General features: G+C 66.7%; 81 protein-coding genes. 35 read left to right on the top strand and 46 right to left on the bottom strand.

Features of this window, described 5'->3' with window-relative positions; translation table 11 throughout:
- Positions 1-70 precede the first annotated feature (70 nt).
- Entirely contained in the window at positions 71-565 is a 495-nt protein-coding gene (locus tag K2F54_RS14335) for an NUDIX hydrolase (protein WP_220606525.1), read from the bottom strand.
- Between the two features lie 190 nt (positions 566-755).
- Here K2F54_RS14335 and K2F54_RS14330 point away from each other — a divergent pair, with 190 nt between their 5' ends.
- Positions 756-1,223: a DUF1294 domain-containing protein gene (locus K2F54_RS14330; protein ID WP_220606524.1), complete on the top strand. Its 468-nt coding sequence runs from the start codon at positions 756-758 to the stop codon at positions 1,221-1,223.
- A 294-nt stretch (positions 1,224-1,517) separates the two neighbouring features.
- Positions 1,518-2,189, top strand: a complete 672-nt coding sequence (locus tag K2F54_RS14325; protein WP_220606523.1) for a hypothetical protein — start codon at positions 1,518-1,520, stop codon at positions 2,187-2,189.
- Positions 2,190-2,221: 32 nt separating this feature from the next.
- Here K2F54_RS14325 and K2F54_RS14320 read toward each other — a convergent pair whose 3' ends face one another.
- From K2F54_RS14320 to K2F54_RS19460, 7 genes are all read right to left on the bottom strand, one after another.
- Positions 2,222-3,430, bottom strand: a complete 1,209-nt coding sequence (locus tag K2F54_RS14320; RefSeq protein WP_255577121.1) for a Wadjet anti-phage system protein JetD domain-containing protein — start codon at positions 3,428-3,430, stop codon at positions 2,222-2,224.
- The gene (locus tag K2F54_RS14315; RefSeq protein WP_220606522.1) at positions 3,430-6,792 is read right to left on the bottom strand and encodes an ATP-binding protein; all 3,363 of its coding nucleotides are present in this window, start codon (positions 6,790-6,792) and stop codon (positions 3,430-3,432) included. The genes K2F54_RS14320 and K2F54_RS14315 overlap by 1 nt, the downstream gene beginning before the upstream one ends.
- Entirely contained in the window at positions 6,789-7,541 is a 753-nt protein-coding gene (locus K2F54_RS14310) for a DUF4194 domain-containing protein (protein WP_308287676.1), read from the bottom strand. Before K2F54_RS14310 ends, K2F54_RS14315 begins: the two co-directional genes overlap by 4 nt.
- Positions 7,538-8,989, bottom strand: coding sequence for a DUF3375 domain-containing protein (locus K2F54_RS14305; RefSeq protein ID WP_220606521.1), 1,452 nt, complete (start codon positions 8,987-8,989; stop codon positions 7,538-7,540). Before K2F54_RS14305 ends, K2F54_RS14310 begins: the two co-directional genes overlap by 4 nt.
- Positions 8,990-9,118: 129 nt before the next feature.
- The gene (locus K2F54_RS14300) at positions 9,119-10,591 is read right to left on the bottom strand and encodes a peptide MFS transporter (protein WP_220606520.1); all 1,473 of its coding nucleotides are present in this window, start codon (positions 10,589-10,591) and stop codon (positions 9,119-9,121) included.
- 150 nt (positions 10,592-10,741) lie between these two features.
- Positions 10,742-12,925 (bottom strand): hypothetical protein, encoded by a 2,184-nt coding sequence (locus K2F54_RS14295; protein WP_220606519.1) that lies wholly within the window; start codon positions 12,923-12,925, stop codon positions 10,742-10,744.
- A 318-nt stretch (positions 12,926-13,243) separates the two neighbouring features.
- Positions 13,244-13,759, bottom strand: coding sequence for a phosphohydrolase (locus tag K2F54_RS19460; protein ID WP_304505855.1), 516 nt, complete (start codon positions 13,757-13,759; stop codon positions 13,244-13,246).
- Between the two features lie 219 nt (positions 13,760-13,978).
- On the opposite strand from K2F54_RS19460, the gene K2F54_RS14285 reads away from it, so the two are divergent.
- The 4 genes from K2F54_RS14285 (at position 13,979) to K2F54_RS19295 (ending at position 15,372) form a co-directional block, all read left to right on the top strand.
- Positions 13,979-14,275 (top strand): hypothetical protein, encoded by a 297-nt coding sequence (locus K2F54_RS14285; RefSeq protein ID WP_220606518.1) that lies wholly within the window; start codon positions 13,979-13,981, stop codon positions 14,273-14,275.
- Between the two features lie 377 nt (positions 14,276-14,652).
- A complete protein-coding gene (locus K2F54_RS14280; protein WP_220606517.1) occupies positions 14,653-14,859 on the top strand; it encodes a hypothetical protein in 207 nt (68 codons plus the stop codon).
- A gap of 36 nt (positions 14,860-14,895) precedes the next feature.
- Positions 14,896-15,180: a hypothetical protein gene (locus K2F54_RS14275; protein WP_220606516.1), complete on the top strand. Its 285-nt coding sequence runs from the start codon at positions 14,896-14,898 to the stop codon at positions 15,178-15,180.
- Between the two features lie 66 nt (positions 15,181-15,246).
- Complete coding sequence (locus K2F54_RS19295) at positions 15,247-15,372, top strand: hypothetical protein (RefSeq protein ID WP_255577120.1); 126 nt, start codon at positions 15,247-15,249, stop codon at positions 15,370-15,372.
- A gap of 152 nt (positions 15,373-15,524) precedes the next feature.
- On the opposite strand, the gene K2F54_RS14270 is transcribed toward K2F54_RS19295, so the two are convergent.
- Positions 15,525-15,917, bottom strand: coding sequence for a VOC family protein (locus K2F54_RS14270; RefSeq protein WP_220606515.1), 393 nt, complete (start codon positions 15,915-15,917; stop codon positions 15,525-15,527).
- Between the two features lie 87 nt (positions 15,918-16,004).
- Between K2F54_RS14270 and K2F54_RS14265 the strand changes: the two genes are divergently transcribed.
- The 4 genes from K2F54_RS14265 (at position 16,005) to K2F54_RS14250 (ending at position 19,114) form a co-directional block, all read left to right on the top strand.
- Entirely contained in the window at positions 16,005-16,472 is a 468-nt protein-coding gene (locus K2F54_RS14265) for a VOC family protein (RefSeq protein ID WP_220606514.1), read from the top strand.
- Between the two features lie 399 nt (positions 16,473-16,871).
- Positions 16,872-17,453 carry a winged helix-turn-helix domain-containing protein gene (locus tag K2F54_RS14260; RefSeq protein WP_220606513.1) on the top strand — a complete coding sequence of 194 codons (582 nt, stop codon included), beginning with the start codon at positions 16,872-16,874 and terminating at the stop codon, positions 17,451-17,453.
- 2 nt (positions 17,454-17,455) lie between these two features.
- Positions 17,456-18,736, top strand: a complete 1,281-nt coding sequence (locus K2F54_RS14255) for an MFS transporter (protein WP_220606512.1) — start codon at positions 17,456-17,458, stop codon at positions 18,734-18,736.
- 9 nt (positions 18,737-18,745) lie between these two features.
- The gene (locus K2F54_RS14250; RefSeq protein ID WP_220606511.1) at positions 18,746-19,114 is read left to right on the top strand and encodes a hypothetical protein; all 369 of its coding nucleotides are present in this window, start codon (positions 18,746-18,748) and stop codon (positions 19,112-19,114) included.
- Positions 19,115-19,373: 259 nt separating this feature from the next.
- On the opposite strand, the gene putP is transcribed toward K2F54_RS14250, so the two are convergent.
- The 14 genes from putP to K2F54_RS14180 form a co-directional block, all read right to left on the bottom strand.
- Positions 19,374-20,885, bottom strand: a complete 1,512-nt coding sequence (gene putP, locus K2F54_RS14245; RefSeq protein ID WP_220606510.1) for a sodium/proline symporter PutP — start codon at positions 20,883-20,885, stop codon at positions 19,374-19,376.
- Positions 20,886-21,209: 324 nt separating this feature from the next.
- Positions 21,210-21,926, bottom strand: a complete 717-nt coding sequence (locus K2F54_RS14240) for a vWA domain-containing protein (RefSeq protein ID WP_220606509.1) — start codon at positions 21,924-21,926, stop codon at positions 21,210-21,212.
- A gap of 115 nt (positions 21,927-22,041) precedes the next feature.
- Complete coding sequence (locus K2F54_RS14235) at positions 22,042-22,452, bottom strand: DUF2256 and DUF3253 domain-containing protein (RefSeq protein ID WP_220606508.1); 411 nt, start codon at positions 22,450-22,452, stop codon at positions 22,042-22,044.
- A 241-nt stretch (positions 22,453-22,693) separates the two neighbouring features.
- Positions 22,694-23,032: a HepT-like ribonuclease domain-containing protein gene (locus tag K2F54_RS19610; RefSeq protein WP_220606507.1), complete on the bottom strand. Its 339-nt coding sequence runs from the start codon at positions 23,030-23,032 to the stop codon at positions 22,694-22,696.
- Between the two features lie 28 nt (positions 23,033-23,060).
- Positions 23,061-23,513 (bottom strand): helix-turn-helix domain-containing protein, encoded by a 453-nt coding sequence (locus tag K2F54_RS14225; protein WP_220606506.1) that lies wholly within the window; start codon positions 23,511-23,513, stop codon positions 23,061-23,063.
- A gap of 112 nt (positions 23,514-23,625) precedes the next feature.
- Positions 23,626-24,285 carry a small multidrug efflux protein gene (locus K2F54_RS14220; RefSeq protein ID WP_220606505.1) on the bottom strand — a complete coding sequence of 220 codons (660 nt, stop codon included), beginning with the start codon at positions 24,283-24,285 and terminating at the stop codon, positions 23,626-23,628.
- Positions 24,286-24,459: 174 nt separating this feature from the next.
- Positions 24,460-25,155: a GOLPH3/VPS74 family protein gene (locus tag K2F54_RS14215; protein ID WP_220606504.1), complete on the bottom strand. Its 696-nt coding sequence runs from the start codon at positions 25,153-25,155 to the stop codon at positions 24,460-24,462.
- On the bottom strand, positions 25,152-25,724 hold the full coding sequence (locus tag K2F54_RS14210) for a hypothetical protein (RefSeq protein WP_220606503.1): 573 nt from the start codon (positions 25,722-25,724) through the stop codon (positions 25,152-25,154). Before K2F54_RS14210 ends, K2F54_RS14215 begins: the two co-directional genes overlap by 4 nt.
- Positions 25,631-25,999 carry a MerR family transcriptional regulator gene (locus tag K2F54_RS14205; RefSeq protein WP_220606502.1) on the bottom strand — a complete coding sequence of 123 codons (369 nt, stop codon included), beginning with the start codon at positions 25,997-25,999 and terminating at the stop codon, positions 25,631-25,633. Before K2F54_RS14205 ends, K2F54_RS14210 begins: the two co-directional genes overlap by 94 nt.
- Positions 26,000-26,139: 140 nt before the next feature.
- Positions 26,140-27,171, bottom strand: coding sequence for an NADPH:quinone reductase (locus tag K2F54_RS14200; RefSeq protein ID WP_220606501.1), 1,032 nt, complete (start codon positions 27,169-27,171; stop codon positions 26,140-26,142).
- Positions 27,172-27,390: 219 nt separating this feature from the next.
- Complete coding sequence (locus K2F54_RS14195; RefSeq protein ID WP_220606500.1) at positions 27,391-28,533, bottom strand: DUF475 domain-containing protein; 1,143 nt, start codon at positions 28,531-28,533, stop codon at positions 27,391-27,393.
- A 206-nt stretch (positions 28,534-28,739) separates the two neighbouring features.
- Entirely contained in the window at positions 28,740-29,360 is a 621-nt protein-coding gene (locus tag K2F54_RS14190) for a hypothetical protein (RefSeq protein ID WP_220606499.1), read from the bottom strand.
- Positions 29,357-30,472: a hypothetical protein gene (locus tag K2F54_RS14185; RefSeq protein WP_220606498.1), complete on the bottom strand. Its 1,116-nt coding sequence runs from the start codon at positions 30,470-30,472 to the stop codon at positions 29,357-29,359. The genes K2F54_RS14190 and K2F54_RS14185 overlap by 4 nt, the downstream gene beginning before the upstream one ends.
- A 127-nt stretch (positions 30,473-30,599) precedes the next feature.
- The gene (locus tag K2F54_RS14180; protein ID WP_220606497.1) at positions 30,600-31,115 is read right to left on the bottom strand and encodes a hypothetical protein; all 516 of its coding nucleotides are present in this window, start codon (positions 31,113-31,115) and stop codon (positions 30,600-30,602) included.
- A gap of 304 nt (positions 31,116-31,419) precedes the next feature.
- Between K2F54_RS14180 and K2F54_RS14175 the strand changes: the two genes are divergently transcribed.
- Positions 31,420-31,890 carry a DoxX family protein gene (locus K2F54_RS14175; RefSeq protein ID WP_220606496.1) on the top strand — a complete coding sequence of 157 codons (471 nt, stop codon included), beginning with the start codon at positions 31,420-31,422 and terminating at the stop codon, positions 31,888-31,890.
- A 241-nt stretch (positions 31,891-32,131) separates the two neighbouring features.
- Here the strand turns inward: K2F54_RS14175 and K2F54_RS14170 are convergent, their stop codons facing one another.
- Positions 32,132-32,791, bottom strand: coding sequence for a hypothetical protein (locus tag K2F54_RS14170; RefSeq protein WP_308287674.1), 660 nt, complete (start codon positions 32,789-32,791; stop codon positions 32,132-32,134).
- Between the two features lie 162 nt (positions 32,792-32,953).
- Here K2F54_RS14170 and K2F54_RS14165 point away from each other — a divergent pair, with 162 nt between their 5' ends.
- The gene (locus tag K2F54_RS14165; protein ID WP_220606495.1) at positions 32,954-33,532 is read left to right on the top strand and encodes a hypothetical protein; all 579 of its coding nucleotides are present in this window, start codon (positions 32,954-32,956) and stop codon (positions 33,530-33,532) included.
- Between the two features lie 132 nt (positions 33,533-33,664).
- Here the strand turns inward: K2F54_RS14165 and K2F54_RS14160 are convergent, their stop codons facing one another.
- Positions 33,665-33,856, bottom strand: a complete 192-nt coding sequence (locus tag K2F54_RS14160) for a type II toxin-antitoxin system VapB family antitoxin (RefSeq protein WP_220606494.1) — start codon at positions 33,854-33,856, stop codon at positions 33,665-33,667.
- A gap of 127 nt (positions 33,857-33,983) precedes the next feature.
- Between K2F54_RS14160 and K2F54_RS14155 the strand changes: the two genes are divergently transcribed.
- Complete coding sequence (locus tag K2F54_RS14155) at positions 33,984-34,310, top strand: 3'-5' exonuclease (RefSeq protein ID WP_220606493.1); 327 nt, start codon at positions 33,984-33,986, stop codon at positions 34,308-34,310.
- Positions 34,311-34,496: 186 nt separating this feature from the next.
- Here K2F54_RS14155 and K2F54_RS14150 read toward each other — a convergent pair whose 3' ends face one another.
- Together K2F54_RS14150 and K2F54_RS14145 are read right to left on the bottom strand one after the other, a co-directional pair.
- Positions 34,497-34,892: a type II toxin-antitoxin system VapC family toxin gene (locus K2F54_RS14150; protein ID WP_220606492.1), complete on the bottom strand. Its 396-nt coding sequence runs from the start codon at positions 34,890-34,892 to the stop codon at positions 34,497-34,499.
- 12 nt (positions 34,893-34,904) lie between these two features.
- Positions 34,905-35,156, bottom strand: a complete 252-nt coding sequence (locus tag K2F54_RS14145; RefSeq protein ID WP_220606491.1) for a type II toxin-antitoxin system Phd/YefM family antitoxin — start codon at positions 35,154-35,156, stop codon at positions 34,905-34,907.
- 162 nt (positions 35,157-35,318) lie between these two features.
- Between K2F54_RS14145 and K2F54_RS14140 the strand changes: the two genes are divergently transcribed.
- A complete protein-coding gene (locus tag K2F54_RS14140; protein WP_220606490.1) occupies positions 35,319-35,981 on the top strand; it encodes a hypothetical protein in 663 nt (220 codons plus the stop codon).
- A 436-nt stretch (positions 35,982-36,417) separates the two neighbouring features.
- On the opposite strand, the gene K2F54_RS14135 is transcribed toward K2F54_RS14140, so the two are convergent.
- Complete coding sequence (locus K2F54_RS14135; RefSeq protein ID WP_220606489.1) at positions 36,418-36,939, bottom strand: hypothetical protein; 522 nt, start codon at positions 36,937-36,939, stop codon at positions 36,418-36,420.
- A gap of 174 nt (positions 36,940-37,113) precedes the next feature.
- Here K2F54_RS14135 and bla point away from each other — a divergent pair, with 174 nt between their 5' ends.
- From bla to K2F54_RS14120, 3 genes are all read left to right on the top strand, one after another.
- Positions 37,114-38,049 carry a class A beta-lactamase gene (gene bla, locus K2F54_RS14130; protein ID WP_220606488.1) on the top strand — a complete coding sequence of 312 codons (936 nt, stop codon included), beginning with the start codon at positions 37,114-37,116 and terminating at the stop codon, positions 38,047-38,049.
- Between the two features lie 80 nt (positions 38,050-38,129).
- Positions 38,130-38,744 carry a TetR/AcrR family transcriptional regulator gene (locus tag K2F54_RS14125; RefSeq protein WP_220606487.1) on the top strand — a complete coding sequence of 205 codons (615 nt, stop codon included), beginning with the start codon at positions 38,130-38,132 and terminating at the stop codon, positions 38,742-38,744.
- A 76-nt stretch (positions 38,745-38,820) separates the two neighbouring features.
- Positions 38,821-39,657, top strand: coding sequence for an SDR family NAD(P)-dependent oxidoreductase (locus tag K2F54_RS14120; RefSeq protein ID WP_220606486.1), 837 nt, complete (start codon positions 38,821-38,823; stop codon positions 39,655-39,657).
- A gap of 144 nt (positions 39,658-39,801) precedes the next feature.
- Here the strand turns inward: K2F54_RS14120 and K2F54_RS14115 are convergent, their stop codons facing one another.
- On the bottom strand, positions 39,802-40,641 hold the full coding sequence (locus K2F54_RS14115; RefSeq protein WP_220606485.1) for a helix-turn-helix domain-containing protein: 840 nt from the start codon (positions 40,639-40,641) through the stop codon (positions 39,802-39,804).
- 155 nt (positions 40,642-40,796) lie between these two features.
- Here K2F54_RS14115 and K2F54_RS14110 point away from each other — a divergent pair, with 155 nt between their 5' ends.
- The 4 genes from K2F54_RS14110 to K2F54_RS14095 all read left to right on the top strand — a co-directional run bounded on the left by K2F54_RS14110 (position 40,797) and on the right by K2F54_RS14095 (position 47,355).
- Positions 40,797-42,191, top strand: coding sequence for an amidohydrolase family protein (locus K2F54_RS14110; protein ID WP_220606484.1), 1,395 nt, complete (start codon positions 40,797-40,799; stop codon positions 42,189-42,191).
- The gene (locus tag K2F54_RS14105) at positions 42,188-42,445 is read left to right on the top strand and encodes an Atu4866 domain-containing protein (protein WP_308287673.1); all 258 of its coding nucleotides are present in this window, start codon (positions 42,188-42,190) and stop codon (positions 42,443-42,445) included. The genes K2F54_RS14110 and K2F54_RS14105 overlap by 4 nt, the downstream gene beginning before the upstream one ends.
- Positions 42,446-42,877: 432 nt before the next feature.
- On the top strand, positions 42,878-45,469 hold the full coding sequence (locus K2F54_RS14100; RefSeq protein ID WP_220606482.1) for a tetratricopeptide repeat protein: 2,592 nt from the start codon (positions 42,878-42,880) through the stop codon (positions 45,467-45,469).
- 137 nt (positions 45,470-45,606) lie between these two features.
- A complete protein-coding gene (locus tag K2F54_RS14095) occupies positions 45,607-47,355 on the top strand; it encodes an SIR2 family NAD-dependent protein deacylase (protein ID WP_220606481.1) in 1,749 nt (582 codons plus the stop codon).
- Between the two features lie 12 nt (positions 47,356-47,367).
- Here the strand turns inward: K2F54_RS14095 and K2F54_RS14090 are convergent, their stop codons facing one another.
- From K2F54_RS14090 to K2F54_RS14080, 3 genes are read right to left on the bottom strand one after another with little or no spacing between them, the layout of a single operon-like run.
- A complete protein-coding gene (locus K2F54_RS14090; protein WP_220606480.1) occupies positions 47,368-48,315 on the bottom strand; it encodes a 5' nucleotidase, NT5C type in 948 nt (315 codons plus the stop codon).
- Positions 48,316-48,323: 8 nt separating this feature from the next.
- Positions 48,324-49,106: a TY-Chap2 family putative peptide chaperone gene (locus K2F54_RS14085; RefSeq protein WP_220606479.1), complete on the bottom strand. Its 783-nt coding sequence runs from the start codon at positions 49,104-49,106 to the stop codon at positions 48,324-48,326.
- The gene (locus K2F54_RS14080) at positions 49,103-50,590 is read right to left on the bottom strand and encodes an ADP-ribosylglycohydrolase family protein (protein ID WP_220606478.1); all 1,488 of its coding nucleotides are present in this window, start codon (positions 50,588-50,590) and stop codon (positions 49,103-49,105) included. Before K2F54_RS14080 ends, K2F54_RS14085 begins: the two co-directional genes overlap by 4 nt.
- A gap of 65 nt (positions 50,591-50,655) precedes the next feature.
- Here K2F54_RS14080 and K2F54_RS14075 point away from each other — a divergent pair, with 65 nt between their 5' ends.
- On the top strand, positions 50,656-51,285 hold the full coding sequence (locus K2F54_RS14075; RefSeq protein WP_308287672.1) for an NUDIX hydrolase: 630 nt from the start codon (positions 50,656-50,658) through the stop codon (positions 51,283-51,285).
- A 68-nt stretch (positions 51,286-51,353) separates the two neighbouring features.
- Here the strand turns inward: K2F54_RS14075 and K2F54_RS14070 are convergent, their stop codons facing one another.
- Positions 51,354-51,812, bottom strand: a complete 459-nt coding sequence (locus K2F54_RS14070; RefSeq protein ID WP_255577119.1) for a very short patch repair endonuclease — start codon at positions 51,810-51,812, stop codon at positions 51,354-51,356.
- Between the two features lie 393 nt (positions 51,813-52,205).
- Between K2F54_RS14070 and K2F54_RS14065 the strand changes: the two genes are divergently transcribed.
- Positions 52,206-52,616 carry a hypothetical protein gene (locus K2F54_RS14065; protein WP_220606476.1) on the top strand — a complete coding sequence of 137 codons (411 nt, stop codon included), beginning with the start codon at positions 52,206-52,208 and terminating at the stop codon, positions 52,614-52,616.
- Between the two features lie 121 nt (positions 52,617-52,737).
- Here K2F54_RS14065 and K2F54_RS14060 read toward each other — a convergent pair whose 3' ends face one another.
- The 4 genes from K2F54_RS14060 to K2F54_RS14045 are packed head-to-tail and all read right to left on the bottom strand — an operon-like array spanning position 52,738 to position 68,901.
- Positions 52,738-54,963: a UvrD-helicase domain-containing protein gene (locus K2F54_RS14060; protein WP_220606475.1), complete on the bottom strand. Its 2,226-nt coding sequence runs from the start codon at positions 54,961-54,963 to the stop codon at positions 52,738-52,740.
- Between the two features lie 16 nt (positions 54,964-54,979).
- Entirely contained in the window at positions 54,980-61,375 is a 6,396-nt protein-coding gene (locus K2F54_RS14055; RefSeq protein ID WP_220606474.1) for a DEAD/DEAH box helicase, read from the bottom strand.
- Positions 61,372-66,057: an Eco57I restriction-modification methylase domain-containing protein gene (locus K2F54_RS14050; RefSeq protein WP_220606473.1), complete on the bottom strand. Its 4,686-nt coding sequence runs from the start codon at positions 66,055-66,057 to the stop codon at positions 61,372-61,374. The genes K2F54_RS14055 and K2F54_RS14050 overlap by 4 nt, the downstream gene beginning before the upstream one ends.
- 3 nt (positions 66,058-66,060) lie before the next feature.
- Positions 66,061-68,901: a helicase-related protein gene (locus tag K2F54_RS14045; RefSeq protein ID WP_308287671.1), complete on the bottom strand. Its 2,841-nt coding sequence runs from the start codon at positions 68,899-68,901 to the stop codon at positions 66,061-66,063.
- A gap of 361 nt (positions 68,902-69,262) precedes the next feature.
- Between K2F54_RS14045 and K2F54_RS14040 the strand changes: the two genes are divergently transcribed.
- From K2F54_RS14040 to K2F54_RS14020, 5 genes are all read left to right on the top strand, one after another.
- Positions 69,263-73,930 carry a DEAD/DEAH box helicase gene (locus K2F54_RS14040; RefSeq protein ID WP_220606472.1) on the top strand — a complete coding sequence of 1,556 codons (4,668 nt, stop codon included), beginning with the start codon at positions 69,263-69,265 and terminating at the stop codon, positions 73,928-73,930.
- Positions 73,930-77,199: a helicase-related protein gene (locus tag K2F54_RS14035; RefSeq protein WP_220606471.1), complete on the top strand. Its 3,270-nt coding sequence runs from the start codon at positions 73,930-73,932 to the stop codon at positions 77,197-77,199. The genes K2F54_RS14040 and K2F54_RS14035 overlap by 1 nt, the downstream gene beginning before the upstream one ends.
- Positions 77,130-78,986, top strand: coding sequence for a DUF1998 domain-containing protein (locus tag K2F54_RS14030; RefSeq protein ID WP_308287670.1), 1,857 nt, complete (start codon positions 77,130-77,132; stop codon positions 78,984-78,986). Before K2F54_RS14035 ends, K2F54_RS14030 begins: the two co-directional genes overlap by 70 nt.
- Positions 78,987-79,187: 201 nt before the next feature.
- Positions 79,188-80,267, top strand: coding sequence for a DNA cytosine methyltransferase (locus K2F54_RS14025; RefSeq protein ID WP_220606469.1), 1,080 nt, complete (start codon positions 79,188-79,190; stop codon positions 80,265-80,267).
- Between the two features lie 203 nt (positions 80,268-80,470).
- The gene (locus K2F54_RS14020; RefSeq protein ID WP_220606468.1) at positions 80,471-80,779 is read left to right on the top strand and encodes a hypothetical protein; all 309 of its coding nucleotides are present in this window, start codon (positions 80,471-80,473) and stop codon (positions 80,777-80,779) included.
- Positions 80,780-80,833: 54 nt separating this feature from the next.
- Here K2F54_RS14020 and K2F54_RS14015 read toward each other — a convergent pair whose 3' ends face one another.
- Genes K2F54_RS14015 through K2F54_RS19605 form a run of 3 tightly spaced genes read right to left on the bottom strand, consistent with a single transcriptional unit; the run spans position 80,834 to position 82,205 of the window.
- On the bottom strand, positions 80,834-81,205 hold the full coding sequence (locus K2F54_RS14015; protein ID WP_308287669.1) for a Rossmann-fold NAD(P)-binding domain-containing protein: 372 nt from the start codon (positions 81,203-81,205) through the stop codon (positions 80,834-80,836).
- Positions 81,206-81,240: 35 nt separating this feature from the next.
- Complete coding sequence (locus K2F54_RS14010; RefSeq protein WP_220606467.1) at positions 81,241-81,615, bottom strand: glutamine synthetase; 375 nt, start codon at positions 81,613-81,615, stop codon at positions 81,241-81,243.
- The gene (locus K2F54_RS19605; protein ID WP_308287668.1) at positions 81,573-82,205 is read right to left on the bottom strand and encodes a type I glutamate--ammonia ligase; all 633 of its coding nucleotides are present in this window, start codon (positions 82,203-82,205) and stop codon (positions 81,573-81,575) included. The genes K2F54_RS14010 and K2F54_RS19605 overlap by 43 nt, the downstream gene beginning before the upstream one ends.
- 197 nt (positions 82,206-82,402) lie before the next feature.
- Between K2F54_RS19605 and K2F54_RS14000 the strand changes: the two genes are divergently transcribed.
- Entirely contained in the window at positions 82,403-83,611 is a 1,209-nt protein-coding gene (locus K2F54_RS14000; protein WP_308287667.1) for a cation:proton antiporter, read from the top strand.
- 242 nt (positions 83,612-83,853) lie between these two features.
- Here the strand turns inward: K2F54_RS14000 and K2F54_RS13995 are convergent, their stop codons facing one another.
- A complete protein-coding gene (locus tag K2F54_RS13995) occupies positions 83,854-84,330 on the bottom strand; it encodes a hypothetical protein (protein ID WP_220606464.1) in 477 nt (158 codons plus the stop codon).
- Positions 84,327-84,923, bottom strand: a complete 597-nt coding sequence (locus K2F54_RS13990) for a Rossmann-fold NAD(P)-binding domain-containing protein (protein ID WP_308287666.1) — start codon at positions 84,921-84,923, stop codon at positions 84,327-84,329. The genes K2F54_RS13995 and K2F54_RS13990 overlap by 4 nt, the downstream gene beginning before the upstream one ends.
- Before the next feature lie 22 nt (positions 84,924-84,945).
- On the opposite strand from K2F54_RS13990, the gene K2F54_RS13985 reads away from it, so the two are divergent.
- Positions 84,946-85,512: a GrpB family protein gene (locus K2F54_RS13985; protein WP_220606463.1), complete on the top strand. Its 567-nt coding sequence runs from the start codon at positions 84,946-84,948 to the stop codon at positions 85,510-85,512.
- A 122-nt stretch (positions 85,513-85,634) separates the two neighbouring features.
- Here the strand turns inward: K2F54_RS13985 and K2F54_RS13980 are convergent, their stop codons facing one another.
- Together K2F54_RS13980 and K2F54_RS13975 are read right to left on the bottom strand one after the other, a co-directional pair.
- Complete coding sequence (locus K2F54_RS13980; protein WP_308287665.1) at positions 85,635-87,287, bottom strand: hypothetical protein; 1,653 nt, start codon at positions 87,285-87,287, stop codon at positions 85,635-85,637.
- Positions 87,288-87,428: 141 nt separating this feature from the next.
- Positions 87,429-87,785 (bottom strand): putative quinol monooxygenase, encoded by a 357-nt coding sequence (locus K2F54_RS13975; RefSeq protein WP_255577118.1) that lies wholly within the window; start codon positions 87,783-87,785, stop codon positions 87,429-87,431.
- A gap of 170 nt (positions 87,786-87,955) precedes the next feature.
- On the opposite strand from K2F54_RS13975, the gene K2F54_RS13970 reads away from it, so the two are divergent.
- Together K2F54_RS13970 and K2F54_RS13965 are read left to right on the top strand one after the other, a co-directional pair.
- Positions 87,956-88,894 carry an AraC family transcriptional regulator gene (locus tag K2F54_RS13970; RefSeq protein WP_220606462.1) on the top strand — a complete coding sequence of 313 codons (939 nt, stop codon included), beginning with the start codon at positions 87,956-87,958 and terminating at the stop codon, positions 88,892-88,894.
- A gap of 196 nt (positions 88,895-89,090) precedes the next feature.
- Entirely contained in the window at positions 89,091-89,912 is an 822-nt protein-coding gene (locus tag K2F54_RS13965) for a hypothetical protein (protein ID WP_220606461.1), read from the top strand.
- 67 nt (positions 89,913-89,979) lie between these two features.
- On the opposite strand, the gene K2F54_RS13960 is transcribed toward K2F54_RS13965, so the two are convergent.
- Together K2F54_RS13960 and K2F54_RS13955 are read right to left on the bottom strand one after the other, a co-directional pair.
- Complete coding sequence (locus K2F54_RS13960; RefSeq protein WP_220606460.1) at positions 89,980-90,912, bottom strand: NmrA family NAD(P)-binding protein; 933 nt, start codon at positions 90,910-90,912, stop codon at positions 89,980-89,982.
- Entirely contained in the window at positions 90,909-91,499 is a 591-nt protein-coding gene (locus tag K2F54_RS13955) for a MarR family winged helix-turn-helix transcriptional regulator (RefSeq protein WP_220606459.1), read from the bottom strand. The genes K2F54_RS13960 and K2F54_RS13955 overlap by 4 nt, the downstream gene beginning before the upstream one ends.
- A gap of 139 nt (positions 91,500-91,638) precedes the next feature.
- On the opposite strand from K2F54_RS13955, the gene arr reads away from it, so the two are divergent.
- From arr to K2F54_RS13940, 3 genes are all read left to right on the top strand, one after another.
- Positions 91,639-92,073 carry an NAD(+)--rifampin ADP-ribosyltransferase gene (arr, locus tag K2F54_RS13950; protein WP_220606458.1) on the top strand — a complete coding sequence of 145 codons (435 nt, stop codon included), beginning with the start codon at positions 91,639-91,641 and terminating at the stop codon, positions 92,071-92,073.
- A 60-nt stretch (positions 92,074-92,133) separates the two neighbouring features.
- Positions 92,134-92,754, top strand: a complete 621-nt coding sequence (locus tag K2F54_RS13945; RefSeq protein ID WP_220606457.1) for a class I SAM-dependent methyltransferase — start codon at positions 92,134-92,136, stop codon at positions 92,752-92,754.
- A 75-nt stretch (positions 92,755-92,829) separates the two neighbouring features.
- The gene (locus tag K2F54_RS13940; RefSeq protein ID WP_308287664.1) at positions 92,830-93,195 is read left to right on the top strand and encodes an HNH endonuclease; all 366 of its coding nucleotides are present in this window, start codon (positions 92,830-92,832) and stop codon (positions 93,193-93,195) included.
- The last annotated feature ends 145 nt before the right edge of the window (positions 93,196-93,340 follow it).

Raw genomic sequence — 93,340 nt, 5'->3', positions numbered from 1 at the left:
ATCTCCACTAGAACCGGAGGTTCTCCCTTTTTTCAACCCCGACTGTCACCAACCTGTCGGCTCAGTACAGCTAGTCGGCCGGGCTGTCGGGGCGGGTTCGTTCGTGCACGAGCCTGGCCAGCGCATCCAGCATCGGCACCTGCCCCCGCACCACCTTCACCCGGGCCTCCGCCAGCCCCACCCAGCGGGCGTCGTCGATCTCGGGGTACTCCCGCACGATGCCGGATCCGCGCGGCCACTCCACCGTGAAGGTGTTGCTCAGCACGCGCTCCACCGTGAGGTCGGCCTCCGCCGCGAACACCGTCACGACCTTGCCAGACGGTTGCCGGAACTCCCCCAGCAACGAGTACTCGGCCTCGGGGGCGGGCACCCCGACCTCCTCCGCGAACTCCCTCAGCGCCGCCGCGAACGAGTCTTCACGCTGGGCGTACTCACCCTTGGGGATCGACCACGCCGCGGCATCCTTGCGCGCCCAGAACGGCCCGCCCATGTGCGCGATCCACACCTGCGGCTCCACGGCATCCGTCAGCCGGTACAGCAGGATGCCCGCGCTCAGTACTGCCATCGTGTCCTCTCTACTGCCTGCCGCTCTGCTGCCTGCCGCTGGCACGTCGGCCGCGGTCCGTTCGCGCTCCGGCGCACCCGTGTTCACGACCCAGCATGCCCCGGAACGCACCGGGGGCGCAGCTCTGGGCTGCGAGCTGGGGCTGCCGGTCGGGTGCGCTCGGCGGGTCGCCGGCGGTTACGCTCGACCCATGGCTAACCGAACCGAGCGCGTGCAGCCCACGCGGGCACGCACCCCCGGGCGAACGCCGACCCCGACCCGCGGCACCCGGCGCGGCGCCGGCCCCGCGCAGTACCTGCCGATCCTGGTCTTCGTGCTCGGCTACCTGGTCGTGACCGCGTTCTGGCCGATCCCGCTGTGGGTCGCCGGCCTCTATGTCGCCGCCAGCGTTCTCTGCTTCATCGTCTACGCGGTCGACAAGTCCGCCGCCCGGGCGAACCGCCGGCGGGTGCCGGAGAAGACGCTGCTTCTCCTCGGCTTCATCGGCGGCTGGCCGGGCGCCATCGTCGCCCAGCAAACCCTGCGGCACAAGACCCAGAAGGTCAGTTTCCGGCGGCCGTTCTGGGCATCCGTGGTGGTGAATCTGCTCGTGTTCGCGGTGTTCGCAACGCCGCTGTTCGCCCTGCTCGCGACCTGGGCCGAGCGCACCCTGCCGTAACGCCCGGTCGGCTTTCCGCACTCCCTCGGCGTCGTCACCCCCCCCCCGGTTTGCCCCGCCCGCCCGAGCATAACTCCTGCAATTTTTCGGCCGGCAGCGACGGATGTCCGTGATTCCGGGCATCCGTCGGCCGCCGGGATCAGAACTGCAGGAGTTATGCGCCCCGGACGCCGCCGAGGGCGCTCATGGGCACCGAAACCGACGGAACTAAGCGGCCGCAAGCTCGCATTGAGGGGTTGGTCGGCATATGTTCTGCTCCACACCGTCACTCACGGCGGCCACGAGGGAGCGATCATGAGTCTGACGCAGGATGCCGACGCCGATCAGCGCTGGGCAGCAGCCCAGACCATTGCCGACGGCGCGATGGATGAACGCATGCCCCGGCGGCGGCGCATCGTGTGGTTGTGGCTGTCCGCGTTGATCATCGGGAGCTGGCTCCTGGGGTTCGCCCTCGCCATGATCCTGCCGCGCACCGCGACCGTCTCGGAGGGGGACGATGCCGGCGTGAGTACTCGGGTGATCGCGGGTCTTGTGTTCCAGGGCATTGGGCTTCTGATTGCGATCGTGGGATTCATCTGGGCCCTGCGCACCCGCCGATACATCACGCGGTGGCGGGCGGTGGTGAGCCCGCTCAACCTACGGGAACGCAAATGGGTCCTCAAACAGATCCGTTCGGGTACCCCCGTCGAGGACGAGCGCAAGAAAGCCGTGGTGCTCGCGGCGGCGGCGCAGAACCGTCGGTCCAGCCAGGGCATGTTGCCCCTGTTCTTCGGCCTGACCCTGATGTTTCTGGGCACCGGGGTGGCGTCGTCTCTGGCCGTCGTTCTGTGGTTGGAACTGGCCGCTGTACTGGCCTTCATCATTTTGTTGGCGGTGCTGGGGCGCGACTATCGCCGTGCCGGCAGCTATCTTGAGCAGTTCGGTGGAGCTCAGGCCCAGGACCGATCCGGTGAAACGGACCCATAGTCGACCTCGGCTCGCCCGCCACGGCGACGCCCTTAGTTCACTGGACTAGCCTCATTGTCCGCGACGTGGTCAAGGCACCCAGCGTCGAGCAGCCTGGCCAAGGCCGTCGCCCAGTCGATGCGCTCCTGCTCCAGCCGAACGTTGCCCTCAGACCGGATGCGGGCCAGGGCGCGCTGCTCTGCAGCTGTCAGCGACGGGTAACTGCCGCCGGCGGCCTTCGGCTCCGGCACCCACAGGTCGCGGTAAGCCAACAGGGTGCCTTCATCCATGAGCACACTTGTGACGTCGTCGCAGCCCGAGCGCAGGCTATGCAGAATCGAGAACCCGTCCGAGTCCAGGTCGCCCCAGTACACCACTCGCCCCCGTCTGATCCACGGAATCAGGGCGAGGCGGTTCACCCCGTAACCGCTTCCGTGCACGACCACAGCGCCGGGCAGGTCGGGCATCGAGAACATGGTCTCGAGATTCTCGAACACGAAGACCACGCTCGGTGCCACGCCCAGCGCCGCAAGTTCCTCGACCGGCGCCACCACATCGCGAAGTCCGCCCGGGCGGAGCGCCGGATCGAGAAAACGCACCCGCACCAGGTTGGGAGCGTCGAGCAGGCCGAGGGAGGTCCGCCCGCTCACTGCAGTGTGCAAGCTCTCCACGACTGAACGGTGGCTCTCCAGCCATTTCGTGTCGATCCCGCGAATGGGCAGCTGCCGAATGCGCCAGCCGGATGCCGGATGCTCGGCGAGCCACCCCACCACCTGGATCAACGTGGCGAAGTCCGACTCCGGCAACCGTTGCAGAGTTCGGGCGTGCGTGCGCACGGTAGCGGCCAGCGCATCGGTGGAGTCAGCACGGTCGGTGAACTCCGTGCGAAGCCGCGCCGCGCGGTCCCGGAGTAGCCGCCACTCACGGCCGGGCGAACTGCCGGCGAACGCGGCGATCGCATCCGCGCCCCTGATAGCACAGCGTTCGGGCACGACCTGCGCGCCCACCCGCGCCCACTGGCGGCTGCCCCAGGTCACATCGAGAGCAGCGTCGGCCGCATCGGCCTGCTGCCAGGCACGCACCCACGCCATGGCGGCACTCTGGTCGGTTAGCGCCGCCCGCTCGGTGGGCGGATGCAGCACAACCTCGAGCCGGGCGTCATCACCGCCGACGGCCGCCCAGTCCCGCTGCTCGGCGATGACCTTCTTCAGGGCTCGTGCCCGCGCATCGGCGACGGTCACCATGCCGCGGGCCGCCACCATCAGGCGCCCTCGTCATCCCGGTAGACGACGGCGGCCGTGCGCGAATCCCGCCTCGAGGTGTTGGTGATGGAGGTGAGCCCGCCCACATACGGCTCGATGGTCTGCAGCAGCTTCTCGGGGGTGGCGAGGATCATGTGAAAGCCGAACTCCACGAACACGTCCATGGCCATGCGGGTGTACCGGCTGTCGGCCTTGTCGAAGGCCTCATCCAGAATGATCGTGGCGTATGAAGGCAGATCGTCTTCGTCGGCGGCCAACTGGTAGCGCAGTGCCGCGGCGAGGCAGAAGATCACGAGTTTCTGCCGCTGCCCGCCGGACAGCCCGGCGCTGGAATCGTGCACGTTCATCACCCGACCGGCCAGGTCGATCTCGCTGGCCATGAACGTGACGTGCTGGCGGGTGTCCAGGCAGCGCCGGCTCCAGGCCAGATCGGCGTGGTCGGTGGACGCCAGGCGTTGCATCAGCCGATTGAGCACGGCGAAGCGCTGTTCGGCGGCCGCCAGACTGTCGTCGCCCCAGGCACCATCGACCACGGTTTTCAGGTCGGCCATGAACTGCAATACCTCGGGCGCGCGGCGAATCTTCACATCGATCCGCAGGTACCGTTCCACGTCGAAACGCGAGCGCCCGAGCGAGAAATTGACCGGTTCGATGCGGTCGGCGACGAGTTTGGGGGCGTCACGGATGTCCGACGCCAGGTGTCCGATCAGGTCCCGTGACTTGTCCCGCAACAGCTTGAGGAAGTTGCCCTCGTGCTCGGGCAGGCCGCGCTCCACGATGCCCGCGAGCAGGGCCGTGTAACCGCTGCGGTCGTCGATGGAGGTGGTCAGATCCGCTGCCGCTGCGGGCCAGGTCGTTGTGAACACGGTCGCTCCCGCAGCGAATTCGGTTTCCGCGCGGCGGAGCGCGGCCTGGGCGACGCTTGCCTCCTTGTACAGCGCCTCGCTCACCTTGCGGCCCACGTCTGCGATGTTGCGTCGGTCGATCTTGCGCTGCCCCGACCGGTACCTTGCCTCCAGTGCGAGAACGTCTGCCTCGCCGAGCGGAGCATCCGGCCGACGTCCCTCGAGGTCACGGATGAGGTCGGTCACCTCCCGCAGGGTGGCGGAGACCTGACCGAGTGCCAACGCCGTCGCCCGCGCCTGCACCTCGGCCACCCCGAAGAGCTCACGTGCCTGACTCTCCGCAGCGAGGGCATGTTGCAGTTCCACATTGTCGGTAGTCAGGGCCTGCAACTGCCGGTGGCGGGCGCGCACCAGTTCGTCGGCGGCGGCCCGGTCGAGTTCGGTCCAGTCCTGAATCAGAGCGCGCTCGAAGACGGTGCGCCGTCTGGTGGCGGCGTCGCGTTCAGATTGCGCCCGGGTGAGTCGGCTGCCGGCCTCCAGGCGTTGCCGTTCCGCCGTTCGTCGGCGCTCGAGCAACAGCTCGATCTTGGCCTCGTTGTCAGCGCCGAGAATCCACTGGGAGCGGTCGTCAATGCGGTGCCGGTCGTTTTTCTCGTAGCGTCGAGCGGACTTCTTGATTTGCCCACCGATGGTCACCCCGCGGTCGACACGGTCGAGGTCATCGGGGTGATCCACGCAGGATACGTCGAACTCGGCCGCGGTGCGCGTGAGCAAGAAATCGTGGAATGGCCCGTCGCTGACGCGAATACGATGCAGCAGGGAGTTGGTGGTGCGGGCTGCCCTGGGCGCATCAATGATGGCCGGAACGGCCTCGAAGACCAGACGGGCACCGAGGTTGCGGGCCTCCACGCGACGCCGCACCTCGCGGAGGTAGTCGTCGCGCACCAGCAGAGCGCTGGCGAGCGGGAAGAGAACGCGTTCGATGGCGCCGCTCCAGTCCGCGAACTCCGGCAGCACCTCGATCAGTTCCCCCGCGAAGGGCAGGGCCGTCTCGGCCACGCCCAACTCTTCGGCCAGGTGTTGGCGCGCGAGCAGGAGCGCGGCCGGCAGGTTGCTCCGGCGTTGACGCAGCTCGGTCAGTTCCCGGTCGATGACACCGAGTTCCTTACCCGCGTCGAAGTACCGCTGGTTGTCGTCATGGTCGTGGGCGGCCTCCGGCGGCGACTCCGCGAGCACCCTCCGTGACGACTCCTGGAATTCGGCGAATTCCTCGCCGTTCTGCGGTGCCTGCTCGACCCCCACCCCCCGCAGTTCCTCGGCGAACCGGGCGAAGTCCTTGGCGGTGCGGTCGGCGGCCGCAACGGCGTCGGCCACCCGTTCCTGCGCCTGGGCGGCGTCGTTGCCGCCGAGCTGCAGCGACCGCCGTTCAGCGGCACGCAGCGTCTCGTTCGCGTCGTCGCGGGACGCATCCGCTCGGCGAGACTCGTCGGCCGCCCGCGCCTGCTGGGCGAGCAGCAGGCCGCGCTCGTCGGCGGCGATGCTCAGTGTCAGTTGGGTCTGGAACGGGTCGATCAGGGCGCTCAACCGTTCGGCCTCCGCGGTGTTGGCCGCCGCGGTTTCGTACGCGATGATCGACCGGTCGAGCTGGGTGAGGTGGTCGGCCTGCCTACGCAGATCGACCACGTGTTGGTGGGCTTGGTTGAGTTCACCGAATTGCTCCACGGCGTTCTTGGCCCGGCCGAAGGTGGCCGGTTCGTCGAGCATGAAGTCACGGAAGAGCTGATCGAGACTGCCGAGGTTCTTGGCCGACTGGGTCTTGTGCAACAGCTGCAGGGCATTCTGGCTGCCGATGCCGAGCAAGCGCCGCAGCCGCGTGTAGAACGGGGCGTGCGACCCGGTGGTCGTGACCACGGCGTCCGGCCAGGCGCTCTTTATCCGCCGCGCTTCGATGCCGGATGCCACGTGCTCGCGAAAATCGAGCAGGCTCACGTCGACCCGGTCGATGAAGCAGGCGTCCTTCAGGTCGGCCTTGTCGACGCTGGATCCGCGCAGGTGGAACAGCCGGACCAGGGTGACCGGGGCATCCCGTTCGTTGTCGAACCGCAGCAGGATGCCGCTCCAGGTGGCGCCCTTCCGCAGGTAGGTGCTCACCGCCCGGTCCAGGCTCTCGTCGGCCTCCTTGCTCCAGGCGCCGCGCACGTAGCTCACCAGGGTGCGGTCGTCGCTGCGGCTCGCGGAGTCCTGCGCGGCGGCGTTGAAACGCAACCACTTGTCGGGCGTGAGCACGGTGCCGATCGCGTCGAGCAACGACGACTTGCCCGAACCGGACGCGCCGGTGAACAGGTGCCCCTTGCGGGCCACCTCGATGCGGTGATGCCCGTCGAACGTGCCCCAGTTGAGCAGTTCCACTCGCGCCAGGCGCCACTGCCCCACGTGGACGGGGCCTGTCGGGGTGCCCGCGCCGTGCTCGGCCGTGCCCGGTGTGTCGTCCAGGCCGGGCATCTCCAGCATCGTCATGACGTCATCCCCTCGATCTGGTCGGCGTCGGCGTTGTCCGCGCCGTCGAGGTCAGCGTCGTGCACACCACCGACATTCGGGAGCACAACTGAGCCGCCGGTCTCGGCTATTCGTCGATACTCGTTGCCGATGGCCGCAATGTGGTCGGCGTCGACGATTAATCTGAGCACCGGGGAGATCTCGGCCCTGTCTTCCGCGCCGGCCTGGTGGATCACCCTTAGGGTGTTCTTCATCTTGAGCCAGGTGGAGTTCAGTCGTTTGTTGAAATCGCTCTCGTCGCGGTCCGGTGTGCGGTACAGCCGCAATTGTTCGAAGACATCCTCCTGCCCCACGATCACCCGGCCGTCACCTTCCCCCGCCAACAGCATCTGGCGCAGCACGAGCAGCATCGCGGTGTCGAGGAAGGTGAGCGCGGCCGTGCGCACCGCGCTGGGCACCTTCAGCTCGTCGGTGCTCACGTTGCGCACGAAGGCGAACTCCCCCACCCGGTCGATCACCAATTCGAGGAAGAGTTCGTGCAGGCGCGACCGGATGCCGGCCTCGTCGGCGAGAAGGGCCGACCAGAGCGCGGGTGCCTTGACCCCGGAGAGGTAGGGGCCCTTGATCAGTTCGAGCAACGCCCGCCGGGCCTGCTCGCCGATCACGCCGGTGTCACCGGCCCAGAGGCCGGGCGCTGAGCTCGCATCCGTCTCGCCGGCCTGGCCGGTACCGAGCTCACTGGCGGTCATCGTACCGAAGTCGTTGGTCACAGTAGTCTCCCCGTGAAGCGGTAGGTCGGAATGTCGGCGGCCCGCGCCACCTCGTCGGCGCCCTGCCAGCGCACGGTCTCTATGCCGTCCGCGGCGGTGCCCTGCGTGGCGGCCAGAGTGAGTAGCCCCACCACGCTCGCCACACCCTGGCTGGCCGGATGCCGTTCGAGCACCTCGGCGACGGTGCAGTGCTCGACCTCGGCCAGAAGCTTGTTCACGTTGTCGGTGAGCTCGGCGAAGTCGATCTCGGTGGCGCGGGCCAGGGCTCGTAGTGCCTCGAGGTCGGCGATGCCGGCCACATGCTCCACGATCGGGGCGGTCGCATCCAGATCGGCCGGGTCGTGCAGGCGGATCGCGCCCACGCTGCCGAGCGCCACGGCCGAAAGGTCGAGGTGCAGGCTGGTGGATTGGTAGGGCTTCATGTGTGCAGATGCCTCGACGCCGGTGGCCAGCGCCGTGCGTAGAAGTCGCCTCAACACGCGGTCGCGTTGGTAGTCCTGCGACTGCACGTAGCGGCGCAGGCCTCGCGCGAACGTGGTGATGACCTCGTGGATCTCCCCGCTGTGGTCTTTGAGGGTGCCGATGAACCGGCGCAGGTAGCGGCGCTGGGCCGGGCTGAGCTGGCCGGAGAAGTCGCGGTCGAGCACCCGGGCGATGTCGTCGTCGAAGGCGGTGCCCACCGCAGGGTCGAGCACGAGGGCGGAGAACCCCGCGAAGCTGCGCCCCTCGTCGGACTCGCCGATCAGGTCAACGCCGCGGAAGACCTCGTCGAGCACCGCGCGCTGGCTGTCGTCGGATTCGACGATCCGGGCCCTGAGGTCGCGGTTGAGGGTTTCGAACTCGGCGCGCACCCGGGCGAAGTCCGAGGGGATCTCCTCGGCCTGAGCCAGGATGTCGCGAATGCGTTCCAGCGCCCGGTCGTTGTCGAGGGTGTCGAGGTCGCCGGAGTGGATGCGCTCGATCTGGGCGTCGATCCGGTCGCGCTGGGCGTGCAACTGTTCCAGCCGCCGGGTGGCGTCCGGGTCGGTTTCGATCGCCAGTTGCCCCAGCTGCACACCGATGCTGGCCAGGCGGGATTCGGTGACGGTCTGCCGGGGAGCGGCGAGTTGCTCGAGGAACCGGATCGCGCCCAGTGCACCAGGCGACAGCTCGTAGGTTTCGCCGCGGGCAGCGTCGGCGGGGCGCCGGGTGAGGTAGCCGGCCTTTCGCCACTCGGCGCAGTAGCCCTGGCCGCTCAGCGGCAGGGTGAGCCCGTGCGCGCGCAGCCCCTCGAGGTCGTGGTCGATGAGTTCATGGAGCTCGTCGGTGGGCAACCGTCGGTCTTCGCCGCCCAGGTGTTCGTTGAGCAGCCCGGCGATCACGGGAGCATTGTCGGCGCGCAGCAGCTGCCAGGTGGCATCCGTGTCGACCAGGTGTCTCAGCGCGTGTGTCTGACTCAGTGCGGACACGCGGCGAATCTCCTTCTACTCATGCGGGTGGGGCAACCAGGGCTCCTGTCAGCGGCGCAGGAACAGCGTGCCTGCCAACGAGACTAGTGACCGAAACACCCGCTTGAAACCAGGTGCCGGCGGCCTGCGCTACCGCACGCCGCTCATCAGCCGCAGGATGGGCCGGGTGAACAGGCCCAGGATGACGCCGAGCACGATGGCGATGCCGCCCAGCACCCCGAAGTAGAGCTGCTCCGGCGCGGTGGCGTACCACTCGGCCAGCACCCCGGAGACAGCGGTGCCGAGGGCCACGGAGAGGAAGAACAGCGCCACCATCTGGGTCTTGAACAGCTCGGGCGCGAGCTTGGTCGACACCGACAGGCCCACCGGCGACAGCAGCAGTTCGGCGATCGTGAAGACCAGCAGGATGCCGATCAGCGCGAGCAGCGGAGTAGAATTCGCCGCTCCCCCGGCGAACGGGAGGAACAACAGGAACGCCACACCCATGATCGCGGTGCCGAATGCGAACTTCACCGGCGTGGAGGGCTGCCGGGTGCCCCAGCGGGTCCATAGCGCGGCGAACACCCCCGACAGCACAATGATGAACACCGGGTTGATCGACTGCACCCACGGCACCGGCATCTCCCAGCCGAACAGGTCGCGGTTGAGTCTTTCGTCGGAGTAGATCGTCACCACGGTGAACTGCTGCTGGTACAGCGACCAGAACGCCACACTCGCGATGAACAGGGGGATGAACGCGTACACCCGGTGACGCTCCACGGTCGATATGTGCCGGTTGCTGAGAATCACGATGAAGTACGACACGGATGCCACGATCGTCACCCCGATCACGATGGTGACCAGGTTCGACGCGGTGATGGCCCCCGTGAGCACCAGCACCACGATGAGCACGATGGCCGCGGCGGCGATGCCCGCGTATGGCAGGTACCGGCTGCGCGGCAGCGGGTCGGGCACCTCGCGCGACACCGCGGGCAGCCGCTTGCGGCCGAACGAGTACTGGATGAGACCGATGGCCATGCCCACGGCGGCCAGACCGAAACCGAAGTGGAACCCCAGGGTGGACTGCACCAGTCCGGTGAGCAGCGGCCCGAAGAAGGCGCCCAGATTGATGCCGAGGTAGAACAGCGAGAAGCCGGCGTCCCGACGTGGGTCCTCCCGGCGGTACAGCGTGCCGACCACGGAGGTGGCGTTGGCCTTGAGCCCGCCACTGCCGAACGCCACCAGGATGAGGCCCACGATCACGCCGGCGGCATCCGGAATCACGGCAAGGGCGATGTGGCCGCACATGATGATGACGGCGCTGACGAAGAGCACCCGTTCGCTGCCGGCCACCCGGTCGGCAATCCAGGCGCCCAGGATCGTGGAGAGGTAGACCGCGCCGCCGTACGCGCCCACGATGCCCGCCGCGGTGCCCTGCTCGATGCCCAGCCCGCCCTCGGCCGCCGAGTAATACAGGTAGAGCAGCAGGATGCCCTGCATCCCGTAGAACGAGAAACGCTCCCACATCTCGACACCGAAAACGCTGGCCAGCGCGCGCGGCTGACCGAAGAATCGGTGGTCGTCCGGTGCGATCTCCGGCCCAGGCTCCGCGATCTTCGCCATGCTTCCACGGTACGCCTGAGGCGCCCGGAGCACGACGTCTCGGTTGCGTTTGGTTTCCCCCCGGGCGCGGTGGCGCTGCGGGCGCCGGTCGCTTCGGCACCGCCGCAGCAGCCACATGACCGCTTTCGCGGGCCCGCAGCGCGCGCGGTGCTAGCGCTTGGCCTCGAACCAGACCTGGGTGAAGCCGCCCGCGGCGATGACGACCGTGCCGCTGCGGCCGTGGCCCTTGCCCCGGTGCGCATCGCCGACCGGCTGCCCGGCGGCGTCGAAGGCCTGCTGCACGAGCTTCTGCCCGCGCGGCACGTCAATGCGACGCTCCGTGTCGGACTCGGCGGCGCTCACGAACAGCGTGGAGTCACCGGCAGGACCAGTCACCTCAACCGTGGAGATGAGCGGCTGGATGAGCAGCGCGTCGAGCTGCGCCGCGGCATCCGTCGTGCCCACCACCTGGGTCGCACGCGCCGGCAGCACACCGCTGGTCAGCGGCAGCGGCAGCAGCTGGCCGGGCGCCTCGGTGACGCCCTGCTCGCCGGCGCCGCCGTTGGCGGTGGTGCCGAGCAGCAGCGAGCGGTCCTTGCCCTTGCCCGGGCGCTTGTCGGCGGTCCAGGTGGTGGCGCCAGACGGGTCCACGACCTGGTTCACGATCGGATGCACCCGGCGCTCCTGGTCATCCGTGGGCACGGTGATGCGCAGGGTGCCGCCGGCCGCGAGGTCGACGTAGGCGCCGCCTGACCAGTTGGCCTCCCCGGTCCAGGACGACGCCGGGGTGGTCACCGTGCCACCGGTGATCGCACCGGACTCGGCCTCGACCACGCTCAGCCCATGCGTGCCCACCGTGGCGGTGATGCCCTGCGCCGCGGCCTTGAGGTCGGGATGGGCATCCAGGGTGAGCATCGAGAACAGGGCGTGGATGGTCGACTCCGCGCCGGAGTTCTGGTTGACCCGGCCGTCCCGTTCGATGCCGTCGATCGCGGTGCCCGTGGCCGGGTCGTACGCCGGCAGTCCGCTACGGTTCGCGCCGAAGTACCACCCAGCGGTGATCGCGGCGATGTTCAGCAGACCAGGGGCGTCGGCCGCGTCGGCGGTGGCCACCAGGCTCTGCAGCCGGGAGTCGACACCGTAGGCGATCTGCGCCTCGCCGGGGGTCGGCGACCAGGCGTTGTCCGGTCCGCCGGCGGCGAGCAGCTGCGGGGTGAACTGGGCGGTGTCCTGCACCGCGGCGTCGAGCAGGGCCGGGTCGTCGAGCACCTCGGATGCGACCGCGGCGGCCGCCGGGGCCAGCCCACCCCAGGCGTGCCACAGGCTGGGCGACTTGGTCCAGGGCATGATCGCGCCGAACGGCCAGTCGCCGCTGGCACCTTCCACCGTGGACATCGCCGCGATGCCCTCGCTGAGCCGGCTCAGCGCGGTCTCGGCGACGGCCACGGTGGGCGAGCCGGAGCCGGCCTGCACGTAGGCGGCGAGGCCGAGAACGGCTTCGGCCGACGCATCCGCCCCGTCGGCGATCAGCCAGGCCGGAACCTGGTCGCCGTCGGCCACGGCGTAGCTCGGGTAGTCGCCGAGCGAGCCGCGGTTGAGCGCCGCCAGGCTGAGGTCGAGGCGTTCCTCGAGGAACGCGGCGAACTCCGGATCCTCGTCGACAAACGCCGCGTAGCCCTCACCGAGCGCCCACACCGTGCGGGCCAGCCAATAGGACTCGTCCGAGTCGCTCGGGTCCGGCAGTTCGATCGGCTCGGCGCTGGGATTCAGCGTGCCGTCGACCTGCTGCCAGAGCACCACGTTGCCGGCGTTGGGGCCCTCGGTGGTCTGCAGGTACGCCAGCGAGCGCAGGGTCTGGAAGGCGTGGTCGCGGCTCGTCGTGTCGCCGGTCTGCTGCCAGTGCCGCAGGTAGACCACTGCGGCGCGGGAGGTGTCATCGGCGTTGAACGCACCCTGGGTGTAGTAGCCGGTGGCCGGGTCGAGGTCACCGCCGCCGATCGGGGTGTAGCTGCCGTCATCGTTCTTGTCCGCGTAGGTCCACGGGGCCTCGACCACCGGGTTCTCGGCAGCCCGGTAGGTGGTGTGCCCCGCGATCACCGGCAGCGGCAGCTCGTCGAGCAGAAAATTCAGGTGACTGAGATTGGTGAGCGGGGCGGATGCCTCTGCGGCGGGCAGGCCGCGCTGGGCGGTGCCGGCGGCGGGCGTCGCGGCCGGTGCGGTGGCTGCCGTCGCGGGGGCGATGCCCAGGGCACCGGTAGCCACGAGGGCCACCGACAGGGACGCGGCCAGGGTGAACCGGCCGGCCCGTGAGTGAGTGGATGAACAGGGAGCTGATCGAACTTCGTTGTACGTCATCCGTCAACTAAACCGGTTAAGTTCGGTGGCGTCAAGAGTTTTCCTCAGCTTGGGTATGCCGAGGTGGTGCCTTGCGCGGGTTTCGGGTGCGGATGAGACTGGCCAGAAAAACACAGTCGCGGCCCGGCCTGGACCGACCCTGGCGCGAAGAAAGCCCACGCGCGCATGCAGAAGCTCGCCAAGCGCAATGCGAAGTCGATCGACAAGGCCGTGCACCACGAGGCCGCGCATCACGAGGCCGCGCACCACGAGGCCGCGAGCCACTAACCCGCGTGCCCAGGGAGGTCAACCGCTGCCGCGCCCCTCAGCGGCGCGCCCTCACCGAGCGAGGATCTCCGTCAGCGTCGTGCCGAGCAGCCGGGCCGACTCCTCATACTTCGCCACCAACCGCACGCTGGTCTCCGCCGGCAGCGCGGCCTGCCGGGCAGGGTTCGCGTTGTGGGCGAGGTCGGCGTGCTTCACGATCAACGCCAGCGGGTCCACCACCACCCGGGCCATCGACTCGGTGAGCGGCTCCCCGGGGCGCTTGGTCAACGCATCCACCGCCCGCACCAGCGGCTCGGCGAAGCCCGCCGCCCGCAGGTCGTCGAGGGTCACGACGCTGTCTTCGACCACGTCGTGCAGCACCGCCACGGTCTTCTCCTCCCTGGTCTGCACCAGGGCCATCACGCCCAGCGGATGCTCGATGTAGGCCACCCCGAGCTTGTCGACCTGCCCGGAATGCGCGGCGTGCGCCAGTACGATCGCGGCCTCGAGCGAACCGGCCGCCGGCCCGGCCGCGTCACCGTCACCCTCACCTGAATCGGTGCCGGCTGGTGCGGTGGTGAGCGTCATAGCAACCCCTCGAGAGCGATCAAAGTGAATCTGCTTCGAAGCTACCGCACCCGATACCGCCCGCCAGGGCCAACCCCGGTGCGAATGCGGGCAACTTTCGTGACGAATGGCCGGTTCTGTCCCTCTCATCAGTGAGGCCAGGCACGCGCATCCGTTCGTGTCGCCAGCGATCGACATTTCGAGTGCGAGTTGCTGCCTCACCCCGTCGAAAGGAACCCCATGTCGGACAAGACCGCCCAGAACGTTCACGACCTCGTTGAGGACACCGTCACCAAGGCCAGCGCCGTGGTCGACCAGGCCCGCACCGCCCTCGACGACACCCTCACGGATGCCAAGGCCGCCATCCGCGACCTCGACGACAACGACACCATCACGGCGGTGCGCGTCGTCGCGGCCGAGGCCGTGGACAACGTCACGGGCGCGTACAAGCGCAGCCCCGCCCGGGTCATCGTGCTCGGCACCCTCGCGGTTGCCGCGGTCGCCCTGCTCGGCTCACTGCTGAGCAAGCGCCGCTAACCGGATGCCCGCGCGGCTCCCCCGAGCTGCGCGGGCACAGCGCCGCTTCGCCCCGGTCCGCGGCTGGGCTGGCGCGCCGCTCCCCCGAGCCGCGCGGGCACAGCGCCGATTCGCGGGTGGCATGCCACCCGCGAACCGGCGCCCAACCCGCGCATCGCCCATTTGCGCACCTGCGCCCCCACGACTCGGGCCGCCAGCCGGGCCTCTGCGCGCCCACCCGCGCGCCCGCGCGCGACCAAAATCGGGCGATTCCGTGACGAATCACCGCTTTCGCGCCACTCATAGGTAGGGCGATCTTTCGCCCGGCGCCGTGGCCGCACCGATCGGCCTCGCCGACGCGGGCCCGACGCCGTTCCCCAATCAGAAAGCAGGCCATCATGACCGCTCTTCGACTTTTACTCGCCGCCATTATCGCCTTCGCCTTCTACTTCATCGGAGCCAAGGCCGGCCGCGGCCGCTACCGCGAGATCCGCCGCAGTGCCAAGAAGGCGTGGAACGACCCGACCGTGAAGAAGGCTCGCGCCGGCTCGAAGAAGCTCGCCAAGCGCAACGCCAAGAAGATCACCAAGGCAGTGCACCGCTAACCCTCCCTCCCCCGCACCACTCTCGAAAGGCCTCCCATGACTGACAACACCACACAGCACGCGCGCGAGTTCGCTGAAGACGCCGCCGCGCAGGCCGGCAACCTCGCCGACCAGGCCCGCCAGGCCATCGACGAGACCGTCGCCACCGCCAAGGCCGCCCTCAGCGACGTCGACACCGGCGCCGCCCTCGCATCCGCCCAGGAGTTCGCGGCCGGCACCCTGGAAAAGGTCACCGCCGCCTACAAGAAGAACCCCGCGCTGGTCATCTCGATCGGCTCCGCCGCACTCGTCGCGGTAGCGCTCATCTCCAAGCGGCGCTAGCCCCCCGCCGGCGCCTACCCGGCCGCCTGCCGCCCGCAGGCCTGGTCGGCCGCCTCCGCGATCTCGGTGCTCGGCACCGTGCTGGGCCTGGCACCCGACCCGGTCACCGGCGAGGTGACCTCCACCCCCATCACCCCCGCCGTGGTCGGCGAGGTCACCCTGCACCGCCCGGCCGCCGTGCCCGTCGGCTAGCCCCGCCCTCGCGCGCTGCGCCGTAGCGGCGGGTCACCGTTCGACCGCGAAGCCGAGAGGAAACGCCAGCGCGAGAGACGGACTGCCTCGAACCGTCGCACGGGGACCTTGCGTCGTCACCCGCGGGAAGCTCCCCTCCCGCCGGCATGTCGCTAGGCCGTCGGCGACGCCTTCGCCGGCAGATGCTCGGCCACGCAGAACAGATTGCCCTCGGGGTCGGCCAGGGTGGTCCACTGAACGTGGTCGAACTCCTTGAGCACATCCCACTTGAACGTGGCGCCCAGGCCGACGAGCCGTTCCACCTCACTCTGGCGCGATCCCCACGGCACGGTGAGGTCCAGGTGCGAAGCTTGGTGTGCGGGGCGGGGCGCTGTGCGGGGCTGGAAGAACATGGCGAATCCCCCGGAGATCGCCGGCGGCAGGTACACGCTCTCCCCACCAGGTGACGGTGTGGCGCCGGTGACGGCGGCCCAGAACGCTGCGAGCGCGGTCGGGTCCTGCGCCTCGAGGTTGAATGCGCCGAGGGTGATCTGGTGTCCTGTCATGCCAGCGACGCTATCAGCCACCCCCGACACGGCCGGCGGTGACACATTGCCTCCCCAACGTCACCCGCGGCGACTAGCATCCCCAGCATGAGCGAACCCACGAACCCTCAGCCCTCACCGGTGAAGCAGCTGCGGCTGGTCGTCGAAACCGACGACTTCGAGGCCGCCCTGGCGTTCTACCGTGACGTGCTCGGCCTCACCGAACGGGAGTCCTACGAGGGTGAGGACGACGCGAGAGTCGTGATCCTCAATGCCGGCATCGCCACCCTCGAGCTGTCCAACCCGGCACAGGTGCGCCTGATCGACCGGGTCGAGGCCGACGGCCAACCCAGTGCCCGGCTGCGCGTCGCGTTCGAGGTGGAGGACACCGCATCCGCCACCGACCGTCTCGTCGACGCCGGCGCGCACCTCATCGCCACGCCCCGCGAAACCCCGTGGCGCTCGATCAACTCCCGACTGGATGCCCCGGCCGGCCTGCAGGTCACCCTGTTTCAGGAACTCGACACCACGGAGGCCGCCGAGAGCGAGGCCGACCCGGGCGCCGACCTCGACTGACCAGCCTCAGCTGACCAGCCTCGTTCCCGAGCTGCGCGGGTCACGCGCCGGTTCGCGGGTGGCGTGCCACCCGCGAACCGGCGCCCCGCCCGCGCAGTTCAGGCGCGCGACTCCACCAGCGGCCGGGCCCCGAAGTACGCGGTCAACAGCAGCACCAGAGCCGAGCAGGCCAGGACCCCGTCCACCAGTCCCGCCGGCAGCGTGAACACCATCAGCAATGAACACGCCCACTTCCATCAGCGCACCATGCACACTCATCAGCACGGCGGCGACGCGGTATCGAGACTTCGGGTTCCCCATCCTGCGATCCTAGGGGCGTCGTGCGCAATCCCCGGCCGAGCAGCGCCAACCGCACAAGAACTGTTGCGCAACAATCGTTGAGCTTATAGTCTCGAGGGCATGACCCCCCGGGATGCCGACCGCAGCACACTCACATCCGCCGCGTCGATGCGGGTGCTCGCCCACCCCACCCGGCTCAAGCTGCTGGGCCTGCTGCGCGAGCGCGGCCCGCAGACCGCGGCGCAGCTGGGCGACATCGTCGACGAGGCACCGGGCACCATCAGTTACCACCTGGGCAAGCTCGCGTCGATCGCGCTGATCGAGCCGGCGGATGCGCAAAGCAGCGACCACCGCGAACGCTGGTGGAAGGCCACCACGGCGCTCACCAGCTGGGAGCCCGCGGAGCTGCTGGATGATCCGGACAAGCTGGCCGCATCCGCCGTGCTGCAGAAATCGATCGCCCAGGCCTACGCGGCCCGGTTCACCGACTACATCGATGCGGCGCCGGCGCTGCCGCGCGAGTGGGTGGCGGCCGGCGCCAGCGGCGACCGCAGCCTGCGCCTCACCGTCGATGAACTCGCCGCCATGCGCGGGGAACTGGAGGCCCTCGTCGACCGGTGGCTGGAGACGAGCGCCGCCCACGACCCGGCCGATGCCGCCGAACCCGTCGTGGTCGTCTACCAGGCGTACCGCCGGCCGTGAGCATGCCACGCAAAACCGACCGGCGCGCCGGCGTCTCCCTCGCCGCCCTGCTCTCCGCCCACGCCATCTCACAGACCGGCAACGTCGTCACGGCGTTCGCCATCCCGTTCTACGTACTCGGCCTCGGCGGCACCGGCGTGGAGGTGGGCATTGCCGCGTTCTTCGCCACCGCCCCGATCGTGATCGGCGGGGCGCTGGGCGGGGTGGTCGTCGACCGGGTCGGCCACCGGCGCGCGGCCATCGCGGCCGACCTGGTCAGCGGGGTGACCGTGCTCGCCATCCCGGTGCTGGCGCTCACCGTGGGGCTGCCGTTCTGGGCGCTGTTGCTGCTCGTCTTCACCGGCGGACTGCTCGACACCCCCGGCCAGACCGCCCGGCGGGTGATGCTGCCCGGTCTCACCCAGCGGGCCGGCGTACGGCTCGAGCGAAGCGTGGGCCTGCTCGACGGGTCGGAGCGTTTCGCCCGGCTGATCGGCGCATCCGTCGCTGGACTGCTCGTCGCCGTGCTCGGTCCCATCCCGGCCCTGTTCGTCAACGCCGCCACCTTCGCCGTCTCGGCCCTGCTCACCTGGGCGTTCGTGTCGGTGCCGGCTCGCCCGCCTGGTCTGCCCGACCGCTCCGACGCGCCCCGCACCAGCTACTGGTCCGACCTCGCCGAGGGCTTCCAGTTCGTCATTCGCGACCCGCTGATGCGCCTGATCATCGCGCTGGTGCTGGTGACGAACCTGCTCGACGCCGCCCGCGGCTCGGCCCTGCTGCCGCTCTACGCCAACGACCGGCTCGGCGGCGCGGCCGCCCTGGGTCTGCTTGTGGCGGTGATGGGCGGATGCGCCCTGCTCGGCAACGTGATCTTCGGCTTCGTCGCCCATCGGGTGCCCCGCCGGGTGACGTTCTCGCTCTGCTTCGTGCTCGCCGGCGGCCCCTCGAGTGCGGCGTTCGCGTTCGGGGCGCCGCTGCCACTGCTCGTCGCCGCCACCGCCCTCTCCGGTCTGGCGGCTGGGGCGCTCAACCCGATCCTGGGCACCGTGGAGCTGGAGCGTGTGCCCGAGCACATGCGCGGCCGGGTGTTCGGCATGATCAACGCCGGCGCCTGGGCCGGCATCCCGTTCGGCGCGCTGCTCGGCGGCATCGCCGCGGACACCATCGGTCTCGCGCTGGCGTTCGGCCTGATCGCGGTGCTCTACACCCTGGCCACGCTCACCCCGCTCACGGGCGGCTCCTGGCGACTGATGGAGCGGCAGCCGGCCCCGGTTCCCGACACTCCCCCAGGCGGGTCGACCTAGGCTCGACCCATGCAGACCGACACCGCCACCGACTCGACGCCCGGCGCGCGCCGCCTGTTTGTTGCCCTGGTGGTCGTCATCGACCTGATCGCCGTCGCGATCGCCTTCTGGCCGGTACTCGTGCTCAGCATCGGCCTGCAGGCGCTCGGCGCCGTCAACGACTGGTGGGCCGGCGACCCCAACGCGAACGACGGCGAGGAGGCCTTCGCCACCATCATCGGCGCGGTCGGCGTGCTGCTGGTGCTGATCGCCGCCGCGGTGCCGGTGGCCCTGCTTGCCCGCCGGCAGCGCCAGCCGGCCGTGCGCTCCGTCGCCCGCAACACGCTCTACCTCCTCGGCGCCTGCCTGGTCGTCGGCGTCCTGCTCCTCGTGCTCTAGGCCGACGCTCTGCGCACCCGCCCGGGTGCTCCCCCGGCACCGTCCGAGCCCGGCCCGGTGCATAACTCCTGCAATTCGTGAGCCGGCCCAGCACGGATGCCCGGATTTCCGCGGCCGCAGACATCCGCGGCACCGAAATTGCAGGAGTTATGCATCCGGCGGTCGCGTCACCCCGCCGCCGCGCCCGCACAGACGAACGCACCCCGCCCCTGACCGTGATCGGCCGGGGGCGGGGTGCGAACTCAAGCAGTGCCGAGAGTTACACGGCGGCCGGAGCAGCTTCCGGCTTGGTGTAGTCCTGGCGGGCCTGGGCGGCGGCCTCGTCGAACTCGGCCTCGATCTCGAGGGACTTCTTGTAGGTGACGAGCGAGACCACCACGGCGACGAGCAGGCTGGCGACGAAGCCGGGCACAATCTCGTACATCGTGGCGCTCAGCGGGGAGTTGCCCCAGATGAACACGACGACAGCACCGGTGACCATACCGGCCAGGGCGCCCCAGGTGGAGAGCTTCTTCCAGTACAGCGAGAGCAGCACGACGGGGCCGAACGCGGCACCGAAACCGGCCCAGGCGAACCCGACGAGCTCCAGGATGGTGGCATCCCGGTTCAGTGCGATCAACCCGGCGACGAGGGCCACGAGCAGCACACCGAGGCGGCCGAGCATCACCATCTGCTTGGGCGTCGCATCCTTCTTGCCCACGATCTTGTACAGGTCCTCGACCAGCGCCGAGGAGCAGACGATGAGCTGCGACGAGATCGTGCTCATGATCGCGGCCAGCACGGCGGCCAGCATGAGACCGGCCACGAACGGGTGGAACAGGATCTGCGACAGGATCAGGAACACCGTTTCGGGGTTGTCCAGGGTCACGTCGGGGTTCTGCTGGAAGTACGCGATGCCGATCAGCGCGGTGGCGAGGGCGCCGAGTGCGGTGAGGATCATCCAACCGATGCCGATGCGGCGGCCGGCCTTGGCGTCCTGCGGGCTGCGCAGCGCCATGAAGCGCACCAGGATGTGCGGCTGGCCGACGTAGCCCAGGCCCCACGCGGCGGCGGAGATGACGCCGAGCACGGATCCGCCGGCGGTGAACGAGAGCAGGTCGGGGTTGACCTCGCGGATGGAGTCGATGGTGGCGCCGAGGCCGCCGGTCTCGTTGAGGGCCACGATCGGCACCACGATCAGCGCGGCCAGCATCAGCAGGCCCTGGGCGACGTCGGTGAGGGTGGCGCCGAGGAAGCCGCCGAAGAGCGTGTAGAGCAGGGTGACGCCGGCCACGATGAGCATGCCGACCAGGAAGGTGGAGCCGAAGGAGTTCTCGAAGAACACGCCGCCGGCGACCATGCCGGACGAGACGTAGAACGTGAAGAACACCAGGATGATGACGCCGGAGACCACGCGAAGCATCCGCGAGGAGTCCTTCAGCCGGTTCTCGAAGAAGCTCGGGATGGTGATGGAGTTGTTGGACACGTGCGTGTACGACCGCAGGCGTGGGGCCACGAACTTCCAGTTGAGCCAGGCGCCGATGGTGAGGCCGATCGCGATCCAGGCCTCCACCAGTCCGGAGACGTAGATGGCGCCGGGCAGGCCGAGCAGCAGCCAGCCAGACATGTCCGAGGCGCCGGCGCTGAGGGCCGCGGTGCCGGGCTTCAGGCCACGGCCGGCGAGCATGTAGTCGTCGAGGTCATTCGTTTTGCGAAAGGCGAAGTAGCCGATCGCGAGCATGCCAGCGAAGTACAAAACAATCGCTACAAGCTGAAAAGTTTGGTCTGTCATTGCGTCCTTTAGATCGTGTTTCCGGCCTGCGGGCAGGCGGATGCCGCGTAAACGGACAAGAGAAGTCGCCTAGTTAAGCACACATCGGCGTTTCTGTGAAGTCACACAGCCGTCTCATAGGGCTTCTCGGGGCCTCGGCGAGCGCTCTCGAAGCCCGCGTCGGGTAGGCCGTACACGCAGCTGTCGCGGCCGTTAGGACCGGGGGTCGCCTGGCCTACTCCGGCCCGGTCTTGGCCTCGCCCCGCACCCACTTGACGTGATCTCAGAGCCCCAGTCAGGATGGTCGCCGACCCACCGGGCGACCATCCCGACCTCAGCTGCGAGTTAGCGCTTCTTGCGGCCCCTGCTGCCCGACGCCGGCTTGGCCGGAGCGGCCGGAACTGACTGAGGAGCCGCCGCCGCGCTCGGTACCGGCTCCGGGCTCATCGCGCTCAGCCGCTCCTCGGCGTCGAAGCCGCGCTTGGACTTGCCGCGCACATCCGACACGTACCGGCCCATCGACGCGCTCATGCTCGACACCGCCTCGGCGCCCGCCGAGTAGGTCATCGAACTATCGGCGTCGAAGCCGAGGCGTTCGCCCGAGAGCACGGCGTCCTGGTTGGCACCGAGGAACATGAAGCCCCAGCTGTACTGCTCCTTCTGCTGCGTCACCAGGGCGCGCACGGCGTCGAGGCCGAACTCCCGGCTGGAGTTCTCCTCACCATCGGTGACCACGACGACCTGCACGGTGTCGGGCCGGGTGTGCTCGGGCAGGGCGGCGAGCACCCGACCGAAGCTGGTCACGGACTGGCCGATCGCATCGAAGAGCGCCGTGGCACCGCGCGGCTCCAACGTGATCGCGACAGTGGCCGGATCGGCCAGCGAGCACTGCGTCTCGATCTCGGTGTCGAACGTGACGATGTCGACGGTGAGCCGGCCCGGTTCGGCCGCCTGCTCGGCCAGCATCGTGCTGAGGCCACCCACCATGTCGTCGCGGATGCCGGCCATCGAACCGCTGCGATCGATGATCAGCAGCAGTGCGGAGTAGTTCGGATCGGTCATGGAAATCCCCATTCATCCATTGCCCCCAACGCGGGAACATGATGAGTATCGCAGCAGCCACTGACACTGGACCGGCCACTTCGCGTGCCCGAAAACGCCCTCGCGCGGATGCCTCCTACCGCGGCCGCCGCAACCGAATCGGGCCCTTCGCGGTCGACGGATCCACGACGGATCCGCCCTGCGTGATCTCGAGTTCGCCGCGAGCCACCATCCGCCGGGCGGCCCGGCGGGAGGGCTCCATCAGGTCGCGCCACTCCTCACCGCCGATCATTCGCGCCGCATCAGACGGGCAGATCGTCGCATCCTGCGCCCGGGCGGCGAGCAGGGTCACGATGGTCTCTTCGAGCTGCCGGTCGGTCGCGTCGACGCGGTGGGAGCGGCAGGCGTCGGAGCAGTACTTCACCGCGTCCCAGTTCTTGGCCCACTTCGCCCGCCACTCGATGCGCCGACCGCACGAGGCGCAGGTCTTCTCCGCTCGGTCGCGGGCGTCGTCCGATTCGGCGGGGCTGCGTTGACGGTGGGCCATGCCTTCTATCCTGCGGGATGCGGCCGGCCGGTGGGTGCGGCGGGCGGGTGCGGTCGGCGCGCCGGCGGGGTTCGGCGAGCTCACTGGCCCCCAGCCCCTTCACTGCACCTCGTATCGGCGACCGCGCCCGCTCTAGCAGGCGCGGTCGCCGGTACGAGGTGCGCTCGCGCCGGCCGGCCCATCCATGGCTCCCCCGGCGCCAACCCCGACGCCAACCACGATGCCAACCTCGACCCCAGCCCTACCCGATCCCTAGCTGAACCAACAACCGAGGAAAGTCCCGGATCAGGGCGTTCCAGACGATCTGGTAGTCGGTATTGGCGTAGTCGTGGGCGAGGTAGTTCCGCATCGCCCTCAGCTCGGCCCAGGCCACATCCGGATGCTGATCCCGATACTCCTCGGGCAGCCTCTCGACGGCGGTCTGCAGGTCGATCACGATGGCTTTCGCCGCCAGCTGCTGGGTGCGATCAGCGCGGTCGAAGAACACCTCCCGCCCGCGATCCGTGATGAGTCCGGCATGACGAACCAGGTCCCGGATGTCGGCGAGCAGCGCATCCGTTCGGTCGAATTCATGACTCACGATCCGGCACCCCCGCGGGTGCTGTCATTCACAGCGGCACCGCCTCGGCAACGGCCCGGTCGCGGATAGCGCCCTCGGCCCGGTCGCTCATCACGTCCACGTGCACTCCGAGGAGGTCCTCCAGATCGAGCACCAGTCCGGCCGCATCCAGGATGGACGCATCGGGCCCGAAGGTGACGAGGAGGTCGACATCGCTGCCGATGCCATCCGTGCCCCTGGCTATGCTCCCGAACACCCGCACGTCGCCGGCCGCACGCCGGCGGGCGAGTTCGATCACCCGGTCCCGCTCGCGGTGCAGCACGACCGACGGGCGCTCGGCGGTGGCGTCCAGGATCCGGGCCAGGGTCTCGGGTCGTGGCTGCACCCGGCCGGCCTCATACGCCGAGAGGTTGGGCTGCGGAACTCCCGCTCGCAGGGCCAACTCGCTCTGCGAGAGTCCGGATCTTGCCCGAGCCGCTCGAATGCGTGACGAGGTACTCATGCCGGAAGTATAGCTCCGGGCTATACCGGGGGGTCGTCTTTCGTGCGCGGCTGCGCGACGCAGCCGAGCCGGCCGGCGCAATCGCACCGGCCGGCTCCTTGCGTGCGCCGCGCTAGACGACGGCCACCACCGCCAGCAGTCCGATGGCCGAGACCGTTGCCACCGTGGTCCAGAGCACGATCGCGATCGCCTGCCAGAGAATCACCCGGCGCTTGTCGATTCCGGATGCCACCAGGGTCGCCGCGGTGATCTGCGTGGGCAGGGCCAGCGGCGCCAGCAGGCTGGCACCGGGCACCCCGAACCGCACCAGCCAGCGATTGAGCTTCTGGCGGCCCTTCGACTCCTTCTTCGCGGCGCGGCCCTCCGCCGGCGCACTCTCCACGGTCACCGTGCCGGTTTGGGCCGGCACGGCGCCGGCCACACCGGCATCCGTTGTCCCGGCGCTGGCCGGCACAGCACTCGTTCCATCCGCATCCGCGGCTCCCCGCAGCGCCGTGCCACCGCGTCGCCGCTCACGCCGGGTGACCGCCGCGGCACGGATGCGTGAACTCAGCAGCACGACGAGCACCACACTGAGCAGGTTGCCGGCCGCCCCGGCCAGGGCGGCCACGAGCGGCGGGAGGCCGCCGATCACGCCGATCATCGCCGAGCCTTCGCCCTCGATGAACGGCACCGCGCCGGCCACCATCACGATGAACGGTTGCAGTAGATCGGGCACCTGCCCGACCAGGTCTTGGAATCCGGCGATGACGCCGTCGAAGGGGTTGGACATGGGATCTCCTATCTGGGGTTGGCGCGTCAGAGGCGCGCCGGTGGGCGCGCCGGAGCGCTGGGGTGAGTGGGCGCGCGAAAGCGCGTGAGGGTGGAAACACCGGAGCGCCGGAGCGCCCAAATACATAGGCCGAGTGCGGGTCACCAGCCGAAGCCCGCACCCGAGCCCGACGACTCAGTCGCCGCGGAGACCGGGCAGGGTCAGCGAGAGGAACAGGTTGTTGGTGAGGATCGCCGCCGTGGTGCTGGCGACTGCGTCGCCGGCCGTGGCGGCACCCCAGTCGCCCTTCTGCAGCGCGACCCCGCGGGTGTACACGTCGCCCGACCAGGGAATCTCCCGGTGCATCGCCGGCAGGGCCCCGCTCGCCGACAGCAGCGCGGCGAGCGCCGCGGTGCGCTGATCCGGGTCCACCCCGTCGACGAGAACGGGTCGCACCGCGCGGAGCAGGTCGTCGCGGCGTGGCGTGCCGCCGGCGACGAGCGCGGTGGTGGGGATCAGGCCGAGGAACCGGCGCGGCTCCCGGCGGAGGTGGCCGCGCTCCACCAGCCGGTCAATGAACTCGGCCCGCAGGGTCGGGCCGATCTCCAGGATCAGGGCGTACGCATCCGTCGGTCGCTTCTGCAGCCGCTGCCAGGTGGGGCGTAGCAGCGGGTCGGCGGGCGGATCGCCGACCGCGCGCACCACACGGCCGCGCAGAACGGAGCGGTCGTCGACCTGCACCTGCCCGGCGAGGGCCAGCTCGGTCAGCACGGCTCCGGCAAGGGCGTGGAAGAGCGCGGAGCCCTCACCGCGGAACGTGCCGGAGGACGGGTCGAACAGAAGAAGCAGCAGGTCTTCCGCGACCAGTGGGGTCGTGGCGGTCTCGGTCATCGTGTCATCCCTTCGTCTGGTCTGAGATCTGGTCTGAGATCTGGTGTGGCGTCTGATGCCGGGCGGCCGTCGGAGGCAGGCGCCGCCGCGGCTTCGACTGCCGCTTCCAACGCCGCGAGTTCCTCCGCTGTTCCGTTGTTGATCAGGTGCGCCCGGTAGAGCACCTCCAGCTGGGCCGGGTTGTACAGCTCCCAGAGCGCCTGGGTCACGGTGTCCTCGGCGAAGGCGGCGCCGCGTGGCGCCCGGGCGCCGGGGTCGCTCATCCAGGAGTAGGTCTCGGTCACCGCGCTCATCACCGGCGCGAGTTCCGCGGAGAGCCGGCGGCGGGTGGCCAGGTCGGCGTCCGCCGGCAACGCGTCGAAGGCGGCATCCGTGCTGTTGCCCAGTTCGTCGGTCACGATCTGCTGCACGTCGTGCATCGCCGGGTCGTCGAAGACCCGCGAGTACACCAGGATCAGCGACCGGTCGGCGTCGCTCAGCTCGTTCGCCACCGCACCGAAACCGGCCGGCATCTCGGCCGGCGCACCGTGGGCCAGGATGCCCGCCAGCTCACCACGGATGCGCTGCAACCGGTCCACGGTGGCCGCCAGTACGGCGTCCAGCGCGCGCAACGCCGCCTCCGGATCCTGGTCGGCAGCCCCATCTGGGCGATCTGCGCCAACGGCACCCCCAGGTTGGCCAGCCGGGTGATCTGCAGCAGCCGCACCAGGTGCGCCACCTGGTACTGCTTGTACCCGTTCGACGTGCGCCCGGGCTCGTCGAGCAAACCGATCTGGTGATAGTGCCGCACGGCTTTGAGCGTCGTGCCGGCCAACTCCGCCAGCTCGCGGGTACTCCAGGCCATCCCCGACTCCTCTCACTATCAACGGACCACGCAATGTCGCGTTGGTATTGAGTCAAGACCATGCCCTAAGGGCATGGTCAAGGCCCCATCAGGCTCTGGCTGTCATGCTCGGCACTCTCCCAGCTTCGCGGCCGTGCCGCTTACGCGGCCGACACGTCGATGAGCACCTTGCCCACCACTTCGCTCTCCACCAGCGCGTGCGCATCCGCGGTGTGCGCCAGATCGGTGCGGTGCAGCGGCAGCCCGGCCGCCTCTCCCACGGCGAGCGCGCCGTCGTTGAGGGCCGCGGTGATGTCCTCGGCCGCCGCCCGGATCGCGTCCATCCCCACCGTGTAGAGCAGCAGGAACTGGTAGCGCACGTTGAGGCTGAAGTGCCGGCGCACGTCGAGGGTCATCTGGTCGCCGCCGTTGTTGGCGTAGACGGCGATCGACCCGCGGTTGCGGATCACGGCCAGGTCGAGATCCGAGTTCTGGGCCGGGGCCACCTCCACGATCAGGTCCACTCCATCCGGGGCGATCGCGCGAATCTGCTCGACGATGTCGGCGTCGGTGTAGATCAGCACGTGCTGCGCCCCGGCCGCCCTAGCCAGCGCGGCCTTGGCCGGTGAGCTCACGGTCGTGATGACGGATGCGCCGGCCCACCTGGCCAGCTGAATCGCCGCGTGTCCCACGGCACCGGCACCCCCGGCCACGAGCACGGTCTTGCCCGCCAAAGCTCCCGGGCTCAGTCGGCTCGGGCCGTCCTCGGCCACCGTCAGAGCGCGGTGCGCCGTGATCGCCGGAACGCCGAGGCTCGCGCCCTGGTCGAAGCTCGCACTGCTCGGCAGCGGGAAGACCCGCTCGGCGGGCAGCACGGCCTGCTCCTGGGCGGACCCGCTGTTGGCGCGCTGGTACGCGGCGAGCGCCAGCCACACCCGGTCGCCGACCGCGACGTGCTGCACGTCCGCGCCGATGGCCTCCACGATGCCGGCACCGTCCTGGCCGGGTACGACATCGTCGAACGCGAGCTTCTCCCCCGGACCCGAGCCTTGGCGTGACTTCCAGTCGGTGGGGTTCACTCCGGCCACGACGACGCGCACCCGCACCTCGTCGGCGCCGGGTTCGGTCACCGGCCGCTCGACGAGCTGAAGCACGGACGGGTCACCGGTCTGGCTGTACACAATGGTTTTCATGTCCGGGCTAACGCTCGCGGGAGCGAAATATTTCCCGCCCGTCGCCCGCCCGCGAGCCTCCGGCCCCCAGCGCGTGGTGGTGCGTGCATAACTCCGGCAATTTTCACGCCGACCGAGACGGATGCCCGTGATTCCGGGCATCCGTTGATCGCCGGGGCGAAATAGCAGGAGTTGTGCTCAGCCGCGGCGCTTGCCGGAGCGACGACGAGGCCCAGCCCGCTAGGGCGCGTCGACGAGCGCGGCAGGCGCAACGTCGGGCTCGACCGCATCCCGTTTGTTGGCGCGCACCGACGACCAGAACGCGGCGGCGATCAGGAACACGCCGATCAGCCCGGTGACGAGTTCCGGGATCTCGAATCCGATGCTGAGGATCAGGATGCCTGCGAGGGCTCCGATGGCCCAGTGCGCGCCGTGGTCGAGGTAGATGTAGTCGTTGAGGGTGCCCTGGCGCACCAGGAAGATGGTGAGCGAGCGCACGAACATGGCGCCGATCAGGCCCAGGCCGAGCAGGATGATGATCGGGTCGGCGGTGATCGCGAACGCGCCGATGACCCCGTCGAACGAGAAGGAGGCGTCGAGCACCTCGAGATAGAGGAACGAGAAGAACGCCGCCCGCCCGGTGAGCACGGCCAGAGTGGATGCGCCGCCCGTGCGGGCCTGGGCGACCGCCGCACCATCTGCGGCAGCCCCACGGATGCCGGCGTCGTCGTCGTCCTCCTCCAGGCTGCCCTCGAACAGCGAACCGAGCCCGTTCACCAGAATGTAGGTGATCAGTCCGAGCACGCCGGCGATCAGCACCACCAGCGGGTCCTCGGCCAGGTTGGCGCCGCCGAGCAGCACGGCGAGGGCCACGACATACGACAGCGACTGGAGCCGCCCCACCTTGGCGAGCGGGCGCTCCAGCCAGGTGAGCCACTTGATGTCGCGGTCTTCGAGAATGAAGTCGAGGAACAGCATGAGCAGGAACATCCCGCCGAACGCGGCGATCTGCGGATGCGCGTCGTGCAGGTAATGCCCGTAGGTGCCCACGGTCTCCGGGTCGCCCTTCTCCAGCGCCAGCGTGATGACCTCGCCGAAGGAGAGCCCGGTAGTCACCGACACCAGGATCAGCGGCATGACGAGCCGCATGCCGACCACGGCGATGAGGATGCCCACGGTCAGGAAGATCTTCTGCCAGAACTCCGACATCTTCTCCAGCACCCGCGCGTTCACGACCGCGTTGTCGAAGGAGAGCGAGATCTCCATCAGTCCCAGGATCACGCAGAGCGCGACCGCGGCCCAGCCGCCGTAGAGCAGCGCGATGACGAGGGCGACGAGCGACACGATGAGCGACCACGTGAAGTGTTGGAAGAAGGTTTTCATACCGGTGGGTTCGGGTCATCCGATTGTGTCGGATGCCCGCATCCTCTCTGCTGGATTCGCGAGACGCGCACTGCCGAATCAGGAGATCCAATGTCGCGGCATCTCACGCTAGTCCTGCCGCGACGAGTGCCGTGCTGAGAAAGGGAAGCCTGCACGCTCTCTCAGAATTCAGGGTCAGCTCCCGCCGGATACGAGACCCGCCCGAGCTACTCCGGCGGCTCGAACGACACTCCCCCAGACCTCGCCAAGTCGCGGATCAACGCGAGGGCCTCGTCCACCAGCACCGAGTCGAACGTGCGCCCCTGTTCACGTTCGTCATCCTGCACGGCGAGCCTCACCGCGGGGTCGGCGAGAACTTCAGTTTTGACGGCGCGGGCGATCTCCGCCAGGGAGCGCTCACCATCCATGAGCGAGAGGAACCGAGCACCGAGCCCGGAGACCAGGAAAGGCTGCTTTTCGCTGACACGGAGGATGTATCCATCCTCCAGTTCTTCCACGATGGCCATCTCCCGCCGCGGCACCGGCACCATGGTGAGCTCCGTCAGGTCGGCGCCATCCGTCACCACGGCGATCAAACCCTGATCGGCCAGCCAGCCCAACAGACCTAGCTCTGCCGCCGGGAACTCCCGGTCCCCGACGGTGGGGTCGAGCGAATCGAGCAGGGCGTAATACGCAGGGGTCAGCTTGGCCCCGCGCTTCGTGCCACCGATGCGGTCACCCACGGTGAGCGTCTGGCCGCTCTCGAACGTCGTCAGGTAACCCAAGCGCACGTAGCGCACTCCGGGGTTCGCACTGGCCGGGTCATAGCGGATGCTCATGGTCGTCAAGCCGTGTCCGCCTGCGCGAAGGCGCCGAGCAACTGGTTCACTTCCGCGGGGTTGGTCGAGTGCGGCGCCCGGGCGGTCGGCATCCGCACGGCAATGAGGTCTGACTGCGCCGGGGGCCGCCCGTGGCCGTCGAACAGCGCCAGCTGCATGAGCCGATCGGCGTAGCCGGCGGCATCGGGCGACTCGTACCAGGTGAACCCGGTGTAGCCCGGCTCGACGGCGAGCGGATCGAAGTGCCAGCGCTCGAGGCGTGCCCGCGCCTCGTTGTCGACCGTTGGATCGTTGCGCGCTGCGCGCTGCTTGGTGCGGCGAACGACGGTGAGCGCGATGCCCAGCCCGAGAAACAGGGCCAGAGGTATCGCCTGCGGGAGGATCGATCCCGCGGGGGCCGGATTGATCGCCTCGCAATCGTCCTCGCTGAACAGCATGTTGTCCGGGTCATCGAGGGCGGCGAGGCAGTCCTCGTAGCTGAACCCGCCCGTGGCCGGCGCGGAACTCGTGATGCTCAGCGCGAAAACCTGGAACAGTAGGGCGATCAGGAACAGGCCGGCCACAGCGAAGCTGACGATGGATGCAATCTTGAGGCCCGATTGCCTCAGGTTTGCGTTCCGCCGCAGCAGACGCTGCTTTTCATCGGCGGGGATCTCGGCTTGCGCCTGCCCGATCACCCGCGCCCAGCCCTGCAACCACTGCGAATCACGATCACGCACGGTCTGCGCGAGTCCGAAGGCCGGCTCCCGCCAGGCCAAGAACGCGACCCCCTCGGGTGTCTGCCGCCACCGCGCGAACTCGTTCCAGGTGATCTGCTCGGCCAGCTCGTTCTGACGGTCGGCCATCACCTGCTGCAGTGCAAGCTGTTCTTCGGCGGCGCGCGCTGCCCGAGCGGTTTGGAACGCCGTTACCGCCTGGAATCCGGCGCCGGCCCAGGCGCCGCTCGCGGCACTGCGCGCGGCCTGGCTCGTGGCGGCGTTGCTCTCGGCAGACTGTGCCGTTGAGCGCGCGGTGTCCTTGAGGTAACGCTCGCTGTTGTGCAGCGAGTTGCGAATGTCTCGAACGTCCTTGGCCATAACTGTGTTCCCCCATTGTTTGAGCCGGTGGCCCTGCCGCCGCACGGCTGCCCGTGCGCCCCTGCCGACCTCCGCCTCATCGGAGTGTAGTGGCCGAACGAACCGGGCGGCAGCATCCGTGGGCCGTACGGACCCCGGTGCACCCCGTGTGGCTGGCACAGCTGCCGCGCTGCTATTTCTTGCGCCAGGACGGCCGTGGCCACACGGGCGCCGCCAGCACAGACAGACCTACTAGGGCACAGATCGCCCCGAGCCACCCGACGGCGCCCTCACTGGTCACACCGGTCAGAAGCCAGATGCCCACACCGAGCACGACGGCTCCGCCGACCAACCGCCGGATGGCGCGAGCCTTCGGGCTGGGCTGGCGTTTGGGCACCTGCGGCCGCGCGGGACTCCCCGCCGACGGGCCGGTGCCGGGCTGCGCGGGCCCCTCGACCCAGCCGCGTTCGTTCACCCACCAGCCGGGGCCGATCTCCGGGCAGTACTCGTGCACGGCATCCCGGATCGGCTGGAAATCGGCCGGCCACCCCCGGTACATCGCCGCCACCAGATCTACATCGACGTCCACCCGACCGTCGGCCCAGCGGGCGTCGTAGCGCACCTTGCGCACCGGCCGCTGCAGCCAGCGGGAGGGGCCGATGAACGCGCGGGCCCGAACGACGACGGGCTTTTCTGCGGGCTGGGGCATGGATCGATCCTCACACATCCGCCGAATGGGACCGGCAACGACGGCAGACTCGGCACACGAATCGGTCGAGTTTGTCCCTACGCTCGCCGTGGGTTACGTTAGTTGTAGATGCAACCAATGCATTTCAACCCGAGGGTATCGCTGCCCGGTGCGTCACCGCATCAACGCCGCTAGCCAGGGTTGCTTTCGTCGTTCCGGCCGTTCGGCCCGACGACACCTCTGCGGATGCCACGCCGTCGACGGCACAGCCGTGCCCGTCGCCAGTTATCCGCGCACGACCTCCATCGTTCTCGAAAGGAACCCTATGTCGACCAGCACCACCTCCCCGCAGACCACCTCCCGCTCGGGCCTCCGCGCCTGGCCCGCATCGCCGTCGCTCGCCCTGCTCGTTCTGCGCCTCGCCGTCGGTGCCGTGTTCATCGCCCACGGAGCACAGAAGGTGTTCGTCTACGGGTTTGCCGGCACCAGCGGGTCGTTCGCCGACATGGGCGTCCCCCTCGCCGAGGTCGCCGGTCCGGTTGTGGCCCTGCTGGAACTGATCGGCGGAGTGCTCCTCGTTCTCGGCCTCGGTACGCGTATCGCCGCCGCAGCCCTCGCCGTGGACATGCTCGTCGCCACCCTCCTCGTGCACCTCACGGCCGGTATCTTCGTCGCCGAGGGCGGCTACGAACTCACTCTGGTGCTGGGCGCGACCGCCGTGGCCCTGGTTCTCGCCGGGGCCGGCCGGTACTCGGTCGACGCCGCGCTTGCCCAGCGCCGCACCGCGCGGGTCTAACCCCGCGCCAGCCCTCGGCTTCCACAACACGGGCCGGGATGCCTGCAGCCACGCTGCGCATCCCGGCCCGTGTTCGTCTGCGAACCGGTCACTCACCACGACGAGAAGACGCCCCCGCGGCGCCCTCAGGGCGCTGCGTTGCGTTCACCGCACCTCGTATCGTTGACCGCGCCCGCTCTAGCGGGCGCGGTCGCCCGCACGAGGAGCGGTGAGCGTCCGCTCGCGGGTTCCGGCTGGCCGGTCACAGCGTGTCGGCCGGGGCGCATCCGTCGGGTGCGACATTGCCACTGATCGTGAAGTCCTCACAGGTGAGAAACCGGGCTTGGTTCACCCCGAGCACGAACGACCCGATGACAATGGCGCCGACCACCCCCACGATCAACCATTTCGACCGGCGCGGGGTGCGGGCGGCGAAGTCGGGCCAGACGATCTGCACCAGCACCCACAGCGTGAAGGGGATGCCGACGAGCACCGCCGCGAATGCCGCCAGGTCGAGCAGGGCCACGCCCAGATCGGTGACGCGCTCGTGCGCGGCGAAGCTGAGCGCGAGCCACACGCTGGGCAGCAGCAGCACTAGGGCGCGGGCGAGTCGGCCCCGCAGGCGGCGACGCTCGACGAGCACAAAGACCAGCGCCGCAACGGATGCCGCCCACAGCGCGAGAATGTCATCGAAGAAGATCTCACCCCAGGCGCCGAGGGTGAATGCGGGCCACCAGGCGATCGCGGCCATGCCCACCATGATCACCCCGGTGGGCACGTCGCGGCGCCGAGGGCCATCCGTCACCGCTGCATCCGGGCTCTCGCGCACAGCTGCACGGTAGCCGGGGCCCGGGTGGCTGCGATAGGGCAGGGCGCCACCCGCAAAGCGGCGCGCCAGCTGCATCGACATGTTCAGCCGCACGAATCCAGGAAACTCTTACTTACGCCGCTCGCCCGATCTGGCCGGACTCGTGCCCCCTTCGGCCGGCCAACTTGCAGCCGACCGGCCCCTGGAGTCTTGCGTTCCGGTAACGAACACGACCCGAACATCGACGCGGCCGACATCCCCGGCCAGGGTGGAGCCATGAGGCCACAGCCATCCTCACCGAGAATCACGGCCGCAATCGGCGTGCTGCTCGGCACGGCGGCCGGATGTGTGCTGCTGACCGGATGCATCGGCAACCCCGGCGGCGACGCCCCAGAGGTGGACCCCGCGCGAATCGTTGATGGGTACGACTGCCTGGCACCGAACCTGATTGATTGGGCGCTGCCGCGAGAGTTGAGGAGCACGGCCGTCCCCGAGCATCCGTACGCGCCGAGGGCCGGCCGGGTGCCGGAGGGCTTCACCCCCACCACGGCCGTGCGCTGTGACGTGCTGGCCGACCTCGGCGACGGCCAGGGGTTCAGCGTCACCGCGGTGACCTTCGCGGGCGATCTCGCACCCCTGCTCGCCGCTCTGGCCGAGCCCGACGACGACGACTCGAACGTCGCGTGCATGGAGAACCTGGAACTGGTGCCGCCGCTCTGGCTCGTCGACGAGGCCGGCCGGGCCATCCACGCGCACTACCCCCGGGACGCCTGCACCCAGACGAAGCCCGGCGTGCGTGACGCCCTCGCCGAGCTGACCGTACAGGAGACCACCACGGTCAAGCGCATCCCCTGACACCTGACAGAGCCCTGGCGCACTGCGCCGCGGGTGGGAGGGGCCCGAAGTCACGGTCCGAGTTCAAGACGACCGCTTCATTGGCCACGGCGTAGGCCGCGACGAGACAGTCGAAGGGCCCTGCAGCGCGCATCATCCCGGCGCGTCGGTCTGGTCCGGCTCGAAGTTGCGGCCGATGATGCGCTCCACCGCGGCGGGTTGACGGCGAACCGCGATCAAGGTCCGGAGTGCGAGAGCGACGGTCTCGCGATTCGACGTGGTTCCAGCCAAGAGTTTCGCTTGCTTGAGCTCGTCGAGGTTGATATCGATCGAGGTCATGGCCATGGCGTGTCCTCCCGTTTGTATGGGCGAATATATAGCCCCTCTGTGGCGTGGTTCACACCTCACACGCCTGCGCCGGCTCATGGTCGCTGTCGAACGTTAGTCACGGCGTTTCGCGGGTCAGGCGCCGGTGCGCGGGCAGCGCGCCACCCGCGAAGCGGCGCGTTACCCGCGCAACGCCGGCCTGCCGATATGTTCGGCGCAGATCTACGACGGCTCCATCACGGATGCCGTGAAGGTCGGCACCATCAAGCGCGCCAAGGGGCTCGAGTTCAAGCAGGTGCTCTTGCCCTGGGTGGCCGAGCGCCTGATGTCCCCCGGGATCGCCGGCCCCGAGTGGACCGACTCCCAGATCGAACGCGACGAGCGCGACCGCCGCGAGCTGTTCGTCGGCGTGACCCGGGCCCGAGACGGCGTGTGGGTTGGGTGCGTTGCGGCGCAGGGGGCAACGGCGTGAGCGACGAAGCGACGCCGCCGACGCACCTGAACGCCCGGTGAGATCGCACGCCACCCTTCCTCGGCATCGAGCCGCTCCCGCGCCAACCTACGCTGCCCTCGACTCGGCCACCTCCCGTCGATCGACGCCCTCCGGCCCGTGGCGGAGCTGCCGTGGAGATCGAGATCCCTGCCGGTCAGGGAGCGGTTAAGGCCGCACCAGCTTCAGGCCAACAGACTGCGCAGCTTCAGCCTGGCGGTGGTCGTATGTGATGAATTCATCGGCAGCGACGCTCACGGCCACCGCGAGGTGCAGCGCATCCAGACTCCGTAGTGACGACCCGGGCAGGAGAAGACCCGCCTCGCGAAAGGAACCACGCTCAACATCCAGAAGGGTGATGCGCCTCAGAACCTCGGTGACCGCGAGCTGCGACACCGCGGTGCGATCCGCCAGCCGACGCAGCTCAGTCTCCAGCAGCGCCGCAGAAACCAGGGCCGCATCGTCATCGGCCGAAATCTCATCGAGGTAGCGGGCAAGAGCGGACGACTCCGGCTCCTCCAGGAGTAGCTTTCCAACGGCGGAGGTATCGACGTAGACGATCACTGGCGAGGCGTCTTAGCGCTCGTCACGGAGGTCGTTCAGCACATCGCTGACCGCCAGGGGGGACGAGATGCGGGGCAGTGCGGAGAATCCCCCGCGGGTCAATGGCCCGCGGAACCGAACACCCCGAAGGGCGACGGACGACGGAGGCGTCAGCAGCGCGACGACCTCGCCGTTGTTGGTCACTTCGAAGGACTCGCCAGCTTGAACCGAGCGAAGAACATCGGCACTGTTGTTCCTGAGTTCACGATGCGGGATCGTTTTCATGCGGCGAGCGTAGCACGCGTAGCATACGCCGACCAGTGTCGCTATCTCCGACTCGAAAACGGACCCGCAAAGCTGGTCACACGCGGCCGTTCAGGGCGCCCTCGAGCTCAGCCTGAAGGGGAGATCACCCGACTTCCCAGCGCCCGGCGTTAAACTTCGAGTATGTCCAGCCCCTTCGATGACCCCGACCTCCGAAGCGCCTTTGGCGCAGCCGGCATAGTTCACCAGCCAGGCCTGGCCAATGATCTACTGCAGGAGATGGCACCGCTCCTCGCTGAAGACGGCATCGACATCAACGATCCGTCGACCTTCGACATGGCCACTCTCAACACAGCGCTTGCCCGCGCGGTTGAGCGAACGAACCTGGAACGATTCACCCCGATCGGTGTCACCAGGTCCAACGCGTTGAGCGTGCTCCGATCGACGTCGGAGGCCATCAGTGCGAACAAAATGCAGGATGCCCAGGCCACAATCCTGTCCATCGCGCCCGAGCCCAAACAGCCCGGCGAGCCATCCGTCGCTCACCTCATCGGAGCCAGCCTCGGCCTGCTCGATTCCTGGCATCGTGATCCGAGTCTCACCCCGCTACTGGTTCGTACGCGCGTTCCGCGTTGGGCGAGCCGCTCCAGGGCCGCAGGCACGGACATCGTCGCCCTGGCCCGTAAGGGTCGGGCTTTCGAGTCCATCGCGGCTCTTCACGGCCGATACGACGGATTGACGATCCTTGAGGGAAGCATCCTTGCGGTCGCTGGAACCCTCCAAACGTGGGCTGACGCGACAGGCCAGAGCGTGCACGACCTCGGCGTGGCCGTCCTGACGGAATAGAAGAGAGTCAGAGCCGGCGAACGGATGCCGACGGGGCCGACCGCCAGCATCACAGCGCTGACCGCCCGTCTGTTCTCACTCGGGTGTGGAGCGGTCCCGCGACCCGGGTTCTCCGCCCAGTTCGGCTTCCAACGTCTCGATCGAGGGCAGAAGGCGAAGCCCTGACCGAGTTCGAGAAGGAACTTCTGCACATGGGAAATCAGTTGCGTCTCCAACGCACTGAACCTGCCGCAGCCGTTGCCGCCAGTGTCGGTCATCGGGGTGGACTTCCTCTTCGAACCCGACGTGCTCGTCGAGCTCGAGGCCTACGCCGTGCTCGACTAGCCTCCTCCTGGCCAGACCGCGACCTCCTTACGATTCGCGGGTCAGGCGCCGTTTCGCGGGCGGCACGCCACCCGCGAAGCGGCGCCTCGCCCGCGCGACTCGACCGCTTTGCTCACCACCAGCGGAACCGGCGCGGTACCGCGCCGGCCAACGTCACCAGCCCGCCGACGGCGCAGAACGCACCGACGCTGGCGAGAACATCATCGTCGACTGGCCCGGCGATCAGCAGAAGTCCGCCGCCGAGGGCCACCACCCCGAGGCTCAGCCGCCACGCCAGGCGCACCCGAGGGCTGGGCCCGCGTCGGGCGACTTCGCTCCGGCCGGGCCAGCCGCTGCGGGGGCCGGGTGGGTTCGGGTTCTCCACCTCCGGACCGTCGACGACCGCGGCGAACCGGTTCACCCACCGACCGGTTCCCACCTCGGGGCAGTCGGCGTGCACGCTGTCGACGACGGGCTTTAAGCCTGCCGGCCACCCACGGAGCCTCGCGTCCGTGAGGCTCACGTCGAACTCGACGCGGCCATCCGCCCAGAAGGCGTCATACCGCACCCGGCCCGCCGGTCGGCGACGCCAGCGCGATTCGCCGATGAACCCTGTCGCGCGCATGGCGACGGGATGGTCTGTGGTTGCAGGCATAGGTTGATGGTCACACACACCGAGCCCATCTGCACCCGCACCCCGACATCGGTCGAGCCCCACCGCACCCCCGTTCGAGCCCATCGAGACCCGACCACTCCACGGATGCGGCGCGACACTCGCTGCGCGAGTGGAGTGCTCCTGTTCGGCGCAGCGAGCGACCATACTGAACTGATGACTCGCGCGCTGAACCTCGTGGCGACCCCCGCTCTCGCCCTCGTGATCGCGCTGCTCACCGGTTGCGCCGGCGAACCGGGCACCAGTGAGCGCACGTCGCCGCCCGACTCCCGCACGTCTGCCTCCCCGTCTGCCCCCTCGCCCACCGCCTCGGCCGAACCGGCCTTCGCCGCCCTGGAGGAGAGCTTCGATGCCCGCCTGGGCGTGTACGCCCTCGACACTGGCACGGGCCGCGCGGTTGAGTATCGTTCCGGCGAGCGTTTCGCGTATGCCTCCACCATCAAGGCCCTCGCCGTGGCGGTGATGCTGGCCGAGACCACCGACGCCGAACTCGACACCCTCGTGCGGTACGGGCCTGCCGATCTGCTCGACTACGCCCCCATCACCTCGCAGCACGTGCACAGCGGCATGACCCTGCGCGAACTGTGCGACGCCGCCATCCGGTACAGCGACAACACGGCGGCCAATCTACTGCTCGAGCACCTCGGCGGGCCCGCCGCCCTCGACGCCGAGCTCACTGCGATCGGCGACAACGTGACCCAGGTCGACCGCGACGAACCCGAGCTGAACGAGGCCACCCCCGGCGATCCGCGCGACACCAGCAGCCCGCACGCGCTGGCCACCAGCCTGGAGCACTTCGTGTTCGGCGACGCGCTCGACCCCGCCGACCAGGCCACGCTCAGCGCCTGGCTGGTCGGCAACACCACCGGCGACGATCTCATCCGTGCCGGGGTGCCCACCGGGTGGACCGTCGGCGACAAAACCGGCTCCGCTGGCTACGGCACCCGCAACGACATCGCGGTGCTCTGGCCGCCGGATGGCACACCGATCGTGCTCGCCGTGCTCTCCAGCCGGGATGAGCCCGACTCTGACTACGACAACGCCCTGCTCGCGCAGGCCACGGAAGTGGCGATCGACGCCCTCGGCCGCTGACCCTCCCCCGCCGCCGCGCCCGGCTGAGCACCCCCTGAGAGACCTGGCAGTTTCTGCCACATGCGGGTTAGCGTGGAGTGATGGTGAAGAAGCTGGAGTCGTCGACTCGACTGAGAGTCTCCGAGGACTGCTGCCTCTACTACCTCGAGAAGCACACCACCCGGCTGCCGGTCGCCGAGATTGCCGCGGCCGTGGGCATTTCCGAGCGCACCTTCTACCGGTACTTCCCGGTCAAGGCCGACTCCGTCGCGCCGATCTTCGACCACATGACCGAGACGATGAACTCCATCGTCGTCGCCGGCCCCACACCCGACCTGCGCCAGCTGATGATCGACGCCTTCGACACCATGTTCACCAGCCGGATCACGTCGCGCGCCGCCGAGTTCTTCCCGCTCGTGTTCGCCGATCCGGAAATCTGGGCGCTGTTCCTCCGCAAGGTACAGGAGGGCGAGACCTCCCTCGCCCCACTACTCGCCTCGTCACTCGGTCTTCCGGCCGACGACAACCGCGCCCGTGCGGCAGCGGCGGCCGTGGCCAGTTCCACGCGCATCGCACTCGAACGACTCACCACCGCCGGCGCCGACCCGTCGGTCGAATTCGTCGGGCTTCTGGATGCGTTCGGCGACCAGATCCTGCGCGCCCCCGGCCGGCCCGGCCCCGCCCCCACAAATGTCCCTGCCGGCCCTCCCGGCTGACAGCGGATGCGCCGAGCGGCCCGTGAGCCCGACCGTTCGGCACCATCAAGCAGGGCTCACGAAGGGAAGTTGAATCATGACAGGACTGCTAGACGACAAGGTTGCCATCATCACCGGCGGAACCAGCGGAATCGGCCTCGCCAGCGTGGAGAGCTTCGTCGCGGAAGGCGCCAAGGTCGCCATCGCGGACATTCAGGACGAACTGGGCGCGTCCATCGCCGAGCGCCTGGGTGACGCGGTCATCTACGTTCACACCGACGTGACCGACGAGACCGCGCTCGAGACTCTCGTCAGCACCACCGTTGAGAAATTCGGCAAGCTCGACGTGATGTACAACAACGCAGGCGCCCAGGGCGACCCGTCGGCGATCGTGGATGCCACCTCCGCCGGGTTCGACAAGACGATCGCGCTGTTGACCCGGTCGGTGCTGCTCGGGCACAAGTTCGCGGCCCGCCAGTTCCAGGCGCAGGGCACGGGCGGGTCGATCATCACGACCTCCAGCGCCGCGGCACTGCAGGGTGGCTGGTCGGCCGCCGGCTACACGATCGCCAAGCACGCCATCACCGGCGTTGTGCGGCAGGCCGTGGCCGAGCTCGCGCCGCTGGGCATCCGCTCGAACGCCATCGCCCCGGGCATCATCATGACGCCGATCATGGCGCGCTCGTTCGGTGTGCCGCTCGAGCAATCCGACGAGTTCGTCGCGTTCTTGGCCGAGAAGCTCGACTCCACGCAGCCGATCGGCCGCGTCGGCCAGCCGGAGGACATCGCGAAGGTCGCGGTGTTCCTGGCTAGTGACCTGGCCGGATACGTCACCGGTGTGACGATCCCGGTCGACGGCGGGGCCACCGCGGTCACCCAGGGCTCCTTCGGCGCCGACGTGGTCAGCGCGGCAGCCGAGTTCACGAACAAGTAGCGGCACTTCCACGAGGGCCGGACGCGATCGCGCCCGGCCCTCTCGTCGCGTCTTCTGTTCGCGCTGCGCCGCATCGTCATCGGCCGAAATCTCATCGAGGTAGCGGGCAAGAGCGGGCGCCTCCGGCTCCTCCAGGAGTAACCCTTAGGCGCGATCGCGGATGCTTCGTGCTCGGGTCGCGGCCAAGGACTCGAGCAGTCGAAGCTTGTCGGCGCTGGGGGTTCCGGTGATGGCTTTGTAGACAATCAGCTGCTGGCCGGGTGCGGAGCGGATGTCGAACGCGTTGTAGTCGAGCTCGACGAGACCGACGTCTGGGTGCCGGAACGCTTTCGCGTCGTGGGTCTTGCCGCGCACATCGTGCCGCGCCCACAACATCCGGAACTCCGCGCTGGCATGGTGAAGCGTGGCGACGAGCTCCTGCACACGCTCGTGGGTGCTGGCGTGGCCGAGAGCGCGACGGAGGTTGGCGACGCACGTTTCGGTCGCGCGCTCCCAGTCCGTGAAGAACTCCCTCCCCGCCGGATCGACGAACGTCATCATCGCCAGATTGCCGGTCTCGGCGAATCCGGAGTACAGGGCATCCGCCAGGTCGTTGGTGGCGAGGATGTCGAGGTGGCGGTTGATGATGATCGCGGGAGTGTGCGGCCAGGCCGCGAGGAGCTCCAGGAGCGACTCGTCAACCGTGTCTCGCACCGGTGTGCGGGTCGTCGGCACGAGACCGGCGAGGCGAAAGAGGTGCTCTCGCCGGTCGGCGTCGAGGTCGAGGGCTCCGGCGATCGCGTTCAGCACCGCGGGAGAGGGGTTGCGTTCCCGACCCTGTTCGAGCCTGGTGTAGTAGTCCACGCTCACACCGGCCAGCATCGCGACCTCTTCGCGACGCAGGCCGGTGACGCGGCGGCCCGGCAGGGTGCCGATTCCCACATCGCCCGGCTGCACCTGGCCGCGGCGGGCCTTCAGGAACGCGCCCATCTCAGTGTTGCTCATGAGTCGACGGTAGTTGATCGGCCGGCGCGCTGGCAGGCCGTGCCGCACCCCGGTTCGCCACGGTCTGGTCCAGGTCATCGCCGGCCGGGATTCTGGATCTGGTCGGGGCACTCCCCGCCATAGACATCAGCTACCGATCTCAGAGAAAGACACCTATGCACGCCACCTCTCTCCCCGCACTCCTGGCCGCTCGCGCATCCGAGCACCCCGTTCTGCTCACCGGCGGCGCCGTCGTCACCATGGATCCCGCCGTCCCCGATCTGGATCGAGGCGACGTCCTCCTGGTCGGCTCCCGCATCGTCGCCGTCGGCGCCGACCTGCTGTCCGATCCCGAGCACGGCACCCTCGCGGCCGCAGCGCTCACCGTCGATACGCGAGGCTGCATCGTCAGCCCCGGCTTCGTCGACAGCCACCGCCACGCCTGGGAGACGCAACTGCGCCGCAGCATCCCCGATGTGACCGACCTCGGCGAATACGTGATGTCCACCCTCGCCGGCATCGCCCCGAGCTACACACCCCACGACATGTACGTCGGCACCCGCCTCGCCGCCCTGACGGCGCTCGACGCGGGCATCACCACGATGCTCGACTTCTCGCACAACTCCCGCACCGCAGCGCACTCCGACGCGGCCGTGGCCGCCCTCGTCGACACGGGCATCCGTGGTGTGCACGCCTCCATGGCACCCCACTTCGGCCAGTGGGACCACCAGTGGCCCGCCGACCTGGCCCGGCTGATGAGCAGCTCCCCCGGCAACGACCTCGTCACCTTCCGGCTGGCGGCTCTGTCGACCGACGAGATCGCCGGGCCGGCCATCGCCTACGGACCCGAGCTGGCTGCCGTCGCCCGCGATCTCGGCGTCTGGACGTCCATCGACGCCGTGTTCGGCAGCTCCTCCTCCGAGGCGATCCTGCGCTGGGCGGAGCAGGGCATCCTCGATCCCACGCTCACTCTTATTCACGCGACCGGCCTGACCAACGACGCCTGGTCGGCGATGGGTGCCGCCGGCGTCACCGTCTCCCTGGCGCCGACATCGGATGCGCAGATCGGCTTGGAGTCGGCGATCCCGGCCGTCGACGAGGCCCTCGCGGTCGGCATCCGGCCCGGTCTCAGCATCGACGTGGAGGTCGCCCTCGCCAGCGACATGTTCACCCAAATGCGAGCCCTCCACGCCATCCAGCGGATGCGTGCCACGAACGCCGCCTACCGGGGCGCCGACGCGGCACCCCGGATCAGCACCCGCGACGTGCTCGACTTCGCCACCCTGCAGGGAGCGAAGGCGAATGCGCTCGGTGACGTGACGGGCTCGCTCACCCCCGGCAAGCAGGCCGACCTGCTCATCGTGCGCGCCGACGACGTCAACAACATGCCGCTCAATGACGCCGTCGGCACCCTGGTGCTCGGCGCGGATGCCCGCAATATCGACACCGTGCTGGTCGCCGGCACACCCCGCAAATGGGCCGGTCGCCTCGTCGGCGAGGACCTCGATGCCCTCCGGGACGACGTCATCCGCTCCCGCGACGACATCACCCGACGGGTGGCTGCACTGTGACCGCCGAAGGTGAGGCCACGCACCCGTACGTCGGTCTCTGGGTCACCGCCGACGGCGTGATCCGGCAGCGGCTGCTGCCGGAGGGCCGGTATGTCGAAGCGCGCGGGAAGCGGGAGGCCGCGTACACCGGCGCGTACTGGGTGGAGGGATCGATGATCTTCTACCGCGATGACATCGGGTTCTCCGCAGACGGCGAGTTCCACGGCGACGTGCTGCACCACGCCGGGATGGTCATGTACCGGCAGGCTGAGTGACCTGATCGGTCGGCGCGGATGCGAGCACCGACACGAGTGCATCCGCACAATGCGAACAACGAAAACGTGCGAGCCGGTGGTCCAGTAGATTCATCCAAGGCGCATCCCTGTGAACGACACTTCGTCGCGCAGGAACTGGTCGCTCTACATACTCTTCATCGCAGGGGGTGCGGTTTGGAACAAACACCGTTTGTCGGAACGTCTCGGAAGCTACTGGTTGACGGCCTTCTCGCTGTCTACGATGAGGTCGCCCGGGACAAAACTCCACGGTGGATCTCCCTGGAAGCCCCAACGGGTTGGGGCAAGACCCGGATCGCTACCGAGTTCTACGCCCGCTTGGCGACAACGCGTCAGCCGGAGCCTCACTACTGGCCGGACTCAATTCCCGGCTCTCAGGATGGGGGCGGTCTCTCCACCGGCGCACGCAAAGCCGTGAACCCGATTCTGGCCAGCCATGCCGGCGGGAGCATCCCGAGCTGGGGTTGGTGGGGAATCACCTGCGGCGTGCGCAAGTCCGGCGGAGCAGCAGAGTCTTTGGCGCTGGATACGCGCGTGCTCGAGGACCACGCCCGCTTCTATGACTTGACCGTGAACGCGAGAGGCTCCTGGCTTTCGTTCGGGCGCGAGCTGACCGGCTTCGTCGGGTCGGAGATCACCTCCAACGTGTCGACGGGTTTCGTCGAGGCGGTCGCGGGCGACCTTGCTCCTGGTTTCGGAACGGCGAAATGGCTGGTGCAGCGTGCGTGGGCGGCTGGCTCCCGAAAAGCGAGCGACAACCGCGCGTTGGCCGGCACTGACGCGGTGCATCTGGGAGACCAGGGCACCCCGAATATCGTCGAGGATCTGGCGACCCTCTTGGGCGCCTTCGGGAAAAACGGTCTGCCGATGGTGATCTTCGTTGAAGACATCCATGAGGCAACGAGCTCGCTGTCAGAGCTTCTGGAGGTTCTAGTGACCCGACCGGGCGCCGTGCTCATCGTGTCGACCGGGTGGCCAGGGTTCATCGAATCCAACAGTGCCGTGGGGCAGGCGATGCATCAATCTCGCACTCGTCTATCTCGAGTGCGCTTTGATGACGAGCTGGATCTGCCTGCCCCATTTCCTCGCGGAGCCGGGCTGGGCACGATGGTCGCGGAGGAGGTAACCGTGCTGGTGAAACACCACTGGACCGGGATCGACGATCAGACGGCTCGGAAGATCGCGAACCGATACTCGAACCCGCTTGCCATCAAACTTCTGGCATCCATCGAGAAGTATGAGACGAGTCCGAAACGGTTGGTTTCCGATTTCGCAACTCTGCCGCGCTCTGTCGAAGATCTTTATCGAGTCGTGTGGACGGGCCTGCCGAAAGACGTGCGGCGCCACCTCGCTGTGGCCACGCTCGGGATCCCCAGCAGGTTGGGTGCAGACGGTTCCCTGCCGACTGCCTGGGATATTGACCTCATCACGAACGCAGCGGAGGCCGCGGCCGTCGGACCACTGGCCGATTTTGCCAGTCACAACGACTTTGCCTGGAGCGAAATCGTCGGAGAGGGCCTTCGGTCGTTCCTGGAACGAGCGCAAATGGATGTCGCCGCCGCTGACGACGAATTCTTCGATCCTCATCGCGACGACGACGACAAGGCCCGATTCTGGCACCACCTCACACTGCAGGTATTGAAAGCGCTCGACGACAGCACGGATGACGCGAGATCACGTCACGCGGCTTGGTTGGGCTGGGCCCTCTACAAGGGCGGGAAGACAACTGACAACGGTTTGCTGCTGCGCTGCGTCAAAGCACTCATCGCCGCTGACACCAGCGGAGCCGACTGGGTGGTGAAAAACGACATGGCCGACTTCGCACTGGCTCGAATCGACCCCCTATCAAGGGATGCGCTCTCACTCAGGGCGCATCAGGCGGTGATCTTGCTCAACGCGCAGCGATTCGTTCCGGCCAACATCGCGCTCGCGGCGCTCGTAGCTGACCATCGCGACCTGGGAGCTTACATCCCAGATTACGCATGGGCTTTGTACATGCTCGCTCAATCTGAGAGGCCCCTCGGCATGCACACTTCTGCCACCGAGCACATCACCCTGTTGAGGCACTTGATCGACACGCGAGAGACGCCGGATCTCGACTATCTCGACTCGATGACCGCGGGCCTGGAACTCACTCTGCGACTGAGGATGGAGGATGATCTGGAAGCCGGTGTCCTAGCCGCTGAGCAGTTGGTCGACGAGGCAGTTTCGGTTCATGGACCGGACAGCCAGGCTGCCAAGTCCGCGGACATAATGCACTACCTCAAGGTCCTTCGCGCTCGTGGCCACGATGCCGCACTCCAGCTGCTAGACCAGCAACGAAGCCGCTACGCGCCTGGCTCGTCCGAGAGTCTTTACTATCTGTGGGGGGCTTCCCACGTGCTCGCGGACGATGCTGAGGAGCTGCACGCCGTTGTGGCGCTGCTCGAGAGGGCGCTGGAGGAACACCGAAACTTCCCGGAGATCCCCGAGGACCACTGGGTCATGTACGAGATCTGGCACCAACTTGGTCTCGCCCGGTGGGACCTTGAAATGCGAGAAGAAGCGATCTCTGGCCACGAGTTCGCGATCTCTGTGATGGGCGAGTCGGCCTACCCAGTCCGCGTCGAAGTCGGCGAGTGGTACTCCGCCGTGGGACGGCATGACGAGGCGCTGGCCGTGCTGACCTCGCTCGCTCACGATCCGAACATCGAAGCTGACCGAGAGCTCCTCCTGCGAGTGACTGCATCACTGGCGGTGGCACAGGTGAGTCTCGATCCCCTGGTAAATATCGACTCACTCGAGTCCCGCTTGATCGATGCTGCTCAAACAGCACACGTCGGTACCGACGAACGATTCGAAGCGCTGTTGGCCCTGGCTCGCATTCCGCTCGCGCGCGGAAACCAGGGAGAGGCGCGTTCCCAACTGGAGTCACTTATCGAGGAGAAAGCCGAGACCTTGGGCGAGAAACTCTATTCCGATGCACACAAGCTGCTCGACCAACTGGATGACGCGACGTTGCAGTAGCTGAACTGGTTCGACCCTTTACTCAGCTGGCAAGATCTGCCCGTGCTGCCCGGCGACCGTCCGCGCTCGACCGGTCGACAAGCTGGGCCGGCCATGTGGTAGGAATCACCATGCCTCAATCCCACGTCTACGTCATCATGGGCGACATCACCCACCTCCAGTGCGACGCATGGATGCTGCCCAGCGATTCAAACTACGCCGTGGAGCCACACTGGACCGGCGTCGTCGGGCTGGAGGCCGCCGTGCAGCGTTCCCACCACGACGCCTACTCCAAAGGTCACCAGTTCGCGCTTCCCGTGAGCGCGTGGAACACCGCTCTGCCGCTGCCCATCCTCACGGCGGTTCCGCTGACTGGATTCTCGACCGCCGCCGATCTGAAACCGAGGATTGAAGCCTTCATCCGCGCCGGCGCCGCCGCGAGCCGGCAGCGGAAAGCCAACGCCCGCACAACCCCGATACGCCCCAATCCCTTGCTCGCGATGCCTTCGTTCGGCTCGGATGGCGGCGGCGGGCGCCTCCGCAAGGGCGACATCCTGTCTGCCATCCTCGAACAGGCCCGGATCACCGGAGCGGAAGAAGGCGTCGACGTGGTTCTCGTGCTGAAGGACCAGAAGTCTTTTGCGCTTGCCCAAGTCAAGCGCCGCTCCTCAGAATTCTGGTCCGAGCTGAGCGATCGCGATCTCCTTGACCAGGCAAAAGATCTCGCCGCAATCGCCAAGACCGGCCGCCTCGTTCCGTTTATGGGCGCCGGCACGAGTGTGAGCGCTGGCGCGCCGTCCTGGAAGGAGCTCATAGCCGAACTCTCCTGGGACCTCGACCTGGCGAAGGATGAACGTGCTGCTCTGCTCGACGGCGACTTGGATGCCCGCGACCAGGCCGCCTACCTTCGGGCGCGATTCGACAGCGACAAGGACAACGGCGAGATTCCGAGCGAGCAAACGTTCAATGACAGCGTGATCCGCCACGTCGACCTCCCCCGCTACGGCCTCGCCCCTGCCCTGCTGGCCGGCCTCCGCACCGAACAAGCCATCACCCTCAACTACGACACGTTGTTCGAACTGGCGTCGGCAGATGTCGGCGACCCGAGAACCGTCATCCCTGACAGCCGCGTGAACGGTGACCACTGGCTACTGAAGCTCCATGGTTCAGTCACCAATCCCGACAGCATCGTGCTCACACGAGATGACTACCTGGGCTACAACGCGTCCCGCGAAGCTCTCTCCGCGGTGGTGAAGGCCACTCTCATCACCCATCACCTGCTCTTCGTCGGTTTCGGTCTTCGCGATGATCATTTCCACGAGATCATTCACGATGTTCGGCGCGCTATGCCGCAGAACGCGGATGCCCCCGAACCGTTGGCGACAGCGCTGACGCTCAAGTCCAGCCCGCTGAATGACATGCTGTGGCAGAACAAGCTCAACCTCGTCAGCATGGGCGGGCCTGTCGGCGCACCGGTCGACATCCCCACCGCCGCACGCACCCTGGAGATCTTCCTCGACGCACTTCTGGCCTTCTCCACCGACAGCCACTCGTACTTACTCGCCGACGAGTACCTCGACGCGCTGGAACCCGGCGAACGGAGCCTGCGCGAGGCCATTTTGGAGTTTGTCGGCAACCGAACTGTGGGAGAGCGCAGCTCGGCAGCATGGCCGGGGATCGCCCAGACCCTCACCGACCTGGGCCTCCCTGGCGACCAGCACGAGCTGCGTCCCCGCTGCCCACTCTGTGGAGAGGCCAGCGGGGTTCCGATTCTCTATGGCATGGTCGGATCGGATGTGCAGGAGGACCTCGCCCGCGGTGCGGTTGTGTTGGGCGGCTGCATCGTCAGCGGCGCGAACCCCAGTTGGCATTGCATGAACGAGTCCTGCCAGCACGAGTGGGCGTAACCACGCAATTGTTCAGCTCTTCGCGAAAATCGCTTCCAGGGATGTGCCGAGCGCCGCGGCAGACTCCTCGTACTTCACCTTCAGCCGGGCACGGACGTCTTCGGGTAACCCCGCTTGCCGCTTCGGGTTCGCGTTGTGGGCGAGATCGGCCAGCTTCACGACGAGCGCCAGCGGGTCAGCCGCGACGCGAGCCATCGACTCGGCAAGGGATTCGCCGGGGCGCTTGGTGACCGCATCCACGGCGCGCACGACGGGCTCCGCAAAGCCCAGGGTGCGCAAGTGGTCCAGCGTCACCGGGGTGTCTTCCACCACATCGTGCAGAACGGCCACGATCTTGGCGTCCTCACCGGTCACTCCTTGCATCACAGCCAGCGGGTGGTAAATGTATGCCACACCAAGCTTGTCGACCTGGCCCGCATGTGACGTGCGGGCCAGGGTGATCGCTGCGTGCAACTGGGAGGGCTCACCGTTCGAGAGTAGGTAGTCGGTGACGGATGCCCAGGTCGGGAACGCAGCGTCGGTGCCGAACTGCAGCCACTCCCCCTCGAACATGCCCGCACCGTTGGCAGATCGATCATCGATCAGGTAGTCACCGCGGTTCAGGTTCTTGTGGTGCGAGAGGATCAGTCTCTTGTAGGCTGCGGTCTCATCGGTGAGCCCGAGGTAGGTCTGCACCCAAAGCACCTTGTCATGCCAGGCCGACGCGTTGTGCCACGGGGCTGTCGACAGGATGTAGGTGTCGAAGTGCAAGGCCAGTTCCTTGTATGCCTCGACCGCGCCGGCGAGCGGCTCCATCCGGCCGAAAATACCGGGGGCGTCGTCGTAGTGACCGTGGAACTCGGCGCGAGCCTTATCGGTCAGCCGGGCAATGCCACTCGGGAAGTCCACCAGCGTGTTGTCAAGGTCGATGTAGAGGATCTTCACGGCGGTCGTCACGGAAGCGGGCACGGAAGCGGTCATGGAAATCCTCAAGGTAGGTACGGGCCCAGAACTCGGGCCGTGGTGATGGTCAGGTTGCGGTTGATCTGTTCGTAGAGCGGCATGAGCTCGCTCTCGCCCATGATGGTGTGGATGACGCCGGCGTCGTCGACGATCGCGATGGCCTGCATGTCGCGCAGCACCGCCCAGAACGGCTGCTGAAAGTAGACCCGATGTCCCGCCTCCAGCTGGGCATCGATCGCGGCGTCGTAGCCCTCACGTGCCTCCACCGTGGTCGGGAACGCCCGGAAGTAGTCGCACTCCGAGTTCTCGTGGTCCTCCCCGGGCATCATCGGCGCCGGCACCGCGAACCAGGAATGCCGGTCGTCAACCGCCGTCGCCAGTGCGCTGGCGATAACCCTGTAGGCGAGGGCCCGCGGGGTGGTCTCCGGCGTCGCCTGGGGAATGCCGAGCCCGCAACCCACCTCGATGCGCTTGAGTGTCTCGTGCGGGCTGGCCGCGGCCATCATCTCGATCCAGCTGATCCGCGTCACAACCCCGTTCACCAGGTACTTGCAACCGCCCACGAGATCCCACTGGATACTCAAGCCCTCCTGCTCGTCGCGCACCATCAGCAGGCGGTCGCCCTCCTCCACCTCCACACCGCTGAGATGCAGGTGCGGATGCCGGCGCACCAGCTCGCTGGCGATCCACCACATCTGGGCGGTCAGAAACCGGTCCGCGGGCGGGTTGTATGGTTCGTCCCCACCACCATCGTCGTCGGTGTCGTTCACGATGTTGTTGCCGGAGTTGTCCGACGAGGCATGGCTCATGCTGCATTCTCCCGCACACCGCCGCCCAGCCGGGTGACGGCCGCGCGGAGGAACCGCTTCGGATTCGCTACCGGCAGCACCGCGCACACCTCGGCGAGCGCCCGCTTCACCGGTACGTCCCGGTAAAGAGCGGCATACAGGGCCGCCACCGACGGCGTGCGGCTCTGCGCCTGCGCGCAGTGCACCAGCACCGTGCGTCCCTCGGCTCGTAGCGCCGCGATGACGGCCACCGTGTCGGTGAGCACGAAGTCGAGGTTGGGGTTCTTCGCCGGGTCGTCGTTGTCGATCAGCCGCACCTCCACCCGGTGCCGGATGCGCGTCGGAACCTGGGCGCTGCCGACCCGGCACAGCGACACCACCGCGTCGATGTCCTCGGGCAGTGCGTCGAGTGCCCCAGCCGCCCCCAGCCACACCCCCGCATCGTGCGGATGCCGCACGAGCGTCGAAACGTCCCCCAGTCGCGTGTAGTCCACGCGGTCGTCCCCCGAATCGCCCCCACCCGCTGGTCGAGCTTGTCGAGACCCCGCAACCCGCTGTCCACCGTTCACCGCCTGCACCCCCAATCGCACCAGTTCCGCAGCCCCCAACCCCGGCCACCCGTGCACGATCCGCCGCCACTCCCCCGGTACTGCCGAGGCGCCCCACCGGGCCCCCACCAGCCCGCCCGCGATCGCAGCCACGGTATCGGTGTCTTTTCCACCCCGCACCGCGGCCTCCAGCGCGAGCCGCAGCTGCCCTGCATCCATCGCCGGAGCATGACTGATCGCCGACCACGCCCCCTGCAGAGCCTGCACCACCCAACCGTTGCGGCTGAAGTACGCCGGCTGCTGCGCCTCGGCCTCCTCGATGCGCTCCGCCCACCGTTCCCGCCGCTCAACAGGCAGAGCCGTCAGCCCCACACGCACATCCAGCTCCCCCTTGAGCACAGCGTGCCGAATCGCCAGGCACCAGAGCACGCACGCATCCCCGGCATCCGCTTCGAAGTGGGTGAGCGAGCTGATCGCCCGGGCGGCCACGGCCAGCCCTTCGGGGTCATCGAGGTACGCGAGCGCCACCGGAGCCGTGCGCATCAGCGATCCGTTCCCCGCGCTGCGGCCCTGTCGATCGTGGTGCTCACGGGCGACGACTCGCACGGCTGCCACCGAGGGTGCGGTGCGGCTGAGCACCGCCCGCAGCTGAATCCCCACATCGGGTGCGGTGCGTGCCCAGTCCACCCACTGGGCCACAATGTCGTCGAGCACCCTCTCATCAGCCAGATCGCGGCCTGCGGCAATCGCGCGGGCGATCGGCACGGCCATCGAGGTGTCGTCGGTCCACTCGCCGGGCGCCCAGCCGAACCCACCACCACCCTTCATGGTCACCTCGGCATTTTCCGGCAAAGGCGGACCGAATTCGTAGCCGGCGCCGAGGGCGTCGCCGCAGGCCATGCCGAGGAGTACGCCGGCGGCCCGGTCGGTCTGTGCGGTGGTGAGTTTGCGGTTCATGACGCCTCCTATTTGATCAGAAGTGATCTATTTGCAATATAGATCATTTCTGCGACAATTAGCAAGTGATCACGAAAGCGCCCTACCGCGACAGCCACGGCAGGCGGCTCAGCGACTATCCCCAGCCCTCCGTAGCCGTGGATGCAGCCGTGTTGACTGTGCACGACGGAGCCCTGCACGTTGTGCTCGTTCAAAACGACACCGGCTGGCGCCTGCCGGGTACCTTCGTGCACGAAGGCGAGACTCTGGCACAAGCCGTGCTGCGCTCGCTGCGCGATAAGGCCGGCATCGAGGGACTCCAACCGCGTCAGTTGCACGTCTTCGATGAGCCCGACCGCGATGACCGCGGCTGGGTGATCTCGGTGGCGCATCTCGTGGTTGTGCCTGAGTCATCAGTGACTGGAGCGGAGCTCACCTCGGTGGACGCCGCCGACGGCTTGGTCTACGACCATGCCACCATCATCCAACTCGCCGTCGACACCCTCCGCGCCGACTACCGGGCGTCCCCCGACCCCGAGGGTCTGCTCGGCTCCGAGTTCACGCTGCTCGAGCTACTGCGCCTGCACGAAGCAATCGCTGGGGAACGCTTGGGCAAAGACACCTTCCGTCGCCATATGATCGGCCAACTTGTCGAGACGGATACCTATCAGCATGGCGTTGTCGGCAAGCCAGCAAAGTTATACCGCCGCGCCTGAGCGATGACGAACATCACCTGGTCGCAGCGCGCGGTGCATCATGAACATGCCGTCATGCCATCGATGCACTACCGGTCAAGCCTGTGCCTGTCTAGCTCGCTTTCGATGACCGTTGCAACCGCGACCGGGTCTTCGTGCTCCCAGAACCGCAGCACGGTCCAGCCCTCTGTCGTCAGCCTTTCTATGGTGTCCCGATCGCGGACCATGTTGCCCGCCACCTTCTGATCCCAATACCCCTGGTTCAGCGTCGGGCGCTGGTAATGATCCGGGCATCCGTGCCAGAAGCAGCCATCGATGAACACTGCGATATGTGCGCGCGTGAACACGATGTCGGCACTGCGACGCAGTCCGGGCACCGGGCGGTAATTCACTCGGTACCGCCGCCCGGAGGCATGCAGCAGGGCGCGCACCGCGAGTTCGGGTGCCGTGTCACGATTCTTGTTGCTCTGCATCGATCGGCGGACGGCATCCGACGACGCCCAGGAGGCGCCAGGTCGTTTTGGCCCATCAGACCGCGCGATATTCATCGATCGCCGCCCAGCGCTCTCGCCATACTCTCGACATCGGCCGGATCGCCCTTGCACCGCTGGTCATGAGGGCGGCCGCCTCAGAGTAGCCAGCTTGGAACATCCAGTGCACGCCTGTTTCACTCGTGTCGCAGGTCTTTGCGCTGGCGCCCTCACCGTGTTGGTCGACGCGGAAGGGGGCATTGCAGTGGCTGGCATGCGTGCTCCACTCGTCGATGAAACCGGCAGACGGCGAAAATTCGATTGCACTGTACCGCCTCACGTCTAGGCGCAACAAGGGGAGGACTCCGTGGACAGCGCTAGACCACATAACCGACCTTTTCGAAGCGCACACAGACCGATCCACACTTTCTGGGACCGGGCCTTCGACGCAGGGCTGTGGCAAGCTCAGACATGCCCATCGTCACCTCAAAATTCCTCCGCGAGCAGAACGTTTACACCAGAGCTGAGTTGAGAAAAACGTTCTCAATCATCGACGCGTCGCTCAACAACGGAATCTTCCAACCGAAAAACCACGATTCAGTGTGGCTTTTCGTAACGTTCGAGAAGACCGCCGACCGAGTGCCTTACACGGACGTGCTGGATGGAGATATCTTGCGTTTCGCTGGCCAGACAAAAGGGCGTGCAGACTCCAAGATCATCGACCACGTCGCGGACAGCAACGAGTTGGTGCTCTTCCACCGAACCCGGAAGTACGAGTATCCAGGGGCCGGGTTCCGATACGAGGGCCGATTCGAATACGTCGACCACGTGCCGGGTCCCCCTAACGCCTTCACCCTTCGCCGCGTGCGCCGATCAGAGTAGCCTGCTCGCGCCGAGTGCGCTTGTCTCGAATGATCGTGGAGCTGCGACGAGCGACTTGGACGCCCTGAGCAAAACTCGCGCGCCATGTGCGCGATCGTCGCGGCCGCCGGCACCGACGCCGCTACGACGCCAGAAGCTCCGAAGGAGCGTTCTTCCAGGTGACCACCAGCTCATCACGCGCCCGACTGGCCGCGACGTAGAGCAGCGACCGCTCGCGCAGCATGGCATCCTCACGATCCTCAGGGCTGAGACCTTTCGTCACCCATGGCGATGGGAACGAGCCCTCCGAGATATCGAACAGGAGCACCCGAGAGAACTCCATGCCCTTTGCGGTGTGCATCGTCAGAACGACCGCGTTCTTGCCCGTCTGTTTCGCCGAGGTGAGCACCGTCGACTGGATGCCGTAGTGGTCGAGCGCGTCGTGGACGTCCTTGGACGCGTTGTTCGAAGCAGTCAGAACGGCGATGGTTTCGGGCCGGATGCCCTCTTCAATCCACAAGTGAACCTGGTCTGCGATCGCTTTGAACTGCTCGGTCTCTGAATGCGAGACGATTGCCCGCGGCTCAGGGCCTAGCCGAGCCGAGCGGTATCCGTCGACGCCTTCCACTGCGTTCTCGGAATCCACGAACGTCGCACCCCTCAACACGTTGAGCGCGTAACGGAGGTTCTGCTCCGTCGTCCGGTAGTTCAGAGTGAGGCGTCGTGAACGACCGACGACGGCGACGCCCAGCCTCGACAGCACGACGGGCTGGCCGTAGATCCGCTGGTGGATATCGTCCGCGATGAACATGTCGTTGGGGCCGACCTGCACAAGTGCGCGCAAGAACTGCCAGTGCGCCGGCGTCAGGTCTTGCGCCTCATCAATCAGCACGTGATCGGCGAAATGATTCGAGCCCGACTCCGCGGAGGCAGCCAGCCAGGCTGCCGAGATCCCCGCGACCTCCGCATAGGTCAACGAATTGCGGATGCGGCCGTTCTTACGGAACTGCTCGACAACCTTCCAGACCTCAGCACGCTTGGCACGGTCGAGTGCCACGCCGCGACCCGGCCGGCGCACCGCGAAGTAGGCCTCCTTCGACGTTATGCGATTCGGCAGGACAATCTGAAGGTATTCGGCAGCGAGGAACGACTTGCTCCGCAGCTGCGGCGGCAGGTCGGGATCCACGTCATCGACGGCTTCGTCCCAGCCGACCTCGTTGCCGACGACGATGCCGTGACTCTCTGCCGAAGCCCCAAGCACGGTGACGGCGGCCTCCCCGAAGCCGCTGCCCGCGGTCTGGCGAACGGCCGCGACGAGCGCATCGACGCCCTGCACGAAGACGCCTGCGCTGCCCAACGAACCAGAAGTCGGGATCTCGGGGTCGAGACGTTCCAGGTCTCGGCGAAGGTTCTCAGCCAGGGCTCTCGTGTATGTGGTCAGAACGATCCGGGAATTGGGGTTCTCTGCCGCCAGATTCTTGGCACGGTGGATGAGCACGACCGTCTTCCCTGTGCCGGCGCCGCCTGTAAGACGGAAGGGTCCCTTGTACGAGCGAGAGGCATACCGCCGCTGTTCGGGGTGCAGGAACACCCGCCACGCGCCGAAGTCGCCTCCGTCGATCACACGCTGCAGCTCTTCGTCGCTGTCGATGAACGTGAACTGCATCTGCGCGGCCGGATGCTTTAACGCGTCGACCAACCGCTGATCCAGCGCGCGCGCGTCTTCGGCTGCAACGTCGACTGGCTCGACGCGCTCCACGGGGATCTCGAGCGATTCCTTGATCTGGCTGATCGAGAGACCCATCGCCATGCCATAAAGCACGGTGGACTGCCACTCCGTGTCGAGACGATCGGCGAAGGCGATCAGATCGTCTTCCGTCACCGCGGCGAAAGCCCGTACCGCTGCGTCGGCAGAGAAACCGAACTCGTCCGTGAGATCCGACACAAAATAGCTCTGTGTGGTGAGGTACGACACCAGGGCCTTGGCGGCTTGGGGTGCTTCCGCCTTGGGGGCGGCCTGCGCCGGATGCTCGGGAACAGCCGCGATGAGCTCGGGAATACCGTTCACCGGGTTGATCTGCAGCTTCTTGGTACGCGCCCGCGCGATGGCCTCGTCATGCTCCCACGTCCCTGCGTAGACGTACGTCTTCTCGTCACCGATGGGCTCGAGCACGTACAACACGGCACGCAGATGAATGTCCACGCGCCCTGTCCTCGCACGGGAATCGAGTGGTTGCTTCATCGGCTCAATGTGCAGCCCGGGAATTGTGTCGTCGTCAGTCAACTTCTTGAGGAACGTCATGATCTTGCCATTGACGGCCTTCTCGTGATCTTGGCCTTTGAGCTTGATCATGATGAGGTTGGGCATGTGAATCCTCTCCTGGTCACCGACGCGTGAGCGCCGACGCAATCTGGTCCGTGTCGAGGGGGACGACGATCCATCCGGATCCCTCGAGGTCGCGAATGTCTTCATCGGTGAAGGCATCGCCCGCCGCGACCTTCACCGTCTTCCATGCGAAGGGCACCGGAATCCCATCAGCCGTCTCCAGACCGACCTCCGGCACTGGCATTGCCTCGAGCGCGGCCAGTTCACGAAGGAACACGCGCTCAGCCTCCGTGGCGATGTCGTGGAGCGCCGCCCATTCTCCGACGAGCTCCGCGCCCATGATGAGGTCGACAGGACCGATCTCAGCGGATGGAACTTGGCTCAGGGCGACGATCTCGGCCGAGTCCGCAAGCAGTCGGGTCCCGAGCAGGTTGGAAAGTCGAAGCCAGAACCTCCAGTCCTCGGCGAAGCCGGGCATCTGCAGCGTTGAATCCCGGTCGTCGAGGATGAGCGAGCATTCCGTTCGACCGGCTCCGAGATGCTTACTGGTGAGAACCGCGGCGCCATGGCGAAGCTGCCAAGAGGTGGGTGTGGCCCCAGCCGCGCTGGTGCCGAGCAGCGTCTCCGCCCCGAATCGGCTCACGCCGGCGCTTCCGACGTCGACGAGCTCGCTCGACGGCATGCGGGTGAGCATCGGCAACGCGTCGGCGATCGCTTCCCAGTGTGCGGGCGCCTTGTCGGGATTCTGCATCCACGCCATCAGCTGAGTCATCGGATTCGCAGTCACATGCGCGAGCGACGCCAGCGGCAGGTCGTACTGCTGGGCGAACGCACTTGCCTTGTTGACATCGAACCACGGCATCGCGGGTTCAGGTTCTCCATCGCGGGCACGGATGAGGTCACCCCAGACGACCGCCATCACGACGTAGCCCAGCTCCCGCGCCGCTGCGCGTTTCTTCGCGTCGTCTTTGATTCGGTTGTGCTGGACCGTCGCGTGGAACGCGAGCCCATCTGTGTAGATCGCAATCGGGTCGGCACCTCCACCGAGCTGCTCCAGGACGAAGTCGGGCATGGTCGGGCCGAGTTGCACCTGCGGCCGCAGCATCCAAATGCGGTTGTTGCCCGAGAAGGACACCTGCACTTTGTTGCCGCGGTCGGTGGGTATCTCCTTGACCGCGGCGCCGAGCTTCTTCGCGCGTTCCATGAACACCTGCCGGAAAAGCTGCTCGATCACGGATTCTTCGACGACCACACCGGGGTCATCTCGTGTGATCACCCACGGCGTATGGGCGTCCTCGCTGAATCCCAGGATGCTCGCCAATGATCTTTCGGCGCTCGAACGCGCTACGCGAGAGGCGGCATTGCCTGGGGCGTACGGGAGGAGGCAGCGGTGGCAGGACGCCCGCCCTTCTGCCTTGCACGGGCAGTCACGCACGATCCCCCAGGCCGTCGTGAGGAGTTCCTGCATCCGCTTCGGATCCGCCAGCTCGGCAAGGTAGCCAGTGCCACCCGGCACGGAATCGTGAATGAGCAGGGCAGGGATGTTCTCGGATCCGTCAGAGAGTACCGGTTCGACGGTCTCGACGATGCGCAGATGGTCGGGGTCACCGCCGATCACCTCACGCAGGCCGCGCAGGATGGCGGCCGACAGGCTGGGAACGGCCAGCGAATCGCCGATTGTCACGGCGGGCGGCAGTCGGAGCACGATTCCCTGCGTGGTCAACGTGCGACTCAACGCGAGAGTCGTGGCGTTCTCCGCCTTCGAGTCGCGCACCGGGCACCACGGCTTGTGCTCCCGACGCGAGTTGGCATTCGATTCGGTGTCGAGCTTGCCGCAGACCGCGCAGACCCGGAAAAGCGGCGCTTGCTGCTCGTCACCGGAGATGAAGCGGGACTCGCCGAAGCCGGCCACCTTGCCCAGGTTGAGCCATCGGATCGTCAGATCACGCATGTAGGTGACGCCGAAGCTCTCGCCTTCGACGTACCAGGCATCGGTCACACCCGCCGGATCGATGTCGGCCGCGATTTGAATCGCAAAGCGTTCGCGCTGGCGTTCGTCGCGCCGATCACTGATGGCGGACTCGTCACGGCGCACCTCGGCGGAGACCTTTTCGAGCTCCACCACACGCAGCTGCTGTGCAGTGTCGGCGATCCCGGCGCTGCCGCATCGGGGGCAGCTCTCGTAGGGGCTCTCCACCGTGCCGTGTTCGTAACCGAAGCCGCACGCACGGCAGAACCACCAGGTGCGCACAGCTTCGCCATTACTGCCAAGGTCGATGGAGTCGACGGTGATTTCGACGCCCTGCGCGTAGAAGACCGCTCCCGGCGCCAGCTCGCTGATCGCGATTCCCGCCCCACGCTCGTAGCTGACTGCGCGGTCGCGGTACTCGAGGGTATCGGGGTCGATCCAGCTGAGCGCGACGTCCAACTGCACCGAGTCGTCCAGCAGCGAGTAGTTGGGCAGCAGGCCGAAGCGTTCCAGCGCCGCGACCCAGTGCTCGGTGCGCAGCTCGGCGAGCTGTTTCGCAGCCATGCCATACGCTGCTTTGGCCGAGCGCAGTTCGCGCTGTTCCTCGTCGCCTGCGGTGGGGTGCTTGGCGGCTTTGTCCAATCCGTCGAGGGAGTCTGCAACAGTCTCCTTGCGGATGCGGGCGAGATCCACCTGCTTGGACCACCGCGACACCGCGTCGCGCACAGCGCCGGCCACGGGGCTCGATCCTTCCTCGGCGCCCGGGGTGGCGAAGCGGCGCAGCGCCTCAGACGCCCAGTCGCTCAGCCCGTCGAAGGTGTCGAGGAAATCGCCGAGAAGTTCGGAGTGCGCCGCCTCGGCGTCGGCGATCAGCTCGCCGAGATAGGAGCCTTCTTCGGCAGTCTTGAGCACATCTCGGGCCTGCTGCGGCGCATCCGTGAGGGTGGCCGCGCGGCGGTCGACGAGGTAGGCGAAATACTGTCTCTGGAGTATCTCCTCGGCGTTGAGATATGTGGCAGGCGGTCTCACCGCGCCGTTGATCACCGACAACGGCTCACCGAGCTTCGGCAGCTGCTCCCCGCGCCCCGTCACGAAGGCGAGGGCCAGCGCGTTGCCGGTGAGTCGACCCGCGCGTCCAACGCGTTGCAGGTACGACGCCACTGAACGAGGGAGGCCTGCGAGCATCACCGTCGACAGGTCGCCGATGTCGATGCCCATCTCCAGGGTTGGCGTGGCAACAAGCACGTTCGGTGCCGCGGGGTTCTCCCCCGCGCTCTTGAAGCCGTTCTCATACTCAAGCCGCACCGCGTCGTCGAGCAGGCTCGTGTGCTCCCTCGCAACGACGCGCCGCATGGTGCCGTCGTTGTACAGGCGGCGGTAGTAGTTGTCGTCGCCGGCGCTCCGACGCAGTGCTCCCGGGCAGCGTGCCGACATGCACGGCCCGTCCGCCAACTGATCAATCACGGTGGTCGTTCCGGGCACGGGGTTCTGGCAGATGTCGCAGACCAGGAGGTGGCGCCCATTCTGGAGGTCGACGAGACCGACGGGCTGCACTGCAATCGTCGACGGGCTGAGTTTGTAGGCAATCGCGCCTCCGCCGCCGATCGCGGTCGAGGTGATCACGCCTTCGCGGTCGAGTTCGGCAAAGAGCGCCCGGCTCAGATGAGCACCAACGGATGCGGTCACACCCAGCGCATCGCGAGCCCAGACCGCGAACCAGCCCTGGGCAGACGAGGCCGGGTCGAGGTTGCTCTTCTGCCCGCCTGTTGCCGCGGGGGCGGTCCCCACACGGGGGAACCCGGGCGCATCGCGTCCGTTCGGGAATGCCGGCATGCCGACGCTCTTGGGGCGCCCTCCCCAGACGTACCAGCGCTTGCCGTCGTTCTCCACGTACTTCTGAAGCCATTCATGGTCGATGGCACCGCGGTCGCGCATGCGTTCCAGCACGCCGCGCACCCAGCGGATGACGGCGCCGGCCGCGAGCTCGGACGGAGCATCCTCGTCGAGTCTCTCAGCCCGGGAGTATCCCGCGAGCACGGCCCGGCCGATTGTCTCCAGCTTTGCGGGCGCCCCGGCCGCGACCTCGGCGGCCAGGCTTCCCGTCAGCTCGAGCGTGCGGCCGACCTTGGATTGCAGGCCGAATTCCAGGCTCAGGTCGAAGAGCAGGCGCGTGCGAACACGCTCTCGCACATTGGGGTCGACGGCGCGTGCTCTATCCGCTTCCCAGAAGTCGCGGAATTTCTCGTGTTCGACGATGTCCGGTGCGAGCAGGCTGTAGCGGCGCGCCTGGTCATCGCCCGCGTCTTGCAGAAGCCGTTCGACGAGGTCCTGCAGGCTGGTCGCGTCGTCTCCGACGGAATGGCGGATGGCGTTGCGCATCGTGAACACGTGGGAGCGGCTCTGCACGAACGCGGCCCGGTGTGCCGCGTCTTGCACGCTGTCGGTGAAGACGAGAGCTTTCTTCTCTCCGGCACTCACATCTTTCGCGCCGAACAGTGATGTGACCGCGACCGACAGCATCGTGGCCACCGCGCTGCCGATGAAGCGGATGCCGTCGGTGCGCCCGCAGGACGGGCACGTGTCGTGCTTGGAGTCTGACTCGGCGTCCGGGCCAAAGAGCATCAGCACGGGGACAACTGAGCCGGGTCCTGTCGCGTCATCGGGGGTGCCGGGTGCGGTTTGGAGCACGGCGCGCTGCTCGATATCGAACCAGTGCAGGCCTTCGACCGCGGTCGAGTCGGCGAGGCGCGCCTCTTTGGGCGCGTGCATCAGTGCCCGAAATCCCCGCTCGCCGTGCAGGTGATTGCCGCGGATATCGGTGCCGTCATGGTCGAGGGCGAGCCCGGTGGGAGCGAGTTGGATTCCCCAGCCGCTGCGCCCGCAATGGCGGCAATAGATCGCGGGGAACGTCGGCCCGGAGATTTCGGTGGCGTCGTCAGGCTGCACGGCGCCGTCTTCGGCCCAGTGGAATCCTGCGATGGGGCCCGCCACCCGGTCGAGCCTGGTGAGCGAGCGAACCCACAGGTGAAGGTCGATCGAGAGTGAACGACGGCCCGCGAGAATGCGCACGTGACTCAGTGCCGCGAGCACCGCGGCGAGGAAATCCCGGCGAGCCTCTGCGCGCTGCTCATAGGTCTCATCGGCGACAAGACCGCCCGGCAACACGGCCTCGGCCAAGTCATCGAGCCGGATCGCATCGACGGCGTGAGCCGAGATCGCCCGCACCAACGGGTGCCCCTGGATCAGCGCGAGGAGGTCATCCGCGTCGAGGGATGTGGTGTCGAAGGAGGGATCGTTGCTTCGTTGCAGATCGAATTGTTCTCCCCTGAGCGGTCGATACAGGCTGCCCAACACCCAGCGAATGATGTCGTCAGGAGCGCAGGTGTGGAGCTTCTGCAACTGGTGGTTGACCGTCGCGATGAGCGCGTTGGAGACCGGGTTCGGTGCGGCTCCAAGCCGGGCGAGCTCGATATCCACGCCCGCGGACCACTCGTCGAATGAGAGGCGTGTCTCGGTGACAACCGAGTCGTCGTCGAAGTCGTCGCCGAACACCGTGTGCGCGAACTGGATCATCGCACGCGGGTCGCCCTTGTCGCCGAGCGTCGCCGAGGTGGCGACCGGGGTCACGTTGCCGAGCGGGCGCTCGATGCCGGGAACAACCGCGCGGTGCTCGCCGTGGTCCACCTCGCGGTAACGGCGAAGAGCCAGCCCGAGCCGGCGAATGAGCATCGACACATCGGTGCCCTGGGCGCCGTCATAGGTGTGGAACTCGTCGAGCACGAGATACTGCAGGCTCTCGGCGCTCTGCTTCCATAGCGCCTGGTCCTCACTGCGCAGCAGCAACTGGTCGAGCATCTTGTAGTTGGTCAGCAGGATATCCGGAGCCTGCGAGCGGATCGTGTGCCGACTCGTGATGAGGCCGTCGGGCGTGACGCTAGAGCGTTCGGCTCCGGACTGGCCGGTGTAGAGTGCCGCACGGATGCCGCGCAGCTCGTCGTTCTGCGTGAGCAACTCCGTGATTCTGCGCGCCTGGTCGTTGGCGAGCGCGTTCATCGGGTACAGGATGAGGGCCTTGATTCCCGACTGCCCCTCGCGTTTCGCCCGCAGCACGTGGTCGAGGATCGGATAGAGGAAGGCCTCGGTCTTTCCCGAACCGGTTCCCGTCGTCACCAGCGTTGGCAGTGGGCGCGGCTTGTCAGGCCCGAGGTTCGCACTGCTCAGGCGCTGGAACGCCGCGGCTTGGTGGCCATAGGGAGTCTGTCCCGAACGCCATTCGAGGCTGGTCTGCCAGCCGTCATCGGCGGGGCGGAACGGCAGCCGCACGCGCACATATGGGCCGCGGAAGATGCCGTCGACGGGGTCGCCGAGGAAGCGCGTGAGCTCCGACGCGGCCTCGGCATCGGCCAAGGCGAACGTGGTGGTGAGGTAGTCGAGGATGCTCTCGCGGACCTGCTCCGCCTCGACGCTCGGCAGGATCTCTCTCACGATCGCTCCTTCAGAATCTTCTCGAAGTGTGCATATGCCTGGCGCATGTCGGCCTCGCGGTCGAGCGTGCGGAACGGCAGCTCATAGGTGTACTCAATGCCGGAGCCGGGGTGGACTGCTCTGCGCTCATCGTCGCTGATGCCGTCGCCCTTTGAACGCCAAACCGAAAGCACTGAGCTGGGCACGAGACGACCGTTCGCGTCGTAAAGATAGGAGTTGCGGTCGTAGCCATTGAGCACCGGGAACTGAGATTGATATATCGCGCACAGCTCGGCCACAGTGAGTCCAAGCAGGAGTGCAACGATCACATCGATCTCAAGTTGCGCCTGACGACGATCCAGGTCGGATCGCAGAGGCACGAGCCGATCCCATTGCGGGCTCTGCACGGCCAAGCTGCCGGATTGGCCGACGTAGTCGCCTGCCCAAGAATCTTTTGCAAACTCAGGCGAGTACGCCCCCGCCCACCATTCGGCATAGGCGTCCGTGAGGCAGCTGAGACGCAGGTATCGAAGCAGGAGCCATGGCGTGGCGGCTTCATGCTCGATGACAGGCAGGCGACAAATTGTGCCGAAGGGAATTTCCGCTTTGGAGGCCGTACGAACCATGAAGTCCACCGGCAATGTTGACAAGAATGCACCTACCACCGCTACTAGCACGGGATCCTCGGCCGCCAACCCAATGCTGTACACGGGGTGCACGTGCGCCGCGCCTTTGGGAATTGGCGCCGAAATCAGCGTCCGTTGTCCCGTGTTCGCAGCCATTCGCCGCCACGCAATGCGATAGTGGTCGCGGGCAGGCGTGCGATCTGCACCCCAGTGCGTGTATGCGGCATCGTACTCCACGGGTGGTTTGGCCGGTTTGTAGGCCGTGACCGGGAGCGCGTCGGGTGCCAGGGCATCGAGGTCCACCGCAGACCAGTCCTGGTTGTGCAGCATCGTTTCGTTCGGCGACTTGTAGAACGGATTCCCCACGAAGAGGTGCGGGCCTTGGAGAATTGCATCCCTCCAAGAGTCGACTTTGCCCCAGGAAATGTCAAAGAACCCCTTCCTTCGATCAATGCTCTCGTCCCACCCGCGCGAGAATTCAAGCCCAAGTTGACCGATGCGCGGAGCTGCGGAGAGTTTCCGAAGCACCTCGGCGGTTGCCCGGTTGACCGCGTACACCATGCGGGTTCTCCGAACGGGAACGCTCTCGTCCTCGAGAACCGCATGCCATGTCTGCAGCACGTCATCGGTGACCGAAGTGATACGCCCCGCGTGCGGGCGCAGGTCCCACTTTCCCTCACGGTCTTTCAGACCAGGTTCCTCCCCCGATCCGTCATGCCGCAATGAGGCGGCTACGGTCTCCGGATGGTAAAGCGACGTGGCCATGAGGAAGTCAGGTGTCTGCACAGCACCGTACACATGCACCCCATACGACACCAGATGATGGACTTCGAAGAGTGAGAGTTCATTCACGAACTGCCAGTGGCGCCGCAGCCGGCCATACGTCGCTTCACGCAGAATCCCGGCCTTCTCGTCCGTGAAGTGCGACTCGGGGTGGATGAGACCCACCGAGCCGCGTCGCGACGTGTTCCGCCATGTCTGATCCATGAAGCATCGGTAGAGATCCGGTTGGAGGCCCGCCAGGTGCGGGTACTGCGTCGAGTCCCCCAGGAACGCGGCAGTCACCGCGACGGCCGCGGTGCCGTCCAGGAGCAGGTCCGCCATGCCCTCCAGGGAGAGCGTTTCGGCACGCTTTGAAGCCACCTGCGCCTGTGTTGGTTTCACCGCCAGCTGCCACCACGGGTCGCCCTCAGCGAGCAGCGCGTCGACGTCCGACCGCGGGCGAACCCACGGCGGGTTCCCGATTTGAAGGTCGAATCCACCAGTCGCGAAGCGCGGGGCGAAGTCAAGTTGCCAGTGGAAGAATCCCTGCTCACCGGCGATGCGCTCTGTGACGCGCAGCCACGGATTCTCAGCGAGCGCCTCCGCAACGTTCTGCGCACCGGCGAAGGCCAGGTCAAGTTCCTCGGCTGTTCCAAGCTCGCTCCAGCCGCTCGGCAGGCCCAGTGCCTCCCCGCCTGCCATCTTGCCCTTCGTCTTCGCTTCGAAGTGGGAGCCGAGGAGCGCCTGTACCCCGTTGAGCCATCCGTCCAGCGTCGGCGGGGTAACACCCTGCTTCAGGGTGTCGGTGAGCGGCCAGAACCAGAGGGCGTTCCACGCGTCCATCACGCGCCGCAGGCGCTGGTAGGCGCCGTCTGGATCCGCGAGCTTGAATTCGATCTCCTCACGAGGCACGGGAGGAGGGGCATCCGGAGTCACGATCAAATCCGCGCCCCAGAGCTCGATTTCCCGGCGCGCTTCCCGCTCGGCGATCTGCAGGCGGCGCAGGGCAAACTGCCACAGAGTCTCCACGCGGTACGACAGGTTCACGAGGCGGTCGAGTTGCTTCTTTGACGGCTTCGCCACGATCGAACGCCGCCAGGCCTTCAGCTGGGCAAGGGCTTCCGGTGCCAGTTCCTTGGCTTCCTTGGCGTCCACGGCAGAACCCCACCCGGACGCGGGCAAGAGGAAGTGGTGGATGGCTCCTGCGGTCCCTTGCGCCACGCGGCCGGCGTCGAGATTGTCGGCCAGCTCAGCGACGGGAACATCGCGCGGCACATCATGAAGCCATCCTTTGCTGTTCACCTGGTCGCGCGAGTACACCGCCCGGCGGGAGCCGATGAGGGAGTTCCCGCGGCGCAGATGCAGACCGAACCACGGCGCAGTGAGGCCTTCCACCATCGTGTCGAGCCAGAGTGTGATCTCGGCGAGCTCGACAGCGGTGGCGTTGAGGTCGACACCGTAGACCTGGTGCAGGGCGATGGACGCCTTGACCTTCTGGAGCTCGCGCGGGCGATCCTCGGGGTCGACCCTCTCCCCCAGCTCTTCCTCGCGCCGCTTGAGGTACTCCTCGGCGAGCTGGCGCACTGCCTCGATGGCGAACGCCCCTGATCCGAGCGCCGGCTCACACACGGTGAGTCGCAGAATCTCGGCAGCAGTGGTGCGGCGACCGTCCTGGTCCAGGAGCTCTTCCAGAGCCTGGGACACCACGAATCGGGTCAGCACTTCAGGCGTGTAAAAGGAAGCAGACTGCTGGCGCTCTCGGCCCGCGAGGCGGAAGACGAAGCTGCCCTGCTCATGCAGCACCAACCGCACCTCCCCGGTGATGGGGTCTTCGTAGGTGACGAAGTCTTTCTTCTCGATGCCGTGCGAGCGCTCAACGGGAACCACCCACGACCCCTTCGAGGCATCGCCGTCCTTGGCGACCTCGTGGAGGTCGGTGGTCGCAAAGAAGCCGGTGTACGACATGAGGCCCTCGTAGACGGCGCCGAGCTGGTTGATGCCCAGGTCGGAGTAGCTGATGAAGCCGCGGTCACGACCCTTCTGCTCTTTGCTCAGCAGCAGATGAGCCAGCACCGTGCGCATGGCTTCATCGCCGAGCCCCACCTCGTCGATGCTGGCGGTCGCGCGTGGCAGGAACAGATCGGCCGAGAGGCCGTTGAAGACCAGGCCCGATGACAGATCCGGAGCGGCCTCTTCCTCGTCGCCGTCGGAGGCAGCATCGACGCCATGGCCCCGATCGACCAGCCGGAACAACACCGACAGGGAGTCGTGAAAATGCGTGCGATCCGCGGCATCCGCCGACAACTCCACGAGTACCAGCTCGCGCAAGCGGTCGAGACTGTACCCGATCTCGTAGTCAGGGTCACCGATGGGCAGCACCTTGAGCTCGGGCGAGGCCTCGGCGAAGAGCAGGAACAGGATGCGGTAGAGGTAACGGAGTGCCTGTTTCGCGAGCGGCTGGGCCTCCTCTTCGGGGAGAGGTTTGAGCCCCTTCAGCGCCCGGCGGCGCACGACCTCGTTCGCGATGATCTCGATGGAGTTGCGCACGCCCTCACGGAGGTCCTTTGAGACGCCGACCGTGTGCTTGATCGAATCGTCGAAGACGGTGTCCCACCAGACAGCGCCTTCGGCATCCGGCATCAACGAATCGGCAGTGATGCAGGCCAGGGCCCGGTCGAGCTCGCCGCCCTTCTTCTCATCATTGCGATCGATGACCAGCTGCATGTTGATGGCCAGGTAACGCCCTTCGGGCCAGCGCTGCCGTTCTGTCAGCAAGACCCAACGCCCCGCGAGCACGAGGGCATAGCGTGGCGCATCGTCCTGGGCGAACACCAGGGAGAGCATCTTGGGCACCGAGCTGATGGGATGCTTGTCATCACCGTCGACCACTACGGGCTCCGCAAGTGAGTCCGTGCCCTTCTGCAGGAGGTCCTCGAACTCGTCTACCGGGCGGGCGTCGATGATCACGACGGAGGCGGGCTGGTCGAGGTCGCGCTGAGAGACGCGGGCGATGGCGCCGACTTCCTCGATCTCGTAGAGGCCCGAGTCGAAGCCAAGGTGCGCCTTGAGCAGCTGTGCGATGCGAGCGGAGTTCTCCTCCTTGCCGTCACCGGATTCGAGCGCGGCGTAGGCTGCAGCGAGCTCGCGGCGCGCTGCGAGAAAAGTGTCGCGGCCCGACGTGCCGGCTTCGCTGTCGGCGTCCCAGGCTTTGCGTCGTTGCACGACGTGCCCCTGGAACGACTGCTTCGCCGAATCCGTGTTGAAGAAGTGCTCGCTGATCCACTCTTCACCGACGATGAAGGCATCCGATGCCATCGACTAGACCTCTTTCTGGGGAACAACGACAAGCAAGGGGCGCACGAGACGCTGGTTCGGCTTCATCGAGCGGGCGATCGCCCGCTCCTCCTCCACCGTCACCCGGCGAAGTTTGAGATCGGTGCGTTGGATGAGCGCATCCGCCTCGTTCTCCCATTGCCGCACGCGCTGTGCCCAACGGTCGATCGCGGCTTCGACAGCCTCGCCGGATGCCTGCATGACGCCGTTCACATGCGATACGGCGTGCTGAACGGCGGGTGCGATGATTGCCTGGAAACGTTCGGGATCGGCGATGGGGCCGGGGTTCGACAGCGTCTGGTTGAGCCCGAGGTCAGCGAGCGCCTCGCGGGCGCCCGCGTGCGGCTCGACGAGCACGAACGACGGGTCGTCGACGTCGGGTACCGCAGCCGTCACGAACGACGCGGCCACCACCTGTCCACGGTTGTTCGTCAGCGTGCCGATCAACAGAACGGTCGGGTAGTCAACGTCACCCCGCACGGCGAACACCTCGTTGCGGCCGAGCTTGGCGAGTGAACGGTCGCTGGCCCACTCGAGAATGGGGTGCAGCGGGCCGAGGTAGTGCGCCTCGGGCCACAGCGATGCGCTCGAGTTGTCGTCGATCGCCTTCTGCAGCAGCCCGTGGGCGACGGGCTCGGAGATTGCCAGCTTGAGGTGTTCAGTCACCCGCTGGTCGCGGAGGTAGCTTTGCGGGAGCACGCTCAGGCGTTGGCTCAGGTCGCGCGGAGGCGTGAGCTCGACCAGGCCGTGGTCGGGGAAGCGGCGCCAGTCCACTCCGCCGCCGCCGTTCGTGCCCGGCGCAGCGCCGGGCGTCGCGAAGATCTCGTCGAGGGCGGCGGCCAGGAAGGTTTCGTGAGACGCGAAGAGCCCCGACGACTCGCCACTCTGTACGACCACATCATCGACCATCGCCGCTTCCTTTGCGGGTTCCTCGGCAGCGGCCAGCAGCAGTGCAAGCCACGGGTCATCGGCATCGGCGGCGAGGGAATCGATAGTGGGCAGGATGTCATCGATATCGGTGCCCTTCACGAGCGCCTTCGCGATCGCATCTTCTTCGGCAGCGACGTCGTACTTGCCCATGAGGGAGGCGACGTCACCGAGGGCCGCATGCGCCTCCTGCTCCCGTTCCATCAGGCGGGTGAGCACGCGGATGTCGCCAGCGAATCGCTCGTTCTGGGGTTTGAGCAAGATGGTCGTGATTTGTGGACTGTGCCGCTGCCCGTAGCGGTCAACACGGCCGTTGCGCTGCTCGATGCGGATCAGACTCCATGGGATGTCGAAGTGGATCAGCTCGTGGCACTGCGAGTGCAGGTTCACGCCCTCCGAAGCGACGTCGCCGGTGATGAGCAGTCGGATCGGCGATGACGATTGCTTGAACGACTCGACGATGCGCTGCTGGTCCTGATCGTTGAGACCTCCGTGAAGCACCTCGATCTGATCGGCCCGGAGTTTGAGGTCTTTCTGAAGTTTGGCACGCAGCCATTTGAGAGTGGGAACGCGCTCGGAGAAGACGACCGCGCGCTCGCCGCTCTTCGGCGCGACGCCGATGCCTTTGAGGTAGGAGACGAGGCGATCGTATTTGGCGGAGCCATTGGCTTCGGCTTCTTGGGCAAGGTTGCTGAGCCGCTCAAGGGCCTCCCGTTCAACGCGCTGAGACACCGTGGGGTCAGATCCAAGCCGGCGGATGCGCTCGTTCGCTGTCTCGCGCAGGGCGGCGGGTGAGGAGAGGAACGCCTTGGCAAGGGTCCAGGGGAACAGACCCTTGTTATCCCCGGAGTGGGGGCTCGACCCGCTTCCCGGATACAGCCAGGTGTCGGCCAATTCGTCCGCGATGGCGTTCTCGATCGCGTTCGCCTCTACCGCTAAGTGCTGCGGCTCCTTGCGCTCGGCCCAATCACTGCCGACCTCGCGGGCGACCTCCGGGCTGTGCCTGTGGCGGCGGATGACGAGGCGAGAGAGCTCGGACGCGACGATGTCGCCGTCCGGGGTCACCGCGGTCGGATCAAGGAGGCGGATGAGCTCCGCGAACGATTCCTTCTTGCCGTTGTGCGGAGTCGCACTGGCAAGGATGAGAGCCTCCGTGTTGCGGGCCAGGAGGCGCGCGAGCTCGTTGTTCTTCGTTGCACCGGTGATGTTGTGCGACTCGTCGATGACGACGGCATCCCACTTGTACTTACGCAAGTGCGCCCGGTACTTGTCTTGCTTGAGCGTGTCGATCGAGACAATCGCCCGTTTGTACAGGCTGAACGGATTGCGTGACGCGGGCAGTTTCTGGCGCACCCGCTGGATGCCGACGGAGTCGAGTCGAACGAACGGGATGGCGAAGCGCGTCCACATCTCATACTGCATCTGTTCCAGCACGTGCTTGGGCGTGACGATGAGGATGCGGTCCCCGCGTCCGCGCCGGATGAGCTCGGCGAGGATCATGCCGATCTCGATCGTCTTGCCGAGTCCCACCGCATCCGCGATCAGCAGGCGTGGGCGCAGGTTCTCTGGATCGAGGGCCTGGCGCACAGCGCTCTGCTGATAGCTGAGCGGGTTTGTGAGCATCGACGTGCTGACGGTGAGGCCCGGCTCGTTGAGAGGAATCGGTGTCTTGCGGAGTGTGGCCTCGAGCCAGAGCTTGGCTTGGCGGTACCCGGGCGAGGAGTCGGATTTGACCCTCGCCTCGGCAGGATCGAGTACTTCGATGTCATCGAGCGATTCGTAAAAGGATGCGGTGGTGTCGCGCACCAATTCCGAAAGCCCCTGAACTTGAATGAGCACGCCGTCAAGGGTCTGTTTGGCGGATGTCACCATCCACTCGGCATCGCGAACGATGACCACGGATCCTGGAGCGACGTTGAGCGGTGCTCTCTCAGTGTGGGCAGATGATTGCTGGCTCGACAACGCTTTCGCTTTCCCCTTGTGACCCACAGTTTCAACGTGGGCGCATGTCGATCGTAACTGCGTTGCGTCCCTCAACTGGGATTAAGGGAGCGTGAGACCCTGATGGGGGGTGCGGTTGGTGGGCGGTTCGATCGTTTTCTAGGTTATGAAGAGAACGGCACTTGTAGTTGTCGACAACGAGTGTCGGTGGTGCTGCGTAATGTTGCCCGGCTGATCACTTGACAGTTCGCGAAGTGATCCGCCGGGCCTGCATCTCGGTCTTGGAACTCTATGCGGACCCACAGGAGCTAGAAGAAATATGAACTGGAACAACGGCGATCCTGCACTTCGGACGTATGTCGAGGAACGACAATCGATCGCCCTGAGAACTTACGAAATCAACCCCGATTTGCTCGAGGAGCATGTCGGGCAGGAAGACAGCTTCCGCTCCGGCGGCTACGGGACTCGACAGGTCAGCGAGTTGCTGCAGAATGCGGTGGACGCATTGACCTCGTCAAAATCTGCGGGCACCATCGAGTTCCGCGTGGCAGATGGCGCCCTGTACTGCGCCAACGAGGGGGTCGCCTTCTCTCAGGCGGGCATCCGGTCGGTGTGCATGGCGTTCCTCAGCCCTAAACGCGAGGAAGACGTCATCGGGCGGTTCGGGCTCGGCTTCAAGTCGGTCTTGGGCATCACCGACAGTCCGCAGGTATTCAGCCGTTCAGTGAGCTTCGAGTTCAATGCTCCGAGTACAGCCGAGCTCTTCGCCGGCATCAGCGCACCCGATGGCCGAGTTCCCGTGATGCGTGTTCCCAGCCTCATCGACCCGATCGAAGAGGCGGCAGCCGACCCTCACCTGGCAGACCTCATGACCTGGGCTTCAACTGTCGTGAAGCTGCCTCTTCGCCGTGAGGGCCAACGCATCCGTGCCGAACTGGAAGGGTTCAAGACGGAGACGTTGCTCTTCATGAAGTCCGTGACCCAGCTGAATATCGCGCTCAAGGGGAAAGAGGGTGCGCCTGTCGTTGTGACACATAGGCGTGAAGGGGACCTGGCATCGGGTCATGTCGTTCTTCACAAGCCCGACAGCGCGGCGACGGAGTGGCTGTACGCCGAGCGGCAATACGAGCCCGACGAGCAGGTACTCAAAACACTTCCAGCTACGATCGCGCGCAAGAGCATGACAGTGGCATACGCCGTGCCGAAGGACGGACAGCGCTCAATCGGCGAAATCTGGACATGGTTCCCACTCAAGGACCAGACAACTGCGCGAGGCATCTTCAACGCCCCGTGGCAGGTGAACGACGACCGCACCACACTCATCGCGACGAGTGCACTCAATGGTGCGATGTTGGAGGTCGGCGCTGAGCTCTTCTTGGAGGTGGTGGCCCGCGCCTCGACTGCAGCAGATCCCGCAGCACACCTCGATCTCTTCCCGGCACGTGGACGGGAGCTGAGAAGTACCGCCGATGGGGTACTCACCGCTCACATCCCCCGGCTCGCGCGCAGCCTCGACCTCATTCCCGACGCGAATGGAGTTCTGCGCAAACGCAGCTATTTCTCGGGCATCCCCCTGCTCGATGCACCGATAGTGCCGCCTGAGTTGGTCCACAAGTGGCAGTCAGCCGTGGGCCGCGACACCATCCCCCACTTCAGCGCCTTCTCCAGTGGCAGAGATCGGTACTCACGACTGCGCTCCCTCCTCCGAGACGTCGAGGGGGCTCGCAGCACTGCTGAATCGCCCGTGACGTCGTGGCTTGAGGAGCTCGCGTTGTTGCGTACGCCTGATGCAATTCGTGCAGCCTGCGAAATATACCTCGCCCTCAAGGACGCTGGCTTCCCCTCGCACCTAATCGGTGGCGCACGGATCGCACCGATAGCTGACGGCGGTTGGTCCTCCCCCGACGAGTCAGCGTCCGTCTTGATCCCGAGATCTGGCGACCCGGTACCCGATGGAATCATGCTCATCGACGTCAACGCCATCGACACAGAAACTATCGGTCTGCTACGCCGTATCGGCTTCGAGGAAGCGTCCGCGGACGAGACGGCCAGGGCGCTCAGCTCTCAAGCGGATTCAGGTTGGTCGACGGACGAATGGGCCCGCCTATGGGAATCGCTCGTCAATGCCTCCGCCCACGCCGCGAGCCGCGCTTTAACCGATATCCGAGCCCGTGGCATCGACGTGCTCGTGAAGACACGGGCTGGTCTTTGGCGCCGCGCCTGCCAGGTGCTTGCCGATGAGACATTTGCACAAGCGCGTGATGACAGGCATCCGAGCCGCGAATTCAGCTCCCGAGGCGACCTGCTGCGTGCGGCGGGTTGTGTCGAAGGCCCGACCCCCAATTTCCCTGTCTGGGAGGAGCCCATTTTCGCCGAGTACTCGACGGAGATGAAGCGTCGAATCGTTGAGGCGGTCAAGACGGAAGGGCACACAGTCGGCGCAATCCAAATCCCACGATTCACCGGCGCCGGACCCATGCAGCTCTTTGTCGAACTTGCCGAAGACAAAAGCGCCCTTACCGCTTGGACCGAGCGCACCCTCCGAATCGTGCAGTCAGAGCTCGTCTCCGTTTCGATCACACTCGCGCGACCTGAGAAAGCTGCACAGATCACGATTGAAACGCCCGACGCCTGGATAGTGCGCAACCGCGGCCGGGTAACCACGTCCCTTGGCCCGGTGGATACCGCGTTGGCGGTGGGCAGCCGGCTTCGGTCGTACGAGTCATTCTTGCCAGTGCTCCGAGCCGAATTGAACGGGGTGCTCAACCGCCCGGACGCGTTGGAGCAGGTGCCCGACGCCACGTTCGCGGTGTTCCTGAGACGTGAGGGCTACGACATCCGGCTCGACGAGCAGGCTCGCCTCACCGAGATCCTTGCGATTGTCGCCAGACGGCACAGCGTGCCCTCGACTGACATGGTCCCGGCGGTGTCCAACGGCAGAGTGGTGCGTCGTGCACGGGCCGACGTCGTCATTGCCGGTTCAAAGGAAGACATCGCCCTCCTCGACGAGCACCAACTGGCGTATCTCGACGGCTCAACCGATGCCGCAAGGACGCTCATCGAGAAGTGGGGAATCCGCACGAGCGAAGAGGCCTTGGCCCGCTCCTTGGAGTTCAAGTCTTCGGCTCCCGACGTGCTTGTTGTCGATCGATTCCCAAGCCTGCAGGACAGAGCCTCGATCCCTCTCAACAAGCTGACGATCCGACCGTGTGCGTCAATCATCCGCCGCTCGGAAACCGCGAACGGCACCCGCGACAAGCGACAGCCGAGCGCTCGCATCGATGACGTCATTGCTGTCGACGATTCCCTTGACGACATCGCAGTGCTGATGGAGCTCTCCTCCCGTCTCTCGCTTGGGTTCACGAGCGCTGCTGACGCAAATTCTGTTCTCGCGAACGATGAGGCGATGCGCCGGAATGCCCTCGTCGAGCAGTCTCGCGTTGCTCTATCGGATGCGGAAAGACTGATTATTCTTGTGGGAGTTCCGGCGCTACGAAGGAATTTACCGAATGGTCTGCTTCAGGCGGTCGAAGACAAGGGCGGGGAACAATCCGACCTTCAGGTCGCACAGCTCTTCGCCAAGGTGCGGGGATTCGACAGTCTGTGGTCGCTTCGAGAGGATCTTGGAAAAGCCGGCCTGACAGTTCCACGCGCTTGGGCGGGTTCGAACGAAGCACAGGCCTTCACCGTGTCGCTCGGGTTCCCGACCGGTTACGCCGGAACAAAGGAAGTACTCCTGCCAGCGCTGCAGCAGGTTCCCGGACGCGTCGATCTTAAACCGCTGCACGATTTTCAGGAGACCTTGGCAGGCCGCATCCGCGCTCTGACCCTGGACCCAGGGCCTGACGGCCGCCCCCAGCGTGGCCTGCTATTCCTTCCCACGGGTGCTGGAAAAACGCGCGTCAGCGTAGAGGCAGTCGTGCGGATGTTTGTGGCGAACGAGCTGAGCGGGCCAGTTGTCTGGATCGCGCAGACAAGAGAACTCTGCGAGCAAGCCGTTCAAACGTGGACCGAGGTGTGGCGTGCGATCGGTGACGAACGTGTGCTTGATCTCTGCCGCTTTTGGGGTGACTACGAAGTCGACGAATCGAACGAGGAGTTGCAGGTGGTGGTGACAACCGACGATAAGCTCTTCAGCCGGATCAAGTCTTCCGGCGACAACTATCGATGGCTGGCGAACGCTTCCCTGATAATCATCGATGAGGCCCACACCGCGGGCACCACTACCTACGCGAAAATTCTCCGTTGGTTCGGCTTGACAGCGAGCAACACTGACAGGCCGCTTCTCGGATTGACCGCTACGCCTTATCGCGGCCGCAACGCTGAGCTCAACCGGTTGTTCGCTCAGCGCTTTGGTTCCAACAAGCTGGAGTCGCTTGACCCTGAGGACCCTATCGGCCAGCTCCGCGCAGCTGGCGTACTCGCGAACGTCGAGCACTACGTACTCGATGGATCACACCTGACGGCGACGGAATCTGGAGGGACAGCGATCCGCATGAGGGAAGTCTCGAAGGAGATGCTCGACCGGGTCGGCCAAGACATGGGACGCACTCAGACAGTCGTCGACGACATTCTCAAGAAGGATGTGGACTGGCCGGTTCTTGTCTTCGCGGCATCCGTCGCATCTGCACACACGATCGCCGCTCTACTTACGTTCGAGGGCAGGAAGGCCGCAGCCGTGGACTCGAGCACGCGCCCGCAGGAACGTCGGCGCATCATCGAGGAATTCCGCGGTGGCGAGCTGCAGGTACTCGTCAACTGTGATCTGCTCACCAAAGGTTTCGACGCTCCCAAGGTGCGAGCCCTCTATATCGCGCGCCCCACATTCAGCCCAAATTTGTACCATCAGATGGTCGGGCGCGGGTTGCGCGGCCCGAAAAACGGGGGCAAGGAGATTTGTCTCATCGTCAACGTGGCAGATACCTTCGAAGAGTTCGGCGAGGAACTTGCCTTCACCGAGTTCAACTACCTCTGGGAGGGTAAGTAATGTCCAGCGTCTCGAACGAGGATCCAATTGGATTCGACCTGGCAGGCCGCGAGAAACTTGTCGACTACCTGACGTCGGCATGGCTCGGCCCGCTTGACGGCGAGACGGAGCTGCTTCGGCGCAATCCCGTCTACACGTACCTTGTGGGCACGCTCTATCCTGTGGAAGTTGGCAACAGAGACACCACGCCGGTCGTGCTCGACGAGAGGATCGACGCAGAGGCTTCTGGCGGCGAAGAGCTCGTGGCCGAGTTCGGAGACGACGATGAGGCGGATGCCGTTGCTGCCGAAGGCGAGGAGGACACGGGGCTCAACCTCGCGGGCGCGTTCGGATGGGCGCCACAGTCGATGGGGCTCTCTTTCATCCATGACGGTCAGCTCCGGGCAACTGTGAGTGCCGGTGTATACGAGCAAGCCGCAACTCCACCGTCGGACTCTGTGCAGCACCCCGGCGACGGACAGGTAGCCGATGTAGCCGGCGACGCGTCCGACGAGGCGTGGAAGCGCCGAACTGTTCAAGACGAGTTGATCGAAGTACCGCGGACCGCTGTAGGCACACTGCCAGTGCTCAAGGGGCGGGCCACACTCGCCTGGCGCACGAGAGCGATCGGTGGCCGAATGCTCACAACGCTCGCTGTGTCGAACAGTGCGAAGACCGAGGCCGGCAAGGCCAAGTCCGACCCGAGCAGTTGTCTCTTCCAGGTGCGGCTGGCAGCCGAAGTCGACGGCGGGAGCTTGCATCCGTACCCCGTCGGAAACCCCATCTCTACGTCCGCTGAAGATCTTGAGCTCGAACTTCGTTACCGCGACAAAGCGACTTTCGCTGTCGGCCACGGCGTTGCCGTCGACTGGGATTCGACGACGCCACCCACCCGGGCGTGGACCGAGTGCATCCCGACCGAGGAAGTCCCGGCGATTCGCGCCAGGGAGAGCACACTCGACGCCCTTGAACTCAAGTGGCTCGCGGATGAGAGCCTGCCGACCGCGGAGCTTGCCGCGGGCCTTCGGCAGTTCCTCGCCGGCTACGCCGATTGGATCGCCAACCAGGAGACTGTGGCGAGCAATCTTCCAGAACGGTTTTTTGACACAGGCGCGTCCATGATCGGCCGCGCTCAGACGACTTTGAAACGCGTCGAGCAAGGGATCAAGCTGCTTGAGGCTGAGGGCCCTGTACTGACCTCCTTCCGCCTCGCCAACGCCGCAATGCGAACCCAGATGCTCCAACAATCGCTAGTGCAGCGCAAGCCTGGCCAGATCGGCGTCCCGCTCGCGCAGGTACCCGATGGAGCAGATGAGCCGCGTTGGCGTCCCTTCCAGCTCGGTTTCATTCTCATGTCGCTGGCTTCAACAACAGATTCGACGCACGATGACCGTGGCCTCGTCGACTTGATCTGGTTCCCCACGGGTGGCGGTAAGACTGAGGCGTATCTGGGCCTTGCCGCCATCGAAATGATTCGGCGTCGGTTGGAGCGTGGAATCAACGGCGGTGGCACAGCGGTGTTGACGCGGTACACGATGCGCCTCCTCACCGCGCAGCAATTCCAGCGAGCGGCCACGCTTATCTGCGCATTGGAACTGCTTCGGACGAACGACCAGCGCCTGGCCGGTGCGCCAAAGTTCTCCATCGGGCTCTGGCTCGGTAACACGACCACTCCGTCGACGTTCAAACAAGCTGCAGACGCGATCAAGACGGTCTACAAGCAAAAGAAGCCCGAGAACGGCTTCCAACTCCGGTCCTGCTCGTGGTGCGGAACATCGATCATGCCTGTGCACCAGACGAACCACCAAGAGCGATACGGAGTGCGCGCAACGAACTTCAGCTTCGAGTTCTTCTGCCCACACAAGGACTGCCCGTTCCATATGAAACTTCCCGTGCAGGTCGTCGACCAGGCCATTTTTGATGAGCCGCCGACGATGCTCGTCGCAACGGTCGACAAGTTCGCTCGATTGGCCTGGATCGATCGGGGCGCGTCGCTGTTCGGACTAGCCCCGTCAGTCTTTGACCCGCCCTCGCTCGTTATCCAAGATGAGCTTCACCTGATCTCGGGGCCGCTCGGAACAATCGTCGGAGTTTACGAAGCCGCGATCCGCGGCCTGATGTCGTGGACAGGACGGCCCCCGAAAGTCGTCGCATCGACGGCCACTACGCGGGCATCCAAAGAACAGATCAATGAACTGATGGCCTCGGAAGTGGCGATCTTCCCACCGAGCGGTCTCGATGCCGACGACAACTACTTCTCAGAGCCCGATCCCACCCGCCCGGGCCGCACCTATGTCGGCCTCATGCCGCAAGCACATACCCCGTCCTGGGCGATAGGACAGATCTCGGCAGAGATGCTGCAGGGCCCCGTCGAGACAGGTCTAACGGGCACCGACAGGGATGGCTACTGGACTCTCGTGGTGTATCACAACAGCCTGCGAGAGCTCGGTCGCACCGTGACCATCCTGCGCGACGACGTCAGCAGCAATCTGGAACGACGAGCTGCTCGATCGAACGGCGCCCCTGTGCGGGAGTTGAGCGCCAAGGGAATCGACGAGATTAATGGCAATGTCTCGGCCGAAGACCTCCTTCGAATACTCGATGCCCTTGCCGTCGGCCCGGATGACTCCGGCGAGGCGCTTGACGCGATCGCGACGACGAACATCATGTCGGTCGGCATCGACGTGGGGCGGCTCGGTCTCATGTTTGTGAATGGGCACCCGAAGTCGACGTCCGAATACATCCAGGCAACAAGCCGCGTCGGCCGAGGCAAGACACCCGGCCTGGTAGTCACGATGTTCCGCTCCGGAAAGCCCCGCGACCGGTCCGTATTCGAATCGTTCACCGCGTTTCACCGTTCCTACTACCGGTTCGTGGAACCCGGGTCTGTCACCCCCTGGTCTCTTCAGGCCCGTCGCCGGGCACTACGCGCCGCCTTGGTCATACTGATGCGGCATGCAGGCGGGCTGACAGGCAATGACCATGCTTCGCGCTTCGAGTCCGACTCCGCCGCCGTGACGAAGGCAGTGAAGATACTTGCCGACCATGTGGCCGTCGCAGATCCACGCGAGGCCGCGGTCGTCGCTGCCGAGCTGAAGAAAGCTGTCGACGATTGGGAGGAACGGGTCGACTCAGTTGCCAGGGCCGGCTACGCACTGAAATTCCAATCGAAGACCCCCGAGGAGCGACTCTTGAAACAGTTCACTGACAGCGGTCCGGGATGGTCGACGATGAACTCGATGCGGTCGGTCGACCGGGTCGTGCGCGTGCGAGCGGATGGAGAGCGCTGATGGCCGGGAAACGACAGATCCGCACGGTCCGTCTCTCTGAGACGGTTTCTCCTTTCGGACCAGGGGCAATCGTGGACATACTCGGCGAGTCGTTCATGGCTGTCACCGGAGACAAATGGCCGCCGAGCAGCGTTCGTCAACCGATCTCGTGTGACCGTCTCGCCGCCAAACTGCGCGTGGACGAACTCTGGGCGGCGCCCAGCACAGGAAACCCCGAGGGGCCACGGACGCCGGGCCTCGAATTCGTCCGTTTCCCCGCATGGCTCTTTTGCCAGGAGTGCCGCCGAATGGTCAACTGGCGTCGAACGATGGAAAAGGGACAGTCACCGGCATGCCCCGACTGTGAAGGACGGCTGGTACCCATGCGTTTCGTCGTGGCGTGCACGGACGGTAGTCATGCCGCCGACGTGCCGTGGGTCGACTGGACCCACCGCGACGCCGACACCGCTTGCTCCGCAAAGGACCGGCTCCGGTTCAAACCATCACGGGGCAGCCGCGAGGGCCTGAGCGCCCTCGAGGTGGCCTGCGATGCGTGCAAAACGCGGCGCAGCCTCGGAGAGCTACGCAAGGATGTGCTCAAGAAGGAAGGCTTCACGTGCCGAGGTGCGCAACCCTGGCAGCACGAATGGGGCAATTGCGGCAAGCCGCTTGAAGTCCTGCAACGCGGCGCCACGAGCCTGCATTTCGGAGAGAGCGTGTCGGCTATCGACATCCCCGAAGTCGTCGGGAGCGCCGCTGAACTTGAGGAGAGAGTAAAGAATCACCCCTATTTCACGGCGATCAAGCACAATCCTGCGAACAATCTCCTTGACGACATGGTCACTGAGCTCATAGGTCAGTACGGCTACACAGCCGATGCCATACGAGGTACGGTCACGGCGTTGACGGGCGGCGAGCCTAACGTGCTCAAGGCAAAGGGCGCACTCGTCAGCGAAGAGTACGACGCTTTCATGGCGGCGAAGGCGGGTACCGCCCCGACTGAGAATTTCGTGACTCGAATTGCGCGGCTCGGCGAAGACGGTGAATCTTCGGTTGTGACGGAATTGCGCGCCCTCATCTCCGGAGTCGTGATCGTGGACAGGCTCCGCGAGGTGCGAGCGTCCTATGGCTTCCGCCGTTACCGGCCGGAGGCGGACTTGATTCCCGCGGTGCCGAAGAGCGAGTTTCAAAAGGGTTGGTTGCCCGCCGTCGAAGGTTACGGCGAGGGCGTTTTCATCCAGTTCGACGGTGCACACGTCGACGCGTGGGCGCAGCAACCGGAGATCATTCGTCGAATCGGAACGATCACTACTCACCGAGACGAGTCGACGCTTGGCGAGAGATTGCACGCTGCGTCGCCTCAGTATGTGCTGCTCCACTCATTTGCCCACGCGCTGATGCACGAGCTCGCCTTCAGAAGCGGCTACACCGCCCCCTCGCTGAGGGAGCGCATTTACTGCGAAGCCGATGGGGCATACGGCGCATTCATCTACACGACCTCTTCCGACGTCGAGGGGACGCTCGGTGGCCTCGCACGACAGGGTGAGGAGCCCTACCTCGCGCCGGCAATCGTGCGTGCTCTCGAGCAGGTTGCCTGGTGTGCAAACGACCCCGTGTGTTCCGAGTCTGAGCCGCAAAGCATCGACGGCATGAACCTGTCGGCTTGTCACGCGTGCATGCTCGCACCGGAAACGTCTTGCGAAGGGTTTAACCTCCTGCTTGATCGAACTCTGCTTGTCGGTTCACCCGATCTTCCCGGGTACTTCGACAACGTGACCCAATTGGCGTTGGAATCCTCGATCCGATGAAGCGCAGCCCGGTGGCAAGCGGACTCTCCTGCTTGTGGCCGAGCCCGTTCCGGCGATCGCGTTGACAACGTCAACCGCCGGAACGGGCTCTCACTGCCGCACGCTGATTGGCTTGTGACCGGGATCGGGAAGCGCCTGCACAGCAGCCACGCAAGTCGAGTAGGACAAGCCGTGACGCACGCCCACGATACACTCAGGATCATGACTTCCCGACCGATCCGCGTGCTCGACCTATTCGCCGGCGCGGGCGGTTTCGCTCAGGGATTCCACGAGGCTGACGACCGTTTTTTCACAGTGCAAGCTGTCGAAATGGATCTCGCGGCAGCGGCGACGTACTCCTTGAATTTTCCGAACGCGCAGGTCTTCGGTGGTCCCATCCAGGACTGGCTGGCCACCGCGGAGCTCCCGACGGATATCGACGTGATCATCGGCGGACCTCCTTGCCAAGGCTTCTCCACACTGGGCAAACAGGACGTTGCCGATGAGCGCAACTTCCTCTGGGAGCAGTACGCCGAGACGATCCGAAGAACTCGGCCCAAGGTCTTCATCGTCGAAAATGTCGCCGCGTTCGCGAAGTCTCCACAGTTCGAACAGTTCCGCACCATGTTGGACGAGGATCCGGCGTTCTCCGAGTACTCGTTCGACCACCGCATCTTGAACTCCGCAGATTACGGCGCTCCACAGGCTCGTAAGCGGGCGGTCATGATCGGCCATAGATCCGACGTAGCGGCTCCGCAGTGGCCTGAGCGAAGCCACGCAGAGTCGCCTCGCACTGTGGCATATGCTTTTGCTGGCATTCCGCACGAAGTTGTCAGCGCGGATACCATTGAGCCCAGATCGACCACGTTCGCGGGCGTGCAATTCAACGGGCCGTACTCCGGGCTTGAGCTCCACGTCGGGCGTGACTATCGGGAACTGTCCTTGAAGCGCTTCGCTGCAATCCCGGAAGGGGGAAACCGGTTCAACTTGCCGGACGAACTTCTTGCCCCGTGCTGGCGCTCACACCGGAGCGGTTCGGGAGACGTGATGGGGCGCATGCACTGGACTAAGCCTTCAGTCACAGTGCGGACGGAGTTTTTCAAGCCGGAAAAGGGCCGCTATCTCCACCCAGAGGCGCACCGGGCAATCACACATCATGAGGCGGCGCGGCTCCAGGGCTTTCCCGACGACTTTCAGTTCGTCGGTTCGCGAACAGCTATTGCGCGGCAGATCGGCAATGCAGTTCCGGTTCCGCTTGGGCGGGCCATCGGGGCCGAGGTGCTCAAGATTCTGAGTGAGTGAGTCTCGTCGCTTCCTGAAACGGGCTTTCAACTCCGCATCAATCTGCGTACGCGCCGCCCAACGCCGATACACGGTTCCGATCTGGGCTGAATCGGGTCGGGTGCCTCCTTCCGCGGGCGTTGGAGCGAAGTCTCTGGCGAGGGTGGCCGCCTGCACTCCTTCTCGGACGTCTGCACTTAGGCAACAGGCGATACGTCAGTGCCATGGCACACGAGATAGCTCCGGTCGCGACAGCGAACACGGGTGCGCCTCGATACTCGGGTGAAGCCGTTCTCGCGCTCCTGGCCGGACTGCTCGCGGTGATTGTGCCCGCACCGTTCAGCATGCTCCTAGGTGGCATCGCGATGCTCCTCGCCGGTGCCGCACACCGCGAACTCCAACAGATCAACACAGTGCGGGGCACCGTGCTCTCGCTTCTGGGATTCCTGATTGGGCTCGGGTCAGTGGCCGTGCAGGTCGCCCCGTTGTTGCTGGCGTATCTGCACGTGTTGCTGGCCAGCCTCGTTCCCTGAGTAGAGATCCCAAGACATCCGCGGCGGCCGGCGGCGGCCCCTGCTCCGGACGGTTTACTTCACGACTGCCGGCGAGACCTCGGCCTGACTGGCCAGGTGCGCAGCGAGCACGTCCCTCACTGAGGTCCAGTCGTGGTCGCCGTAGCGGTCGTTGTCGACGTGCCGCAGCTGCGCCTCGCCGCTGAACATGCTCACGAAGTACTGCATGCCTTGCCAGGCGGGGAAGGCGGCATCCGTGGTCGCGGAGAAACGCCGCACGGCCTTGCCGAGCAGTGACAGGGTGCCGGTGGTGCCGGCGAACTGCAGTTTGAAGGGTGTGCCGGTCAGCTCCGACATGGTCTGGGCCACGCTGCGGGCGGTGACCCGGTCGCCGGCGATCCCCACGACGCGGGGCGCGTCGGGGTCGAGGGCCACTAGGGCGACCACCCGGGCGACGTCGTCCTGGACAAGGCCCGGCCCGATCAGGCGCTCCAGACGAACCGCAGCCGCTCGGTCGTGGCCTCGTCGCTCTGCTCGCCGTAAATCTCGGTGGCCAGGGACGAGGAGGCCAGCATCCGCAGCATCTCGGTCGGGGACGTCGGCAGCAGGGCGAGCTGGGCGGCGTGCGCATCCGCGTCGCTGAGTTTGGCGGGATTGACCCGCACCTCTGTGAGCAGCGGCGAGCGCGCCCGGATACCGGCCAGGGCCGCGCCCAGAATGGCCGTGCTGCTGAGGTGCGGGTTGGCCGACGGGTCGATCGGCTTCACCTCGAGGTGGGCGCCGCGCGGGTTGCCGGCCGTGGCGGCGCAGAACGTCAGGGCCGCCTCCCGGTTCTCCAGTCCCCAGCAGCAGTGCACCCCCGAACCACATGCCCGGCCGCAGGCCTAGGTGCGACACCGGCGAGCTGGCGAACACGGCCATGACGCTGGGCAGGTGGCTGAGCTGCCCGCACCGGGCCGGCCGGCGCCACCGAGACCTCAAACCGGTTCTGGCCGTACTCCGCGTGCACCTGCTCGATGGGCAGCCCGGCGCCGGCGGCGGCCTCGAGCAGGTCCGTCACGAAACCGTACTGCGCACCGAGGGAACCGACCCCGTAGGCCGTATAGGTACCGGCGGAGACGGCATCCATCAGCACGAACTCGATCTCGTGCCCCACCAGGGCCTCGAACCCCGCGGCGGCGAGGGTGGCGACCATCCGCTGCAGAGCGGCGCGCCGGGTCGCCGTCTTGCGTGAATAACCCCGCCGGTGCCCCGCGGATGCCGTCCCCGACGTCGCGCAGGTCGGTCTCGGCGATGCGCAGGCGCAGGTCGCCGACCACCGAAAAGGAGGGCGTGAACGCGAGGGCGTCGTCGGCGCAGAACACGTTCCAACTGGGCGAGGCGCCCAGGCCCGGGCCGGTGAACGACGATAGTCGCGCCGCCGGAACGGCCTTGCCCCGGAGAGCACCGGCCAGGTCGACGATGGACCCGAGGATCAGGTCTCCCGACCCGGCGGCCCGAGCCTGGTCGGTGCTGGCATCATCGGGCACACCCCCGCTTCAGTGCGCCCCCACCCGGCCCGCCAGGTGCGGCGCAGCCTTCACATCCGGTTCGGCCCATGGCACACTGCCGGTCATCGGGCAGAAGACACGGGGGTCAGATCAGGTGAATTCGCTCTCCCTCGCCCTGCTGGTGGTGCCGCTGATCGCCGTCGCCGCATCCCTGATCGCGACGGTCGTCGGCCGCGTCGTGAAGGTTCCGATTGTGGTGTTCGAGATCCTGCTCGGCATCATTCTCGGCCCCAGTCTGCTGGGCTGGGTGCAGCCGGACGAGTTCACCACTGCGCTGGCCGATTTCGGTCTGGCGATGCTGTTCTTCATGGCCGGCACCGAGATCGACTTCGCGGTCATCCGGGGGCGCCCGCTCACCCGGGCCGCCCTGGGCTGGGCGATCTCGCTGGCGGCCGGCCTGGCCGTGGCGATCGCCTTCACCCCCACGTTGGAGGCGGGGGTGATCGTGGGCATCGCCCTGGGCTCCACGGCGCTGGGCACCCTCCTGCCGGTGCTGCGGGATGCCGGCGAGCTGCACACCCCGTTCGGCACCGCGGTGATCGCCGTCGGCGCCGCCGGGGAGTTCGGTCCGCTGCTGGCGATCTCACTGTTTCTCAGCGGCCGCAACCCGGGCCTGGCCGCGGTGGTGCTGCTCGGCTTCGCCGTGATCGCCGCCCTGGCGATCACCGTCGCCGCCCGCGGCAAATACACCGGGCTGAACCGGCTGATCTCCGCAACCCTGCACACCAGCGGGCAGCTCGCCATCCGTCTGGTGGTGCTGATCATCGCCGCGCTGGTGGTGCTCAGCGTGGTGCTCGGGCTCGACATGCTGCTGGGCGCCTTCGCCGCCGGCGTGCTCTGGCGGGTGTTCGTGGCCCACGCCCAGCCGGCCGACCGGCACGTGGTGGAGATCAAGCTCGACGCCATCGCGTTCGGCTTCCTGGTGCCGATCTTCTTCGTGAACACCGGCCTCACCTTCGACCTCCCGGCGCTGCTGGGCGACCCGACGGCGCTCGTGCTGTTGCCGGTGTTGCTGGTGCTGTTGGTGCTGGTTCGGGGGCTGCCCGGCTTGCTGGCCGCGCCGGTGGGCTCCAGTCGCGCCGACAAGCGCGCGATCGTGTTCTTCAGCGCCACCGGGTTGCCGGTGATCGTGGCCGTCACCACCATCGGCACCGACACCGGCCTGCTGACGTCGGCCCTCGCGGCCGCATTGGTGGCCGCCGGCATGCTCTCGGTGCTGTTCTTCCCCGTGCTCGGGCTGGCCCAGCACCAACGGAGTACCGCGGCACCGCCGGCGCCCGGGACCGCCGGCGCAGCACCGTGACGAGCGCGGGTTGCTGATTCGCTCCTGGGCGCATGCCCCGAGGGCCTCGCTGCATCTCGTCTGGCCGGATGATCCCGCTAGAGCGAACTCATCCAGCCAGAAGGGGCGCACGGAAGGCCCCGGACAGTGTCCCGGGGTTGACGGCCTGCGCGGCAGCGCAACAACGCCGTCGGTTCCTCCCCCCGGTAGCTCATGCCGGTGCGGGCACCGAGAGCGGCCGGCGCAGAGACGTATGTCGCCGATTAGAACTCGTAGATTGAGGCGAGCTCGTCTGACAGCAGCACCGTGTGCCGGAGGTCGCGCAGCACCTCGGCGTCGACCGCGATCCCCCGCAGGCGTGCGGCTTCCGCGTAGTCCTCCCACGGAAAGGAATCCGGTTTCGCAGCATCATCCCCCTTCACCAAGGCGAGAACTTCGGCGATCACGTGGGCTGAGGAGCGTTTCCAGGAGACAGTCCCACTGCGCCCGTGCTGGGAAGAAGACACTCCACGATCCATATCGAGACGAATCATCGACTGGTCGGAGAGGCGCAAATACTGGGTGATTTTCATGCTCATGGAAGGCCTGGAGTTCTCGGGAACCGGATCATCGAGCTCGCAGACGATGACCAGCCCGGTCACCGAGAGGCTGGCAATGTCGAACGGCGTGCGGTGAGCGGGCTGACCGCCCGAACCTCGTGTGATCGGTACGTAGCCGCCGCGCTCATCGTGGGCCGTCATGCTGGGGCCTGACTGGCCAGGTGCGCAGCGAGCACGTCGCGCACCGTGGTCCAGTCGTGCACGCCGAAGCGGTCGTTGTCCACGTGCCGCAGCTGGGCCTGGCCGCTGAACATGCTCACGAAGTACTGCATGCCTTGCCAGGCGGGGAAGGCGGCGTCCGTGGCCGTGGAGAAGCGGCGCACGGCCTTGGCCAGCAGCGACAAGGTACCGGTGGTGCCGGCGAACTGCAGCGTGAACTTAGTGCCGGTCAGCTCCGACATGGTCTGGGCCACGCTGCGGGCGGTGACCCGGTCGCCGGCGACCTCAACGACGCGGGGCGCGTCGGCGTCGAGGGCCACGAGGGCCACCACCCGGGCGACGTCGTCTTTGGTGGTGAAGTCGAGGATCTGGTCGGCGGAGGACCAGTACATGACCTTGCGGCGGCCGAACGCGATCATCGCCGCGGTGCCGGTGAGCATGTCGGCGAAGGCGCCGTTAAGCACGGAGCTGACCTGGATCGGGGCCGCGGCGAGGTCGGCGGCGAACTCGCGGCGCAGCTCGAAGTTGCGGTGTGCCTTCCTGGCTAGACCACAGTCCCGCACCAACCCGAGCACTACTCCCTGGAAAGATATCCGTATGAGCAACAACGGCACTCCCCGGCGCCCAGATGTCACGGCAACCGAGCTCGTGGGAGGCCCCGAGGCTGTCGCCGTCACGCTGCACACCTACGACGACCGGTGGCCAGCTGTCTATCTGGAGCATGAGACGCGGATCCGGGACGCCCTGGCGTCCGCGGCCGCCACGATCGAACACATCGGTTCCACCTCCGTTCCCGGGCTGGCCGCGAAGCCGATCGTCGACATCGTGGTCGCGGTGGCGGACATCACCGCGGAGGAGGACTACCTCGATCAGCTCGTCGCTGCCGGATACGAACTGCGCGTGCGGGAGCCCGGTCACCGCATGGTTCGCACCCCGGCACGCGACGTTCACGTGCACCTCTACGAGCGCGGGGCTGCGGCCGTCGGCGAGTACCTGCTGCTCCGGGATCACCTGCGCCTGGATGCTGGCGACCGCGCGCTGTACGAGAGCACCAAGAGGTCTCTGCTCAACAGGCGCTGGGACGACATGAACGACTACGCGGATGCGAAGAGCGACGTCATTGCGGCGCTCAAGGGACGCGCTCGGGCGACCGCCGGGAGTTGACGGCGGCGCTCATCCGTTGAGGTCCGGTCTCCCCGCACGATCGGGGTGATGGAGGGGGTGAGCGTGCAGACCGCATCCGCGTCATTCATGGTCGCTACGCGAACCAAGAACGACCGACGATGTCAGCTGTGTGTCCCCACCACCGCGATGAGCTCGCGCGTCTGGGCGACGATGGCATCACGCCACGCCTCGAACGTCGCATCCGTCACGGCGAACTCGGTGTGGAAGTTCTGCATGTCGGGCGTGTGGATGTGCCCCGCCGGGATGTCGAGCCCCGCCCGATCGCGCAGCAAGGTGTTGCGGTAGGCCGATTCATTCGACAGATAGGTACCGCCTCCGCCACTGCGCGCGCAGGAGTCCTCGGGTGGGGGCGTCGGCTCGAGGGCGGGCGGGTAGGCGTCCTCGCGCTGGGAAGTCTCCTTTTCCTCATTCGAATCGCAACTCGGAAAGTACCGGTAGTTCGTATTCCACAGCACGCCGAACGCCACCGACTCGTCTTCCCACGTATCGCCCGGCGGACGAGGAACATCCGAACCGGTGCGCGCCACGATCATCTGCTCGATCGGCAGCGTCGATGCGGTCCACTGTGGCGGATCCGCCACGGTGTCGCCGCCGCCCCAACGCTCCAGAACCTGGGTGTTGCAGCCAGGATTGTCCTTCGCTAGCTGCGGGGCGCCGGTCAAACCGGCAGGCGGGCATGGCGCAAAGTTGTCGTTGCCGGCAACGTCGCCGTGGTAGCGGCCGTTCCATTGCTCCAGCGCGAACTGCGACCCACCAGCCTGGCTCAGGGTGATGGACGCATCCAACCGGTCGTCGCCTGCCTCCATCAGCGGCCCCACGGTGTCGTCCAGATATCCGCGCTCGAACTCGGGGTAGTTCACGGGCAGTGTGTACGCCTCGTAGTGCACCGTGGTGCCATCGGGAGCCGTCGTCGTCGTACCGTCAATGGCCAGGGCGGTCGCGCCGGACGGATTGCCGTGGCGAATCTGATTGCCGGTTGTTCCCGCCGCGCTGCCCGTGGCGCCGCCGTCGAGAGTGAAGGGATCGAATCCGCTGACCAGCACCCCCACCACCTGGTCGCCGGCCGGCAGATCGACGTCGCGCATGCCGCGGGCCGCCCGGTCGAAGGCATCAACCATCACCCCACGTTCCTGGGTCGAGAGCTCGAAGTCCGGGCTCCACTGATGCAGCACGGACATGGCCTCCAGCCGCGCCCAGTACAACGGTCGGTCGTCGCTCGCCGGCAGGTCCCCGGTGACGCCGTCCGTCGCTTGAACTCGGTCGACAGCATCCTGCCACAGCAGGGTGCCCAGTCCCTCGACAGCGGTCTGAGCGTCGGCAAGCGACCCCTGTGCGCAGACCGCGTCGGCGAAGGCAGCGGTGAACTCCCCGAATCCGGCGCCCTCGACCATCGCGCGCGCGAACGTACGGTCCGCGGGCTGCGACGGATCGGCCTCGTTCGGAAGAACGGCCGTCAGGCGCTGCTCTTCGACCGTGACGGGCAGCGAGGCATCGGTGCAGCCCTCGGGGGCGAACCCGGCGACGATAGTGCTGAGCTCGTCGGATGCGGGGCTAAGGGCCGTCGTGATCCGCTGCTCCGGGGTGGGTACGACTGGCGAGCATGCGACCAGCAGTGCGGAACCGAGCACCAGGGCCAGCCCCGCCGCGACCGGCGCCGACTGACGCAAGCGTGCACCAGGTTGAGCGTGACGAAACACGGGGCGGATGCCGGATGCCCTGTCGCCGGGCGGCGGGGCGCCATGGCGCTTGGTCACGGAGGGAACTCGATTCATTGCAGGCCTTTCGTCCACCTACGACGCTACGAGCCCCGCCGCACCGACACATCAGTCTCCGGTCTCGATATGGAAGGGCAAGGTAGTACCAGGGTCCCCCCTCCCCCGGGGCGTCAAAGCTGGTTAGTCGCGCAGGGGCCAGAGCCATTCGGCTTCGAGGTCGCCCTCCACAAGGTCGGCGAGCTTGCCGAAGTAGTCCTGCATGTGGGGCTGCTGGACGTGGCGGGCGATGTCAGGGCCTGATGACCAGCGCTCATAGAACGCGAACGCTCCCGGCTGCTCTTTCGTGGTGTGTACCGAATATTGTTCGTAGCCCTGTTCGGCGCGAACGCTCGGAATGATCGCTCGGATCGCGTCTTCGAGTTCCTGCTCCTTACCCGCCTTCGCGCGGGCGAAGCCGTAGACAGCTACCGGGGTCGAGGAGGCCAGCACATCGGCGGGCATCAGCCCATCGGGGACGGTGTCTTCGGTTGTACTCATGATTTCTACTTTCTATGGGCGTTCTGCCACAGAGCGTGCGCTCGGGGCACACATAACGCTAAGAGGGTCACGTGATCCACTCAATGCCAGAGTGGGACAGAAAAATATCCGAAAGAACCGTCGCGCCTTGAAAACTGGCTCTCCTAGACTGGCCGCCGTAGGGTCATGAGATGGATGTTCTCTCGGAAGTGCTCAAGGTCTCGGGAGTCCGAGGCAGCGCGGGAGCCCGCATTGCCGGGGCCGGCGACTGGGGCGTCGAATGGGTTCGCGATCGAGACGCCGTCGTCTACGCCGTTACGGCCGGTATCGCGTATCTCACCATCGAGGATGCCGCCCCGCAGCTGTTGATGACCGGCGACATCGTGATCCTTGCGACGGGTGCCGCACACACCCTGTCGAGTACTCCAGGCGCCGCCATCCACTCATGCGACGTCGCCGCCGCGGACCAAGCGCGGCGCTTGGGAGAGACGCTCCTCCTCGGGGACGGTGAGGTGCAGACCCAGATCCTGGGCGCGTCGTACTCGCACGATCCGGCTGGATCCACGCCTGTCTTCGCGCTTCTACCGCCCCTGATCCACTTCCGAGCCCAGCAGCTCGAACCGAACCTGACCGATATCGTTCGATTCCTAGGACGAGAACTCGCCCGGCCGGGACTCGCGACCGACCTGATCCTCGACCGGCTCGTCGACGTGCTCCTCGTCGAGATCCTGCGCACCTGGCTTGCCGCCGCGCCCACAGCCGACACCTCCTGGTGGGGAGTCCTCCGCGACCCGCTGCTACTGCAGGCTGTCACCAGGATTCACGACGCGCCGGGGCACCCGTGGACAACGGAATCTCTGGCGCGCGCGGTCGCAACATCCAAGCAGACTCTTACCCGCCGCTTCGCGACATTCACGGGCACAACGCCCGGCGAGTATCTCACCCGATGGCGGATGAATCTTGCAGCCCACCGGCTCCGCGACACCGACGACACCCTCGAGACGATCGCCGCCGACGTGGGCTACACCTCCGTCTATGCCTTCAGTCGCGCTTTTCACCGCGAACGCTCCCTGCCGCCAGGCCGATACAGAACAACCTCGCGCACGAAAAACCCGCTCCCTGCGCCGTAGGCGTTCGGCCGTGCAGCACAGGCACAGGCTTTCGCGGCGGCAGCGAACGCGAGTGGTCCCGCCGGCTGCAAGTTCGGGAAGCGGTATTCCCCACCTCGATAGGATCATTCGTGGTGGCCGTTCCGCGCGGAACGGCGGATCGCCACGGGGACGATATTAGGGGGAACATGTCTGGTTTCCAGGCATGGACGAATATATGCAGACTTTGAACAAGACAACCATGCTCGCCGCCGCTCTGGCGGCAACGACAGTGCTGCTGCTTGCCGGCTGTTCCACCACCCCACGGGGTGACGGCGTCGAAGAGGGCCTGTCCGTTGACGGGGCTCCGGTGGAGGGTGACTTCGAATTCCAGACTCCCTCCTGGGGTTCCGACGAGGAGCTGACCATCCGCATTCCGGAGGCGCTCCTCGAGGCGGCCGGCTCCGATGCCGACGGCGTCTTGGTGGGCGAGGTGACGGCGAAGGCACGCAAGCTGGACTCGTCCAAGGCGTGCGCAGTCGATCTGGCGATCGACTATCGCGGAGACGGCCTCGACACACTGGGCCAGCCCTCGATGACGAAAGAGGAATACGCCGCCCAGGGCGAGGATGAACTCGAGAGCGTCTTGATGCGGGAGTTCGGCGTTGAGACCGTGGAGGAAGCCGAGTCGGCGGCCCCGGGCGGCGCCGCCGAGGTGGGCGAGATTGTCGAGAACCTGCAGCAGGCACCGTATTCGGCCGAGCCCGCCTGGTCGACGCTGGAGGCGACTCCTGTTGACGACCTCGACGCATCCGACCCGGAGCTCGGCCGGTACATCTCGGACGATTCCAAGACCTTGACGTTCGTGCTGTCGTGCGCCTCTGATCCGTACGACGACGGCAGCACAGACACATTCAACTTCCCCATCGAGTCCGACGGCACGATCGACACGTTCGCCTTCGTGGAGATGACCGTAATGAAGAGCGGAACCGTCACGATCATCGACTCCGGTGTCACTGACTACGAGAGTGACTCGAACGGCGACTGGATCGGCGCCTAAGCGGCTACCGCCGAGCTGCTGCTGGCGGTGACAGCCCGGGTGCATGACCGCACCCGGGCCGAACCGTCTACTTCAGCGCGGTAGACGGGGATGCTGACCCCTGGCCGGCGAGGTGCACCGCGAGCACGTCGCGCACGCTGGTCCAGTCATAGTCGCCGTAGCGGTCGTTGTCCACGTGCCGCAGCTGCGCCTGGCCGCTGAACATGCTCACGAAATACTGCATGCCCTGCCAGGCGGGGAAGGCGGCATCCGTGGTCTTGGAGAAGCGGCGCACGGCCTTGGCCAGCAGCGACAGGGTGCCGGTGGTGCCGGCGAACTGCAGTTTGAACGGGGTGCCGGTCAGCTCCGACATGGTCTGGGCCACGCTGCGGGCGGTGACCCGGTCGCCGGCGATCTCCACGACCCGGGGCGCGTCGGCGTCGAGGGCCACGAGGGCCACCACCCGGGCAACGTCGTCCTTGGTGGTGAAGTCGAGGATCTGGTCGGCGGAGGACCAGTACATGACCTTGCGGCGGCCGAACGCGATCATCGGCGCGGTGCCGGTGAGCATGTCGGCGAAGGCGCCGTTGAGAACAGAGGTGACCTTGATCGGGGCCGCGTCGAGGTCGGCGGCGAACTCGCGGCGCAGCTCGAAGTTGCGGTTGGTGCCCAGGGCGATCTGGCGGTAGTCCGACGAGTAGTCGGAGGGGATGAAGCGGGGCACGCCGGCGGCCACGGCTGCGGCCAGCAGCGCGCGCTGCGCGTCGACGATCACCGGGCGGGTTCCGCTCACGACCGACACGATCACGTCGGTGCCGGTGACGGCCGTGGTGAGCGCAGCTGGGTCGGTGTACGCGGCGGTGACGATGTCGATGCGGTCGTTGGCGCCGTAGAGGGCGGCGGCGGTGCCGCTGCCCGGGCGGGTGAGCACGCGGATGCGGGTGTCGTGGGTGAGCAGGTCGCGCACAATGCGCTGGCCGAGGTCGCCGGTGGCGCCGGCGACGAGAACGGATGTGGTCATGAGCGGGTCTCTGTTTCTGTCGAGGGTGTGGGGCGGCGGCGGGATCGCTCGGGGGCGGGCACCGGCAGGTTGGAGTCGTGGCTGGTGCCGGGCAGGCGGGCGGCGGTGTCGCCGGCGCCGAGGGCGGCCTTGGCCAGCAGCTGCCGCAGTTGGGTTTGCTCGTCGGGGGTGAGGCCGCCCATGAGGGCGGTCTCCACCGTGCGGAGAGCGACGCGGGAGGTAGCCAGCAGGGTCTGGCCGGCCTCGGTGGGGTACACCTGGCGGATGCGCCGGTCGCGCGGGTCGGGGCGGCGCTCGACGAGCGCATCCGTCTCGAGCGCGTCGATGATGTAGGTCATGGCGGTCTTGTCGATGCCGAGCCGGTGGGCCAGCGCGAGCTGCGAGGTGGGCTCTTCGGTGGTGATGGCCACGAGCACCTGGTAGCCGCGGGGGCCGCCGGGCACATCGGCCACGGCGACGCTGCCGGCCCGGGAGTAGCCCTGGTACATGGCCGTGAGCGCCCAGCCCAGCTCGGTCTCGATGCCGTCGGAGGACCAGTCGATCTCGGTGGTGGCATCCGTGGTTGGGGTGGGGTGTCGGGCGGGCATGGCTCGACCGTATCAGGATTTGATCGTCTCAAAGTCAGACGACTTGACGTCCCGTCCTCGACCGTTGTCGGATCGTCATGGGAGACTGACGAGAAGATGACTTTCCGGCGCGCCGAGCGGCGCCCGAATTTCGGAAGCGGTGAGCACAACGAACGGTCCCATCCCCTTCGAAGTCCACGAATCGGGCGCGATGCTGCACGGCACCAAGGCGCACTTGCCTGTCGGTGAGCTGCTGGTGCCCGGGCGCGGGTCCAACTTCGAAACCGGTCGAACGGCGAATCACGTGTACGTGACCCAGACCCTGGATGCGGCGGTCTGGGGTGCCGAGCTGGCCGCCGGTGAGGGGCCGGGGCGGATCTACATTGTCGAACCCACGGGCGCTCTCGAGGACGACCCCAATGTGACGGACAAGAAATTCCCGGGCAACCCCACCCGGTCGTACCGCACCCGCGAACCCGTGAAGGTCGTGGGCGAACTGACGGACTGGGAGGGGCATTCGCCCGAACAGGTGCAGGCCATGCGCGACGGCCTGGCCGAACTGAGCCGGCAGGGCCGCGCGGTCATCGACGACTAGGGTCTGGCGAACAGGATCCCCTGTGGGCCTGACGAGTGCGTGGCACCTAGGCTCAACCCCATGGCTTTCGAGATCACTGCCGCGTATACCCGCCGTGCGGCGGAGTACACGGAGAAGCTGGGCTCGATGACGTCGGTGCATCCACTGGATCTGCAGTTGGTCACCGGGTGGGCCGATCGGCTCGACGGCCCGGTGATCGATGCCGGCTGCGGGCCCGGGCACTGGACGGGGCATCTCGCCGAGCGTGGGGTCGAGGTGCGAGGTGTGGACCTGGTGCCGAGCTTCATCGACCATGCCCGGCGGGCGCATCCGGGGGTGCGCTTCGAGATCGGCGACATCGGCGCGCTTCCAGAGGCATCCGGCACGGTGGCGGGCGTGCTGGCCTGGTACTCGCTCATTCACCATGAGCCGAGCGCCCTGCGCCACGCTCTGGCCGAGTTCGCCCGGGTGCTGCAGCCGGGCGGCGAACTGTTGCTCGGCTTTTTCGAAGGCCCGGTTCTCGAACAGTTTGAGCATGCCATCACGACCGCCTATCGCTGGCCCGTCGACGCGCTCAGTGACGAGCTGCGGGCCGCTCACTTCGACGTCATCGAGACCCACACGCGCACCGGGCAGGGATACCGGCCGCACGGCGCGATCCTGGCTCGGGTCTCCACCCACACGGATGCCGCCCCGCGATAGCCGAGGCGTGTGTGACCACCACCTGCACGCGCCGACACCGCACGGCGGATGCGCCCGCCGGAGTACCGTAGAGTCGTGCCCCCTCGCCGCAAGTTCTCCGCTGCTTCCCCCGCAGCGCGGGCGCGGTATGCCAAGCGCCGGAAAGGGCGACTCGCCCGCGTCGACAACGACCTCACCGCCGAAGAGTGGGCCGACCTCCTCGCCGCGTGGGGTGGATGTGCCTATTGCCAAGCAGAGAGCCCGGCCCTGCAGCGGGACTGCATCATGCCGATCTCTCGTGGCGGCCGGTACACCCTCGAGAACGTGGTTCCCGCCTGTCCGTCGTGCAACGCGAGCAAACACAACAACGAGGTCACGGGGTGGCTGCGCCGCAAGAAACTTGACGAGCGCGAGTTCCTGCTCCGCTACGCCACCATCCTGCCGACGCTGCTCCCCTCCTAGTAAGGCTGCTAACGCGGGCGGATGGTCCCGGGTGCCGGCTTCGCTGCACCTCGTATGGCTGGATGCGCCCGCTATAGAGCGTGTTGCTTTTTCGAGTGTTGGTCCCGGCGGGTTAACCCGGGGTTTGGGACCATGGTTCATGGCC

Origin of the sequence: Cryobacterium inferilacus, from assembly GCF_019599185.1 — a bacterium.
In the GTDB taxonomy this organism is placed as follows: Bacteria; Actinomycetota; Actinomycetes; order Actinomycetales; family Microbacteriaceae; genus Cryobacterium; species Cryobacterium inferilacus.
This window is presented reverse-complemented; position numbering and strand designations above follow the sequence as displayed.

What these genes read in the sequence shown, in the direction of transcription:
- K2F54_RS13955 (WP_220606459.1), bottom strand. Translation starts at nt 91,499, where the DNA reads ATGCCCGCCCGACACCCCACCCCAACCACGGATGCCACCACCGAGATC.
- K2F54_RS13945 (WP_220606457.1), top strand. Translation starts at nt 92,134, where the DNA reads ATGGCTTTCGAGATCACTGCCGCGTATACCCGCCGTGCGGCGGAGTAC.
- K2F54_RS14065 (WP_220606476.1), top strand. Translation starts at nt 52,206, where the DNA reads ATGCCCATCGTCACCTCAAAATTCCTCCGCGAGCAGAACGTTTACACC.
- K2F54_RS14120 (WP_220606486.1), top strand. Translation starts at nt 38,821, where the DNA reads ATGACAGGACTGCTAGACGACAAGGTTGCCATCATCACCGGCGGAACC.
- K2F54_RS14280 (WP_220606517.1), top strand. Translation starts at nt 14,653, where the DNA reads ATGACCGCTCTTCGACTTTTACTCGCCGCCATTATCGCCTTCGCCTTC.
- K2F54_RS14255 (WP_220606512.1), top strand. Translation starts at nt 17,456, where the DNA reads ATGCCACGCAAAACCGACCGGCGCGCCGGCGTCTCCCTCGCCGCCCTG.
- K2F54_RS14265 (WP_220606514.1), top strand. Translation starts at nt 16,005, where the DNA reads ATGAGCGAACCCACGAACCCTCAGCCCTCACCGGTGAAGCAGCTGCGG.
- K2F54_RS14325 (WP_220606523.1), top strand. Translation starts at nt 1,518, where the DNA reads ATGAGTCTGACGCAGGATGCCGACGCCGATCAGCGCTGGGCAGCAGCC.
- K2F54_RS14195 (WP_220606500.1), bottom strand. Translation starts at nt 28,533, where the DNA reads ATGAAAACCTTCTTCCAACACTTCACGTGGTCGCTCATCGTGTCGCTC.
- K2F54_RS14335 (WP_220606525.1), bottom strand. Translation starts at nt 565, where the DNA reads ATGGCAGTACTGAGCGCGGGCATCCTGCTGTACCGGCTGACGGATGCC.
- K2F54_RS14275 (WP_220606516.1), top strand. Translation starts at nt 14,896, where the DNA reads ATGACTGACAACACCACACAGCACGCGCGCGAGTTCGCTGAAGACGCC.
- K2F54_RS14225 (WP_220606506.1), bottom strand. Translation starts at nt 23,513, where the DNA reads ATGAGTACCTCGTCACGCATTCGAGCGGCTCGGGCAAGATCCGGACTC.
- K2F54_RS14095 (WP_220606481.1), top strand. Translation starts at nt 45,607, where the DNA reads ATGGGCGACATCACCCACCTCCAGTGCGACGCATGGATGCTGCCCAGC.
- K2F54_RS14165 (WP_220606495.1), top strand. Translation starts at nt 32,954, where the DNA reads ATGAGGCCACAGCCATCCTCACCGAGAATCACGGCCGCAATCGGCGTG.
- K2F54_RS13960 (WP_220606460.1), bottom strand. Translation starts at nt 90,912, where the DNA reads ATGACCACATCCGTTCTCGTCGCCGGCGCCACCGGCGACCTCGGCCAG.
- K2F54_RS14205 (WP_220606502.1), bottom strand. Translation starts at nt 25,999, where the DNA reads ATGGCCTGGAGTACCCGCGAGCTGGCGGAGTTGGCCGGCACGACGCTC.
- K2F54_RS14285 (WP_220606518.1), top strand. Translation starts at nt 13,979, where the DNA reads ATGTCGGACAAGACCGCCCAGAACGTTCACGACCTCGTTGAGGACACC.
- K2F54_RS14135 (WP_220606489.1), bottom strand. Translation starts at nt 36,939, where the DNA reads ATGCCTGCAACCACAGACCATCCCGTCGCCATGCGCGCGACAGGGTTC.
- K2F54_RS14200 (WP_220606501.1), bottom strand. Translation starts at nt 27,171, where the DNA reads ATGAAAACCATTGTGTACAGCCAGACCGGTGACCCGTCCGTGCTTCAG.
- K2F54_RS14060 (WP_220606475.1), bottom strand. Translation starts at nt 54,963, where the DNA reads ATGCCCAACCTCATCATGATCAAGCTCAAAGGCCAAGATCACGAGAAG.
- putP (WP_220606510.1), bottom strand. Translation starts at nt 20,885, where the DNA reads ATGACAGACCAAACTTTTCAGCTTGTAGCGATTGTTTTGTACTTCGCT.
- K2F54_RS14050 (WP_220606473.1), bottom strand. Translation starts at nt 66,057, where the DNA reads ATGGCATCGGATGCCTTCATCGTCGGTGAAGAGTGGATCAGCGAGCAC.
- K2F54_RS13970 (WP_220606462.1), top strand. Translation starts at nt 87,956, where the DNA reads ATGGATGTTCTCTCGGAAGTGCTCAAGGTCTCGGGAGTCCGAGGCAGC.
- K2F54_RS14090 (WP_220606480.1), bottom strand. Translation starts at nt 48,315, where the DNA reads ATGACCGCTTCCGTGCCCGCTTCCGTGACGACCGCCGTGAAGATCCTC.
- K2F54_RS14320 (WP_255577121.1), bottom strand. Translation starts at nt 3,430, where the DNA reads ATGGTGGCGGCCCGCGGCATGGTGACCGTCGCCGATGCGCGGGCACGA.
- K2F54_RS14125 (WP_220606487.1), top strand. Translation starts at nt 38,130, where the DNA reads ATGGTGAAGAAGCTGGAGTCGTCGACTCGACTGAGAGTCTCCGAGGAC.
- K2F54_RS14250 (WP_220606511.1), top strand. Translation starts at nt 18,746, where the DNA reads ATGCAGACCGACACCGCCACCGACTCGACGCCCGGCGCGCGCCGCCTG.
- K2F54_RS14175 (WP_220606496.1), top strand. Translation starts at nt 31,420, where the DNA reads ATGTCGACCAGCACCACCTCCCCGCAGACCACCTCCCGCTCGGGCCTC.
- K2F54_RS13995 (WP_220606464.1), bottom strand. Translation starts at nt 84,330, where the DNA reads ATGACGGCCCACGATGAGCGCGGCGGCTACGTACCGATCACACGAGGT.
- K2F54_RS14295 (WP_220606519.1), bottom strand. Translation starts at nt 12,925, where the DNA reads ATGACGTACAACGAAGTTCGATCAGCTCCCTGTTCATCCACTCACTCA.
- K2F54_RS14115 (WP_220606485.1), bottom strand. Translation starts at nt 40,641, where the DNA reads ATGAGCAACACTGAGATGGGCGCGTTCCTGAAGGCCCGCCGCGGCCAG.
- K2F54_RS14070 (WP_255577119.1), bottom strand. Translation starts at nt 51,812, where the DNA reads ATGAATATCGCGCGGTCTGATGGGCCAAAACGACCTGGCGCCTCCTGG.
- K2F54_RS14260 (WP_220606513.1), top strand. Translation starts at nt 16,872, where the DNA reads ATGACCCCCCGGGATGCCGACCGCAGCACACTCACATCCGCCGCGTCG.
- K2F54_RS14220 (WP_220606505.1), bottom strand. Translation starts at nt 24,285, where the DNA reads ATGTCCAACCCCTTCGACGGCGTCATCGCCGGATTCCAAGACCTGGTC.
- K2F54_RS14215 (WP_220606504.1), bottom strand. Translation starts at nt 25,155, where the DNA reads ATGACCGAGACCGCCACGACCCCACTGGTCGCGGAAGACCTGCTGCTT.
- K2F54_RS14300 (WP_220606520.1), bottom strand. Translation starts at nt 10,591, where the DNA reads ATGGCGAAGATCGCGGAGCCTGGGCCGGAGATCGCACCGGACGACCAC.
- K2F54_RS14330 (WP_220606524.1), top strand. Translation starts at nt 756, where the DNA reads ATGGCTAACCGAACCGAGCGCGTGCAGCCCACGCGGGCACGCACCCCC.
- K2F54_RS13985 (WP_220606463.1), top strand. Translation starts at nt 84,946, where the DNA reads ATGAGCAACAACGGCACTCCCCGGCGCCCAGATGTCACGGCAACCGAG.
- K2F54_RS14030 (WP_308287670.1), top strand. Translation starts at nt 77,130, where the DNA reads ATGGTCGACGATGAACTCGATGCGGTCGGTCGACCGGGTCGTGCGCGT.
- K2F54_RS14235 (WP_220606508.1), bottom strand. Translation starts at nt 22,452, where the DNA reads ATGGCCCACCGTCAACGCAGCCCCGCCGAATCGGACGACGCCCGCGAC.
- K2F54_RS14020 (WP_220606468.1), top strand. Translation starts at nt 80,471, where the DNA reads ATGGCACACGAGATAGCTCCGGTCGCGACAGCGAACACGGGTGCGCCT.
- K2F54_RS14145 (WP_220606491.1), bottom strand. Translation starts at nt 35,156, where the DNA reads ATGAAAACGATCCCGCATCGTGAACTCAGGAACAACAGTGCCGATGTT.
- K2F54_RS14085 (WP_220606479.1), bottom strand. Translation starts at nt 49,106, where the DNA reads ATGAGCCATGCCTCGTCGGACAACTCCGGCAACAACATCGTGAACGAC.
- K2F54_RS14160 (WP_220606494.1), bottom strand. Translation starts at nt 33,856, where the DNA reads ATGGCCATGACCTCGATCGATATCAACCTCGACGAGCTCAAGCAAGCG.
- bla (WP_220606488.1), top strand. Translation starts at nt 37,114, where the DNA reads ATGACTCGCGCGCTGAACCTCGTGGCGACCCCCGCTCTCGCCCTCGTG.
- K2F54_RS14180 (WP_220606497.1), bottom strand. Translation starts at nt 31,115, where the DNA reads ATGCCCCAGCCCGCAGAAAAGCCCGTCGTCGTTCGGGCCCGCGCGTTC.
- K2F54_RS14315 (WP_220606522.1), bottom strand. Translation starts at nt 6,792, where the DNA reads ATGACGATGCTGGAGATGCCCGGCCTGGACGACACACCGGGCACGGCC.
- K2F54_RS14240 (WP_220606509.1), bottom strand. Translation starts at nt 21,926, where the DNA reads ATGACCGATCCGAACTACTCCGCACTGCTGCTGATCATCGATCGCAGC.
- K2F54_RS14025 (WP_220606469.1), top strand. Translation starts at nt 79,188, where the DNA reads ATGACTTCCCGACCGATCCGCGTGCTCGACCTATTCGCCGGCGCGGGC.
- K2F54_RS14110 (WP_220606484.1), top strand. Translation starts at nt 40,797, where the DNA reads ATGCACGCCACCTCTCTCCCCGCACTCCTGGCCGCTCGCGCATCCGAG.
- K2F54_RS14040 (WP_220606472.1), top strand. Translation starts at nt 69,263, where the DNA reads ATGAACTGGAACAACGGCGATCCTGCACTTCGGACGTATGTCGAGGAA.
- K2F54_RS14270 (WP_220606515.1), bottom strand. Translation starts at nt 15,917, where the DNA reads ATGACAGGACACCAGATCACCCTCGGCGCATTCAACCTCGAGGCGCAG.
- K2F54_RS14080 (WP_220606478.1), bottom strand. Translation starts at nt 50,590, where the DNA reads ATGAACCGCAAACTCACCACCGCACAGACCGACCGGGCCGCCGGCGTA.
- K2F54_RS14035 (WP_220606471.1), top strand. Translation starts at nt 73,930, where the DNA reads ATGTCCAGCGTCTCGAACGAGGATCCAATTGGATTCGACCTGGCAGGC.
- K2F54_RS19460 (WP_304505855.1), bottom strand. Translation starts at nt 13,759, where the DNA reads ATGACGCTCACCACCGCACCAGCCGGCACCGATTCAGGTGAGGGTGAC.
- K2F54_RS13965 (WP_220606461.1), top strand. Translation starts at nt 89,091, where the DNA reads ATGCAGACTTTGAACAAGACAACCATGCTCGCCGCCGCTCTGGCGGCA.
- K2F54_RS14140 (WP_220606490.1), top strand. Translation starts at nt 35,319, where the DNA reads ATGTCCAGCCCCTTCGATGACCCCGACCTCCGAAGCGCCTTTGGCGCA.
- K2F54_RS13975 (WP_255577118.1), bottom strand. Translation starts at nt 87,785, where the DNA reads ATGAGTACAACCGAAGACACCGTCCCCGATGGGCTGATGCCCGCCGAT.